We start from the raw sequence: 110,979 nt of genomic DNA on the forward strand, positions 1-110,979 counted from the left end.
CAGGCCGGCGAAACGGTTGGTAAACCCGTCCTCCGCGCCGAAGATCAGGCTGGGGCGCACGATGGCGGCGTTCGGGAAGGCCGCCAGCACCGCTGCCTCGCCGGCCGCCTTGCTGCGGCCATAGGCGGACGCGCTGTTGGCATCGGCGCCGATGGCGCTGACCTGCACGAACTGCGCCACGCCGCCGTCCGCCGCGGCGCGCGCCACCGTCGCGGCACCCCGCGCATGGATGGCATCGAAGCTCGCCCCACCTGCAGGTTTCAGGATGCCGACGAAATTCACCACTGCATCGGCGCCGGCCACCGCGCGCGCCATCGATGCCGCGGAGCGCACATCGCCCGCCACGCTGTCGATCTGCCCCAGTTCGCCCAGCGGTTTCAGCCGAAGCCCGTGCGCGGCATTGCGGCTGACGATGCGAATCCGCCACCCGGCGTGCGCCAGCACCTCGGTCAGCGCCCGCCCGACAAAGCCCGCGCCGCCGATCAACGTCACCAATCTGCTCATGTCGCGCTGATAGGCGGCGGCCTTGCAGTTGACAACCGCGCCGTGCGGCCATAACAGCCGCCGCCTACCCCGTGCCCAGATGGCGGAATTGGTAGACGCACCAGCTTCAGGTGCTGGCGGTCGCAAGGCCGTGGAGGTTCGAGTCCTCTTCTGGGCACCATTTCGGTCCAAAGCTGCGAGTGCCTAGCACCGCCGCCTCTACGCCAGAGGCGGCGGCTAGCACTCGGATCAGTTCGCTGCGGTTGCCGCGAATGCGCACTTCGGTCTTGCTGACGACCTCGACCCGCTGGGCCACGGCCCGGACGTGGTTGCGGGCGTAAGTGCCGTCGTCGTTGCGCAGCCTTTGCCGAGCGGCGGCGGCGAACTCTCTGATCTTCTCGACGGTTATCTCCGGCGCGGTCTGGGTGAAGCGTGCCATCGCACGCTCAGCGTCACCCCGCGCTTGTTCGCGTATCCCATTCAGCTCGGTGATCCTCGCCTTGAGGGACGGATCGCCCATATCGACCACGCCATTCTCGATCGCCTCATACAACCTAGACAGCTTAGCTTCCGCCTCGGTCGCGCGGCGTCCCATCTCGGCAACGTGCTGGCGGCGCTCAGTCATCGATTCCTCGCGCCGGTCGAGCAGCTGTTCCAGCAGGATACGCAGCCGGGCGGGGTCCAGAAGCCGCGATTCGAGATGCGCGATGACGGCGTCGTTCAGCCGGTCCATCGGGATCGAGATGCCAGGACATGCGGTTTCGCCCTTCGTCGCCTTGGTCGCACAGGCATAATATTTGTACATCTGGCCACTCCGGCTGGTGCCGGTCCGCAGCGTCATCGCGCCGCCGCAGCAGGCGCAGAAGCAGATGCCCGTCAGCAGGGTCGAGCCGCCGACCGCGCCCGGCGCCATCATCTTGGGGCTCCGTGCCTTCAATGACCGCTGCACCGCTTCGAACTCGGCCTCGCTGATGATCGGCGGGACGGCCATGATGGCATGCTCTTCGGCGGGCTTTCGGCAACCCTTCTTGACATTGTAGGTGTTGAACCGATGCTGGCCGATATAGGTCGTGCGGGTCAGCACTTCGTGGACCATGCCCTTGCCCCAGCGGCCACCATAGCGCGTGCGGATGTTGTTTTCGTTGAGCCAGCAAGCGATCGCCATGACGCCCATCGGTCCGCTTCCATCAGCGCCTTCGAGCGCCAGACGGAACATCTTGCGGACCGTGTCGGCGTAGAGCGGGTCGATCTCCAGCTTCTTTTTGATTTTCGCGCCGCGCTGTTCGGCTTCGACGGTGCGGTAACCGATCGGAGGACGAGCGCCGTTCCAAAAGCCCTGGCGGGCGTTTTCGTTCATCGCGCGCAGCGTGTGCTTGGCCGTTTCCCTGGACTGGTATTCGTCGAACAGCGTCATGATCTTGCGGACCATCTCGCTGGCGGGATCGTCGCCGAGCACCTGTGTGATCGACACAAGCTGGACACCGTTCTTCGCGAGCTTTCGCAGGTAGAACTCGAACTGGAACTGATCGCGGAAGAAGCGCGAGAAGCTGTGGACAACGATCGTGTCGAACGCCGGTGGCTTTTCGAGGGCAGCGTCGATCATGTCCTGGAACGCCGGTCGGCGGTCATCGGTGCCCGATACGCCCGGCTCGACAAACTCGGCAGCGACGTCCCACGCCCGCGATCGGCAATACTCTTCGAGCTGGCGGCGCTGGTCGGGGATCGACAGATCGTGATCGGCCTGACGCGGCGTCGATACGCGAAGGTAGAGCGCGACATGACCAGTCGCTTCGACCGGAACCTCGGTTTCTTTGACAGCGGCGATGCTCATCAGCGGATACTCCTCAACTCAATCGATCGGGCCGAACAGCGCATCCAGCTCGTCGCGCAGATGCCCTTCCATGACGCGCAGTTCGGTATCGCCGATCGGCACGATCTCCGGCCAGTCGTCGGTAACCCTAATCGGCTCGGTCGGTCGGTGCGCCACACAGCGACGGTCCGGCGCACACAAGGTATAGTCGTGCAGATCGAGTTTCTCGAACACATTGCGCGGAACGCGGTAGCGACGTCGGGGTATTGGCATCTAGCCACGCTGTCGCCTGGTATCGCCACGCGCAAATGGTCATTTCCGGCGTAGTGCAGATACGTGCTCACGGCGTGTCCGGCATGGTTACCGTTAGCCGTTCGCGCGCCTCTGGGGCTTTCGCCGCCGCGATCAGCGCCGTCCAGTCGTCGGGCGGATTGCCGCTGTCCAGCATCTTGCGGAACACCGCATAGGCATCGGACTTGGCACCATAGGTGCGCAGCGTCGTTTCGTCGTTGACCCAGGCAAACACGATCACCTTGGCGCTGCTGCTGTAGCGGAAGAACAGCCGAAACCGCCCGCCGCCGAACTTCGCCCGGAACCAGTGCTTGCGGGCATCGCCCAACGTCCCGCCCTGACGATATTCGGGACGGGTGGGATCCTGCGGGAGGGTCTCGAACACGAGTTGGCGCAGGGCCGCGAGCAGCTTCGCGTTGGCCGACTTACGCCAGCCGCGCGGGTCTTTCGCTCGCGCCTTCTCGACCGCCGCTGCCAACTTCTCGATCTGATCGAGGAACAGCGGATGGGCGAACAACTGCCACCCGTTTACCTCCAGCATTTAGAGAGCGACATCGCCGTCGATCGGCGCATCGAGGTCGACCTTCACGCCGTCGGTCAGCGCCGCAAGACGCTCAGCCAGTGTCGGTGTCAGCGCAGTGACCGCCTCGGGTCGCCGGGCAATGTCGTCGGCAAGGAACGCTAGGAACCGGTCAATGGCGGGGTCTTCGTTATCGACCTCCGCGCGGTGGACAGACACGCCGCGCTCGTCGACCCGGAACGCGATCTTGCCGCCATAATCGACGCCAAGCGCGGTTCGGACCGACTTCGGAACCGTGGTCTGGCCCTTGGCGGTGATAGTGCTGATCTCTTCGAGCATTGCGGACATGACGGTCTCCTATACGCCTACTTCTTGTAAGGAGATCGCATTACAAAGTCAAGGAGAGAGGAAGAGGGCGGCGGCTGTCGCCGTGACGGTTCGAGTGTCGAGAGAGAGGCTCTCGGCTGGGCCGTCGCGGAGACATGTCATGACACAAGTTCAAGTTATCGACGCGAGCCCCGACCGGAGTGGTGGCTACAAGGTCGATGTGGGTCGCGGCCAGCGGATCGGCCGGGTATCGTCGGAATGGTTCAGCCGTCCCGCCGATGAGCGTTATCTGTCGCTAGATGCGCTGATGGTATCAGTGAAGGGCCGAGCCGAGCGCAGCCGCACGCGCACGGTAGAGAGCGCCGCCGTCCGGGTCGAAGCCAGCCGCGACAATGCCGAACGGCTCGACCTGATCTTGCCCGGTGCCGAACAGCCGATTGCGACGACCCATTGGAGCTTCGGCCAGCTGGCGGCCTTGGTCGGCGCGCCAGCGGCGTATCTGCGCCAGCTTCCGGCACCGCTGGCAGGCATCAACCTGCAATATGGCCTCACCAACCACCGCGCCGAGCAGGTCAAGACGCTGGAGACCGACGATGGCCGCATGGAACTGCGCGCCGTCACCGGCCCGGATTACGGACGCATTTACGACCATGAGCTGGTTGCTGCCGTGCAGCGCATTGCGGGTAACGGCACTGGCGATACCCGCTGGAAGGTGCCGGGCGTGCTCGATTGGTCGACGGGCATCTACAATCCAATGGTCGATATCAGCGCCGACACCACCACGCTCTATGCGTCCGACCGTGACGTGTTCCTGTTCCTGGTCGATGACCTCAACCCGATCGAGGCAGGCAAGCTGCCCGACGGATCGCCGGACCTCTACTTCAGGGGCTTCTACTGCTGGAACTCCGAGGTGGGGGCCAAAACGCTCGGCATCGCCAGCTTCTACCTTCGCGCCGTTTGCCAAAACCGCAACCTGTGGGGAGTCGAAGACTTCGAGGAGATCAGCATCCGGCACAGCAAATACGCCGCCAACCGCTTCGCGCATGAAGCTGCACCAGCGCTGACCCGGTTCGCCGATTCCTCGCCGCTGCCGTTCGTCAACGGCATCAGGCAGGCCCGCGAGCGCATCGTTGCGCGCTCCGACGAAGATCGCACCGATTTCCTACGCAAGCGCGGGTTCGGGAAGGCCGAGACCGCCAGGATCATCGACACGGTGCTCGCCGAGGAGGGCCGTCCGCCCGAGTCGGTGTTCGACTTCGTCCAGGGCATCACCGCCTTCGCGCGCGGCAAGGCCCAGCAGGACGCGCGGCTCGAGCTAGAGGGTCGCGCCAAGAAGCTGTTCGATCGGGTCGCGGCATAACTTTCCTCGTCATCATCGTTCCGACATGCGGCGTCGTCCTCTTCGAGTGAGAGGGCGGCGCTGCGCTTCGTGACGGTCTGAGATGTCGGAAGAGAGGCTTCCGGCCGGGCCGTCCGGAGACTTGCCATGACCGACCCCTCTTCCGAACCTGTCGCCACGATCGATGCCCAAGCCATCTGGCAAAGCTATCTCGAACGAGAAACCGCGCGCGAAGCGCTGTTCGAGACACTGCGCCCGGCGAACCAGATCACGATTTTCGATGCGCTCATAACCGCCGGTATCGTCAGCCTGGTCGTCAACTTCGATGGCTATGGCGACAGCGGCCAGATCGAGTCGATCACCGCCATGGGGCCTGACGGCGAAATGGCTCTGCCGGAGATCAGCATCGCTTATGCCTCACCCGCGAGGGCCGACGCTGACGATCCCGTCGATCGCCAGCCGATGCCGCTGGCCAAGGCGGTCGAGACGCTGTGCTACGACCTGCTGCGTCAGACGCATGCAGGTTGGGAGAACAACGACGGTGCGTTTGGCGACTTCACTTTCGACGTCGCCGCACGGACGATCGGCCTCGACCACAACGATCGCTACACCGCGATCGAATCCTACGCGCATCAGTGGTGAGGAGGCGATCATGGGACATTGCTATCACCACGCGCTGTCGTCGGTTCGCAAGTGGGGTGGAACACCCGAAGAATACTTGCCGCTGCACCAGTGGTTCGACGAATCCAAGGCGATCACAGCCGACTTCCGCCACCGGGCGCTGCGCCATCATGCCGAGGGCATCTTCATGCTGGAGCGCTTCTTCGGTCCCACTCTTACCCTTGGCACCGGACGCGTCGTGCCCGTGCGCCTGATCGGCGAACAGCACGTCGTTGAGGATCTGGGGTTCGTGCCGAGCTTCGCGGACTGGGTTCGGGCGATCCGGCCCGAGCCGTGGATGGGGCGTGCTCAACCGATCCACAAGCTGGTTGATCCGTTCGCGGCTGCGGCCTGATCCTTCCCCGCGACATGTCGGTGCGTCGCTCTCTTCAGAGGAAGAGGGCGGCGCTGCGCTTCGTGACGGTTCGAGGTGTCAGGAGAGAGGCTCCCGGCCGGGCCGTCCGGAGAAGTGTCATGGCCAAGTCCAATCCCAAGCTCGCGCTCAGCGTCTCGCGCGACATCCCGTTCGACAAGCTGGTGCTGTCGCAGTCCAACGTCCGCCGGATCAAGGCGGGCGTCGGCATTGAGGAACTCGCCGAGGATATCGCCCGGCGCACGCTGTTGCAGTCACTCACCGTCCGCGCCGTCGTCGATGCCGATGGCAACGAGACCAGCATGTTCGAGGTGCCGTCTGGCGGTCGTCGCTACCGCGCGCTCGAACTGTTGGTAAAGCGCAAACAGCTTCCCCGCAATGCGCCGGTGCCGTGCATCATCCGCACCGAGGGCGATGCCGAGGAAGACAGCCTGGCCGAAAACATTCAGCGGGCACCGCTGCACCCGCTCGACCAGTTCCGTGCCTTCCTGGCGCTCCGCGAGAAGGGCCAGTCCGAGGAGGAGATCGCCGCGCACCAATTCGTGTCGGTGGCAGTGGTCAAGCAGCGCCTGAAGCTCGCCGCTGTCAGCCCGAAGATTCTCGAAGCCTATGCCGAGGACGAGATCACGCTCGACCAGCTGATGGCGTTCACGGTCAACGGCGACCATGAGCGTCAGAAGCAGGTCTTCGAACGGCTCGCTGGCTCCTACGACCGCCAGCCATACGCGATCCGCCGGATGCTGACCGAAGGCGCGGTGCGAGCATGCGACAAGCGCGCCCGGTTCATCGACATCGATGCCTATATCGAGGCCGGTGGCGGCGTCATGCGTGACCTGTTCCAGGGCGACGATGGCGGCTGGCTGCAGGATGTGGGCCTTGTCGATCTGATGGTTTCCGAGCGGCTGCGCGAAGAGGCGATGAAGGTACAGGCCGAAGGCTGGCGATAGACGATGGCGAACGGTCCGTGGCGGATGAAGCGCCGATCGACGACAATGCCGGGGCCGAGGGCGATACCCCCTTCGCCGTCGCCGCCGAGTAGGTCGCGCTCCCCAGACCCACTCGCAACTGAGGGTCCGCCGTGCATCGGGGTCCCCGCGAAGCCTGCTTCGTGGGGATTACTCGGACGCGGCGGACCCTCTTCTTGTCTCAGGAGGATCAGATGCCCGATGCATCCGACCTTGCACGGCAGCTTGCCCGCAATGCCGAGAGTGTCTGCCGTCACTATCTTCCGCAAGGTCGCCGACAGGGCCGTTACTGGCTCGTCGGCGATGTGGAAGGGACGCCGGGGCGGAGTCTGTTCGTGTGGCTCACCGGCTCAACGTCCGGCAAAGGTGCCGCAGGTAAGTGGACCGACGCGGCCACCGGCGAACATGGCGACCTGCTCGACCTCATCGCCGCCAGTCAGAGATTGATATCCCTGGCCGACGCGCTTGAGGAAGCGCGGCGTTTCCTGTCGTTGCCACAACCGGAGCCACGGTCGTTCGAACCATTGCCGCCCGTGCCAACCGGCTCAGCCGAAGCTGGCTGGCGGCTTTGGGCGATATCGCAGCCTGTCCACGGCACGCTGGCCGAGACCTACCTCCGCCAGCGCGGCATCCCCGACCTGCGGGCGATTGGCTGTCTGCGGTTCCATCCGAACTGCTGCTATCGCGCCGATGCAGACGATCCACCCGGCACACCGGCAGCCTTTCCAGCTCTGATCGCAGCGGTTCGCGATAGTGACGGGACACTTTGCGGGCTTCATCGGACCTGGCTCGATCCCAGTGGCATCACCAAAGCTGCGATCACCACGCCGAGGCCGGCCATGGGCGATCTGCTCGGGCATGGCCTGCGATTTGCTCGCGTGGAGGATGTCATGGTTGCCGGTGAGAGCATCGAGACGATGCTGTCACTTCGCCAGATTTTGCCAGACATGCCGATGATCGCTGCGCTTTCAGCTGCCCACCTCGCAGCCTTTAAACTGCCGCCCAATTTGCGCCGACTCTATATCGCTCGTGACACTGATGCCGCCTGGCATCAGGCCGCCACGACCTTGGCAGACCGAGCGCAAGACAGCGGCATTGAGCCGCTGATGCTGGACGCTAGAGCGTGATCGTGTTTGATTGAAGCGACGGGGGATTCCCAGAGTTGTGCTGATCTGATTCAGTCTTTGTGCTGGATTGGAGGTCAGCATGGATGACACGAGCCTATTCGATTGATCTTCGTGAGCGGGTTGTTGCGTCGATGGCGGCTTGTTTCATCGACGAGACTTGGGCCAAGACCAACATGACGCGTACGCACGGCCGCGCTCAGAGGGGCAAGCGGCTGATCGCCAAGGTCCGCTTGACCCCCATAGGGGCTTATCGCAGATCAATGCAGCTAGGCTGGCGACGTCCGTCGATAAGCCGCCAAGGTGTTCGATAAGAGCTGACGGCTAGTTAGGCATATAGTTCCATGACTTGCCCTCAAAGGCGGGCGGTAAAGTGACCCGAAGCCGGCGGATACGCATGTCCAGGGTCGCGACGGTGCGTCCAAAAGGGTAGCAATCCGGGCATCACGAACGCTGTCTCCGTCATGCAAGAGGTCGTCCGGTTGCAGGCCGAACTGGCCAGCGCACGGGCCGAGCTATGCGGTGCACGCGCCGAACTCACCGGTGCCAAGTTGCTGATCGAACAGTTGAAGGGTCAACTCGCGGTGCTGCAGCGGATGGAGTTCGGACGGTCGTCAGAGAAGCTGACCGGCGAAATCCTGCAACTCGAGTTGCTGCTCGAAGACGTGGAAGAGCGAGATGTCGAGCGGACCGCGCCGGCTGCGACCGTGACAGGTAGCGCGAACCACCGCCGGCATCCGTCCCGTCGTCTCCTCCCTAACCATCTGCTGCGCAAGGACGCGGTCCACCGCCCAGGCGACGCCTGCCCCTGCTGTGGTGGCGCCCGGCTGTCAGAGTTCGGCGAAGATGTGACCGAGGTGCTCGAGCACATTCCGGCCAAGCTGAAGGGGATACGTCATATCCGACCGAGGCTGTCGTGCCGGTCGTGCGAGACGGTCATCTAGGAGCCGGCACCCGACTTGCCCATCGAGAGGGGCCGCCCACGTCCCGCGCTGATCCCCGCAGAAGGGTTGGCCGCATCGGTGCACTCCATGACATCGAGCGCGAGATCGGCGGCCTGTCGCCCAGCGCCGCCTGAAGAACCGCCCGGAACGCAGCGTGCCGCTGCTCGCCTATCTGTGCACCTGGATAGAGACCGAGCGCCGACAGATGTCGAGCAAAAGCGACCTCACCAAGGCGCTGCAATATGCACTGGGCCGGTGGAAGGCACTGATCCGGTTCGGCACGGGTGGTCGCCTCGCCATCGACAACAACGCCGCCGAACGGGTACTGCGTGGGATTGCTGTGACGCGGAAGAACTTCCTGTTCATCGGCTGCGATCGCGGTGGCGAACGCGCAGCCATCATCTACACCGCGCTTAAGTCCGCCCATCTGAACGGTATCGATCCTGATATGTGGCTCGCCGATGTCATCGACTGTCTTGCCCGCGGCCATGGACAGCACGACATTGATGCATTGTTGCCATGGAACTGGCGACAAGAGGCTGCCAGAATGGCGGCATGACCGCCGAGACCATCGCCCGCCTGCGCATCAGCCTTGATGACATTCGCCCGAAGATCTGGCGGGTGGTCGAGATCCAAACCTCCGCCAGCCTGAAGGCGGTACGTGACGTCATCCAGGCTGCGATGGGCTGGCAGGATTATCACCTGTGGGACTTTGATGCCGGCGGTCGCCGCTATGGTCTGCCCGACCCCCAATGGGCGATCGATGACCTCGCGGCTGCAAAGAACACCAAGCTTGCCAGTTAGATCGAGCATAGGATCAAAACGATGACATACACCGACGACATGGGCGATGACTGACGCCACAATGTCACCATCCAGGCCGTCGAAACAGGTGATCCCAAGGCCAACTATCCGCGGTTCGTCGCCGGCCAGCGCCGCTGCCCACCCGAAGACGTCGGCGGCTTGCCCGGGTTCGAAAACTTCCTCGACGTCATCGCTAACCCCGTCCGTGCAGAACACAGCGAGGTGATGCGCTGGTATGGCAGATCCTATGACCCCAAAGACATGGCCGAACTCGCCGCAAAGCGCCGCATTGGCGTCATCGCTCGCCGCCGCCTCGCCGCGAAGAACGACTCCGCCAAGCGGAAATCTACCAGCGTTGGAACTGGCTGACGCTTACGGTGCTCAGCATTGAGGAAGAGGCGATCATCGTTGCGTTATGCCTTCGCTCAGCCGACACATGACTCATTCAGCCTGTGCGGTTAGCGCAAGAAATCTGCCAACGACATGTCGCGGAACCGGCCGAATACAGCATAGGAAGCCTCCAGCGCCGATTGGGTTGCTAGCAACTGGGTAGACGCCTTGGCGGCATCGACATCCTCACCGGCTGACACGATACGATCCATCAGCAATGCTCGGCCACGCGATTGCTCAGCCAAGCGGTCGACCTCCGCAAGCCGCCGGCCATTGTCCGCGCGCACGCCGGCAATCGCTTCCAGCGCAACGTCCAGCTCACCGATCGCTGCTTCAATTTCCGGTTTGTCCGCGGGATCGATTATCGTGCCTGAAAGATCGATCCGCGCCAGCCGATGCATCGCATATACCAAGTCGCCACCGACCTCACGAGCGGTGAGCCCGACGGGCATCAGCTGGTCGTCGCCAAGGCGCATGGTCATGCGAACGGCACCCGGCGTAAAAATATCTGGATTGGGCAGCGCTGCGAGCTCGGCTAGACTTCGAGGCGAGAAGGGGAAAGGACTTCCCTCCATGGTCGAGAAGACAGTACCGTTTACGCCCCGCGCGTTAAGCGATGCGCGGGCTTGCGAAAACAACGATTCCAGACCTGCGCGCGCGCCAGCAGAATCGCCCGTACCCAACGCGCTCAGCAGAGCTGTGCGCAGCGAACGGGCACTCTCGTATAAACTGCCAACATGCATATCGTTAATGTCCATTGCTGCGGTGGCGCGATCGGCAGCACGTTGATAGGCAGCTTCCCTCAGGGAAATTGCTCGTGATGTCACGACCGTGGCCGCGTCGAGCTTCAGCCCGGCATAGCTGCGCGATTCCTTTCCCGTCGCCAATTGCTCCTGTATCCGGTTGGCCTCAGCGAGGTTGCGGCTAACGGCTGCGGCCATCGCCTGCTGTGCGGTCATGGAAGATATGCGCATGTCTTTGATCCCTTGATCTAGCCGACCATCCGGAGCAGGTCGTCAAGCATGTCGCGAGACGCACTGACGACCCGGGCAGACGCCGAATAACTGTTTTGCAATAACACCATCGCTGCCATTTCCTCGTCGACGTTGACGGCGGAGAAATTTTCCCGACGAGCGGAAACCTCTGCGGCACGAGCACTGGCATCCGATGCAGTCGTGGCGGCCACCGCTGCCAGCCGCGCGCCCTCGGCGATCATACGTCCGGTAAGCAGGTCCAACGAGCCCCGATCGAACCGATCGCTGGCAAGCACCGTCGTTAGACTGGCGGTATACGCTCCCGTCGCTAGTTGATTTGCCGGCGCCACCGCACGCATGCCGGGCGCCGCTTTATGATCGATGCTGCCGATGGCCAGCCTCGTGGGATCGGCTACGACGGCGGGATCAAGCTTAAGCGCGCCGGCTACGGCACCCGCGCGTCCCGTGCCTATCAGCAGCGCGTCGCTGAGCCCAACGCCCGTTGCTCCCCGCTGTGTCGAGTCGGCTACTAAGTCGATCTGAAGCGCGATGTCCGTGCCAGCCTGCCGAAAACGGATGGCGCCGTCGGCATCAAGTGCGAAGCTACCCAGTCCGGCCAACTCACCGCGATTGAGCGCCGCGATCACATCGCCAATCATTGGCCCATCGGCGGCAGGTTCGGACTGCGCGGTGCCGAGTAGTCGACCAGCCGTGTCGCGGACCGCCAAGAAAAGGGTCTCGCCAGGCCCCGCCCCATGTGCGGCGCCAGCGATAAGCGGGACTGCACTGCCAAATACCGGGCCATCGAGCAGCCGGTTGATACCCATGGCAAGTGCAGCAGTCCTGCCATCGGCGGTAAACCCACCCGCCATGACGATGCCACCATCCGCCAGGCCATTCTCCAGCGTCAACCGACCATTGACGAATTGTACGGTGCCATGGCCGCCAAGACCGTCGTTTAGCGTGGCAACCAGGCTCGCCATGTCGGGTTGGGCCGCGCTGTCAGCCTCAGATCGTGCCACAACGATGCCGTCCGCATCGAACACCGTTATGCTGACCCGACCGGTCAACCCGTGTGGATCGCTTGCCAGCATGCCGGTCTGGGCCCCTTCAAGTCGTCGCATAGGTGGCATTGTGATCGCCTCCGCCGCGGCGGCATTGACCGCCTGTTTCAAACCGTCACCAAGCAGCCCGACCCCGTCTGCCAGTCGCGGCAACTCGATATCACGCAGCCGCAATAGCCCACCGAGCCGCCCGCCGGCTCCAGCCGTGTTGAGGGACTCGCTGGCATTGGTGGCCCGACCGTTAGGACCGACCACCCGCACTACCAGCTCCGGATGAACGGTGCTGCCGGTTCCGAACCGGTCAGAAGCGGGATCGATACGTCTGGCATGCCGATCGATCAGCAACTGACCACCCAAGGTCTCGACTTGGATCCGGCCTTGCGAATCCTCACGCGTCCGGATGCCAACCAACCCGCCGAGTTCCATCAGCGCCTGCTGACGCCGATCTGCGAGCCCCGATACCGACTGCCCGAACGCCAGCGCCTTAGCGACCCCATCGTTCAACTCCCCGACACGGCCGAGCAGATCGTTAATACGCTGGACAGTGCGTCCGGTCTCGTCATCCACCTGCATCCGCAATTGTGCCAGCCCTTGCGCGGTAGAGCGGACGGTTCGCGCGCTCTCTTCGAGCCGCCCGACAAACACCTCCCGCCCCTGCGACAAGGCCGTCCCTGCCAGATCAACCGCCGCCGCCTGCACTGCGCTTATCGCATCCTCTAAGCCGCCACCCTGGCCCGGGCTGCCATAGAAGGCGACGGCGCGACCAAGCCAGTCGTTGAGCGTCGCCGTCCGCGCGGCTTCACCGCGAGCCGTAATATCGGCACCATCGAGGAACCGGTCGGCCACCCGCTGCGCTTCGCTCGCGCGGACGCCAAGGCCGCGTCCGCCAGCCACCAACGCCTCATTGCGTACCTCTGCCCGGGCATAACCGGGCGACTGTGCATTGGCGATGTTGCCCGCGATTCCGCGCAGGCCCGCCTGCGCCGCCGACAGGCCAGACAGCGCCGCGCCAAGAACCTGATTAAGCGGCATGGCTTTACCCCCTTCCCAGCTACCCCGTAGCCGCCGAACATGGCTACCTCTTCAGATTGGCAACCTCGGAAAGCATTTCGTCGGAGGTAGTAACGACCCGGCTGTTCGCAGAATAAGCGCGTTGGGTGCGAATCATGTCGGCCATTTCGCTTGCCAAGTCTACTGTCGACCCTTCCAGCGTGCCGGCGGCGATCCTGCCGGCCCCTCCTTCGCCGGCAGCGTTCAATTGCACCGCGCCGGACTGGTCTGATAGCGCGTAGGCATTCCCTGCCCTCCGCGCGAGTCCATCGGCATTGGCAAAGGTCGCTAGAGCTAGCTGATACACGTCACGGACGGTCCCGTCGTCGAATACAGCAGAGACGCGGCCGTCGGACGACACACTCATCCCCGTAGCGATCCCTAACAACCCGCCGTTGGTGAACGTGCCCACCACAGCGGACGGTCCCCCGAACTGAGTAAGGCCCCCATTGCCGTCGCCGAAAGTCACGGTCAGCGGCGCGCCTCCGGCGCCATTGGTCCAGGATGGGGTAATCGCTGCAAACAGTGATGGCGATGATCCTGCGACATCAAGCGTACCATCCGGCCTGAAAGCAAGCGTGCCAGTCGCCAACAACCCGTCGGGTGAGGCGACATCGGCAGCCGGCACCACGTGGAATTCGGCTGCCCAGCGGTTCGGCGCAAGCTTTACGAACGACATCGCCATCTGGTGCGCGCCACCCTGCTGATCGAAAAGCTCGACCATGCGAGTGAAATGCGGTGTCATCCGCCCAACGGCCATGTCGCCTGCGGTATAGGTGGGAACCGGAGCCTGCGCGGCCCCCAGGTTGGCGCGCAGTGACACCGCCGTCGTTGGCTCAGCCAGGCCGGAGATTGCGCCCAAGCCAACCGATTCAAGAGCCGCCGTGCTCCCGGTATTCTGGTAGGCGCCGTTGGCATCAAGTCGCCAGCCCTGCAGATAGTGACCCGCGACATTGACCAGAAATCCGTTCTGATCGGGCCGGAAAGCGCCGGCACGCGTGAACATCACGCTTTCGGAGGCATCGGCACCACTGCGCACCACGAACAGTCCGCTGCCGTCGACCGCCAAATCGGTGGACGACTGCGTCGCCTGCAGCAGGCCCTGTTCGGAGACGCGCTGTGCGAGGGTCGTCGAGACGCCGCCCGCGGAATAACTGCCGGGCGTGCTGAGGCCCAGCAGCGTGCGGAACTGTACATCAGACCGTTTGTACCCCACAGTTTGTGAATTCGCGATGTTATCGGCAATGGTTGCCATGCGCGTGGATTGCGCACCAAGGCCGGAAACCGCGGCCGAAAGTGACGAACTGAGCGACATCTCTCTCTCCAACAGGCGCCGGAAAGACCGGCCGTTCCCCGTATTAGCGATTTTTGCCCGCCGCCCCCGATTTTCCTGCCTATTACAGGGAGTGAGGGAGCGTATCATGGCATTGCGTATCAGTCTGAAACCCGGAGAGCGGCTGCTTGTGGACGGCACCTGGCTAAGCAATGCCGGCGGACGGGCTGCAACATTGGCATTCGCGTCGGACGCCAAGGTGCTGCACGGGCGGTCCACCCTGCAGGAGGCCGACGCAACGACGCCAGCCAGCCGGCTCGCCTTCGTTGCGCAACTCGCCTATGTCGACCCCGGCAACATCGCTGCATATCGTGACCTGTTCCTCCAACATATCGAAGGACTTGCACAAGCCATTCAGACGTCGGATGGCCGTGATCTGCTGCTGCGCTGTTCCGAAGCAGCTGCTCGCGGCGACTGGTGGGTTGCGTTTGCGCGTGCGCGGGACCTCCGGGCGTATGAGGCACGGGTGCTTCACGAAAATGCGCGGGCCAAATGACGCCGCTCGATATCATTGCCGACGCCTGTCGCCGGTCGCCGAGAAGCGTGCGCGAGGGCCGTCTGGTGGGTGTCACTGCCCAAGGTGCCACGGCGAGTGGACTCGGTCGCCTGCCAATCGGCAGCCGGGTGCGAATTGTGGCGCCTTTGCAAGACGGTCTGCTTGCAGACATCGTCGGCAGTGACTCTGCTGGCACGCGTCTTGCCTGCCTGGGGTCGACCGACGGATTGGCTCCGGGGGGGCGCATAACGGCCGAGCCGGCCGCATCCCTCCACCCGCACCCCAACTGGCGCGGCCGCATTCTCGACGCCTTCGGCCAAGCGCTAGATGGGCTCGGCCCGCTGGCGCACGGATCACGGGCGTGTCCACTGCGGCGGCCGGCACCCGATGCGGCCGTCCGCCGTGGCTTCGGACCGCGTCTGTCAACCGGGATCCACGCGATCGACTTGTTCGCCCCGCTATGCGAAGGGCAGCGCATAGGTATCTTTGCGGGTTCCGGCGTCGGCAAATCGGTACTGATGAACATGATCGCAGATCGCACGCCGGCCGACGCCATTGTTGTTGGCTTGATTGGCGAACGTGGTCGCGAGCTACGCGCCTTCATCGACGCGATGACCCCGCAGACTCGCTCCCGAACGACCATCGTGATCGCAACCTCGGATAGCGCCGCTGCTGTGCGTCGGGAGGCAGCCTATGCCGCAACCGCGGTTGCCGAAGGATTTGCGGCCCAGGGCATGGTGACACTGCTGTTGATGGACAGTATCACGCGCTTCGCCATGGCCGGCCGGGAGATTGGGCTGGCCGCGGGCGAGCCACCCGCGGTCCGCGGCTTCCCACCCAGCGTTTTTGCGGAACTTCCGCGCTTGCTGGAACGCACCGGGCCGGCCACTGAATCTGCCGCCCCGATCACCGCCATCTATACCGTCCTGGTGGATGGTGGCGATCATGATGAGCCGGTAGCCGACGCCGTCCGCGGCATCCTCGATGGGCATCTTGTCTTGTCGCGCGCGATCGCTGAGCGGGGCCGCCTGCCGGCCATTGACGTGCTTCGATCGGTATCGCGAAGCTTGCCCGAAGCGCATGGCGATGACGAACTTACGCTGATGCGGGAGGCGCGGGGTCTGCTGTCCGACATGGCCGACGTCGAGGCAGTCGTCCGCTTGGGCGCCTACGAACGTGGCAGCAACGCCCGCACGGACCGCGCCATAGCGCTTGCACCCCGCATCGAATCCTTTCTCACCCAGTCGCCACGGCAGCCCTTCGAGCGGTTGCCATTTGCGGCACTTACCGACCTGCTGAAGGAGCAACCCAAAGATGATTAGCACCGAACATGGCCGTGATGCACTGCTGCTGATTGCATCACTCCGCGCCGAAAAGGCAGCTGCAGCTGCGGCGTGCGCGGCCACTGCATATCATGCTGCGCGCCGGGCTTCGACCGAGGCCATGAAGACGCGCGCCGAAGGTCTGGCAGAAGACGTTCAAGCCGCCGCTCGAGATAACTGGTTGAGCCGTGCCACCGATACCGTTCGCCATAGCGCGGCAGCAACGGAAGCAGCTTGCACGACCGCCAGCGCTACTGCCGAGGCCCTCTTGCGGGCCGCGGCACAGGAATCGGCTTTCCAGCAAGTTGTTGCCGAGCTGCGCAAACAGGCATCGCAATTGAAAACGCGGCGCCTGCACGCAGAGATGCTTGATTCGTGGCTAGCGTGCTGACTGGCGTCGCGGCGCGCGATGCTGTCCGCGGGACCAACCGACCACCGCCATCGCCAACGGCGCAGGCGATCCATGCCGATGCCACCAGAGGTCTGTTGACGCGTCTGATAGAGGCAACGACAAGATCAACCGAAGGCGATGGCGCAAGGTTGTTGACCGACCTGCAGCCGATCGCAGCAATGATCGAAGATGCGCGGGACGGTGTCGCCACAATAGCGCAAACTATCCGTGCGACAGTATGGCCGGGGCCTGCACGGAGAGATGCCGATAGCCCGGGGGGTGCCGCACCTGTGCACTATCAGCGGAGTGTCGCTGCGGCCGCCAGTCGTACCGGCATCCCCGCCTCAGTCATCTCCGGCATTATAAATGCCGAAGTTGGGCGGCAACGCTGGGATCCCGCCGCAGCCAACCCTCGCTCCAGCGCGCTCGGTCTCGGTCAGTTTCTGGCTAGCACCTGGCTTTCGGAGGCAGCCCGACCCGGCACCGCTGTTCACGAGCGTGCGCGCGCGCTCGGCATGCTGGACGAATTCGGTAAACCGTTGCTCCGGGCTCGCGCGGCGCTACTGGACCTCCGCCGCGACGGTGCGCTCTCCATTGAGGCGGTGGCGGATTTTGCCCGCGCCAATCTACGCTCGCTGGGTGTTGAGACTGGGGCCGCAACCGGTCGGATCGTCTATCTTGCACACCACCTTGGAATTGGCGACACGCGCCGTTTCCTCGCCAGCGCCCTTCCAGAAGGGCAGGCGCTGCGCTTGCTGACGGCGCAAATCGGCGATGCGCAGGCGCAGGCAGCGCTTCGCCGCCATGGCAGTGCCTCGGCCGCCCATCGCACATGGCTCGAAAGTTTCATCAGCCGCAAGTTCGGCTAAGACATTTAGTAACCGCACGTAAATTCAGTGTATCTAATTGCACCCCGTAGCATAAAAGACGCACAGCATTGGCTGCTATCGCCTGCCTAACCACCGAATGAGTTAATAGTCGCGCCGGCCACCCACTAGCTTTTCTGTACTGCGATCAGCAATTACGGTACTGGCTGGCATCTGTATGCTGTCTACCCAGATGCGCCGATGATGCTCAAGTCGTTTCCAACGTCGGGACGGTCGCGGAGCGCGTGTCGTTGCTTGATAGCGGGCCGTTATGCCGACCCATCATCATTCCTTCGTACCACCATGCGCCAAGCGAAGGCTGCAGGATGTAAGTCGCCACGGGCAGCCGCCGCTGATCCGTCTCCGCCTCTGGTTCCAAGCTGGGATGGATAGAATAAGTCGTCAAATTGGCGTGCCGGATGCGGGTCAGGATCGCCAGTGTCGTCACCCACAGGCCCGCCGCCTCCGTGGCGGGTAGCGGTCGTGTGGCGTAAAGCGCAACGATCAGCCGGTTTCGCATCGCATCGTCCATGGGGTTGAACCGTACTCCGACCCTGTGCGACGACGAATAGACAACGCGGCCGGTAATCCCGCCGACCTGATCCAACTGCAAACAAACCAAGGCTCCATTGGAGAGTCCGTGCGGTTCGGCAAACTGCGCGCCCAGTCCAGACAGTGATACATCTGCCTTTGCCGGTAGCGGAAGGGCCACGCTGTCCATGCCTTGCAGCACGAACCCATCGGAGAGTGGCAAGCGCTCTTCCAGTCGGCGCACTGGCACTTGCAGGCACAGCATGCACATAAGCAAAAGGATCGCAATGTTCAGGCTGCACCAGATTGCCACCATGGGAACCAGCGCGGCCTGTTCAACGATGCGATGGTCTGGGCGAGAATTCACCAGCAGGCCGCCGATAGTCAACAGCACCAGTGCCAGGCCGGCAACGCATATCGCCAGATCGGCACCAGAGGTCGCGGCCCGGCCCTTGGGCGTTACCCTGAAGTCGTGGCCGCGCGGTTTTACCAGCGTGAGCAAAGCAACCGGCAGGATGCGGAAGGCCTGGAACAGGTTTAGAACCTGGGACGCCAGCGGAATATATCGGCCGGGTGCCAGACACGCGAGACCGCCAAGTGCCGCGACCACCATTGGGACCAGATAAGCAATGACAGCTTCGACCGTAACCCCTACCAACGGAGCGATACCGGTCCACAGGAAGATAATGGGAGACAACACCGCGAACAGTGCGGCCAGGCTTTGCGTGAGATAGTGCGTCGGCAGAAATGCCAAGCGAGCAATCAGGCTCAAACCGTGTCCAAGTGGCCCTTCACGCAGATGCAGGATTTGAATTCCGCCCTGCGCCCAGCGCTGCCGTTGCACGAAAAATGCACTGACCGATTCCGGCGCAAGTCCGAAGGCCAGCGGTTCGTTCAAATAGCGCGTGACGAAGCCTTTGCGCAAGGCCGCGATCGTTAGCAGCATGTCTTCGGTAATCGATCCTTCGGGCAGTTGCCCTCCGATGGATTCAAACAGACTTCGCCGTGTGATAGAATTTGAACCGCAACAGAATGCCGTATTCCAACCATCCCGACCCGGCATGATCGTTTCGAAGAAAAATCGCTGATCATCCGGTAACGCCGCTCTCAGGCCAAGATTGTGCTGCAGTGGATCGCTATTGTAAAAACTGTGGGGCACCTGCACGATACCGACTGTTGGATCCTCAAAGAATCCGACCGTCCGCCACAGGAAATTGCGTTGCGGGATGAAATCGGCATCCAGCACCATCACCAGATTGGCGTGCGTATGTACAAGCGCATGATTGATGTTTCCGGCCTTGGCGCCGCGATTGTCAGGCCGGGTGATATAGCCGGCCCCATTGTCAGCACATAAATCCCGCAGCCATGCGCGGCGGCCATCGTCCAGCACCCATATTCGCGCATCGGGCCAGTCCATCGCCAGCGCTCCGACAATTGTCTTCTCGATTACCTCTCTCTGCTCATCATAGGTAGTTATGAACACGTCCACGCTTGGTAGGTTGGCCTGCGGCTGCCGCCGCAATTTTTCCTCTTGCGCCGTGGCAGCAACACTATTGCAGCGTGGCCGCGACAGCAGGATGTGGAGAATGATGGCATCGGCGAAGGCCAGCAACTCGATTCCCAGGATCAGCCACACCCAAGCCTGCTGCATGCCGATGCCGTCCGGAAGTGTCGTACCGATGCGCCAATAGAGGTAGATAGCCATGGTCAGCCAAACAGTGCCAATGATCCCTGTACGAGACCGCACGACATGGGTGAAGACAAACAGGCTTGCCACCACCAATGCCAGCGGCGTCCATAACATTAAATCGTCCAGTCCGCCGGCTGCTGACATGGTATACGTCAATCGAAACGGCTTAGGCGAACTTCCGCGAGCCGTCCGATATCACAGCCAGACGATCCATTGCTCGTCTCTGCCGTGGAGGAAATAGCAACCTTGACGATTACTTCGCGATCGCCCGGCTCTGATAGCGGTGCCGCCGCCAGCAGTGTGGTGTCCGTTCGTGCCGCAGCGCCGGACAGTCGGGTGATCCGACCTTCGATCCAATCGCGGGTCCCCACTAATCTGATCAGTGCGCGGCCGCCCGGATCGATTGCTGCGGCACGCCGCTCCGGAAGCGATACGTCTACAAAGCGGCGACGACAGTCGGCGATGTCCAGGACCGGAGCGCCGGCAACCACGGCCGTCCCAGGACGCGCATGGATGGCCCAGGTGACGGTGTTGGCGGGCAGCAGGACGGTCGCTCGATCCTGCGCGATCAAAAGCCGGCGTGTCAGCGCATCGCGCCGAGAGACGGCCTCGACCAATCTCGCCTCTGCCTGCCGCATCTCGGCTCGCAAACGATCACGCTGCTGCGTGGAATAAGGCTGGTCATTAGCGCTTCTGTCGATGAGGACGCGCTCGCGCACGGCTCGCAAGGCGGCCGCCGCCTTGGTGTTGTCACTTGCGGTCATACCGCACTCGGCGCCGGCGCGCGCAACCTCCGCATCTGCGCGTTCCTGCTGTGCATCGGTTGCAAATCCCGCCGTTTGCAATTGCCTTATCCGGGCGGCGAGCGCGAGGGCCTGCCGCAATTGAGTCTGACACGCGGCGGACGCGCTGGCCATCCGTGCGACCTCGGCTTCCGCTGAAACGGCGGCGGCGCGAAAAACAGCTGCCTCGCGCTGAGCCAGCTGCCGATCCTCATGGGCCATCGCCGCAAGTTGACGTCGTAACAATGTTATTGTCGCGCCAGCCTCTTCGATTTGAACTGCTGTAGCGCCCAGCTGCCCGGAATGCGTTGAAAAATTCATCAGTTTCAGGCTGACAGGTTTGGTGTTTACACTTCCGGCTGATGGCAGCAACGCGACGGTTCCATCAAATGGCGCGATATGGCGTGTGAGCGGTGCGTTGACGGCGGCCTTCGTCCCCACATCACTGGTGAGATAAGGATGAAACGCGAAGCCAGCCGTCAATATGATAAAACTGACCGCGACCAGCCGTGCGCCGCGATGGCGGAGGGCATTTTCGATCATCAGGGCGACACTCATCACCCGTTATAGACGGGGATAGCGCCGTGTTTTCTAGTTTCCGTCATTCATGCACTGGGCGACCTGGCAGCCAAGGAAACTGCTAAAGCGAGACATTGTGCAGCCGTTGATCCGTTTGAACCACGCGGAGGAAATGGGTGTGTCGGCTATAGCGCAACAACCGGTTGGGTTTGCAGCCTCCTTCGGCACGGTGGGCCGCAGGTCGCTGGCATTATCAGCCAACGATGACACCGATGGCGAGATGATATTCGACGGAGATCATGATTCCGGCCTTCGCCGCGCCGATGCTGAAGTCATGCGATGGGCGGGACTGTTGCTTATTTGCGGACTGGCGACTGTCCTATTCGGCGTCGTTGAAACGCTAACGCCTGCAAGGGTGAACGGTGGGTCGGTCGCTGCTGCATTCTCCTCGATGACAATAACATTTAGCAGCGCTGCTTTCACAGCTCTCGCCGTGGGTACGATCGTGAGCCTGTGTGCGGGGCTGTCAATTGCACGCGCTATCCGATCGAGCATGCACCAAAATTGCAGCGGTCGAACCCAATTGGTCATCCACCTTATACAGGCTCTTCAGGTTAGCATTCGCCGCATCCGATCCGATAACCAAGTGGAAATTGCGTATCGGGAATCGCACAACTTGATTTTGACTGCGATGTTGTCACTTCGTCCTATGACGTTTTATGGTAGTTTTGGCGCATTCCTTGGCTGGTACAATCTGACTCGCTCCAAACATACAAATCATGAATGGCTTATAGACCTCGATAGACAATTAGAGGAGGTTATATCAAAATTAAACCGCTTGATAAGTGAATACTAAACATCTTATGAGCAAAGTGATAAATTTTATCTACAGTTAGACTCTATTTATGTTTATCCTATTAGAGGCGTTTAGTTCTGTGGTATATGAAATTGTGGATCATATCTCGAAGAAAATACACCCCATCTGGAGGCCACCATCTGATCTTTCGTCTGTCACGATTGTCGGCCCCAATCTGGCCACATATTCCGTCCAAGTTCGCGCCATCAACGAGGCCGCTAGGCTCAGGACCTATTAAATCGCTTGCGCAGGTGGCCTTCGGTTGATTCAATGGCGGCGCTGAGGAGGCGCTGCGATTGTCTGATCTGTGGTTGTTGAGCGAGGCGCAGATGCGTCGGATCGAGCCGTATTTTCCATTGTCGCATGGCATCCCGCGGGTCGATGATCGCCGGATCGTCAGCGGCATCATCTTCGTGATCAGGAACGGGCTGCGCTGGCGAGATGCGCCTGCCGGTTACGGCCCGCACAAGACCATCTACAACCGGTTCATTCGCTGGAGCCGCCTGGGCGTGTTCAACTGCATCTTCGCCGCGCTTGCCGCCAAGGGCGGGAAGCCCGATCGGCTGATGATCGATGCCACACATCTCAAGGCACATCGCACGGCAGCGAGCCTGCTAAAAAAGGGGCTCTACCCCGACGTATCGGACGCACCAAAGGCGGGTTGAACTCCAAGCTCCACGCGGTCTGTGACGGCAATGGCCGCCCGTTGATCATGCTGCTCAGCGAAGGGCAGATGAGCGATTACAAAGGGGCGGCCTTGATGATCGATGCCTTCCCCAGAGCCAAGACGTTGCTGGCCGACCGGGGATACGATGCCGACTGGTTCCCTCACGCTTTGGCTGAGCGTGGCATCGCCGCCTGCATCCCGTCGAAGACCAACCGAAAAGTGCCTATCCCGCATGACACCGCCCTCTACCGCCAGCGTCACAAGGTCGAGAACATGTTCGGAAAACTCAAGGACTGGCGCCGCATCCACACCCGTTACGACCGCTGCGCCCACACCTTCATGTCCGCCATCTGCATCGCCGCAACCGTCATCTTCTGGCTGCCTCAATGAGTCCTGAGCCTAGCCAGCGTAAATGCCCGTGCTCGTCGAAAGGAGGGAGTTCAACTACAGAGCCGATTTATTGGACAGACAACGGCTTGGTCGCAAAGCCTGTCCCGTATCTTAAGTTATTTCCAAATCGATTTGCCCATAACTACCATATTGGAATTGTCGGCTCTATCGCTACCGCGAGCAACCTGCTCATAACCTCTGAAATCCCCAACCCTTTGATTCAGGATGTCACTTTTTTCAACGAACCTTCCAAAATCCTACAAACCACATCCGCCGTCACCTCCGGTTTTACCCGGAACCTATTCCGCACATGCTTCATTGAATGACCCTCTGCGCGTCCAAGCCCCTGCCCAGGTAGCGGGAGAGGCGATCTGCGTCAGCGAGTTGGACAGGCTCTTATCATCTACGCCATGCCCGGACGATCGTACTGCGCGGCGAAGCGGCGCGAACCCGAGCGGCGATGCGCGTTACAAAATGAAAAGAAGAAAAAGAATAAAAAGTGGCAAAGCTAGCTTGTCGGATATGATGATTGGCAAAGCCCCCGCACGCCGGCCAGACACTGCGGCGAATCTGAAAATAGCGCTATGAGCTATTTTCAGCCGCCTTCGGCCAGCAACCATCCCACCAGCGCCCTGACCTTCGGCTGCCGCCACTGCGGCGCCGGCGCGCACAGCCAGAAATCGTCGCTGGTCGGCATCGCCGCACCACGCTCCGCCAGCAGCCCGTCCGCCAGGGCCGAAGCGGCCAGCGTGCGCGGCACCCGCGCCATTCCCAGACCCGCCAGCGCCGCATCCAGCGCGGCGCCCGCATGGTCCACGATCAGCCGCGGCGACCCTTCTTCCTGCGTCCACGCCGCCTCCGGCGAGCCGATCGGCAGCGGCGCCGCCAGCCCCGGCGCCGCCACCGTCACCAGTTCCTCCTCGGCGATCTTGCGCCCATGCACCCCTTCCGCATCGGGCGGCGGGCCATAGATCAGCGCCAGGTCCAGGTTCGCCTGGGTGAAATCCACCATCCCGTCCACTAGGCTCAGCCGCACGCTCAGCCCCTCCTGGCCGTCCAGCCAGCGCGCCAGCCGCGGCAACAGCCAGAAGCGCGCCGAGCGCGTGCACGCCATCGTCAGCACCAGCGAACCCTGCCCCGCCTGCAACGTCCGCACCGTCTCCTCGAACAGGTTGAACCCCTCCCGCAGGCTCGGCAGCGCGCTTTCCGCCTCCGGCGTCAGCTCCAGCCCCCGCGTCGTCCGCCGGAACAGGATCACCCCCAGCAATTCCTCCAGCGCCCGGATCTGCTGCCCCACCGCCGCCGGCGTCACCGCCAGGTCATCCGCCGCCTTGGTGAAAGACAGATGCCGCGCCGCCGCATCGAACACGCGCAGGGCATTCAGCGGGAGCAGGGTTCGCTTCACGGCCGGCTCAGTTCGCCAGCCGCCGCGCCGCCGGAGACACCAGCGCAAACGCCGGGATCACCACCTCGAATGCCCCGCCATCCGCGTCCACCATGCCATAGCTGCCCGCCATGTGCCCCTGCGGCGTCTCCAGCGGGCAGCCGCTGACATAGTCATGCGCTCCGCCCGGCGGAATCACCGGCTGCTCCCCGACCACGCCGTCGCCCCGCACCTCCTGCCGACGACCCCTGCCATCGGTGATCACCCAGTGCCGCGTCAGCAGCTGCACCGGCGCCGCGCCATGATTTTCGATCCGGATATGGTAACTCCAGGCCCAATGCCCCCGCTCGGGCGCCGACTGGTCCGCCAGATAGTGCGGCTTCACCCGCACCGTCACGCCCCGCGTCGTCGCCTCCGCGTCGAAGAAGGCCGCCAGGCTCACAGCCCCACGCTCCGCAGCGCCTGGTCCAGGTCCTCGATCACATCCGCCGGATCCTCCAGCCCCACCGACAGCCGCAACATCCCCTCGGTAATCCCCATCTCCGTCCGCACCTCCTCCGCGACGCTGTAATGCGTCGTGCTCGCCGGGTGCGTCATCAGCGTGCGCGAATCCCCCACATTGTTGCTGATGTCCACCAGCCGCAGCGCATCCAGCACCCCATGCGCCTCGCGGCGGCCTCCCTCCAGGAACAGCGCCAATATGGTTCCGCCACCGCTCATCTGCGCCATCGCCAGCGCATGCTGCGGATGGCTCGCCAGCCCCGGATACAGCGTCCGCACCCGCCCCTCCAGAAAGCGCGCCACCTCAAGCGCATTTTGATCCGCCCGCCGCACCCGCAGCTCCAGCGTCTCCAGCGATTTCAGCACCACCCAGGCATTGAACGGCGACAGGTTCGGCCCGGTGTGGCGCGCAAATGGCAGATACACGTCATCCATCCACTGCTGGCTGCCGACCACCGCACCCGCCAGCACCCGCCCCTGCCCATCAAGCAGCTTGGTCGCCGAGTATGCCACCACGTCGGCGCCATGCTCCATCGGCCGCTGCAACACGGGGGAGGCAAAGGCATTGTCCACGATGCTCAGCAGGCCATGGTCGCGTGCCATCCCGCACACCGCCTTCAGGTCGCAGAGGTCTAGCGTCGGATTGGCCGGCGTCTCCACGAAAAACGCCTTCGTGTTCGGCCTGATCGCCGCCTTGAAGGCGTCCGGGTCGCGCGCATCCACGGTCGTCGTCTCCACGCCGAAGCGCGGCAGGATCGTATCCACCAGCACCCGGCACGATCCGAACAGCGCCCGCCCCGCCACCAGATGGTCGCCGGCGGACAGGCTGCTCATCAGCGCCGCGGTCATCGCCGCCATGCCGGTCGCCGTCGCCCGCGCCGCCTCGCCGCCCTCCAGCAGCGCCAGCCGCTCCTCCAGCATGGCGACCGTCGGGTTCTGCAAGCGGCTGTAGGTCATGCCCGGCCGGTCGCCCCGGAACCGCGCCGCCACCTCCTCGGCATTGTCGTAACTGTACCCGCTGGTCAGGAACAGCGCCTCGCTCGTCTCCCCCACATCGCTGCGCATCGTGCCACCGCGCACCGCCTGCGTCGCGGGGCGCCAGTGGCGGGTGATGCTGCGGTCCTGGCCGGTGCGGTTCTTCATGCCGCCGCTTTGCCGCACCCTGTCAAAGCCATCAAGTGCGCCCCTCTCGACGCGCGCCTCCTGAACCCCTATTTCAGCAGGAGAGCATGTTCCGATCTGGTGGAATCACCAGCATCGGAAAGCCATGCGGCAAAACAAAAAGACAGAGCGGCCGATCTGACGACGTGAGATCGAGACTGTCTCCAGAGGAGATCGACATGCGCAAGACGGCCCTGACCTTCGGAGCAGCCACCGCCATCACCATCGGCGTCGCCACCGCGCTCGGCGCCTTCAGCGGCACGGCAACCGCGCAGGCCACCGCGCCCAGATCCGCCTTCGATTTCACCATGACCCGTATCGACGGCAAACCGCTGCCGCTCGCGCAATATCGCGGCAAGGTCATGCTGGTCGTCAACACCGCCAGCTTCTGCGGCTTCACCCCGCAATATGAAGGCCTGCAAAAAATCCAGACGAAATATGCCGCGAAGGGCTTCACCGTGCTCGGCGTGCCCAGCGGCGATTTCATGGGCCAGGAATATGACGACAACGGCAAGATCAAGGAGTTCTGCGAGACCAAGTTCGGCATCAATTTCCCGATGGCGGAAAAGGCCGTCGTCACCGGCGCGAAGGCCGCACCCTTCTACCAATGGGCCCGGACCCAGATCAGTGAAAACAATGTCCCCAAATGGAACTTCCACAAATTCCTCGTCGGGAAGGACGGCCGGATCATCGCCGGTTTCGGCAGCCGCACCACGCCTGAATCGCCCGAGATGACGAAGGCGATCGAAGCGGCGCTGAAGGCCTGACATGCGCGCGCTGCTCCCCGTCGCCGCGCTGCTCACGCTGGCCGCCTGCGGGGACAAGCCCGCGCCGCCGCCCGAGCCGTTGAAGGGCGGCAAGGCGGCGCCGGGCGAGGGCATCCGCCACATGTTCTACGCCTGCGCCGATGGCACCAAGGCGCAGGCGTCGTACGGCCGCAACGCCGCCGGGCAGGCGAACGTCACCCTCACCTTCCGCGGCAAGACCGGCCAGCTCACCGAATTCCCCGCCGCCTCCGGCGCTAAATATAGCGCCGAGAACCTGCTCGAGCCTGACAAACTGCTGATCTGGTGGGAAAAGAACGGCGAGGCGACGGTCATGGAATCGCTCCTGGACGACAGCGCCAAGCCCGAGGACGCCAGGACCCTCACCACCTGCAAACTCACGGCACCGCCGGCATAACCCTCAATCGCGTCAGCTTTTCAGGATTGCGCAGGCCATAGATGGCGGTGATCCGCCGGCCATCGCTGTCCACCGACCAGAGCGAGTCCAGCACGCCCTCCCGCACGATGGCAATCGCCGGCGCATCGTTCCACAGCATCGGGCGCCACTCGTCCGCGTCCGCGTTCTTCGCCGACAGTCCCAGCAGCAATCGCGTCACCGCGGTCGCGCCATGAATGACATTGCGCGCCGCCAGCGCCTTGCCCCCGCCATCGCTCACCAGCCGCACATCCTCCGCCAGGGTCGCCACCAGCCCGACGGGGTCGGCACGGGTGACCGCTGCGGCGAAGCGCTGCATCAGCGCCACCTCCTCGCCCGGCGCGACCGCGAAACGCGGCCGCTCATCGGCGATCGCGCGGCGCGCCCGTGCCAGATGCTGCCGTGCCGCCGCCGGCGAGCTGCCGAGGATCGCGGCCACCTCATCGTGCGGCAGGTCGAACACGTCATGCAGCAGCAGCGCCACCCGCTGCGCCGGTGTCAGCCGCTCCAGCATCAGCATGAAGGCCAGCCGCAGGCTCGCCGCCAGTTCGGGCGTGTCCCCGCCAGTTTCGCCCGGCGCCGGCTCGGGCAACCAGGGGCCTGGATAGGGCCGGCGCCGCCGGGCGCGCAGCCGGTCGATCGCCGCATTGGTCGCCGTCCGCACCAGCCACGCCTCCGCATTGGCCACCACCGCCGGATCGACCTGAAGCCAGGCCAGCGCCGCATCCTGCACACTGTCCTCGGCATCGGCCACCGATCCGGTGATGCGATAGGCCAGCGCGAACAGCCGCGGATGCAGGCGAAGCAGCGGGTCGGTCAGCACAGGTCGTCGAACCGCGCCAGGCTGCACGGCCCGCCCAGGCCCAGGCCCCGCTTGATCGCCGGATAGACGCGCACCGTCGCCGCCGCCAGCGCAAGCTCCGTGCGGACATCGCGTCCCAACTGTCGCTCGATCCTGTCGCCCAGCATCGCGGCCTCGGGGTCGGACGCCGACACCGCCCGGCCGAACGCATGGACAAGCTCCTCGTCACCCACCAGTTTGCCGTCGAGCGCAGCGCGCAGTCGCTCGGGCGGGACACCCTCTGCCAAGGCCATTTTCAACGCAATCCGCGTGCAGGGGCCGCAATCCTCCACCATCACCGCCCCCAGCCGAACCAGCGCGAACAGCAGCGGCGGCGTGCGGCGGCGATAGCTGGCCAGCGGAAAAAACGCCGCCAGCCGCGCAAAGGCCCCGCGGCCCAGCGCCGCGACCTCGCGCATCCATCGCATGTCCTCGCGCATCCGGCGTTCAGCCGCCGCCACAACCGCATCCCGGATCATGCCGGCCGCCGCAGACTGTGCAGCGTCACCGCCGCGGCCAGCAGCGCCGGCAGCGTCACGCCGGGGAAATCACGCGGGATCGCTTCCACGCCGCAGATGCCCACGGCCACCTCGGCCCCGTGAAACAACGCATGCCCCGCCAGCCAGGCGGTCGCGGTGCCGAAGGCCAGCGGACGCTGCGCCGCGCTGAACAGCCCCACCAGAAACAGCCCGCCGGAAATCACATAGATGATGCCGATGTCGCGGATGAAATGCGCGTTGAAGCCGCCCGTCCCGACAACCCCCGGCGTGTTGAACCAGAAATGCAGCGGCGCCGCCAACTGATAGCCGCCCACCCCCAGGCAGAAAAGCGCCAGCAACGCGGCGACGGTTCGTGCGATCAGCGTCATCACCCCCTCCTTCACCGCCATAGACGCGGCAGGCACCCGGTCTGTGACAGCAGGTCGTGCGCGTCAGCCGCCGGCCCAGGCGGCCACTTTCGCCTTCGCGGCCGCGTCCAGGTGCAGCCCCATCTTGCTGCGCCGCCACAGCATGTCGTCCGCCGTGCGCGCCCATTCGCGCTCCCGCATGTGCGCCAGCTCCGCCTCGAACATGCCCCCCATCGGCTCGCCCAGCCCACCCGCCAGCAGCCCCTCGGTCTCCGTCCCATAGAGCCGCGCCAGCCGGCGGATGATCGCCGGGTCATAGTCCGGATGCGCCGCCACCACATCCGCCAGCCAGCGCGCGAACGCCGCCTGCGCCGTCTCCCCCGACGCCACCGGCACGTCGCCCCCCGGCAGCGGCGCCGTCGCCGTCCAGGGCTTGGTCTTCGGATAGAGCGTCTTCAGAACCGCCTCGGCGAGAAGTCGATAGGTGGTGATCTTCCCCCCCACCACCGTCATCGCCGAACCTTCATGCGGCACCAGATGCCAGTCCCGCGTCGTCTCCCGCGCGCCTTTCCCCGCCTCCAGCACCAGCGGCCGCACGCCGGCGAAGCGGTGCACGATGTCGCCATGCCCCAGCGGTTTCGCCAGCGACCTGTTCACCGCATCCAGCAGATACTGCTCCTCCGCCGGCTGGATCGCCCGCGCCGCCGGGTCGCCGACGGGCGTCTCCGTTGTGCCGATCAGGCTGAAATCCCCCTCATAGGGAATGACGAACACGATCCGCCCATCCGGCTGTTGCAGCATCCAGGCATTGTCGCTGCGGTTCACCCGCCGCGTCACGATGTGCGCGCCCTGCACCAGGCTCAGCGCCGGCGCATCATTCAGCCCCATCACCCGCGCGCCCACCTCATGCGCCCAGGGGCCCGCCGCATTCACCAATGCCCGCGCCGCCAGTTGTCGGCCGCTCGCCAGGGTCAGTTCCCACCGCTCCTCATGCCGCCGCGCGCTCACCACCGCATCGCGCACATGCACCGCGCACCCCCGCGCCGCGGCATCGCGCACATTCGCCACCACCAGCCGGGCATCATCGACCCAACCGTCCCAGTATCGGAATGCGTGGCTCAGCTCGCGCCGGAACGCCGGCCCGGCGGCGTCCTTGCGCAGGTCGAAGGCCTCGCTGCCCGGCACCTGTCGCCGCCGCGCCAGATTGTCGTACAGCAGCAATCCGGCCCGCAGCAGCCAGCGCGGCCGCAGATGCGGTTCATGCGGCAGGATGAAGGCCAGCGGCCAGGACAAATGTGGCGCGATGCTCAGGATCACTTCCCGCTCCGCCAGCGCCTTCGCCACCAGCCGGAAGGCATAGAATTCCAGATAGCGCAGCCCGCCATGGATCAGCTTGGTGCTGGCGCTGCTCGTCGCGACCCCCAGATCGCCCGCCTCCACCAGGGCGCAGCGCAGGCCCCGCCCCGCCGCATCCCGCACGATGCCCGCGCCATTGATGCCGCCGCCGATCACCACCAGATCAAGGATATCGTCTGCCGCCACGGCGATGTCGCTTAGCCGCTCGACGCTGCCTGTCAAACCCGTCCGCTCCCACAAGCGACAGGCGGTCGCAGCGCGGTCGCTCCGCTAAGGCCGAACACAGCAGCCTGGGGAGACGCACCGATGAGCCTGACGCCCGACATGCGGCGCGGTTTCTACCGCACCATGGTGAAAAGCCGGCATTTCGATGATTCGATGATCGCGCTCTACTGGGTCGGCAAAACCCCCATCTTCGCTTTCGGCAAGGGGCCGCTGCCCGGTGAACTCCATTGCTCGAACGGCGCCGAACCCGTCGGCGCCGGCGTCTGCGCCGCGCTGTCGGCGGACGATATGATCACCGCCGACCACCGCCCGCATCATGTCGCCGTCGCCCGCGGCGTCGATTTCCCCCGCATGTGCGCCGAGCTGCTGGGCAAGGAACCCGGCCTCAGCCACGGCAAGGGCGGCCACATGCACATCTACGATCCGAAGGTGAACTTCGCCTCCAGCGGCATCATCGCCGAGGGGATGGCGCCGGCCGCCGGCATGGCGCTCGCCCGCCGCCTGCAGAAAAAGCCCGGCATCGCGGTCGCGTTCATCGGTGAAGGCGCCGCCAACCAGGGCGCCTTCCACGAGACGCTCAACATCGTCGGCGTCATGAAACTGCCCTTCATCGTCGTCGTCCAGGATAACGAGTGGGGCGTCTCCACCAGCAAGGCGGAATCGACCGCGATCGCGCGCAACAGCGACCGCGCTAGCGCCTATGGCATGGCCGGCGAATATGTCGAAAGCAACGACGCCGACGACATCTACCATGCCGCCGCCCGCGCCGTCGCCCGCGCCCGCGCCGGCGAAGGGGGCACCATCCTCGAGCTGAAGACCGCCCGCCTGGTCGGCCACTTCATGGGCGACCAGCAGGGCTATATCCCGCCGGAAAAGGCGCAGGTGGATCCGCTCCCCCTCTACCGGGCCAAGCTGATCGCCGAAGGCGTGCTGACCGAGGACAGCGCCGCCGCCATCGAGGCCGAGGCGAAAGCCGAAGTCGACGCCGCGATGCAGTTTGCGAAAGACGCCCCCTACCCCGCGCCGCAAGACGCCTACAACCATGTGTTCGCGTAAGGAGCCCAGAGCATGAGCAACCGCATCCTTACGATGTCCCGCGCCGGCCGCGAAGCGCTCGACTGGGAGATGGAGCGCCGCGACGAGATCTTCTGCCTGGGCGAGGACGTCTATAATTTCGGCGGCATCTTCGGCACCATGGACGGCTTCGGTGCCAAATATGGCCCCGAACGCGTCATCAACACGCCGATCAGCGAAACCGGCTTCATCGGCATGGCCGCCGGCGCCGCGATGGCCGGCATGCACCCGGTCATCGACCTCGCCTATATCGACTTCATCGGCGTCTGCTACAACGTCCTCCTCAACACCGCGTCGAAAACCCACTATATGTCCGGCGGCAATGTGAAGGTGCCGATGACGCTGCTGATCGGCACCGGCGGCGGCTACAACAACGCCGCGCAGCATTCGCAATGCCTGCACGCCACCGTCGCCCATATCCCCGGCGCCAAAGTGGTCTATCCCTCCAACGCCTATGACGCGAAGGGCATGCTGCACAGCGCGCTGCGCGACGAGAATTTCGTCATCTTCCTCACCCACAAGGGCACCGCCGGCGTCGGCTGGATGGGCACCCCCATCAAGACCACGATGAACGAAGTGCCGGTCGATGATTATACGGTCCCCTTCGGCAAGGTCGCCATCCCCCGCGACGGCAGCGACGTCAGCCTCGTCAGCCTCGGCATGGGCGTCCACGAAAGCCTGAAAGCCGCCGAGGAGCTGGCGAAGGACGGCATCAGCGCCCAGGTGGTGGATCTGCGCAGCCTCGTTCCGCTGGACCGGGAAGGCCTGCTCTCGGCCGTCAGCAAAACCGGCCGGCTGGTCGTCGTGGACGAGGACTATCTCTCCTACGGCGTCAGCGGCGAGGTCATCGCCTCGATCGTCGAAATGGATGCGACCGTGCTCAAGAAATCGCCGCGCCGCGTCTGCATGCCCGACATCCCCATCCCCTATTCGCGCGTCATGGAGGAAGCGATCCTGCCGACCGCCGGCCGCATCGCCGACGCCGCCCGCAGCCTGATGTAAGGAAACCCCGATGACCGACGTGCGTGTCCCGCTCGACCTGTGGGACGAGGATGACAAGACCGGCTCGATCGTGATGTGGCTCTACCCGGACGGTGCCCAGGTCAAGGAAGGCGAACTCATCGCCGAAATCCTCGTCGAAAAAGTCACCCTCGAACTCGAATCCCCGGCGACCGGCACACTCCGCATCCGTGTCGAACCGGAAATCGTCGTGAACAAGGGCGACGTCGTTGCCACCATCGAATAGCCATCTGGGCCAAATGCGCCGCAAGCCCCTCCCCCGCTCGCGGGGGAGGTGTCATCGCAAAGCGATGACGGAGGGGGCCCACCCGCCCCGCGCCAGATGACCCAGCCCCTCAAACTCACCGGCATCCGCGGCATGATCGCCAAAAAGATGCACGAATCGGTGCAATCGACCGCGCAGCTCAGCTTCTTCACCGACGTCGACGCCAGCGCCCTCACCGCGGCCCGCGCCGCCTGGAAGGCCGCGGACATCCGCATCGGCTATGAAGACCTCGTCATCGCCACGCTGGGCCGGATCCTCCCCGCCTTCCCGCTGTTCAACGCGCTCGAGGCCGACGGCGTCATCACCCCGCAGGCCGAGATCAACGTCGGTGTCGCCATCGCGCTCCCCGGCGCGCTCGTCGCCCCCGCCGTCTTCGACTGCGCCAACAAGGACCTGCCCACCATCGCCGCCGAACGCGCCAGCCTGGTGGAACGCGCAGCCATCAACAAGCTGACCGTCCGCGAAATGTCCGGCGGCACCATCAACATCAGCAACCTCGGCCTCACCCGCGTCCGCCATTTCACGCCCATCCTGAACCGCCCGATGACCTGCATCGTCGGCCTCGGCCGGATCGCGCCCGAACCCGCCGTGGTCGATGGCGCGCTCGCCATCCGCCCGGTGATGGGCCTCAGCCTCACCGTCGATCACCGCGCCATCGACGGTGCCCCCGCCGGCGACTTCCTCACCGCGCTGGCCGACGCCCTCGAAGCCTCCCACCCCATCCCTTAACGGAGACGACCCATGGACCTGAAACTCAAAGGCCTGAAAACCCTCGTCATCGGCGGCACGAAGGGCATCGGCCGCGCCACCGTCCGCCGCTTCGCCGCCGAAGGCGCCCATGTCGCCTTCTGCGCCCGCGGGCAGGACGGCGTCGACAAGCTGGCCGGCGAGCTGGCGAACAGCGGTGTCACCGTCCACGGCTTCGTCGCCGACGCCGCCGGCGATGCCGCCAGCTTCAAGGCCGCGGTCGAAGCCGCCGCCGCCGCGCTGGGCGGTCTCGACATTCTCGTCACCTGCGTCAGCGCCAGCGGCATGATGTTCGACGAAGCCGGCTTCCGGAAGAATTTCGAGGTCGACGTCATCGGCACCTACCGCGCGGTGGAGGCCGCCCACCCCTTCCTGAAGGCCAGCGCCCACCCGTCGGTCGTCAACATCGCCAGCATCGCCGCGATCGAGGAATTCGGCGGCCACCAGAGCTTCAACAGCATGAAGGCCGCCACCATCTGCTATTTCAACCAGCTCAGCCATGCCTGGCAGGCCGACAGGATCCGCTTCAACACCGTCTCCCCCGGCCCGATCTATGAAAAGGAAGGCGTCTGGGGCTGGGTCGAGGCCAACATGCCCGAGGTGTTCGCCGCCACGCCCAAGGCGATCCCCGCCGGCCGCTATGGCACGCCCGAAGATGTCGCCGACGCGGTCGCCTACCTCGCCAGCCCCGCCGCCAGCTTCGTCAACGCGACAAATCTGGTCATTGACGGCGGCTATACCAAAGGGGTTCAATACTGATCATCAATCTGCGGAGCCGACATGCGAACCCTCATCCTGGCGACCCTCATCGTCGCCACACCCGCCACCGCGCAAAAGCCGGCAAACTGGTTCGGCACCTGGGCCAACCCGTCGAAATCGGTGCAGATGCAATCGAAGCCCTGCGGCAAGGACATCTGCGGCGTGGTGGTCTATGCCAATGAAAAGGCAAAGGCCGATGCCGCCAAGGGTGGCACCCCGAACCTCATCGGCATGAACCTGCTCTCCGGCTTCCAGCGCACCGGCCCCACCAGCTGGAGCGGCAAGGTCTTCGTTCCCGACATCAACCGCACCGTCAGCGGCACGGTGGAACTCACCAGCCCGCGCACCATCGAAGTCAAGGGCTGCATTCTCGGCAATATCGCCTGCAAGGCACAGATTTGGACTCGCGTGAAATAGGCTTTTGCCCTATGGGCGGCGCGGCATCAGATGGAGGCTTGCGTGATCAAGGCATTGATGGGTTCGGCGTTTCTGCTCATGGCGGCTGCGGTGTCGGCGCAGTCCGCGACAACAGCCACCGCAGCGCAGTCGGCCACCACCACCCAGGCGGCGCCTGCCGCCAAGGACCCGACCATCTGCAAGCGCACCGAAACCACCGGCACCCGCCTGGGCACCAAGCGCATCTGCAAGCTGAAGTCGGAATGGGACGCCGAAGCCCGGCTGGCGCAGCAGCAGTTCGGCCGCGCCGTCGATGCCGGTAACATCGGCCAGCCCCGCGGCAACTGATCGAAACCGTTCCAACGGTCAGGCCGACGGGGTTGCAGCCCCATCGGCCTGATTGTCCCGTCTCCGCTCAGCCGAAGACCTCGTCGGCGAAGAACGCCTTCATCGCCGCCCAGCTGCGCGCATCCGTCGGCGCATGATAGATGATGCCCGGCATCAGGCTGCCGTCCGCTTCCCTGTTGGTGAAGCTGTGCATCGCCCCGGTATAGGCGATGGTCTGGCAATCCGCTTTCGCCTCCCGCATTTCCGCCAGAAAGCCGCTCAGCTCGTCCGCCGGCACCAGCGGATCGTCGGCGCCATGGCATACCAGGATCTTCGCCGTCACACCCCCCGACGTCGACGGCCCCGGTGACCCCAGCGCGCCGTGGAAGCTCACCACACCCAGCACATCCGCGCGGCCCGACCGCGCCAGTTCCAGCACGGTCGATCCGCCAAAGCAGAAACCGATGGCGCCGATCCGCCCATCGCACGCCGGATGCGCTTTCAGCGCGTCCACCGCCGCCCCCGCCCGCGCCCGCAGCCGATCGGGGTTGGCCCGAAAATCCCCGATGATGGCAAAGGCTTCCGGCGGATTGGCGGGGATTTTCCTGTCGCCGAAGATATCCGCCGCCAGCGCGACATAGCCCAGCGCCGCCAGCTTCTCCGCCCGCTCCATCGCATGCGCGCCCAACCCCCAGGCCTCATGCACCACCACCACGCCCGGAAACGGGCCGTCGCCATCGGGCACCGCCAGATGTCCGATGCAGGTCTGGTCGCCATCATGATAGACAAGGTCTTCAATCTTCATCGCCAGTCTCCCGTTTCAACGCGGCGCGCAGCCGCTTTTCCAGTCGCCCACCAAACAGCAGGACGGCAAAGGTCAGAACCACGGCGCTTGCCACCGTCCACCACAGGCCATAGCCCACCGCCATTCCCAACGCCGCCGTCAGCCAGATCGCCGCCGCCGTCGTCAACCCATGAACATGCTGGCCGGCGGGATCGCGCAGGATCACGCCAGCCCCCAGAAAGCCGATGCCGGTGACAACGCCCTGCACCACGCGGCTGATCGCATCATGCCCGCCGCCGGCATCGATCACCATCAGCGTCAGCAGCGCCGACGCCAACCCCACCAGGCCCAGGGTGCGCACCCCGGTCGGCTTGCCGTGCAGGTCCCGGTTCAGCCCGACCGCCGCGCCCACCAGCGTCGCGACCAGCAGCCGCAACGCCGATTCCAGTTCCCACATCATGCCGCGGTCAATTGTCCCAGCAGATGTTCGGCGCTGGACACGCGGAACGCGCCCGGCTCCTCGACATTCACCTCGGCCGCCACGCCATCCTTCACCAGGATGCTGAAGCGCTGTGCGCGCTTGCCCATGCCGAACCGGCTGCCATCCATGGTCAGCCCCAGCGCTTCGGCGAAATCGCCATTGCCGTCGGCCAGCATCGTCACCTTGTCGTCCGTCCCCGCGCTCTTGCCCCAGGCGCCCATCACGAACACGTCGTTCACGCTGATGCAGGCGATCTCGTCGACGCCCTTGGCCCGCAGCTCGTCGGCCTTTTCGATGAACCCCGGCAGATGCTTCGCCGAACAGGTCGGCGTGAAGGCGCCCGGCACCGCGAACAGCGCCACGGTGCGCCTGGCGAACAGTTCTTTGGTGCTCACCGGCGCCGGGCCATCGGCCGTCATCTTCATCAGCACCGCCTCGGGAAGCGTATCACCCACCTTGATCGTCATCGCTCACTCTCCTTTGCGCGCCTGTTACCGCGCGCCTTCCGCAGCGTCTATCCTAACGCTATGACAGGGCGATGGATGCGGCACCCCCCTATCTTTCCGGCCAGTTCCTCCTCGCCATGCCCGGGATGGGCGATCCCCGCTTCGCCGGCAGCGTCATCGCCATGTGCGTGCACGATCCCGCCGGCGCGCTCGGCCTCTGCCTGCACCAGGCAAACCGCGAATTGACCGTGCCCGAACTGATGCGCCAGCTGGAGATCGACCCCGGCGGCACCCCCGAAGTCCGCGTCCTCGTCGGCGGGCCGGTCGAACCCGGCCGCGGCTTCGTGCTCCATTCCACCGACTATGCCGGGCAGGACACCCGCTTCGTCGGCAACCGCTGGGCCCTGACCGGCACGCTCGATGTGCTGAAGGCCATTGCCGGCGGCGAAGGTCCGGCGAAATGGCTGGTCGCCCTCGGCTATGCCGGCTGGGGCCCGGGCCAGCTGGAGGACGAACTCGGCCAGCACGGCTGGCATGTCCACCCGGGAGAGGACACGCTGCTGTGGAACTGCCGCGCCGAACGCCGCTGGACCGAAGCCTGGGGCCTCACCGGCATCGACCTCCGCCACCTCTCCGCCAGCGCCGGGAGAGCCTGATTTCTTGACCGGCTGGCGCCGGAGAAAGGCGGCGCACTCGCGCCGGCGCCCGGTCGGGCTTGCCGCCTGCGGCGGGTCTGATTTCGCTGCTATGGTTGCGCCTAAGCAGCTTTCACCAGCGCCCGCCGCCGCCGGTCGAAACTGGTCGCGATTCCCAGCGCCTCGCGATATTTCGTCACCGTCCGCCGCGCCAGGTCGAACCCCTCGCCGCGCAGCAACTCCACCAGCTTGTCGTCGGACAGCGGCCGCATCGGATCCTCGCCCGCGATGATGTCGCGCACCCGCGCCCGCACCGCTTCCGCGCTCGCCTCGCCGCCCTCGCTCGGCACCGCGTTGGTGAAGAAATATTTCATCTCGAACAGCCCGCGCGCGCAGCTCAGATATTTGTTGCTGGTCACCCGGCTCACCGTCGATTCGTGCATCTCGATCGCATCGGCGATCATCCGCAGCGTCAGCGGCTTCATGTGCGCCACCCCGCGCTCGAAAAACCCCTCCTGCTGCCGCACCAGTTCGGTCGCCACTTTCAGGATGGTCTGCGCCCGCTGGTCCAGCGCCCGCATCAGCCACCCGGCCTGCGCCGAACATTCCTCCACGAACGCCCGCTCCGCCTTCCCCCCCCGGCTCACCAGCTCGGCGGCATAGCTGCGGTTGACGATCAGCCGCGGCAGCGTGCCGTTGTTCAGCTCCACCTGCCAGCCCTTCGCCGTCCGCGCGATGAACACGTCCGGCACCACCGAGGCGATGCGCCCGCCGCCATAGAGCATCCCCGGCCGCGGGTTATAGCCCCGCAGCTCGCGCAGCATGTCCGCCAGATCCTCCGCATCCACCCGGCACAGCCGCCGCAGCGAGGCCAGGTCGCCCCGCGCCACCAGCTCCAGATTGTCGATCAGCGCCGCCATGCACGGGTCATAGCGATCCGCCTCCCGCGCCTGGATCGCCAGGCACTCCGCCAGGTTGCGCGCGCCCACCCCCGTCGGCTCGAACCCCTGGATCACCTTCAGCACCGCTGCCACCTCGGCGACCGCCACCCCCAGCCGCTCGGCAACCTCCTCCAGCGTGCCGGTCAGATAGCCGCTGTCGTCGATCAGGTCGATCAGATGCGTGGCGATCATCAGCGGCGCCCCGCTCAGCACCGCGCCCGCCTGCTGCTGCAACACCTCCGCCAGCGTCGCCGGCTCGGCGGCGAAACTGTCGAAATCCACCTCCTCGCCCGCCTCCCCGCCACCGCTGTCCCCGGCGCAGTCATGGTGGAACCGCTCCTCCACCAGGTCCACGTCCAGGCTGCCCGCCGCCTGCGCCTCGCTCTGCGCCACCAGCTGGTCGGTCAGCTCGATCTCCGACGCATCGGGCGTCACCGACACCTCGACCGGTTCCGACGGCTCCTCCGCCAGCTCCAGCAGCGGATTCTTCTCCAGCTCCTCCTCGATATGCGCCGACAGCTCCATGTTGGACAGCGTCAGCAGGCGGATGGCGGCCTGCAACTGCGGGGTGATGACCAGCTGCTGCGTCTGCCGCAGGTCAAGGCGAGGTCCCAGCGCCATAAGCTACAGCGTGAAGCCTTCGCCCAGATAGACGCGGCGCACCGTCTCGTCCTGCACCAGCGCCTCGGGCGTCCCCTCGAACAGCACCCGCCCGTCATAGATGATGCAGGCGCGATCGACGATCTCCAGCGTCTCGCGCACATTATGGTCGGTGATCAGCACGCCGATGTCGCGGTCGCGCAGCTGCCGCACCAGCGTGCGGATGTCGCTGATGCTGATCGGATCGATGCCCGCGAACGGTTCGTCCAGCAGCATGATCGAGGGGCTGGCCGCCAGCGCCCGCGCGATTTCCACCCGCCGCCGCTCCCCGCCGGACAGCGCCATCGCCGGCGCGTCCCGCAGCCGCGCGATGTTGAACTCGCCCAGCAGCTCCTCCAGCCGCGCGGACCGCGCCGCCGCGTCCGGCTCCGCCACCTCCAGCACCGCGCTGATATTGTCCGCCACGTTCAGCCCGCGGAAAATCGAGGTTTCCTGCGGCAGATAGCCCAGCCCCAGCGCCGCCCGCCGGTACATCGGCAGCGTCGTGATATCCACCCCGTCCAGCAGGATGCGCCCCTGGTCCGGCGCCGCCAGCCCCATGATCGAATAGAAACAGGTGGTCTTCCCCGCCCCGTTCGGCCCCAGCAGCCCCACCACCTCGCCGCGGTTCACCGACAGCGAGACATCGCGCAACACCACCCGGCTGTCATATTTTTTGCCAATCGAAACAACGGCCAAGCCGCGAGTCACCGCCGGCGCTTCGTCCCGCTCCATGATCTCGACCCCGCTCACCGTCCGCCCGCCCTCACTTGGCTTGATTCTTGCTGGCGAACGTAGCCGGGGGGCGCGACGCGAGCAAGGGGCGGATGAAGTTAACAGTGTCGGTTGCGCGCGCACCGCCACGCGCCTGCCCCAGAATAAAGGGGTGGGCACGAGACCCAGCCAGATATGCGCGGTGGGCAGGAGCCTCCGGCGAGCAACAATGCCCGCGCCAACACCCCATCGTCCCACACACTCGCCGTCATGCTGAACTTGGTTCAGCATCCATCGTCCCGCCACCACCCCACGTGGCGCAAAAACCAGCCATTTCCGCCAACCCCTTGATTCAGAATGTCACTTTTTTCGACGAACCTTCCATAATCCTACAGACCCTGCGCGGCCAAGCCGCGCGAAACGGGCAGCGGCGCGGGCGGGGAGAAAGCGAAAAGAAGGAAAGGAAAAAAGAAAAAGCGCGGCAAAGCCGCGCTGTCGGACGAGTCGATTTTCAGGGGCCAACCCTGAAAATCGCTCGCCGGCCAAGTGCTTCGCGAGTCTGCGCCCTTCAGAAAATCGCTTCGCAATTTTCTTCCAGGCCACAGCCGCTACGCACTGTAATACATATCAAACTCCACCGGGCTCGGCGTCATCTCCCACCGCGCCACCTCTTCCATCTTCAGTTCGATATAGCTGTCGATCTGGTCATCGGTGAACACACCGCCCTTGGTGAACACGGCACGTCCCTTGTCCAGCGCCGCCAGCGCCTCGCGCAGCGATCCGCACACCGTCGGCACCTTCTTCAGCTCCCGCGGCGGCAGGTCGTACAGGTTCTTGTCCATCGCCGCGCCCGGATGGATCTTGTTCTCGATCCCGTCCAGCCCCGCCATCAGCAATGCGCTGTACGCCAGATAGGGGTTCGCCGTCGCATCCGGGAAGCGTACCTCCACCCGCCGGCTCTTCGAACCCGTGCCATAGGGGATGCGGCAGCTCGCCGAGCGGTTGCGGCTGGAATAGGCCAGCAACACCGGCGCCTCATAGCCGGGCACCAGCCGCTTGTAGCTGTTGGTGCTCGGGTTGGTGAAGGCGTTCAGCGCCTTGGCATGCTTGATGATGCCGCCGATGAAGAACAGCGCCATCTCCGAAAGCCCGGCATAGCCCTCGCCGGCGAACAGCGGCTTCTTCCCGTCCCAGATGGACAGGTGCGTGTGCATGCCGCTGCCATTGTCCTCCTTGATCGGCTTCGGCATGAAGGTCGCGGTCTTGCCATAGGCCTGCGCCACCATGTGCACGACATATTTGTAGATCTGCATGCGGTCGGCGGTCTGCACCAGCGTGCCGAACTCCAGCCCCAGCTCATGCTGCGCCGCCGCCACCTCATGGTGATGCTTGTCGCACGGCAGGCCCATCTCCAGCATGGTCGAAACCATCTCCGCCCGCAGGTCCTGCGCGCTGTCCACCGGCGCCACCGGGAAATAGCCGCCCTTGGCGCGCGGCCGGTGCCCCAGATTGCCTTCCTCATATTTGGTGCCGGTATTGGTCGGCAGCTCGATGTCGTCCAGGCTGTAATGGCCGCCGGCATAGCTCTGGCCGAACCGCACATCGTCGAACACGAAGAACTCCGCCTCCGGCCCCACATAGGCGGTGTCGCCGATCCCGCTCGCCTTCAGATAGGCCTCCGCCCGCTTCGCCGTGGAACGCGGATCGCGCGAATAAAGCTCCCCGGTCGATGGTTCGACGATGTCGCAGAACAGGATCAGCATCGGCGTCGCGCTGAACGGGTCAACATAATGCGCATTGAGGTCGGGCTTCAGGATCATGTCGCTCTCGTTGATCGCCTTCCAGCCGGCGATCGAGGAGCCGTCGAACATGAAACCCTCGGTCAGATTGTCCTCGTCGACAACCCGCGTCGCCATGGTCAGATGCTGCCACTTGCCGCGCGGATCGGTGAAGCGAAGGTCAACCCATTCGATCTCCTTCTCTTTCATCAGCTTCAGCACGTCGCTCGGTTTCGTTGCCATGGGTCTCGGTTCCTCTCGTTGTTTTATGAATGAAATCAGATTGCGTCCGCGTCGCGCTCCCCGGTGCGGATGCGCATCGCCGTCTCCACCGGGATCACGAAAATCTTGCCGTCGCCGATGCGGCCCGTCCGCGCCGCCGTGGCGATCGCCTCCAGCACCCGCTCCACCTGGCCGTCATCCACCACCACCTCCAGCCGCACCTTCGGCAGGAAATCGACGATATATTCGGCGCCGCGATACAGTTCGGTATGCCCCTTCTGCCGGCCGAAGCCCTTCGCCTCGGTCACGGTGATGCCGGACACGCCGACATCGTGCAGCGCTTCCTTCACCTCGTCCAGCTTGAACGGCTTGATGATCGCTTCGATTTTTTTCACGGCCAATCCCTCTCTCGCCGCCAAGGCGGCGCTACCCTGCCCCCAACCGCAGCAAATGCCGTGCCAACCCCGGCGTCAAGGCAAATCACCGCGGATCGCCCCGTCACCTGCCTGTTTCACAAGCAAATGCCCAAATATCGCTCATTCGCGCGCACCAGAGGAACCGCAAGGCCCCCCGCGCCTTCCATAGGCTCCAGCAACGGAGCAACCCCATGTCCAGCATTCCCCAGCCGAAACCCCTTCGCGATCAGGCGATCGTCATCACCGGCGCCTCCAGCGGCATCGGCATGGCCACTGCACTGGCCGCCGCCCAACAGGGGGCCAGGGTTGCCCTGTTCGCCCGCACCACCACCGCGCTCGATGAAGTCGCCCAACAGATCCGCGCCGCCGGCGGCATTGTCCTTGTCCGCAGCGGCGACGTCGCCGACCGCGCCGCCCTCGAAGCGCTTGCCGAAGACACTTTTGCCGCCTTCGGTCGCATCGACACCTGGGTGAACAATGCCGGCGTTTCGATCTATGGCGCGATGGACCGGATCAGCGAAGCCGACCTGCGCCGCCTGTTCGACACCAACCTGTTCGGCGTCATCAACGGCAGCCTCGCCGCCCTGCCCCACCTCAAGGCCTCGGGCGGCACCCTCATCAACCTCGGCTCGCAACTCGCCGACATGGCCGTGCCCGTGCAGGGCTATTATGTCGCCTCGAAATTCGCGGTGAAGGGCTTCACCGACGCGCTGCGCCAGGAGCTGGAGCATGACCAGGCGCCGGTCGGCGTCACCCTCATCAAGCCCGCAGCCATCGGCACGCCCTTCCCCGACCACGCCAAAAACATCACCGGCCGCCGCGCCACCCTGCCCGCGCCCATCTATTCCCCGCACGATGTCGCCCGCACCATCCTCCACGCCGCGCAGACCCGCGTGCGCGACGCCTATGTCGGCGGTGCCGCCCCGGCATCGGTCGCCATGGGCCGGCTGTCGCCGAGGCTTGCCGACCTGTTCAGCGCGAAGGTCATGGCCGACACGATGACCGGCGAAGCGGCCCCGCCGCCGCCGGACAACCTCCACCACGGCCAGTCCGACGCGCGCCTCTTTGGCAAGCACGAGGAAAAGCGCATCCGCCGCAGCAGCTATACGGCGATGCGCACCCGCCCGATGACCACCTTCGCCGTCGGCGCCATGGCGCTCGGCGCGCTGCTCATCGGTCTGCGCAAGCGTCAGACCGTGGTGGCATAACCCCCGTCGACGGTGATGACACTGCCGCACAGATAGGCGCTCGCCCGGCTGCCCAGGAACAGCGCCACGCCAGCCATATCATCGGCATTGCCCCACCGCGCCATCGGCGTCACACCCAGCATGTCGCGGTCGATCGCGTCGGCGATCCCCGCGGTCATCTTCGACGGGAAATAACCCGGCGCGATCGCGTTCACCGCGACATGCCGCTTCGCCAGGTTCTTCGCCATCATCCGCGTCATGTGCAGCACGCCCGCCTTGGACGCGGCATAGCTGTAGGTCTCGATCGGGCTGACATGCTGGCCGTCGATGCTGCCGATGTTGATCACCCGCGCATGATCCTCAGGCGTTGCCCCGGCCTCCAGCAACGGCATCAGCCGCTGCGTCAGGAAGAAGACGGACTTCACGTTGATGTCCATCACCTTGTCCCAGCCGACCTCCGGGAAATCGTCGAACGGCGCGCCCCAGCTGGCGCCGGCATTGTTGAACAGCACATGCACCCGGTCGGTGTGCCTCGCCACTTCCGCCGCGAACCGGTCGATCTCCGCCATTTGGCTCAGGTCCGCCGGGATCGCCACCGCGGCCTCCCCCAGCGCCGCCGCCAGCCCCTCCACGTCGCTCGCCTTTCGGCTGGTCAGGATCACCCGCGCGCCATTCTCGACATAGGCCCGCGCGATCATCTCCCCGATCCCCCGGCTGCCCCCGGTGATCACCACCATCTTCCCCGCGACCGAAAAAAGCTGCTCGACCTTCACATCACCTCTCCCGCTGCCTGCGCCCGTGCCACCCGGCTCGCCTCCGCCGCCGGCAGCCGCCGCCACAATTGCCAGATGCAGAACAGGCTCAGCGGCGCCACCAGGAACAGCGCCATCACGCCCGTTGCCAGGCTGCCCGTCACCGCGCTCACCTTGCCGGTGAAATAGGGCCCCAGCCCCAGCCCGATCAGCGTCGTGCCGATGAAATAGGTCGCCGTCGCCGCGCCCCGCATCCGCGGCAGCACCAGGTCCTGGCTGGTCGCCGCGGCGATCCCCACATACATGCTGCCCACCACCGCCGGCACGATGTTGTACAGGTAAAACATCGTTGCACTGTCGGTGGTGAACATCAGCAGCACGAACGGCGCCGGCACCACGATCGCCAGGCTCGCCACCGCGATCCGCCCCGCCGGATGCCGGCCCTTCGCCCAGTCGGACAATCGCCCGCCCATCACCACGCCCAGGAACCCGCCGGCGGCGCCGCTGCCGCCCAGGATCAACCCCGCCACCGCCGGCGTCGCCCCCAGCTCGCGGATGGCATAGGGCGCCGCCCAGAAGCCCAGCGAGTAACCGACGAACGCCGTCGTGCCGAATCCCACCACCAGAAACAGGAAACTCGGCGTCCCCCAGATCAGCGCGAAGGTGGCGGGGTCACGCTCCCGCAACCCCTGCGCCCAGGTCGTCACGGCATAGGCACCCGTGCACAGCGCGCCCCATTGCAGCTTGTCGCCGAAGGTATTGCCGGAAACCCGCGCCATCAGCACCGCGAACAAGGTCCAGCCCAGCAGCGCCGCCACATTCACCATCAGCGCCCGCCGGCCATATTTCGCCGCATGCAGCAGCGTCAGCGGCGGCAGCACGCTGGTCAGATCCTCCCAGAACTTGCCCCACACATTCGTCGCAGGCGGCGTCACCATCCCGTCCGCCAGCCCGCGCACCGGCTCGCGCAGGGTGGAGACCCACAGCGCCAGCAGCAACCCCGGAATGCCCACCGCCAGGAACGCCGCCTGCCACCCCACCAGCCCCATCGGGCCGCCGCCGGGAAACGCCTCGTTCCACTGCTGCTTCACCACCGCGCCGATGAACAGGCTCACCCCGCCACCGATGTAAAGGCCCGACGAATAGATGGCGAGCGCGGTTGCCCGTTTCTCCTTCGGGAACCAGTCGCTCAGCATGCTGAATGCCGCCGGGCTGGCCGACGCCTCGCCGATCCCCACCCCCACCCGCGCCGCCGCGAGGCCCGTGAAACTGGTGGCAAATCCGCTCAGCGCCGTCATCCCGCTCCACAGCGTCAGGCCCAGCGCCAGCAGCCGCGTGCGCACCCAATTGTCCGCCAGCCGGCCCAGCGGAATGCCGAACAGGGCGTAAAAGACCGCGAACGCCGTGCCATAGAGGAACCCCATCTCGACATCGCTGACCCCCAGGTCGCGCTTGATGTCCTCCGCCAGGATCGAGATGATCTGCCGGTCGATGAAGTTGAACATGTAAACGAGCACGAGCACCGACAGCACATACCAGGCATAGCGCCCGCCCACCTGCTCGCGCGCCGCCGCCTGGTCGGCTTCGCTCATCTCCCCCTGCCCGGCCATGTCTCTCTCCCCCGTCGGGCTTCGCCCCTGTTCGCGTTACCGGCAGCGCCGGATCGGTCGTCCACGTTCGTCGATGCACGGATCGCCGATCTGCGGCACCGTCACCCAGTTGCGGTCCACCGCGAACCCGCGCTCGTTGCCGCTGAAATCCGCCAGGCTCTTGCGGATGTCCGGCACCGCCGCCAGCGCCGCCGCCCCCAGCCGGCCCTTGCGCACCCGCAGTGCCTCCCGCCCCACCAGCGCCGCCGTCTCGCAGAACGCCCGTTGCGCATCGAAACTGGCATAGCTCTGATAGGTGCGCGTGGTATAGCTGTCGAACTCGCGCTGCGCCGTCTTCGCGCCTTTCACCCGGCGGTAATATCCCTGCATGCCGCGCATCGCGCCCACCAGTTCATCCGAATGATGGCGCAGGAAATCATTGTAGTTGCGCACCGTCGCCAGGAACGGCGACTTCTGGCACTGCAACGCCGCAACGTTCAGCGCGGCGCGCATCGACCATACCGCATTGGCCTGCGATTCCGCGGAGGTCGGGTTCACCAGCTTCACCTCCGTCGGGATCATCGTCGCCCACAGCGGTGCACCCGCGGCGAGGAACACCCCCACCGGCATGCATCGGAACAGATATTTCAAGGACAAAGCACGCGTCCTGCCACGGAGAAGGCGGGCCGGTTCGCTGACCCGGCCCGCATCCACCTCAACCCAGAATCTTGCCCAGCTGCAGCGCGATCCCCATGTCGCCTTCCACCTTCAGCTTGCCCATCATGAACGCCATCTGCGCATTCTGCTTGCCAGAGGCGATGTCGACGAAATCCGCCATGCTCACCTTCACGCGGCAATCGGTGTCGCCATTGTCGTTGCTCACCGTCGCCGGGCTGGCCTTGCCGTCGATCCGCACCGCGCCATCGTCACCGAAATCGAACGTCACAACCTTGCCGGCGATGCCGCCGTTCGCTGCGACCTTCTCGGCCATTCCCGCGGTGATGTCTGCCAGGCTCATGCTTCACTCCCTCATTCTTCTGGTCAATGATGGCGCTGACAAACCCGCTTTGCGCGCATTTTGCAAGCCGCTTCATCGCCCGTGGCCAACGGACCGCCCATCAAGGCAAGCACCATACCATGCAGCCACAAAAAAGAAGGGCCGCCGAACGGCGACCCTTCCCAATCCAGCGGTAAAGCCGAATTACTTGGCGGCAGGCGCTTCGGCCGGCGCGGCCGGAGCAGCAGCGGCATCAGCGGCCGGAGCGGCAGCGGCGTCAGCAGCCGGAGCGGCCATGGCGTCCGTCGCCGGAGCGGCAGCGGCATCAGCAGCCGGAGCAGCGGCCATGTCGGTCGCCGGAGCGGCTTCGGTGGCGGCCGGCGCTTCCGCAGCGGCTTCCTTCTTTTCGCCGCAGGCGACGACGAGCAGCGCAACGCCGGCAACGATCGAAGCGGCCTTCACCTTTTGAAGCAGTTCACCCATTCTCTGACTCCTGTTTATTTCTTATCCACGTGGAAGGTTCTCGGAAAGGATCTGGCTCAGCCCTGACCCCGAACCGTCGCCCCCTTTAGCGACAAAGTTTCATCGCCTCAAGCATCTTGATACATCATTTCTCCAGCGTCGGAAATCGAGTGCAGAAACGCCTCCCTCCCCGCCGCCAGCGCCGCATCCAGCGCCGCCATGTCCGCCGCCACCCCCAGCGCCGCCAGGCTGGTCACCCCCCGGTCGGCGATGCCGCACGGCACGATGCCCGAATAAGCCGCCAGATCGGGCGAGACATTCAACGCCATGCCGTGGAACGCCACCCAGCGCCGGATGCGCACCCCGATCGCGCCGATCTTCGCCACCGTGCCCCCCTCCCGCACCCAGATGCCGGTGTCGCCAGCGATGGTGAAGGCCGCCACCCCCAGCCGCGCCAGCGCGCCCACCGCCCACCCTTCCAACGCCGCGACATAGCCGCGCACATCCCGCCGCCGCGCGCCCAGGTTCAGCACCGGATACACCACCCGCTGCCCCGGCCCGTGCCAGGTATGGCGCCCGCCCCGCCCGGTCCGCACCAAGGGAATGTCCGGCCGCCCGACATGCTCCGCCGGGTCCGCGCTGGTGCCCGCGGTATAGACGCTGGCATGCTCCACCAGCCAGATCAGCTCGCGCGCCTCCCCGCGCGCTACCGCCTCGGCCCGCGCCTCCATCGCAGCCACGCCGGCGGCATAGTCCAGCAACCCCGGTTCCACCCGCCACGCCGGCGTCGGATGTTCGGTCACTGCGGCGGCTCGGGTTCGGACAGGTCCGGCACCACCGGCGCCTCCGGCACCGCCATGTCCTCCATTGCCTGCAACGCCGCGTCGCCCGCGGCGTCCAGCGCCGCCTCGTCCGCGATCGGCGGCGCCTCCACCCGCACGCCCTGCGCCATCGCCCCGGTCTTCACCAGCGCCGCCCGCATGAAATCGCGCCAGATCAGCGCCGGCAGGCCGCGGCCGCTGACCCCCTTCATCGGCTGGTTGTCGTCATTCCCCACCCACACGCCCACCACCAGGTCGCCGGCGAACCCCACGAACAGCGCGTCGCGGTGGTTCTGCGTCGTGCCGGTCTTGCCGTAGGCGCGGATCGGCAGCTTCGCGGTCGAGCCGGTGCCGTTGCGGATCACCGTCTCCAGCAGTTGCAGCATCGATTCCCGCGCCGGCCACGCCGGCAACGGCCGGTTGTCCACCGCCCGCTGCCCCGCCAGCCCCGTCGCCACCACCGGGTAGCGGCCCGACGCCACGGCGGCATAGGCGCTCGTCAGCTCCATCAGCGTCATCGGGCTGGTCCCCAGGGCCAGGCTGGGCCAGGGGTTCAAATAGCTTTTCACCCCCAGCTTGCGCGCCTCGGCGATCACCGCCTCACTCCCCACCGCCTGCTGCAACCGGATCGCCGCGATGTTGCTGCTCGCCGCGAACGCCGTGCGCAGGTTGATGAGGCCGCGATATTTCTCCTCGTCATTCTTCGGCGCCCAGTCGCCGATCATGATCGTCGGGCTGTCATCCACCTGGCTGTCCAGCGTGAAGCCCCGCTCCAGCGCCGCCAGATAGACGAACAGCTTGAAGCTGCTCCCCGGCTGCCGCTTCGCCTGCGTCGCCCGGTTATACTGGTTGCGCGCATAGTCGCGCCCCCCCACCAGCGCCACCACCTCCCCGTTCATCCGCATCGCCACCAGCGCCGCCTCGCTCGCCCCCTGCCAGCTGCCGTCACCCTTCAGGATGCGCTCCACCGCATCCTCGGCATATTTCTGCAACACGCTGTCCAGCGTGGAGGTCACCTTAACCTCGCCGAACTGCTCCTCGTTCGCCGCCCGCGCCTGCGGCAGCACCCAGTCCGCGAAGTAACTGCCCCCCGGCAGCTCCTCCCGCCCCGGCGTATAGCGCGGATAGCGCACCGTCGCCGCCTGGGCCGGCGTCAGGAAGCCCGCGTCCACCATCGCCGCCACCACCACCCGGGCGCGCGCCGTCGCGCCCTCGATGTTGCGGCTCGGGTCCAGCCGGCTCGGCGCCTTCACCAGCCCCGCCAGCATCGCCGCCTGCCCCACCGTCAGCCGTTCCGGCGTGGTGTCGAAAAAGGTCCGCGCCGCCGCCGCCAGCCCATAGGCGCCATCACCGAAATAGACGCTCGACAGGTAGCGGCTGAAAATCTCGTCCTTGCTCAGCCAGCTCTCCAGCCAGAAGGCGATCAGCACCTCCTGCACCTTGCGCTTGTAGCTCCGGTCCATGGTCAGGAAGCTGTTCTTCGCCAGCTGCTGCGTGATCGTGCTGCCGCCCTGGCGCACGTCGCCCGCCTTCACATTGGTGAACAGCGCCCGCGCCAGCCCCAGCGGATCGACCCCCAGATGGTCATAAAATCGCCGGTCCTCGATCGCCATGAACGCCTGGCGCACATGCGCCGGCAGCTTCGAGGCGACCACCGGCGCCTCCTGGTAGCTCCCCTGCCGCGCGATCGGCCGGCCTTCCGCCGTCAGGATCACCAGCGCATTGTCCTTGCGCGGCTCCAGCGCGGCGCTCAGTGGCGCGGTAAAGAACAGCCAGGCGAAGGCCGCCAGAAAGACCAGCACGCCGGCCGCCAGCCCGATCCGCACCCAGAACCAGGCACTCCGCCGGCGCGGCGCGTCGTCCTCAGCCTCCGCCTCCTGCAACCACGGCTCGCTCAACGGAGGAAAGTTCCTGTCACAACCCCCCTATTAACCACCCTCGCGGCGATACGCCAGAGAGCGCATCGCGCACACCCCGCGGCAGCCGACCCCGGTTCCGGTCCGATGCCGTCGGCCCGCGACGCGTTCCGGCGTCATCGGCGCGTCACAAGACCTTCGCTGCACTGCAACACAGCCCGGGCAAGGGCGTGCAACCTCATGAAAGTTGCTGCCATGAAATATCTGCTTCTCGCCGCGACTTTGCTCGCCACGCCCACGTTCAGCCAGACACCCGCCGCCACGACAGCGGCGGAGGAGGAGGTGGGCGAAATCATCGTCACCGCGCAGAAAAGCGCCCAGAAGCTGATCGACGTGCCCGTCACCATCACCGCCTACAGCGGCGAAACCCTGCAACGCCTCGGCATCGGCCAGTTCGACCAGCTTTCCGCCTTCGTCCCCGGCCTGAACATCCAGGAACAGTCGCCCAACAACCCCGGCTTTGTCATCCGTGGCATCACGTCCGACAGCGGCAGCGCGCAGGAGGCCGCCCGCGTCACCGTCTATTACAACGGTGTCGATGTCAGCCGCTCGCGCGGCAGCTATTTCGACCTGTTCGACCTCGAACGCGTCGAGGTCGTGAAAGGCCCGCAGGCGACGCTGTTCGGCACCGCGTCGGCCATCGGCGCGGTCAGCGTGATCAGCGCCCGCCCAAGCCCGGGGACCAGCGGCAACCTGTCCGCCGCCTATGGCAATTTCGAACAGTTCCGCCTGTCCGGCATGCTCAACAGCGCCGGCGAGCAATGGGGCGCGCGCCTCGCCTTCGCCGTGAAGAAACGCGACGGCGTCGTGCCCAACCTCTCCGGTCTGCCGGGCAGCAACCGCCCCGCCGGCCCCAAGAGCGAGGATCTGAACGGCCAGGACCAGATCGGCGTCCGCGGTTCGCTGTTTGCGCAGTTCAGCGACAGCCTGCGCGCCGACCTGATCGTCACCTATGATGGCCAAAAAGCCCCCGGCACCGCCTTCAAATCGGGCAACCTGCCCCCCACCGGCGGCAACACCAGCCCCTATGCCCCGGCGGAGCTCGGCGGCTCGCCCTTCAGCGCGCAGGTCCTCGGCGCCCCGGCGCTCGGCCTCAACCGCAACGTCTGGGACGTGAACCTGACGCTGCGCTGGAAACCCGACGCCTCGCCCTTCAGCGTCACCAGCATCACCGGCTGGCGCCGCTTCGACAGCCTCGAAGTGTTCGATGCCGACGGCTCCCCCGCCTGGTTCCTGGAATTCGCCGAGGACGCGCGCGGCCGCCAGCTCAGCCACGAAACCCGCGTCAACTATGACGGCGACCGCATCCGCGGCTTCGTCGGCGCCAACATCTTCCACGAAACCGGCAGCCAGCGCGTGCCCTTCAGCACCGAGGAAGGCACCTACCTCCAGTGCGCCGCCCGCCTCATCCCCGGACTGCCCTGCGTCGACGCCGGCGGCACCGTGCGCGCCAACGCCGCCACCGCCCTCCTCACGCGCGGTGCCGCCACCGTCCTCCCCTATTCATCCGAATTCAGGAATGAGGGCGACATCACGACAGGCGGGATCTTCGCCGACATCACCGTCCTCCCCACCCCGCGGCTCGAACTCACCGCCGGCGCCCGCCTGCTGTGGGAACGTCGCACCAGCGGCTATTTCGCCCGCCAGCCGAACAGTGTCATCACCCGCGCGCCGCTGCTCCCCATCGTCGATACCGGCGGCGCCACCTTCACCGCGCGCGACACCAGCGACGCCTTCCTGCCGCGCTTCAACGCGCTGTTCCGCGCCACCGACCGCATCAACTTCTACGCCACCATCAGCAAGGGCCGCCGCAGCCCCATCGTGCAGCTCGCCAGCGCCCCCGGTCCCGTGCCCGCCCGCACCAACATCCCGGCGGAAACCGTCTGGAACTATGAAGGCGGGGTGAAGGCCGGCTTCGGCGCGATCAGCGGCTCGCTCGGCATCTTCCACCAGACCTACGACAATTTCCAGGTGCAGATTTCCGAGGGCGGCCGCGTCGTCACCCGCAACGCCGGCAGCGCGAAAAACACCGGCGTGGAGGCGGAGCTGAACGCCCGCCCCATCCCGCAGCTGCTGCTGTTCGGCAATGTCGGCTATATCGATGCCAAGATCGACAATATCCCGCAGAACGGCATTTTCGCCGGCCAGCGCTTCCGCCTGCAACCCAAATGGCAGGCCGCCGCCGGCGCCACGCTCACGCTGGGCCTGACCGAGACGATCGACTTTGTCGCCACCCCCACCGTCACCCACCGCAGCAGCCTGTTCTTCGAACTGCCCAACCGCCCCAATATCGCCCAGGGGCCCGTCACCCTCGTCAACCTGCGCGCCGGCGTGCAGGCCAGCGACGGCCGCTGGCAGCTGACCGCCTTCGCCAACAACCTGACGGACAAGGAATATCTGCTCGACGCCGGCAACACCGGCGGCGCCTTCGGCACCCCCACCTTCATCCGCGGCCTCCCCCGCCTCTACGGGCTGGAGGCCACCGTCCGTTTCTGACCAGCCCGTCGCCCGCTCCCGCATCGCGCCTCAGGCGCGCTACCGCGTCGCGCCTCAGGCGCGCTCCCGAGTCGCGCTGAACCGCAGCCCCGGGTTGCGGTCGGCGGTGTACTTCAGCTCCCAGCCGTCGCGCGCCAGATACACCGGCGCGCCGTCGCGATCCTCGGCGCAGGCGCTGCGGTTCGCCTCCACGAACGCCTTCAACACCGCCGGATCATCCGCCGAAATCCAGCGCGCCGTCTCGAACGGGCTCGGCTCGAACTCGGCCGCCACATTATACTCGGCCTCCAGCCGCGCGATCAGCACGTCCAGCTGCAAGGCCCCCACCACGCCGACGATCCAGGCGCTGCCGATCATCGGCCGGAACAGCTGCGTCACCCCCTCCTCCGCCATGTCGGTCAGGGCACCCCGCAGCTGCTTCGACCGCGTCGGGTCCAACAACCGCACCCGCCGCAGGATTTCCGGCGCGAAATTGGGGATGCCCGTGAAGTTCAGCATCCGCCCCTCGGTCAGCGTATCCCCCACCCGCAGCACGCCATGGTTCGGGATGCCGATGATGTCGCCCGGAAACGCCTCCTCCGCCAGGTTGCGGTCGCGCGCCATGAACAGGATCGGGCTGTGCACCGCGATCATCTTGCCGGTGGACACCTGCTTCAGCTTCATGCCCCGCCGGAACCGTCCCGAACACAGCCGCATGAAGGCGATCCGGTCGCGATGCTGCGGGTTCATGTTCGCCTGCACCTTGAACACGAACCCCGCCACTTCCGGCTCGTCCGGCATCACCGCCGCCGGCAGCGCCGGCTGCGCCCGCGGCCCCGGCGCCAGCAACGCCAGCGCCGCCAGCAGCTGCTCCACCGTCAGGTCGCGCAACGCCGAGCCGAACAGCACCGGCGTCTGGTTCCCCGCGCGGTAACTCTCCGCGTCCAGCGCGCCATAGCCCCCCAGCGCCAGCGCCGCCTCCTCCCGGAACGCCGCCGCCTCGTCCGCCCCGATCGCCGCATCCAGCGCCGGATCCGCCAGCCCCGCGAACCGCCGCACCCCGCCGCCGGGCAGCAGCAGGCTGTGGCTCGCGAAATCCCACACCCCTTTCAGCGTGCCCCCCATCCCCACCGGCCAGGTCAGCGGCGTCACGTCCAGCGCCAGCGTGTCCGCCACCTCGTCCATCAGGGCAAAGGCGTCGCGCCCCTCCCGGTCCACCTTGTTCACGAAGGTGATGATCGGCACGTCGCGCAGCCGGCACACCTCGAACAGCTTCCTCGTCTGCGCCTCGATGCCCTTCGCCGCGTCGATCACCATCACCGCCGAATCCACCGCGGTCAGCGTGCGATAGGTGTCCTCGCTGAAATCCTCGTGCCCCGGCGTGTCCAGCAGGTTGAAGGTGATGTCGTCGCGCTCGAAGGTCATCACGCTCGACGTCACGCTGATGCCGCGCTGCTGCTCGATCTTCATCCAGTCGCTCGCCGCCCGCCGCCGGTCGCCGCGCGCCCGCACCTCGCCGGCGATGTGGATCGCCCCGCCGGCCAGCAGCAGCTTCTCGGTCAGCGTCGTCTTGCCCGCGTCGGGGTGCGAAATGATGGCAAAGGTGCGCCGTTCGTTGGTCGCAGCCATGGGTCGTCCTGTCGTGTCTGGAAAGCGCGCGCCCTTCGCATGCCCATCGCCACGCTGCAAGCACCGCAAAATATTGCACACGGACTCTTGCCACACGACTCGACCACGGGTTAAAAGGCCGCGTGTGTCGTGATCGGGGGATTCAATGCCGATTCAAGACTCTAGGGTAAGGCGTTCACTTCTGAGTCTAGCCGCGCTGGCCGCCGCATCCCTCGCCGCGCCCGCCGCCGCCGCCAGCCTGGTCGGCCAGCCCAAATATGCCGCCGCCCTCATCGACGCGAAATCCGGCGAACTCCTCTACTCCCGCATGGCGGACGAACCCCGCTATCCCGCCTCCATCACCAAGGTGATGACCCTCTACCTCGCCTTCGAACAGCTCGCCGCCGGCCGCCTCCGCCTCGATGACCGCCTCACCGTCAGCCGCTTCGCCGCCAACCAGCGCCCCTCCCGCCTCGGCCTCCGCCCTGGCACCACCATCAGCGTGGACGAGGCGATCCGCGCCATCGCCTGCAAAAGCGCCAACGACATGGCGGTCGCGCTTGCCGAACGCCTCGCCGGCTCCGAATCCGCCTTTGCCGAGCTGATGACGCTGCGCGCCCGCCAGCTCGGCATGGCCAACACCAGCTTCTACAACGCCTCCGGCCTGCCCGATGCCCGCCAGCTCACCACCGCGCGCGACATCGCCACCCTCAGCCGCGCCATGATCCGCAGCTTCCCGCAATATTATGGCTATTTCCAGCAGCCGTCCTTCACCTACGGCCCCACCATCATGCAGAACCACAACCATCTTCTGCGCACCATGCCCGGCGTCGATGGCATCAAGACCGGCTTCACCAACGCCGCCGGCTTCACGCTCGCCGCGTCGGCCGTCCGCGATGGCCGGCGCCTGGTCGCCGTCGTCCTCGGCGCCCCCGCCCGCCGCGCGCGGGACAGCAATGTCGAATCGCTCCTCAACGCCGGTTTCGACGTGCTCTCCGCCCGCACCCGCGGCGCCCGCGTCGCCGTCGCCGACCTGCTCGCCGAACCCGGCGACCTCAACGATGAACTGCTGACCGGCCTCGTCGAACAGGGCAGCGCCGACCCGCAACCCCGGGCGCTCAGCCGCGTTACCTACCGTCCCCGCTGATCAAGGCATCGCCCATGCGCCCGCTTCTGCTCGCCGCCCTCCTCACCACGGCCGCCACGGCGGTCGCCGCCCAAACCGTCATCCAGGCCCCCTTCGATCCCGCGCCCCCGCCGGTCAGCCTCCCCAACCTCAGCCTTGCGCAATCCCCCGCCGCCCCCCCTGGCGGAGACGAGCAATACCAGCCCTCGGTCGGCCAGCCCGGCAAAGACGTCATCTGGGTCCCCACGCCCGACGGCCTCGTCACCGCCATGCTCACCGTCGCCGCCGTCACCAAGGATGACTATGTCGTCGATCTCGGCAGCGGCGACGGCAAGATCGCCATCGCCGCCGGCAAGCAGTTCGGCGCCCGCGCCCACGGCATCGAATACAACCCGGACCTCGTCGCGCTCGCCCGCCGCGCCGCCGCCCGCGCCGGCGTCGCCAACCGCGTCACCTTCGCCCAAGGCGACATCTTCAAGAGCGACTTCACCCGCGCCACCGTCGTCACGCTCTACCTGCTCCCCAACCTCAACCTGAAACTCAAACCCATCCTGCTGGCCATGAAGCCCGGCACCCGCATCGTCAGCCACGCCTTCAACATGGGCGAATGGCAGCCGGACCGCACCATCCGCACCGATGACGCCACCGGCTATTACTGGGTCGTCCCCGCGAAAGCTGAAGGTCGCTGGGCGTTCGAGATCGGCGGTGACCGCTTCACCGCCCGCCTGTCGCAACAATATCAGATGCTCACCAGCGACGGCGCCTTCCGCGACGGCAAGATGACCGGCACCGCCATCACCCTCACCCGCACCGACGGCCGCATCCTCGAAGGCCAGCTCACCGGCGACACGATCACCGGCGGCGGCTGGCAGGCGAAACGGGTGAATTGACCCGCCACACCCCTCCTGCCCGGCGAAGCGGAGAGCGGGAGTCGAAGACGACGCACAGCGTCAGCGGCGGCTCGCGCGACAGCGCGGCGGGGGTGGGTGTGCACAACGCGCGTTTTACCCCCCCACGCAATCGCAGCAAACCCAACCTGGCGGACTCAAAGACGACGCGAAGCATCAGCGATGGAGTGGGGTGCTGCCGCACCGCACGAAAATCCCCTCCCCCCACGCGAAGCGTAGAGTGGGGGAGTCGAAGACGACGCGCAGCGTCAGCGTCAGGGTGGGGGGGTGCCGCAAAGCACGCAAATCGCGTTGACCTTCTGTTGCCTTCCGCTCACGAGAGGGCCGGGGGCGGGGCGTGCCAGGGGCGAGCGGCACGCTCCCCGTGGCAACACCCGACGCCCCCTTCCCCACGCGGGAGTCTGTCAATATTTCCGATGGCAGAGCTAGCAGTGCAAACCTGCAGGCTGGAACGCCTGATATTGCCATCACTTTCGCAGTCTCGGCCTCTTCCCTTTCCACCCGATTCCGCGTTACGTTCAGAACAGTGGCAGCAAGACTCTATCACAGGATGGGAAACCCGCTTGATGGAGATTGATTAATGGTTAAATTATCAGATGGCATTGAAGCCAAAAGCCTCATAGGCATCATTATCGCGCCGGCGATGATTTTTTTCATCATAGCCGTTGAGTACATCAATAATATTTGGATTGTCATATTCATCTCGATTATTATTTTAATTGTTACAGCAAATTTAGCCCTTAGAATTGAAAGAAAATATAGATCTATAAACAGTGGTAAAAAAATGGAGAAATAACTTTGACCATGAATTTATCATTGCAATGGAACTACCGTGAAAATTCGAGCAAAGTCCATTAGATCAACAGGCCTGCGACAAGGCCCGCTTCTAATCCCGCATGTTCGGAAGGTTCATGCAGACCAATCCCATCGGCTACGACGATGGCATGAATATGTATGCCTATGTGGGGGATGATCCGGTGAATGGTCGGGATCCGAGTGGGATGAGCAGGCGTCATCACCGTAACCGCCCAATGCTTATCCGTAAGACCCCAACAAAACATCGCCCATCTCCAAAAAAAGCAGCCTTGAATAACATATCAGTCTGATTAATAATCGTTTGCCAATAATTCTTAGTCACGCAGTATTGCATACGTATAAAGCGCTAGGCAGCTCACAATTATAAGCGCGTAGGGGAGCATAACGAAACCTTGCATGGCGGCACCGATCAGTTGTCTCGTGCCATTGATGCGAGCGTACCGCTCAAACCATTTGGCGTATATCTGCAAAGGATGGACGACGATGATCTCCCCGCGGAAATGCCTCTCCAGCTCTTGGATGCGAAGGCGGAGCGCATACTGAAAAATCTTCCAACTGGCCTCGAGATACCAAAAGCAAAGTGCAAACCCGGCCACGACGAGCAGGATCACCGGCGATTCTCCCTTCTGAAATCCTAGCGCGATGGCTCCCGCCGCGCCCGCCGAAATCCATCCCTTGATCGTCAGAGAACGGCGATCGTAATCCTCGTATTGGTCCTGTAGCTTCATGTACTCATCCTTGAGGAACTTGTCGCGCTCGACATCGTCCATAATAGCCTCCCTGATCGCGCCGGCTAGCGAAATACATCGGGGACGATAATAACATCGGAGCGGTGAACTGTCCTAGGTTTTCCAGAGGCTGAAATTACGGTGGGAATTACGGTGATGTTGTGGACGGTGTTCTGTTAAGGGTTTGATTCGGCTATTACGTTTTAACTCACGAGCGACCGGCGACGGCTGGCGATCCAGAGCTGCAGCGATTTGCCGAATCGATTGCCCGGCTTCGCAAAGCCGGGCAATCGAACAGCGCTACTCAAGCGAAAGCTGAATGTATCTCGACATGACACCATCTGTCTGAGGTGTTGCACTTCCTTCGGGAACTCAGAGAAGCCCATTCGACACTCACCGCGAAGCACCCCCCTGCCGCCTCCGCAAATTCCCCCGCGACAGCTCGCTCACCCGCGCCTTCCCCAGCAACCGCATCCCGCGCTCGATCTCGTCGCGTAGCGTCCCCAGCGCCCGCTCCACCCCCGCCTGCCCGCCGGCCGCCAGCGCGTAGAGGTAGAGCCGCCCGCCCGACACCGCCCGCGCCCCCACGCTCAGCGCCTTCAGCACATGCGTGCCCCGCGTCACTCCGCCGTCGCAGATAACCTCCACCCGGTCACCCACGGCATCGACGATCTCGGCCAACTGGTCGAACGGCGCCCGCGCGCCGTCGAGCTGTCGGCCGCCATGGTTGCTCACCATGATCGCCGACGCCCCGATCTCCACCGCCCGTCGCGCGTCCGCCACGCTCATCACGCCCTTCAAACAGAAAGGCCCGCCCCAAGCCGCGCGGATCGCCTCGGCATCCGCCCAGGACATCGTGGGGTCGAGCATGGTGTTGAAATAATCCTGCACCGACACCGAGGTTTTCGACCCTTCCACCAAATGGCTTTCCAGGTTGGGCAGCGCGAACCGCTCGCGGAACAGGTAGTTCAGCGTCCAGCGCGGGTGCAGCGCGAAACTCACCGCGCTGGCGGGCGTCAGCTTCGGCGGGCTGGTGAACCCCGTCCGCTTGCACCGCTCCCGATTGCCACTGACGATCGTATCCACCGTCAGCGCCAGCGCATCGAAGCGTGCCGCCTTCGCCCGTTCGATCAGCGCCGCGTTCAACCCCTTGTCGCGGTGATAATAGAATTGGAACAGCTTCGGACCGTCGCTCGCCGCACCGATCTCTTCCAGCCCCACCGTCGCCAGGCTGGAAATGCCAAAGAACGTCCCATATCTCGCCGCCGCGGCCGCCACCGCGCGCTCGCCCCGCCAGTGGAACAGCCGCTGCAATGCCGTCGGGCTGGCGAACAGCGGCATCGCGATCCGCCGCCCCAGCACCTCCACCGACAGGTCGACCTCGGTGGTCCCCGCCAGCACATCGGGCACCAGATCGACGTCGTCATAGGCTTGCGTATTCCGCCGCCGCGTCACCTCATCGTCCGCCGCGCCATCGATGTAATGGAACACCGGAAACGGCAGCCGCCGCCGCGCCAGCTCCCGAAAATCCCCGACATTGTGACAATCCGCCAGGCTCATCACCAACGGATAGGACGGCCCCGGACGTTTCATCATCAACCCATAGCGTCGCGCACTGCCCGGCGCGACTCCCCGTTCGCACGGGCGCGACGACGCATGGATATTTATGGGTCGATTTGCGGCTATGGTTTCACTCATGGATATTTACGGGTATAGATATGGATATGCCCATCAATACGGCCTCACTGGTCATCACCCCGCAAATGCTCTCGCTCATCGCCGAGATCGACGAGTTCAAAGGCGCGTGGCGCGCACTGGGGACTCTTGCACCTGATCGTCTTTCGGCGTTGCGGCGCGTGGCGACGATTGAAAGCATCGGCTCTTCGACGCGGATCGAGGGAAGCAGGCTGTCTGACGGCGATGTCGAGCGGCTGCTGTCCAACATCGAAGTCCGCCACTTCGCCACCCGCGACGAGCAAGAGGTGGCGGGCTACGCCGAAGTCATGGAAACCATCTTCGCCTCGTTCGACGCGATGGCGCCGACCGAGAACCACATCAGGCAACTGCACCGCGACCTGCTGGTTCACAGCAGCAAGGATGCGCGCCATCGCGGCAGCTACAAGACCAGCACCAACCATGTCAGCGCCTTCAATGCCGACGGCAAGGAAATCGGCATCGTGTTCCAGACGGCGACGCCGTTCGACACGCCGCGCTTGATGGCGGAGCTGGTCGAATGGCTGAACGAGACGCTCGATCAGAAGCAGCTTCACCCGCTTCTTGTGACGGCCATCTTCATCGTCGTCTTTCTCGAAATCCATCCGTTTCAGGACGGCAATGGCCGCCTGTCGCGGGTGCTCACCACCTTGCTGTTGCTGCGCAGCGGCTATGCCTATGTGCCCTATTCCTCGCTCGAAAGCGTGATTGAGGCCAGCAAGGAAGGCTATTATCTCGGGCTTCGCCGGACGCAGGGGACAATCCGCAGCGACGCGCCCGCATGGGAGCCATGGATCGTCTATTTCCTCCAGTCGCTACGCCAGCAAAAAACAAGGCTAGAGGCGAAACTGGCCCGCGAACGGTTGATGGTAGAGCGATTGCCGGAACTTGCACTTCAGATTCTCGATCTGGCGAAAGCACATGGGCGCATCACCAACAGCCAGGTCGTCGCCCTGACGGGCGCAAACCGCAACACGGTGAAGAAGCATTTGCAGCTGCTGGTATCGGCCCGCCACCTTGTCCAGCACGGCAGCGGCAAGGCGACATGGTACAGCCGCGCCTGACAGCTTTGGCTCAGAGGGGCGCATGGCCAACGCGCCCGCCAGAAACGTCCGAAGCGCCCGCGAAACTCGCGCGAGGTACGCCAAACCGCTCAAAGCTGAAAGTACCAGAGACCCCTCAGCCGCTGTTCCTGAGCGCCGTCGCAATCGCATTGATCGACAGCAGGATGCCCTCCTTCACCCGCTCGTCCGCCTCGCCGCAGCGGAACCGCCGCAGTAGCTCGATCTGCAACAGGTTCAGCGGCTCGATATAGGGCAGCCGCAACCTTATGCTGGCATCCAGCGCCGGATTGTCCGCCAGCAACCGCGCCTGGCCGCTGATCGCCAGCAGCCCGTCATGCGCCCGCTGCCAGCTCTCCCGGATGCGCGGAAAGATGGCGTCGGCCAGCGCCCGGTCGTCCACCAGCCCGGCATAGCGCGCCGCGATCCCCATGTCCGATTTCGCCAGCACCATTTCCATGTTGGCGAGCGTGGTGCGAAAGAAGGGCCAGGCCGCATGCATCTCCCGCAGCAGGCCATGGTCCGGAAAGGCCGCAAACGCCGCCCCCGTGCCGAACCAGCCGGGCAGCATCACCCGCGCCTGCGCCCAGCTGAACACCCAGGGGATCGCGCGCAAATCCTCGATCGCGTCGCTCTTGGTGCGGCTCGCCGGTCGGCTGCCGATGCGCAGCTCGGCGATCTCGCGGATCGGCGTCATCCCGCGGAAAAACACCCGGAACCCCCCGGTCCCATACACCAGGGCGCGATAGGCCGCGAAGGCATCGGCGGACAGCCGCTCCATCGCCGCCGTGAACCGCGCGCGATCCGCCGCCGACAGCGGATCGCCCTCCACGCTCGCCAGCAGCGTCGCCGCCGCCATCGCCTCCAGGTTCGCCGCAGCGCTCTCCCGCGTGCCATATTTGGCGGCGATCACCTCCCCCTGCTCGGTGATGCGGATGCGCCCCTGCACCGTCCCCGGCGGCTGGGCGCGGATGGCGGCAAAGCTGCTGCCCCCGCCCCGCCCCACCGCGCCGCCGCGGCCATGGAACAGCTGCATCGTCACGCCAGCGTCGGCAAACACCGGCGCCAGCGCCAGCCCCGCCTGGTGCAGGCTCCATACCGAGGTCAGGTAGCCGCCATCCTTGTTGCTGTCGCTATAGCCGACCATCACCTCCTGATAGCCGCGCGCCCGCGCACAGGCCGCCATCTCGGGCAGCGCGAAAAAGGCCCGCATCACCCCCGGCGCCGCCTGCAAATCCTCGATGGTCTCGAACAGCGGCACCGGCATGATCGCGCACTCGGGCGCCGCGCCACCCCGCCACAGCCCGGCCTCCTTCAACAGGATCAGCACCTCCAGCAGGTCGCTGACGCTCGCCGCCTTGCTGACGATCCACGCCCGGATCGTCTCCGCCCCGAACGCCGCCCGCGCCGCCGCGGCCCCGCCCGCGATCGCCAGCTCGCTCGCCGTCTCCGCCGAATAGTCCCAATGCGGGTTCGCCAGCGGCCGCATCGAGGCCAGCTCGCCCCGCAGCAGCGCCACCCGCGCATCTTCGCCCAGCGCGCGGTAATCCGCCATCACGCCCGCCACCGCCAGCAGTTCCGCCACCACCCGCTCATGCACGTCGGCATTCTGCCGCAGGTCCAGCGTCGCCAGATGGAAACCGAACAGCTCCACCGCCCGCACCAGCCCGTCGACCGCGGCGTTTGGCACCGCCAGCGACGCCGCGATCACCGCCAGATCCGCCGCCAGCTCCCCCGGCGTTGCATATATGGTCGCCCCATGCGTCGCCGCCCGCGGCGGCATCACCCCTGTCCGTGCCGCCAGCGTCGCGGCCAGCCGTGCATATATATGCGTCAGCGCCCGCCGCCACGGCTCGTCCGCCCGCGCCGCGCTCGTGTCACCGCTCGCGTCGGCCAGCGCCGCCAGCCCCGGCGATACCGCCGCCAGCTCCGACGACAGCGTCAGCTCCGCCCCCAGCGCATGCACCCGCTCCAGATAGTGGGTCAGGATTGCTGCCCCGTTGCGCCGGGTCGCCAGCGCCAGCTCGGCCGCGGTCACAAAGGGGTTGCCATCGCGGTCGCCCCCGATCCAGCTCCCCGGCGCCACGAACCCCGCCGGACGCGCCCCCAGCGCCCGTTCCCAGCGGGCATAGAGCGCCGGCAGCACCGGCACGAACACATCGCGCAGCCAGGCGAGCGCGGTGTCGATCTCGTCCGCCACCACCAGCCGCTCGCGCCGCAGCGCCCGCGTCCGCCACAGCAGCGCCACTTGGCCGTGAATCGCCGCCTCCAGCGGTTCGCCCTCGCGCGTCTCCGCCTCGCCCCGGTCGCGCGCCCTCATCAGCGCGGCGATGCCGTTGCGATGGTCGATCATCGACTTGCGCCGAACCTCGGTCGGATGCGCGGTCAGCACCGGCGCCACCAGCGCCCGCGCCAGCAATGCCCGCGCCGCCTCCCGCTGCCCCGGCCCCAGCGTCGCCAGCGCCTCCGCCAGCGTCGCGCCCGCTTCCGCCGCCACCCCCTGCCGGTCCTCCGCCAGGTTCGCCAGCATGGAGAACAGCATGAAGCTGCGCACGAAGGTCAGCGTGTCGTCCAGGCTCAGCGCATCCAGCCCGCTGTCGATCTCCGCCGCGCCGCGCGCCCGGTCCACCGAGGCGGCACGGATATATTCGATCCGCCGGAACAGCGCCTCGCCCTCCGCCTCGCGGATGACATCGCCCAGGATGCGGCCCAGGAAGCGGACGTCGGGGTTCTGCGGAAGATTTTGCGGAATCGGGGCCATGGCCGCAGCTTATCGCGCCGGCGTGAATATGCCAGCCGCTTTGCTGCGCCGCAGCACGACGCCCGCGATGCCCGCTGCATAACATGCAGCATAATATGCAGTGGCGTGGGCAACGAATAATGGCGGCCGGTGTCGCCACCGGCCGCCACTGTGTCGCGCCTTCGGGCCTCGATGCAACCGGCACTTGCCTTCCGGCCAGCCTTGTCGCCTGACGCTCGCGCTACGGCACGTTTCGCGTTTCCCATCAATGCTGTTTCCAGCCCATCCGGTTCCCGCCGGAGCCGATCCAGACCTCCCGTTGCCGCGTCCCTCAGCCGGCGTTTCCACCTGCCCTGGTCCGCTTCGCAACCGGCGCCATTCCGGCCCCCGCCTCCTGCCCTTCCAGCGCCGGGCTTGCGCCCTTTGCCGGTCCTTCATTCGGCCATAACCGCCTGTTTTCCTTCGCCGTTTCCGGCTCCGTTCCACTCTTGGCTACAACCGGATGCTCTCACCTTAGCCCGAGTCGTCCAAGCGGAATATGACGCTTTCACCCTGTGGATAACGGGGATATCGGGGATATCTTCGCCGGCACGCGCGGCAAAGTCGCGATCAACGCCGCCGCCAGCAGCAGCAACCCGCCAGTCAGCGTGAAGGCGCCGGCGAAATGCCCCGTCACCTCCGCCCAGCGCGTCGCCACCACCGGCCCCGCCGCGCCCGCCAGCGTCTCCAGCACCAGCAGCGCCATCAGGATGCACGCCACCGCCGGCCCGGCGAAGGTGGAGGAGCTGAGCAGCTGCAAGGAGGCATAGTTCGCCCCCCACCCCACGCCGGCCAGCAGCAGCGCCGGCATCACCCATGCCGCATCCCCCCGCCCCAGCCACAGCAACCCCGCCGCGAACAGCAGGATCGCCACCACCTGCACCCGCTGCGCCCCCACCCGGTCGGCGATCGCGCCGCCCAGCAGTTGCGCCACCATCGCCGCGGTGAAGAACAGCCCCAGCCCGCCGGCCGCCTGCGCCACGCTCTGCCCCAGCTCCCGCGTGCCGAACAGCACCAGGTTGCTCGTCACCGCGGTCAGCGCGAACAGCGTCAGCCCCGCCGCCACCCCCAGCTGCCAGAAGCGCCGCGTCCTCAGCGCCGCGGACAGCGCCGCCGTCGCCCCATCGGCCACCGGCGCCGCCGCGCGCGGCGCCGGCGCATGACCGCCCACCACGAACCACATCAATGGGATCACCGCCGCCACCATCAGCGCCAGCCAGGGAAAGCTCGCCCGCCACCCGAGGCTCTCCAGCATCGCCGCGGTCAGCGGCGGCAGCAGCGCATTGCCCAGGCTGGACGCCGCCAGCACCACCCCCAGCGCCAGCCCCCGGTGGCGGTCGGTCAGCGTCGACACCAGCACCACCACCGCGATCAACCCGGACAGGATCAGCCCCACCCCGAACAGCGCATGAATGGCATAGAGCTGCCACAGCGCCTGCGCCTGCCCATAGACCGCCAGCCCGCCGGCGATCAGAACCAGCCCTGCCACGATCGGCGCACGCACGCCCCATCGATCGATGATCGCGCCGCCGAACGGCGCCAGCGCCGCCACCGCCAGATACATCACCGTCTCGCGGAACTTCAGCGCGGTGGGCGTCACCCCAAGGTCGGCCAGCAACACCGGATCGAACACGAACAGCCCGCCATAGGTCAACGCATTGTTCAGCAACAGCATCAGCGCCGCCGACAGCACGATCGCCCGCACGCGGCGATCAGTGGTCACCGAGCAGCCTGCCCTTGCCCACGATGCGGTCGTCCACGCCATGCTCGCGCAGCGCCTGCCACCAGGTCGCGGCATTGATCGCGATCACCGGCTTGCCCAGCACCGCCTCAGCCGAGGCGGCAAAGTCCAGCATCGACAGGTTCGTCCCCACCTGCACGATGGCATCGGGCGCATGTCCGTCCAGCCGCAGCACCACCTCCCGGCAGCGTGCCACCGGCACATGGGCGATGGCGACCGGGCTTTCGCAGCGCAGGCATTCGTCCGCCACCACCTCGAAGCCGCACTCCGCATAAAATCGCCGCACCTCGGCATTGGCGTTCGGGAAATAGGGGCTGAAGAAGGCCACCCGCCGCACCCCGAACCGCCGCAGCGCCGCCGCCGTCGCCAGCGCGCCCGTGTTCACCGGCAGGCGCGCCAGCGCCCCGATGCGCGCCGCGAACGCCTCCGCGCCGGCGACCCCGCCATAAAAGCTGATCGCCGACATCCCCATGACGATCCGGTCGGGTTCTGAGGTCAGCACGCTGTCCAGCGCCGCATCGACACTGGCGCTGATGGCATCGGTCAGCGCCGCGAACCCCTCGTTGCTGCCCACCGCCATGTTCCGCACCAGGATGCGGCTGTAATGCGCCGTCACGCCCGGCACCCGCAGGTCGTCATAATCCGGCTGCACGATCGTGTTGGTGCTCGGCGCCAGGCAGCCGAACTTCCCCCGCCAGCCGCGCGCGTCGCTCAAGCCACCGCCTCCGCCTCGGCCAGCGAGGTGAACATGCTCTGCTTCATCAGATAGGCGCGCCGCTTGTCCGGGTCATAGCAATGGCCGCGCATCTCCTCATAATAGTCGTTCTGCGTTTCCTTCGATTCCATCATCGCCTTGTTGCGGATGGTCTGCGCCTGCACAAAGCCGTGCATCACGCTGCGCCGCTGCCGGTCGAAGCGTGCCAGCAGCGGCGCCGCCTCGGCCCCCTCCAGCAGGATCGGCTTCAGCTTCTCCACCAGGTTGATGGCGTCATGGATGCCGCTGTTCATCCCCAGCCCGCCCAGCGGATTGTTCAGGTGCGCGGCATCGCCGATCAGCAGCACGCGCCCATGGTCGTACCGGGTCGCCACCCGCTGGTGCACGCGATAGATGGTGCGGTGGCAGGTCTCCACGGCATCACCCTCGCCGATCAGCCGCTCGAACACCTCGCGCTTCTTGGCATCACCGCGCAGCTCGGCATCGGTCGCCGCCTCATGCGCCGGCACCAGCACCCGCCACATCGTCGGCACCCGCAGCAGCACGCGCCACTCGTCGGGATCGGCGACATAGTTCACCGGCGCCAGATCCTCGAAATGATCCTGCAACGGCCAGGTGGTGGACAGGCAGAGGAATTTCTCCGGATAGGTAAAGCCCTCGAACCCCACGCCCAGCCATTTGCGGATGATGCTGTTGGCGCCATCGCAGGCGATCAGATAGCGGGTGCGGTAATGCTCGATGGCGGTCGGCGTCTCCACCGCCACGCTCACGCCGGCATCATCCTGCATGAAATGCACCACCCGGCTGTTGAACCGCATGGCGCCCTGCGGGTGCGCCGCCAGCTTCCCTGCCAGCAGCCGCGCCAGCTTGAACTGCTCGGCCTGCAGGCGAAACGGATAGGGCGTCACATCGGACAGCTCGGTCAGGTCGAACCCCAGCACCTCGTTGGTCTGGCGGATGCGATATTGATAGACCGGCGCCTTCAGCCCCTGCGGCAGCAGCTCGTCCAGCACACCCAGCTCCGCCAGCATCTCCAGGCTGCTGGGGTGGAAGGTAGAGGCGCGCAGGTCCTCGGCGCAATCGGCGCCGGCCTCCAGCACCGCCACCCGGATGCCCGCCTGCGCCAGGGCATAGGCCGCAACCGTGCCCACCGGGCCGGCCCCCGCGACAATGACATCATAATCGAACATCTGGACTCGCCTTGCTTTGCCCGCCCTATCGGGCACGGCAGGCGACCGCGGCACGCAGGCGGGGTTTTTGACCGCCGGGCGGTCAAGTCTCTCGCCTTCCCGCCCATTTTATCCGACTGACGAATGTTCGCAGCCGCAGCACCCCCACCCTCCCGCCCCCTCATGCACAATTTGTCGCAGCTCAGCCCCCGGGGAGACTCAACCATGCGCCGCCTGCTCCTTGCCACCGTCGCCTTCACCGCCACCGCCGCCACGGCCGTCACGGCCCAAACCGCCGCCCAAACCGTTGCCCCGGTGGCCGACGGCCTCGAAGACATCGTCGTCACCGCGCAGCGCCGCGAAAGCAACCTCCAGACCACGCCCATCGCCGTCACCGCGCTCACCGCCACCGACCTCGCCTCGGCGCAGGTCAACCGCACGCAGGACCTCGCCAAGTCCGTCCCCAACCTGCAGATGCTGCCCTTGACCGCCAGCCCCTCCAGCTTCCAGGTGGGCCTGCGCGGCGGCACCGAACAGGCCGGCGCCATCGTCACCTCCGAACCCGCGGTCGCCATCTATGTCGACGATGTCTATCGCGGCCGCATCTCCGGCTCCAACATCGAGCTGTCGGACATCGAGCGTGTCGAGGTGCTGCGCGGTCCGCAAGGCACGCTCTACGGCCGCAACGCCTTCTCGGGCGCGATCAAGGTGATCAGCCGCAAGCCCCGCAACGACCTGTGGGTCAACGCCAGCCTCGGCTATGGCGCCTATAACGAGTTCAAGGGCAGTGTCAGCGTCGGCGGGCCCGTGGCGGACGGCGTCGGCCTTTCCTTCGCGGCGCTCTACCGCGACCGCGCCGATGGCTACATCAGCAACATCGCGCTTGGCCGCAAGGTCGGTGCCGAGGAAACGCTGGCGCTCAAGGGCACGCTCAACCTGTTCGGCAACGAGCGGCTGAACGCCTTTGTCACCGTCGGCTACAGCCGCGACCGCAACGACGGCTACAGCGCCATCCCCGTCACCTACCCCGCCGGCCGCGTCGCCCCCTTCAACAGCGAGGAGGCGATCCCCAGCGCCGGCTGCGTGCTGTGCAACCAGTCCCCCACCGTGCCGCTCGGCCGCAACGACCAATGGTATGCCACGCTCAACCTGTCCGCCGACCTGGGCGAGGTCACGCTGCGTTCGATCACCGGCTATGTGAAGGTCGACGACTTCTTCCAGTGGGACCTGTCCGGCGGCACCCGCACGCCCACGGGCTTCGCCGCCGGCTTCGAACGCGCGGCCGACGCCCGCAGCAAACAGTTCAGCCAGGAATTGCAGGCGCTGGGCAGCAGCGGCGGCCTCAAATGGATCGTCGGCGCCTATTATTTCTGGGAAAACAGCACCCAGGTCTTCAACGACAAGTTCGGCTTCCCGCTGCTCCCGACCTCGCTCGACACCACCGCCAAAAGCTACGCCGCCTTCGCGGAAGCGACCTACGCCTTTACCGACGCGCTCAGCGCCACCGCCGGGCTTCGCTACACCCGCGACGACAAAAGGCTGGCGGGCAGCATCCAGTCCGGCTTCGCGCCGCCGGCCCGCCTGGTCAATGTCGCGCGCACGGATGATTTCGACGCCTGGACACCGAAATTCGGCCTCGATTTCAAGGCCAGCGAAGACCTCTTCCTCTACGCCAGCGTCAGCCGCGGCTTCAAGGCCGGCGGCTACAATGGCCTCGCCGTCGCCAACCCCGCCGTGCTCAACGCCGCCTACCAGCCGCAGACCATCTGGGCCTATGAGGTTGGCGCCAAGCTGACCGGATGGGACAATCGCCTGCGCGCCAACCTGGCGCTGTTCCGCAACGAACTGCGCGACCTGCAACAGACCGCCAACATCGCCCCGTTCAGCTTCGCCGTGCAGAATGTCGGCGACGCGCGCGTGCAAGGCGCCGAACTGGAACTGACCGCGCTCCCCACCGACGGCCTGCGGCTGTTCGCCAACATCGGCTACATGGACGACAAATACCGCCGCCTGTCGCCCACCAGCGAAGCCGCGCTGAACAACGCAAAACGCCTGCCGCTCATCAGCGAATGGTCGACGCAACTGGGCTTCGCCTATGACAGCGAAGCGCAACTGGGCAGCGTGCGCCTGAAACTGGGCGGCGACTGGAAATGGTTCGACGACTATTTCGGCAACGTCAACAACACGGTGAAGCTGAAAGGCTATCACCGCATCGACGCCTATGCCGGCCTCGCCACGCCCGACGACCGGTGGGAATTGTCCGTTTCCGCGAAGAACCTCGCCAACGCCAAGGATTTCGGCAGCGCCGCCCAGTCCATCGCCCTCACCCCCAACATGCCGCGCACCTGGATGGTAAATCTGCGTTACCGGATGTAGCCGTTTTCTGACCGCACGCCGGACAGTCTCCGGCGGCCCCGCGCCCTTGCCGCGACACTGCGGCAAGGGCCGCGCAGGAGACCCCTGATGCCCGATTCCCTCGGCTGGCGGCGCAAGTTCGCGGTCGTCGCGCCCAGCACCAACACCAGCGTGCAGCCGGAATATGATTCGATGCGCCCGCGCGGCGTCACCAACCATTTCAGCCGCATCAGCATCCCCGACACGCGCGTCACCGACGACGCCAGCTTCATGGTCATGCTGAACAACATCCGCAACGCCACCGCCTCTGCAGTCGATGTCGCGATGTCGATGCAGCCCGATTATCTCATCATGGGCATGTCCGCCGAAACCTTCTGGGACGGGGCGGACGGCGCCGAAAAGATGCACGCCAGCCTGACGCAGCGCACCGGCGTCGGCGTCGCCATGGGCAGCCATGCCTGCGACGCCGCCTTTCGCTGTTTCGGTGACGTCAAACGCATATCGGTGATTACCCCCTACATGCCGGTGGGCGACGCCCAGGTGCGCAAATTCTTCGAGGACAGCGGCTATGAGGTCATGGCACTGAAAGGCCTGAAAAGCCCGTCACCCATGATGATCGCCCACGAAAGCGAGACCACCCTGAAACGCGCCATCCAGGAGGTGGACGACCCCCAGGTCGAGGCCATCGTGCAATGCGGCACCAACCTCGCCTTCGCCCGCGTCGCCGGCATCGCCGAATTCTGGCTGGAAAAACCCGTCATCGCCATCAACACCGCAACCTACTGGTATGCCCTGCGCCAGAACGGCATCATGGACAAGGTGGACGGCTATGGCAGCCTCCTTCTGGACTACTGACCCATGGACTACGCTTACATCCCGCTCCCCGAACGCCAGCCGCTCCGCTGGCCGAACGGCGCCCGCGTCGCGCTCATCCTCACCTTCAACCTGGAAACCTGGGACCTCACCAAGGACACCGACCGCGCCTACTACGCCGGCGGCCCGCCGATCCTGCCCGATGTGCTCCCCGGCCACACCCCCGATTTCCCCAACTACAGCTGGCGCGAATATGGCCAGCGCGTCGGCATCTGGCGGCTCTATGACCTCTTCGACCAGTTGGGGGTGAAGGCCAGCTGCACCACCAACGCCGTCACCTTCGACCGGCGGCGCGCCATGGTGCAGGCCTGCCTCGACCGCGGCTGGGAATTGCTCGCCCATAATTGGGAACAGGGCGAGCTGCTGACCGACTATGCCAAGGACCCGGCCAAGGAGCGCGAGATCGTCCTGCGCACGCTGCATAAATATGCAGAGGAGGTCGGCCGCCCCGCCCAGGGCTGGCTCTCCTCCTCGCTCCGCTCCACGCTGCAGACCGCCGACATCCTCGCCGAACAGGGCTGCACCTTCTACTGTGACATCATGAACGACGACCAGCCCTACCTGATCCGCACCCCCTCCGGCCCGATCGTCAGCATCCCCTACTCCAACGAGATCAACGACTTCACCTTCATCACCCGGAAGAATTACACCACCGACCAGTTCCGCGACGCCCTCATCGAGGAACTGGACGTGCTGTACGAGGAAGGCGCCACTACCGGCCGCCTCATGAACGTCGGCCTGCACCCCCATGTCTCCGGCCGCGCCCACCGCATCCGCGCCCTGCGCGAATTCATCCAGCACGCGCAATCGCTGCCCGGCGTCTGGTGGCCCACCCGCTCAGAAATCGCAGCCTGGTATCTTGCCAACCATGACTCCCATATTCCCGGTCAGCTGAGCCGCTAAGGAGACCCGCGATGGCCATGTCGATGCTCAACACCTTCCAGCAGGCGCCGCACGCCGTGCTGCCGATCGGCACGCATGACGAGCGCGCCCGGCAGGAATTCGCCAAAGCCATGAAGGGCTTCATCCAACAGGGGCTGCTCCCCGGCCTGGGACCGGTATTCGAAAAGCGCGTCGCGCCGCGCTTCGCCAAAGCCGAGGGCCGCGCCCCCGCCGACCGCCACGACATCCGCAAGGGGATGGTCGCCGATGCCTATTTCCAGCATTATGCCGCCGCCAACCGCATCGCGCAGGAACTGCTGTGGGACACGGTGCTCGACACGCTCGACCGCGACCTCCCCGCGCTGGAGGCCGCCGCCGCCCGCCTCTCCGCCGCCTCCACCGCGCCGCTGGAAACCCGCGATGATTTCGCCGTGCCGCGCTATGTCTCCGCGCTGGACATCCACTGCATGCCCGGCGGCTACGCCGGCGGAAGCAGCAGTGCCGGCGGGGGCATCGCCGCCGGCGCGCTCTACGACCGCGGCGTCTATCTCTACGCCATGGGCTTCATGGGGCCGAACAACGACGACATGGGCCGCAGCGTCGCCAATTACATCAAGCGCCGCCTGAACGGCTTCACGCCCACCCGCATCCTCGACATGGGCTGCACCTGCGGCCACTCGACCGTCCCCTACAAGGAGATGTTTCCGGACGCCGAGGTGATCGGCATCGACGTCGCCGCGCCGCAACTGCGCTATGCCCATGCCCGGGCGAAGGCGCTGGGCCACGACGTCGGCTTCCTGCAACGCGACGCCGCGAACACCGGCTTTCCGGACGGCCATTTCGACCTGATCGTCAGCCACATCCTGCTGCACGAGACCAGCGGCAAGGCAATGCCGGCGATCATCCGCGAATGCCACCGGCTGCTTAGCCCCGGCGGCTACATGATCCACGCCGACCTGCCGCCCTTCAACCTGATGGACCCCTTCACCCAGTTCATCCTCGACAACGAGACCTACTACAACAACGAGCCCTTCTGGGGCGCCATGCGCGAACTCGACCAGGTCGGCCTCGCCACCGCCGCCGGCTTCCCCGCCGACGGCGTGCGCTTCGACACCGCGCCGATGGCGGTGATGGAGTTCGCCGCCGCGGCCGAGGGTTACAGCGCCGAAGCCTCCGAAGCCGTCGCCGACCGGGAGTTCACCGCCGGCGAATATGCGCCGGGTGGCGGCTGGGAAGTGCTGATCGCGCAAAAGAGCGCCGTGGAACTGAGGGCCGCCGCATGAGCCTTGACCGTTTCGCCAAGGGCAAGCGCCCGGCCTTCTACCCGACCGAGGGCATGGATACGATGATGAGCATGATCCTCGTGCTCGCCACCGAGCTGAGCGCGATGCGCGACCGGCTGGACACCGTCGAACGGGTCGCCCGCGACGGCGGACTGGCGGAAGCCATCGAAGCCTTCGTCCCCGACCAGGCGACGCTGGAAGCCCGCGAAAAGCGTCGGCAGGAGCTGCTCGCCCGCCTCTATTACCTCCCCCGCAAGGAAGCCGCCGAACTCGCCGCCCAGGACGACGATGCCCGCTATGGCGCCGTCCTCACCGACATCGCCGCCGGGCGCATGGATTAAGGAACCGACCATGGCCACCGCCTTCGCCGACACCGCTGCCGACACACCGATCGACATCGTCACCACACTGACCGCCCTGCTCGGCGCCGATGCTGTGCTCACCGCCGAGGACGACCGCCGCTTCTATGGCACCGACGTCTATCGCGCCGGCAAAATCCCCTCCGCCGTGGTGCTGCCCGGCAACGTCGAACAGCTCCAGGCCATCGTCCGCGCCTGCGCCGAAACCCGCACGCCGCTGACGGTGCGCGGCGGCGGCGCCAGCTATACCGATGGCTACACCCATGCCGCGCCGCGCGGCATCACGCTGAGCACCGAACGGCTGAACAACATCGTCGAGATCGACGAGACCGATGCGACCGTGACCGTCGAGGCCGGCTGCACCTGGAAGGACCTGCACGAGGCGCTGGCCGCCAAGGGCTGGCGCACGCCCTTCTGGGGGCCGTTCAGCGGCATGGCGGCGACCGTCGGCGGCAGCATCAGCCAGAACGCCATCAGCCACGGCACCGGGGCCTATGGCGTCAGCGCGGAATCGCTGCTCTGTGTCGAGATCGTCACCGGTACCGGCGAGCTTCTGGCCACCGGCAGCGCCGGCAACGCCGTCGCCGATCCCTTCTTCCGCCATTTCGGCCCCGACCTGGCCGGCCTGTTCACCGGCGACTGCGGCGCGCTGGGCGTGAAGGCCCGCATCACGCTGAAGATGATCCGCGCCCGCACCGCCTTCGAAACCGCCAGCTTCAGCTTCGACAGCTTCGAGGCGCTGCACGCCGCCATGCGCGCGATCGCCATCGAAAATCTCGACGACGAGAATTTCGGCCTCGACGCCGCCCTGCAACAGGGCCAGATCGGCCGGCAGGAGGGTGTCGACGCCAAGGTCGAGATCGCCAAATCGGTGATGAAATCCTCGGGCGGCGTTGTCGCCGGCATGAAGAATCTGGCGAAAATGGCGATCGCCGGCGACCGCGAGCTGAAGGCCGCCAATTACGTCGCGCACTACATTGCCGAAGGCGTCGACAGCGCCGAGGCAAAGGCCCGCATCGCCCGCCTGAAGGCGCTCGCCGGCGCGCATGGGGACGAAATCGCCAACACCGTCCCCACCGTCGTCCGTGGCATGCCGTTCGCGCCGCTCACCAACACGCTGGGGCCGAAGGGCGAGCGCTGGGTGCCGATGCACGGCCTGTTCAGCCACAGCGCCGTCACTGGCTTCCATCACGCGCTGATGGCCTATTGGCAGGCCAACCGCGCCGTGATGGATGCGCACGGCATCTTCACCGGCGCCATGTTCATGGCCGTCGGCAGCAGCGGTTTCGTCTATGAACCGACATTTTACTGGCCGGACGCGCAGCACGCCTATCACGCGCGCGTTGTCCCCGCGGACCATCTCGCCGCCCTGCCCCGCTACGCCGCCGCGCCCGATGCTGCGGCGGAAGTGAAGCGCATGAAAACCGACGTCGCCGAGCTGATGCACGCGCATGGCGCCGCACACCTTCAGGTCGGCAAATTCTACCCCTATCTGAAAGGCCGCAACCCCGCCTCGGTGGCGCTGCTGCGCGCCGTCAAGGCCGCGCTCGATCCGCACAACATCCTGAACCCCGGCGCCCTGGGTCTTTGACGCGGCCCGTAATAAGCCTTCCCCAATCGCCCCCGCTCGCTATATTGGTCGGCCAACAGGGTATCAGGGATAAGGGACGCTGAATGAAGGTTGTCGTCGAACGCGCCACCTTGCTCAAGGGGCTGGGCCATGTGCAGTCGGTGGTCGAGCGGCGCAATACTATCCCGATCCTGTCCAACGTGCTGCTGAACGCCGGCGAGGGCGGGTTGCGCCTGATGGCGACCGACCTCGACCTTCAGGTGGTGGAGGTCGTCGAGGCGCAGGTGGAAACCCCCGGCGCCACCACCGTCAGCGCGCACACGCTGTTCGACATCGTGCGAAAGCTGCCCGATGGCGCGCAGGTGGAACTGACCGTCGCCAACAACCGCATGACGGTGGTGGCCGGCCGCGCCCGTTTCAGCCTGGCGACCCTGCCGCGCGAGGATTTCCCGGTGATCGGCGAGACCGACCTGCCGGTTGCCTTCACCCTGCCCGCCGAAACGCTGCGCAACCTGATCGACCGCACCCGCTTCGCCATCAGCACCGAGGAAACGCGCTATTACCTGAACGGCATCTACATGCATGTCACCGAAGCCGGCCGGATGCGCGCCGTTGCCACCGACGGCCACCGCCTCGCGCGGGTGGAACTGGCGCTGCCCGATGGGGCCGCCGACATGCCCGGCGTGATCGTGCCGCGCAAATGCGTCAGCGAGATCAGGAAGCTGCTGGACGAGGCCGACGGCCCGGTCGAAATCAGCCTGTCGCCCTCCAAAATCCGTTTCCAGATCGGCAACGCGCTGCTCACCAGCAAGCTGATCGACGGCACCTTCCCGGATTACAGCCGCGTCATCCCCACCAACAACGACCGACTGCTGAAGATCGATCCGGCGACACTGGCCGAAGGCGTCGACCGCGTCACCGCCATCGCCAGCGAGAAGACGCGCGCCGTGAAGATCAGCCTCGATCGGGACAAGGTGACGCTGTCCGTCACCAGCCCGGAAAACGGCACCGCCGCCGAGGACCTGGCCGCGGACTATGCCGCGCAGCCGTTCGATGTCGGCTTCAACAGCCGCTACCTGCTCGACATCCTGACCCAGGTGGAGGGCGACAGCATCGAGGTGCACCTGGCCGATGCCGCCGCCCCCACGCTGATCCGCGAACGCACCGACAGCGAGGCGCTGTACGTGCTGATGCCGATGCGGGTGTGAGCATGATGCGCGCGGCGTATCGCGCGCCCGCAGGACCTTAGCCATGTTCAAGACGCCGAAGCCCGAGGTGCTGCCCAAGCCGTTCAAGAACCGGCGGGAGGCGCTGAAAAAGGAGGAGGAGGAGCGCAACGCCTTCTTCATCGCCCGCGCGCTCGATTCCGCGCAGGGGTTCAGCTGGTCACGGAACAATGCGCCGAAACCCGGCCTCATCGCCCGCTGGCGCGCCGTGCCGCTGTCCAGCAAGCTGTTCGCGGTGCTGGCCCTGGGCGTCGCGGTCACGCTGATCAGCAGCTTCGTCAACATCGGCAGCCGCGGGCTGGGGGAGCAGCGCCCCACCATCTTCTTCGAAAGCTGGAGCGCCGACCGCACCGCCGAGGATGCGGTGCGGGAGCGCGAGGCGATGGTGGCGAAACTGCGCGCGGAGATCGCCGCGGCCGAGGCCGCGCGGAAAGCCGCCGCCGAACAGGCGGCCGCGGACGCCGCGAAGGCCCCGGCCGCGGCAGGCAAATGACCGACGCGCGCTGGATGGCGGCCGCGCTCGCGCTCGCCACCCGCGGTCGCGGCAGCAGCGCCCCCAACCCGAACGTCGGCTGCATCGTCACCGCCGGCGGCCATGTCATCGGTCGCGGCTGGACGCAGCCCGGCGGCCGGCCGCATGCCGAGGCGATGGCCCTGGCGCAGGCCGGTGCCGCCGCGCGCGGGGCAACGGCCCATGTCACGCTCGAACCCTGCGCCCACGCCTCGCCGCGCGGGCCGGCCTGCGCCGACGGCCTGATCGCCGCGGGCCTCGCCCGCGTGGTGGTGGCGATGACCGACCCCGACCCGCGCACCGCCGGGCAGGGCATCGCCCGGTTGCGGGCGGCGGGCATCGACGTGGCGGAGGGGGTGGGCGAACAAGCGGCGCGCACCGAACTGGCCGGCTTCATCCGCCGGATGGCCGGCCAGGGCCCGGAGGTCACGCTGAAACTGGCGCTGTCGCTCGACGGCCGGCTGGCGCTCCCCGATGGCCGCAGCCGCTGGATCACCGGCGAGGTCGCCCGCGCCCACAGCCATCTGGAACGCGCCGCCGCCGATGCCATCATCGTCGGGCACGGCACCTGGGCCACCGACGCGCCCGCGCTCGATGTCCGCCTGCCGGGCTGGAGCGGCCGCCAACCCGCCCGCGCCGTGCTCGGCTCGACCGCCATCGATGGCATCCTCACCCTCTCCTCGCTCGCCGAGCTCGACGACCATGGCTGGCAACGGGTGCTGGTGGAGGGCGGCGGGGCGACCGCGGGCGCGCTGCTCGCCGCCGATCGCGTCGACCGGCTGCTGCTCTATTGCGCCCCGATCCTGATCGGCGACGGGCGCAGCCTCGCCGGCCTGGCGCTGCCCGACCTCGCCGCCGCGCATGGTCGCTGGCGCCTCACCGACCGACGCCCGCTGGGAAGTGACAGCCTTGAGGAATATCGCCGCAACCGATAGGTCTGCGGCCATGTTCACCGGAATCATCACCGACGTCGGCCGGATCGCTTCCGCCAGCCGCGCCGCCGATGCCGACCTGCGGCTGTGGGTGCAGACCGCCTTCGACCTCGACACCGTCGATCTCGGCGCCTCCATCGCCTGTTCGGGCGTCTGTCTGACCGTCGTTGCGAAACAGGGCCAGCGCTTCGCCGTCGATGTCTCGGGGGAAAGCGTGCGCCGCACCGCGCCGGGCATGTGGGAGGAAGGCCGCGCATTGAACCTGGAACGGGCGCTGCGGCTGGGGGACGAGCTGGGCGGCCACATCGTCACCGGCCATGTCGATGGCGTCGGCCAGGTCAGCCGGGTCTGGCACGAAGGCGGCTCGATGGGGCTGGAGGTCGCGGTGCCCGCCGATCTCGCGCCCTTCATCGCGGCGAAGGGCTCGATCACGCTCGACGGCATTTCGCTGACGGTCAACAGCGTGGCGGACGATGCCAATGGCACGCGCTTCACGCTGAACATCATTCCCCATACCGCGCAATGGACGACGCTGCGGCAGACGCCCGCCATCGGCCAGCCGGTCAACCTCGAAATCGACCTGATGGCGCGCTATCTGAAACGCATGCGCGACATTGCCAGCTGAGGAAACCGCCATGCCGCTCGATCCGATGGTCGCCCAGTTGCTGGAAATGGGGAAGGGCCTGCCCCCGGTCACCGCCGGCACGCCGCAGGACGCGCGCGGCCGCATGACCGCGCGCGTCGCCATCCTCCGGGATCTGGCGCCCAAGGATGTGACCGCGACCGATCTCACCATCGACGGCCCCGGCGGCGCCCTGCCGCTGCGCCTCTATCGAGACGAGGCGGTGCTCGGCGACCTGCCGGTGCTGGTCTTCCTGCACGGCGGCGGCTGGGTGGTGGGAAATCTGGAAAGCCATGACAATCTGTGTCGCGCGCTCGCCAAGGCCGGCCTGCTGGTGGTGGCGGTGGATTACCGGCTGGCGCCGGAGGCGCGCGCCCCGGCGCAACAGGAGGATGCCATGGCGGCGCTGCACTGGACGGCCGCCACCATCGCCGAACATGGCGGTGACCCGGCGCGCATCAGCGTGGGCGGCGACAGCGCGGGCGGCAACCTGGCGGCGCTGGCGGCGATTCGCGCCCGCCACGAAGGGCCGAAACTCGCGTCGCAATTGCTGATCTATCCGGTGTGCGACACCGTCGGCGACCTTCCCAGCTATGCCGAAAACGCCGACTATGGCCTTTCCGCCGCCGACATGCAGTGGTTCTGGGACCATTGGCTGGGGGACAGCGCCGCATGCCCGCTGACGGCGCCGCTGCGCGAGCCCGACCTGCGCGGCCTGCCGCCGGCCTATGTGGTCACGGCGGAATATGATGTGCTGCGGGACGAAGGCGATGCCTATGCCCATCGGCTGGAAGGCGCCGGCGTGGCGGTGGAGCACCGCGCCGCGGCGGGCATGGTGCACGGCTTCTTCTCGATGACCGGCCTGGTGCCGGCGGCGACCGAGGCGGTGGCGGCAGCCGGGCGATGGGTGGCGGCGCAGCGCGGGGTGGCCACGCAGCAGGCTTGACGGCAGCGAGGCTTTTGCCTATGCGCCGCGCTCTTCAAACCGCGTCCGCGCGGGCGATTCAGATTCCGAGGACAAGATGGCCAAGCCGACCACCGTGAAAATCCGGCTCGTGAGCAGCGAGGGCAGCGGATATTTCTATGTCACCAAGAAAAACCCGCGCACGCAGACCGACAAGCTGACGTTCCGCAAATATGATCCGGTGCTGCGCAAGCATGTGGATTTCAAGGAAGCGAAGATTAAGTAGCCGAAGGCGGCTGCACACTGGAGGAGGATTGCGCAGCAATCGTCCGAAGGGTGCAGACTCGCCGCAGGCTTGGCCGGCGAGCGATTTTTTGCGACACCGTTGCAAAAATCGACTCGTCCGACAGCGCGGCTTTGACGCGCTTTTTTTCTGCCTTTTCCTGTCCCTCAACGGAGTCGCGGGCTTTGCCCGCGCCCGTCCCGTCGAGCTCTTTAACGGCGCATCGCTTTTTACCAAAAACCGGTTCCCACTTTTTGGCGCGATGCACTACACACCCCGCCATGGACCCCATCCTCGCGCTTCGCGCCCTCACCGAAATCCTCAGCGACGAGACGATGCGCGGCCGTTTCCTCGACCTCACCGGCTATGATCCCGCCACGCTGCGCGCCCGCGCCGGTGAACCCGATGTCGCCAACGCCGTCGCCAGCTTCCTCAACGGCCATGAACCCGACCTGCTGGCCATCGCCAGGGCCCTCGACGTCAAACCCGAAGCCCTCGCCCGATGAAGCCGCTGCTGATCCTCGACTGCGACGGCGTGCTGATGCACTTCATCGCCCCCTTCCAGGCGTGGCTCGATGGCCGCCACGGGCTCGAACTGCGCATGGACAGCTTCGCCCTGCTCGGCAATTTGCGCCGCAACGGCGTGCCGCTGGAGGCGAGCGAGTTCGCGCCGTTGCTCGACGGTTTTTTCGATGAGGCGCAGCCGACCCAGACGCTGCTGCCCGGGGTGGCCGAGGCGGTGAACGGACTGGCGGCGCGCGCGGACATCGTCATCCTGACCAACATCGAACCGCGGCATCGCGAGACGCGGCTGGCGGTGCTCGCCCGCGAGGGGCTGAACTTTCCCGTGCATCCCAATGGCGAGGGCGTGCCGAAGGGCCGCGCCGTGGCGGCGCTGGCGGAAGGGCGGCCGGCGGTGTTCGTCGATGACCTGCCGCCGCACCATGGCAGCGTGGCAAGGCATGCGCCGCATGTCGGCCGCCTGCATCTGGTCGGCGAGCCGGTGGTGCAGGCGATCATCCCGGCGGCGCCGGACGCGCATGCCCGGATCGATGACTGGGGCGCGGCGCGCGGCTGGATCGAGGACTGGTTTCACAAGGGAGTGGTGGCATGAGTGTGGATGCGAAACTGGCCGAACTCGGCCTGACCCTGCCGGCAGCGAGCGCGCCGGCGGCGAACTATGTCTCGACGGTGCTGCAGGACGGGCTGCTGCACGTCTCCGGGCAGATCCCGTTCGACGCCGGCGGCGCGCTGATCAAAGGCCGGCTGGGGGAGGACACCAGCATCGAGCAGGGCCAGGAAGCGGCGCGGCGCTGCGCGCTGGGCGTGGTCGCGCAGGTGCAGGCGGCGCTGGGCGGCTTCGGCCGGGTGGAACGCATCATCAAGCTCGGCGTGTTCGTCTCCAGCACCCCGGACTTCACCGACCAGCCGAAGGTGGCGAACGGCGCGTCCGACCTGATGGTGGCGCTGTTCGGCGATGCCGGCAAACATGCCCGCAGCGCCGTCGGCGTGGCGGTGCTGCCGCTGGGGGTGCCGGTGGAGGTCGACGCCATCATCGCGGTGCGGTGAGCGAAGGGGAAATCATCGCCCGCATCCTGCACCGCGCCGGCGACATCGCCGCGGCGGACTGGGATGCCTGCGCCGGCAGGGCCAACCCGTTCGCCGCCCACGCCTTCGTCACCGCGCTGGAGGATTCGGGCAGCGTCTCGGCGCGCGCCGGCTGGCAGCCCGTGCATCTGGTGGTGGACGGCGCCGCCGGCCGGCCGGCGGCGATCCTGCCCGGCTACCTGAAATCGCACAGCCAGGGCGAATATGTGTTCGATCACAGCTGGGCGGACGCCTGGGCGCGGGCCGGGCAGAGCTATTACCCCAAATTGCAGCACAGTTCGCCCTTCACACCGGCCACCGGCCCGCGCCTGCTGGGCGATCCCGCGCTGGCGCCGGTGCTGATCGCGGCGAGCGAAGCCCTGGTGCGGCAGAACGGCTTTTCCGGCGCCCATGCCACCTTCCTGACGCCCGACGACCGGGCGCGGTTCGAGGCGGCGGGGTGGATGCCGCGGCATGACGTGCAATATCACTGGTTCAACGAGGGTTTCGCCGGCTTCGATGATTTCCTGGCGGCGCTCGCATCGCGCAAGCGCAAGGTGCTGAAGCGCGAGCGCGCCGAGGCGCTGGCGGCGGTGGACGGGATCGACTGGCTGACCGGCGCCGACCTGACCGAGGCGGCCTGGGACGCCTTCTGGGCCTTCTACCAGGACACCGGCAGCCGCAAATGGGGGCGGCCCTATCTGACCCGCAACTTCTTTTCGCTGCTGAGCGAGCGGATGGCCGACCGGGTGCTGCTGGTGATGGCACGCAAGGCCGGGCGCTGGGTCGCCGGCGCGCTCAATTTCATTGGTGAAGACGCGCTTTACGGGCGAAACTGGGGCTGCAGCGAGGACATCCCCTTCCTGCATTTCGAGGTCTGCTATCACCAGGCCATCGATTTCGCCGCCCAGAGGGGCCTGGCGCGGGTGGAAGCCGGCGCCCAGGGGCAGCACAAACTGGCGCGCGGCTACCGCCCGGTGGCGACCACGTCCGCGCATTTCATCAGTGATCTGCGGTTTCGCGCCGCGGTCGCGGATTTCCTGACCCGCGAACGCCCCGCGGTGCTCGGCGAAGCGGAAGCGCTGGAAGCCTATCTGCCATTCCGGGCCATGTGATTCTGATCCTCGGCTGCCCGTTCACAGCGCCCGCAGGAACGCCAGCAGGTCCGCCCGTTCGCCCGGGTGCAGTGGCGTGGCCGCCGGCACGCCCCGACGCCGCGCCGGGTGATCGGCATAGTGCGCGATCGCGGCTGCCAGGGTCGGCAGCGAGCCGTCGTGCATGTAGGGCGCGCGACCGGCGATGCCGCGCAGAGTCGGCGTCTTGAAGCGAAGCCCCTGGCCCGTGTCAGGCAGGCCGATGTCGTGAAGGCGCCCGTCGGTCAGCAGCGGCCCGGAATGGCAGCGCACGCAACCCGCCTTGCCGGTGAACAGCGCGAAGCCTCGCTGCTCGGCGCCTGACAAGGCCGAACCCTTGCCGGCGACGAAACTGTCGAACCGCGTGGGCCGGGGCGCGATGGTGCGCTGGTAGGCCGCGAGCGCCAGCGCGATCGACCGCCTGCTGACCTTGGGTTGCGCCGGGAAGGCACTGGCAAAAGCGCCCCGCATGCCGGGATCGGCTGCAAGTTCCGTCAACAGCGCCTCCAGGTCCTGATCCATCTCGAGCGGATTGGCGATGGGCATCAACGCCTGCGCTTCCAGCGACGCCACCCGTCCATCCCACATCAGGCGAGGCGAGGCACCGATACCAAGGAGGGTCGGCGTCGCCCGCTTGCCCGCGCGTCCGCCGCTGCCCACAGCGACCGGCCGGCCATCCTCGAACCCCCGATCCGGCTGGTGGCACGAGGCGCAGGACATCGTGTTCGCGCCCGAAAGCCGGACATCGAAAAACAGCTTCCGGCCAAGGGCCACCCGCGCATCGTCCACCACGTCAGCCGGTGCCGGAAGGGCAAAGGATGAGAGCGCAACCGGCCCGCCGTCATAGCGGACGCAGGCCGCCACCAGCGTCGGCAACAGGATGGCCGCGATGCCGCGGGCGAAACGCCGCCCCGTTGATTCCATCTTGCGCATGCAAATTCCCCTTGCTTTGTCACTCATCGGTGACATATAAGTCACTTGTCGGTGACAAGCAAGCGGCTTGTGCCGGCAAGGCAAAGGAGAACCCCGATGACCGCCCACCCTCCCCACCGCCGCGCGCTGCCCGGCCAGCGCACGCCGCCCCGCGAAACCCTGATCAACCCCGTCACCGGCGACCGCCTGACGCTGGTGCAATCCGTCTGGCGGGACGGCCGCCCGCTCCTCTTCCAGACCGATTTGCCGCCCGGCGCCGTCGGCAGCCCGCTGCACGCCCATCCCACCATGGAAGAGACATTCGAGGTGCGGGCGGGCACGCTGGTGATGGAAATCGGCGGCAAGGGCCGCTTCCGCACCCTGAACGCCGGTGACCGTGTCACCGTGCCGGCGGGGACATGGCACGCCTTCCGCAATGACAGCGACGAATGGACCAGCTTCCTCTCGACGACGACCCGGGGGGTCGAGTTCGAGCGCTTTCTGCTGTCGATGTTCGCGCTGGCGGGCGAAGGCCGCTGCAATGCCGGCGGCATGCCGCGCAACCCGCTGCACCTGGCGCTGCTGCTCGGCTATGCCGATCTGGTGGTGCCGGGCGTTCCCGTCGGGCTGCAGCGCGCCATCGTCGGCGGCCTGTCGGCGCTGGCACGGGGGCTGGGCGTGGAACGGCAGCTGTCACGCCACTGGCACAATGAACGCATCGGGAGGCTGGCATGAGCGCGCGCGCCGCCACGGGGGGCGCGATGCTGGCGCTGGGGCTGCTGTTCAACATCCCCTACTCGGTCCTCGCCGTGTCGTTCGATTATCCTGGCGTGCTGCGCCTGCCCGCGGCCGACATCCTTGGCCGGGTGGCGGCGGGCGGGCCGGCGCTGGTGCTGACCTGGTATGGCTTCATGCTGTCGGCGCTGCTGTTGTGCGCGGTGGCGGGGCTCCAGGCCGTGTCGCAGCGCCAGCGGCCCGCCGCGATGATGGTGGGAACGCTGGGCCTGCTGGCCGGACTGCTGCAGGCCATCGGCCTGTCCCGCTGGGTGTTCGTGGTGCCCGCCATGGCGGCCGCCCATGCGGACCCGATGACGACATCGGCCGGCAGGGCGGCGATCGAGGCAGCCTTCCTCAGCCTCAACGCCCTGTCCGGGGTCGCGGTCGGCGAGCATCTCGGCCAGCTCTTCACCGCCGCCTGGGTGATCGGTGTCGCGGTGGGCCAGAACGGCCGGCTTCGGGCGACCGGCCTCGGTTCGGCCATCCTGATCATCCTGGGTACCGGCGAAGGGCTGGCGATCGCGCTTGGCGGCGATGGCGCCCTGTTCAGCCTTGCCACGGTCGGTGGCTTCCTGCTGCTGACAGCCTGGCTGCTCGGCTCGGGCTGGGCCGTGCTTCGGCGTTCCGGCCGGCGGTCCGGCCGCGACGGCGGCTTTGCGCCGCCGGCGACCGCAGGCGCGACGATGACCCCGGCGGGTCCGCCATGCTGATCCGCACCGGCAGGCGGGCGCCACGCAAGCGCCCTCCGGCAAACCAGCCCTTTGGTGCGAGCGCCCGCGCGCGGGGGCTGATCGGGGCGGCCATGCTGTCGCTGGTCATCGCCGCCAGCGCGGCATTCCCGGCGCCTGGACTGGCGGCAAGCCCGGCACCGGCCCACCAAGAGGCGGCCTCCCGCGACGACAGCGGCCAGGCCTGGTTGCATTCGTCCGGCGCAGCTGTCACTGATGGGTGACACGATGACCGGAACAGCGCCGACGATGACCGACACGCCCATCGCGCCCACGCCCCGCACCCGCGATCGGGACGGTACGGAGGCGCGCATCCTTGCGGGCGCCATGGCCATCGTCGCCCGCGACGGCTTCGGTGCGCTGGGCGTCAATACCGTCGCGCGGGAGGCGGGCGTCGACAAACAGTTGATCTACCGCTATTTCGGCGGTCTCGACGGGCTGCTGGAACGGCTGGGGCAGGACCTACGCCTCTGGCTGGGTGATCCAGCGACCGCCGCGATCGGTGGATCAGGCTATGGTGAGGTGATCGGCGCGCAAATCGTGCAGCACCTCGCCGCACTCAGGGCCAGCGAGATGGTCCAGGCCGCGCTGTCGTGGGAACTGGTCGAGCGCGGCGACGCGGTCGCGCGGCTGGGCGAAGCCAAGAACCAGGCCATCAGGGAGTGGTTCGGGAATGTCAGGGCGGCGGCGGGCGAGCCGCCGCCCGGCATCGACGCGCCCGCGGTCAATGCCATCCTCATCGCCGCCGTCCACCACCTCGTGCTTCGCGCCCGGACCGCCGGCGAATTCGCCGGCCTCGACCTGAAGGCCCCTGAGACCTGGGCGCGCATCGAGCAGGCCATCGGGTTCATCAGCGGCACGATCTACGCACAGGATGCCGGCCCCGGCGCCCGGCCGGCGGCGGCGGGCGATGCCCGCATTGCCCGGTGACATCGGCCACGACACGCTGACAGGAGACGGTGATGGATGATCTCAACCTGCGCTGCGTTGCCCCGGTCGGCAATCTGTGCGGCGAGGGCGCGACCTGGTGCGCGGCGGAACAGGCGCTTTACTGGACCGATGTCAACCGCTTCCTCGTGCACCGCCTGACCGTCGCGACCGGCGCGGTCGAAAGCTGGTTCTTCGATGAACCCTGCGTCGCGCTCTCCCTCACCGACCGCCCCGGCACGCTGCTGCTCGGCATCGGCTCCAGGCTGCTGCTGTGGCAGCCGTGGGGCGATGTCCGCACGCCCCACGGCTTCGCGCTCGAGCGCTGGCCGGCGGCGCGGCTGAACGAGGGGCGCGCCGGTCCGGGCGGCGAGTTCTGGATCGGCTCGATGAGCAACAATGTCGGCCCCGACGGCGGGCATGTCGAGCTGGAGGGCGCGCGCGGGCAGCTGTTCCGCCTCATCGACGGCCAAGCGCCGCGGATGTTCAAGGACGGCATCGTCATTTCCAACACCATGTGTTTCTCGCCCGACCGGCGGCACCTCTATTTCGGCGACACGGTGCCGAACGTCATCTGGCGCCATGACTATGACGCCGCGACGCGGTCGATCTCCAACGAAACGCCGTTTTTCGCCGGCTTCGACCGCGGCCGGCCCGATGGCTCGGCCATCGATGCCGAGGGCTGTCTGTGGAACACCCGCTTCGGCGGCAAGTGCCTGGTGCGCGTCGCGCCCGACGGTTCGATCGACCGCATCGTCGAACTGCCGGTCAGCAACCCCACCACCTGCGCCTTCGGCGGCCCCGACCTGCGGACGCTCTACATCACCAGCGCGTCCGTCTATCTCGACGGGCATGAGCGGCTGGCGGGATCGCTGTTCGCCTTGGACGCGCCGGCGCCGGGGCTGCCCGAAAACCGCTACCGGCTGGCGGGATAGCGCCCTGGCGGGCGGCAGGCCCCCGGCCATACCGTTGCCCCTGCGCGGCAAAGCCGCGCGAGCGCGGGCCGTGAGCGGAGTGGAAAGAAGGAAGAAGGAAGAACAAAAAAGCGCGGCAAAGCCGCGCTGTCGGACACGACGATTGTGCGGGGATCTCCCCCGCACAATCGCGTGCCGGCCAAGCTTGTGCGAGTCTGCAAATAGCTCCGCTATTTGCAGCCGCACTGCGCTAGGGCATTAACACCGTGTCAACCACGTGAATCACGCCGTTGGACTGGTTCACATTGGCGATCGTCACCATCGAGGTGCCGCCCTTCGCGTCGGTCAGCATCACCTTGTTGCCGGCCATCGTCGCGGTCAGCTTGCCACCATTGACCGTGGTCAGCTCGGCCTTGCCGCCGCCCGCTTTGATCGCCTTCATCACGTCGGCCGCGCTCATCTTGCCGGCCACCACATGATAGGTCAGGATGCCGGTCAGCGTGCCCTTGTTCTCGGGCTTCACCAGCGTTTCCACCGTGCCGGCGGGCAGCTTGGCGAACGCCGCGTTGGTCGGCGCGAACACCGTGAACGGACCGGGGCCGGACAGCGTGTCCACCAGCCCGGCGGCCTTCACCGCCGCCACCAGCGTCGTGTGATCCTTCGAATTGACGGCATTCTCGACGATGTTCTTCGTCGGATACATGGCGGCCCCACCCACCATCACCGTCTTCGCGTCCACCGCGCTCATACCAACCGTGCTGACACCCGCCAGCATCAGCGCAGCCACGGCACCGCGCAGCATTTTCGCATTCATACGCATGGGAACTCCTTTGATTGTCTCATGGAAAGCCACTGCCTTCCACATCCCGTCTTACGCGCCACACCCTGTCACAGTTTCATCGGCGCCAGTGTCGCAGGTCAGACGGCGACCAGCTTGCCCGTCGCCACCACCGGCCCGGTCGGCAGCCCGGTCGGCGATCCGCCCCTGGGCTCCAGGCTCACCGCCAGCACCGCGCCCGCCGCCACCAGCTTCAGCACGGTCGCCGGCACCTTCACCTGCTGCTGCCCGCCCAGGCTGATCAGCCCCAGCGACCGCGGGCGCCCGTCGGCCGGGATGAGCCACAACTCCGGCTGCCGGCCATCGAGCTTCTCCGTCCCCACCGGCGCCAGCACCAGCGCCGACCGCGCGGTATCCACCGCCGCCGTCACCAGCGGCGCCTTGCCCTCGCCCGCCAGCGTCGCCGCCATCACCACGCCATCGCGCGTCACCAGACGCTCCACCACCTGCGGCGGCCGCGGCACCAGCAGCAGCGCCACCGCCACCGCCGCCACGGCGCTGCTGGCAAAGCTGAGGCCACGCCAGAGGCCCAGGCTCTGCCACCACCCGGCCCGCGCCGGCACCACCACGGCCGGGGCCTCCAGCGCCGCCTCGATCCGATCCCACAGCACCGCCGGCGGCGCCACCGGTGCGATGCCGTCGCCCAGCGGCGCCAGCCGCTCGGCCCAGTCCTCGCACAACGCCCGGAACGCCGGGTCGGACAGCATCCGCGCCTCGACCGAACGCATGGCGTCCCGCTCCAGCGCGCCCAGCGCCCAGTCCATCGCCAGCGCCTCGTCGGTCGAGATGGGCTGGTCGCTCACGCCACCATCTCCCCGCGCAGCCTGATGAGCGCCCGCCGCACCCAGGTCTTCAGCGTGCCCACGGGGATGCCCTCCCGCTCCGCCAGCGCCTCATAGGTCAGGCCTCCGACATAGGCCGCGCGGATCACCGCCTGGTGCCGCGGGTCCAGCCCCGCCAGCGCCGCGTGCAGGCGGGTCGCCGCCTCGCTCGCCATCGCGCTGGCCTCGGGCGTGGGCCGCTCGTCGGCCAGCTCATGTGCCTCCTCCACCGGCACCGCCGCCCGCGTCCCCCGGGCGCGCACCCGGTCGATCGCGCGGTTGCGCGTGATGGTGGTCATCCAGGTCATCGGGCTTGCCCGGCCCGCGTCATATTCCGCGGCCTTGCGCCAGATGGTAAGAAACACGTCCTGCAACACATCTTCCGCTTCCTGTCGGTCGGACAGGATACGCATCGCGACCGCGAACAGCTTCATCGACGAACTGTCATAAACCATGCGCAGCGCCGCGCGGTCTCCCGCGCCGACCCGCTGCAACAGGCTTGCCAGGTCCACGCCGCTCACCCGCCGCCTGCTCCCGCCATCCGGATCGGCCCGTCCGCCCGCCCCTTCACGAACTGGTCTACAAACTCGTTGCCGCTGTTGTCGAGGGCCTCGACCGGCCCTTCCCAGATGATCCGCCCCTGATGCAGCATCGCCACCCGGTCGGCGATCTTGCGCACGCTCGCCATGTCATGCGTGATGGTCAGCGCGGTGACCCCCAGCGCCTTCACCTGGTCGCGGATCAGCGCGTTGATCACATCCGCCATGATCGGGTCCAGCCCCGTCGTCGGCTCGTCGAAGAAGATGATGTCCGGCCGCGCCGCGATCGCCCGCGCCAGCGCCACCCGTTTCTGCATGCCGCCCGACAGCGCCGCCGGCTTCAGCTCGGCCACCTCCGGCCCCAGCCCCACCCGCGCCAGATTGTCGATGGCAATCGCACGCAGCTCCTCCGCCCGCACATTCCGCCCGGCCGTCAGCGCGAAGGTGACGTTGCGCCAGACGGCCAGGCTGTCGAACAGCGCGCCGCCCTGGAACAGCATGCCGAACCGGGCGCGGGCCGCCGCCAGCGCGCTGCCCTTCAGCCCCACCAGCTCCTGACCATCGAGCATGATCGAGCCGGCATCCGGCCACAGCAGCCCCAGGATGCACTTCAGCATCACCGACTTCCCCGTGCCCGAGCCGCCGATCACCACCAGCGATTCGCCCTTGCCGACGCTCAGCGTCACCCCGTCGAGGACGCGCTTCGGCCCGAACGCCTTTGCCACATCGCGCAAGCTCAGCGTCATGTGCCGAACACCAGGATGGTGATCACCAGGTTGGACAGCAGGATCAGGATGAACGCCGTCACCACCGCATTCGTCACCGCCCGCCCCACGCCCGCCGCGCCGCCGCTGGAAACGAACCCATTGTAGCAGCCGGCCAAGGCGATGATGAAGCCGAACACCGCCGCCTTGATCATCGAGGAGACGACATCCTCCGTCTCCAGAAACCGCGACGTGGTGATCAGATAGGTGGCGCTGTTGAACCCCAGCCGCGTCGTCGCCAGCAGCCAGCCGCCCAGCACGCCGATGATGTTGGCGACCAGCACCAGGAACGGCAGCATCAGCGTCGCCGCCACCAGCCGCGGCGCGATCAGGTAACGGAACGGATCAGTGCGCAGGGTATAGAGCGCGTCGATCTGCTCGGTCACCCGCATCGTGCCCAGTTCGGCCGCCATCGCGCTCGACACCCGCCCGGCCACCATCAACCCCGCCAGCACCGGGCCGAGCTCGCGCACGATGGCGATCACCGTCACCGCCGGCACGGTGGAGGAGGCGTTGAAGCGGCTGCCGCCGACGAGAATCTGCTGCGCCAGCGCGGCGCCGGTGAACAGCGCCGTCAACCCGACCACCGGCAGGCTGAACCAGCCGATCAGGCCCATCTGCTCAACGAGGCGCGCCGGATAGAAGGGCGGCTGCACCGCCCGCGCCAGCGCCAGGCCGGCAAAGCGCGCCAGCCGGCCGATCAACGCGAACGCCCCGATGACGAAGCCACCCAGCGAAATCAGGAACGACGCAACAAACTTCATGTCCAGCGCCGCTCATAGCGATGGCCCAACCCCGTCAGCAACTCATATTGCGATACCGGCCCGTCCGCAGCCAGCGTCGCCAGGTCGAAATCGGCGGTCAGCCAGTCCCCCTCCGCCACCCCGGCGCCGGTCACGTCCACCGCCGTCATGTCCATGGAAATGCGCCCCACCGTCGGGCACCAGCGGTCGCCCGCGCGCCAGCGCAACCGCGCCGCCACCCCACGCGGCAGGCCATCGGCATAGCCCACGTTCAAAGTCGCCACCTGGCGGCTGCCCACCGCCACCCAGGTCGCGCCATAGCCGACCGTGTCGCCATCGCGCACCGCCGACAGCTGGATCACCCGCGCCGACAGTGCCACCACCGGCGCTATACCGCCCACCGCCTCGGCGCGCGGAATGCCGCCATAAAGCCCCAGTCCCGGCCGCACGCCGTCGAAGGCATAGTCGCGCCCGATGCACACGCCGGCGCTGTTGGCCAGCATGTGCCGCGCGTCCGGCGTCGCCGTCGCCAGCGCGCGGAATGCCTGCAGCTGCCGCGCCGTCAGCGGGTGCCCCGGCTCGTCGGCGCAGGCAAGGTGGCTGTGCACCGTGTCCACCGCCAGGCCTTCCATGGCCGCCAGGTCGCCCAGCCCCAGCCGGTTCATGCCGGTCTCCACCATGACATCACACGCCCGCGCCGGAAACGCCGCCCGCCACGCCGCGCACTGCGCGGGCGTGTTCAGCACCGGCCGCGCCCAGGGCATCGCCGCGGCGTCGGCCGCGTCACACCGCGAAAACCCGTGCAGCACCAGCAGCGTGCAGCCTTCCGGCAGCACCCCCAGCGCTGCCGCCTCCGCCCAGCTGCTCACCGCGAACGCCCGGGCTCCCGCCGCCGCCAGCCGCGCCACCACGTCGCGCGCGCCCAACCCATAGCCATCGGCCTTCACCGCCGCCGTCACCGGCACGCCCGCGGCTTCTGCAAACCATCGGTAATTCGCCACCAGCGCATCGGTTGACAGCGTCAGGCGGAGCGCGGCGGGCATGCCACGACCGATAGCGGCCCACCCGGGCAGCTGTCGAGGCGCAACCGGCCTTGACGACATACCAACCGGTCGGTATGCTTTACTCATGTCGAGTCGCACTGCCCTCACCCCCTGTCGCGCCCGCCCCGCTCGCCGCACCCGTGCAGGCGGTGTTGCAAGGACGGCCTCACCCTGTCGAAGGCCGCCAACGATCCGTCGCCCGCGCACGGCGGCATCGGGCACCTGAAACGCATTCTCCCGTTGTTGCCCACACGAAAGGACCGAATGATGGACACCCCCTTCCGCCTGCCCCCCATCGTCCCCCACCTTGTCGTCAACCGTGGCGGCGACGCCATCGATTTCTACGCCCGCGCGCTCGGCGCCGAGCTCATGTCGCGCCTGGACAATGGGGAAGGGCTGGTGATGAACGCCGGGCTGACGATCAACGGCGCCGCCGTCATGCTCAACGACCATTTCCCCGGCATGTCCCCACCGCCGCCGCAACCGGGGCACTCGGCCGTCACCATCCATCTTACCGTCGACAACGCCGACCGCTGGTTCGACCGTGCCGTCGCCGCGGGCGCCACCCCGGCCATGCCGCCCGCCGACATGTTCTGGGGCGACCGCTATGCCGTGGTGCACGACCCCTTCGGCCACAGCTGGGCCTTCGCGCACAATTTGCACGGCCACCAGCTCGGCCATGACGAGATCAACAGCAATTTCGCCGCATTCAAGGAAGGAGCAATGCAATGAGCTACATCGACGGTTTCGTGATCCCCGTCCCCGCCGCGCAGGAGGATGCCTACCGCCGGCTCGCCGCCATGATGGCCTCCATCCTGGTCGAACATGGCGCGCTGCACGTCGTCGAAACCTGGGAAGACGACATCAAGGACGGCACCCACACCGACTTCCGCACCGCGGTCAAGGCGGAGGCGGGCGAAAAGATCGTCTTTTCCTGGATCGTCTGGCCCTCCCGCGAGGTCCGCGATGCCGGCAACGCCAAGTTCATGGCCGACCCGCGCATCACCGGCGACGAAAACCCCATGCCGTTCGATGGCAAACGCCTGATCATGGGTGGCTTTCGCACCATCGTCGAGGAACGGGCATGACCGCACTCACCCGCATCGCCCCCTGCCTCTGGTATGACGGCGCCGCGCGCGAAGCCGCCGACTTCTACGTCTCGCTGTTTCCGGAGTCATCGGTGGACGCCGTGCTGCCGGGGCAGGACGGCAAGCCACTGTTCGTCAGCTTCACCCTCGCCGGGCAGCGCATGCAGGCGCTGAACGGCGGTCCCGGCTTCCCGCACAGCAACGCCATGTCGCTCTCGGTCGCCTGCGACACCCAGGCCGAGATCGACCGGCTCTGGACGGCGCTCGGCGCCGACGGCGGCAAGGAGCTGGAGTGCGGCTGGGTCACCGACCGCTGGGGGGTCCCCTGGCAGATCGTGCCGAGCTTCCTCGAAGCGCGCATCTCCACCGGCACGCCCGAACAGGTCGGCCGCATGATGGTGGCGGTCTGGAGCATGAAGAAACTCGACCTCGCCGCCATGCAGGCGGCATTCGATGGCGAAGGTTCCTAATCCCTCAGGATCTGGTTGATCTCGATCGCCGTGCCGTCCGGATCGAAGATGTTGCAGCCCATCACCCGGATCGGCGGCGCGCCGTTGCGCCCCTCATAGACCTGCAACCGCGCCTCCCCGGTGAAGCTCACGCCCGGCACCGTGGCGGCCATGGCGCAGCGCTTCTTCGCGTCGTCCACATTCAGGATCAGCACATGCCCGCCCGGTCCCAGCCGGCGGGGATAGGGCTGGTCGCTGCCCGGCAACGGCGGATCGGTATATTGCATCAGCCCGATCCAGCCGATGAAGGGATCATTGCCATTCAACAGCACCAGCCGCGTCTTGTTGCCCGGCACGCCGGCCGGCAGCGCCACGCCGCTGACGCTGATCTTCGCGTCATAATTCACCTGCAGGCCGAACACGTCGCGGTACAGCTTCAGGCTGTTGTCGATATCGCGCACCAGGATGGTCAGCCGGCGGACGTCGGTCGGAATGCGTTCCTTCGGCGCTTCCACCCCCGCTGCCTTCACGCCGGTCGCCGTCTTCGCCGGCTCCGCCGCCTGCGCGCCGCCGGCCAGCAGCGCGGCCATCAACAATGCCCTCATGCCACCCTCCCCAGAAATTGTTCGATAAATCGCCCATGCCGACGGCGAAAACGTTGATTTTCGAGCACCGGAGCGCAGCGTGCTTATCGCACGTGAGCACCGGAGCGCAAAAAATCGGCGTTTGCAGCCCGGCATGGGCGATTTATCAAACAATTTCTCAATCGTCCGGTCCCAGCGACGGGTCCAGATCGCGCGGCCGCACGAACCGCGTCAACCGCCCCTTGCCCTCGGCCGCCTCTGCCCAGCGCGCGCCCTCAAAGACAATCTCCGCCAGCGTCGCGGTCGGATATTTCTTGTAGGCCTCCGCCCGCAATGGCGCATCATCCTCCGGTGTCGCGATCAGCGCCAGATCCTCCAGCCCGGGGTTGTGCCCCACCAGCAGCAGGCGCCCGGTGGCATCGCTTTCCGCCTGCACCAGGTCGAACAGCGTCACCGCGCTGGCCATGTAGATGCGCCGGTCGAACGTCACCTGAAGCCTGCCGCCCAGGCCCTCCTCCAACCCCTCGATGGTCTGCCGGATGCGCAGCGCCGGCGAGGCGATGATGCGGTCGAACGCCAGGCCCTCGTCACGCAGATAGCGCCCCATGCGCACCGCCGCGCGCCGCCCCCGGCCGTTCAGCGGCCGGTCGAAATCGGTCTCCACCGGATCGTCCCAGCTGGATTTCGCGTGCCGCAACAAGCTCAGCGTGCGCATCATGCCTCCCTGCTCCCCCCGATCATGCTTACGGGTGCGCCATCGCCGGCGCAACCGGCGCCGATGAACCCGCTCACACTTTCCACAGCCTCCCCCAGGGTCACCCGCTCGATTCCCACCTCGGGTGGAAAGGCGTTCAGCAGCCGGCTCGGCACCGCCGGCCCCAGCAGCACGAACACCCCCCGGTCATCCGCCCGCCGGATGAGGCGCCCGAACGCCTGCGCCAGCCGCCGCCGCACCAGCGCGTCCTCGTACGCGGCACCGCCATTCGCCGCCCGCCGCGCCGCATGCAGCACCGTCGGCCGGCTCCACGGCAGTCCTTCCAGCACCACCTGCCGCAGGCTCTCGCCCGGCACGTCCACGCCGTCGCGCAGCGCATCCGTCCCGAACAGGCTGGCGCGCGGGTCGGCGCGGAACAGGTCCACCAGCGTGCCTGCGTCCACCGGATCGACATGCTGCGCGAACAGCGGCAGGCCCTGCCGCGCCAGCGTGTCCGCCAGCCGCGCATGGACGCTGCGCAGCCGCGAAATCGCCGTGAACAGCCCCAGCGTGCCGCCACCGCTCGCCGCGATCAGCCTGGCATAGGCATTGGCCAGCGCCGCCACATCGCCACGCTTCACGTCGGTCACGATCAGCACCCTGGCCTGGCGTGCATAGTCGAACGGGCTCGCCACCTGGAAATGCCGCGGCACCACCGCCAGATGCGCCTCCCCCACCCCCTGCTCGCCCAGCGTCGCGCTGGTTACCACCACGCCATGCGCCGGCGCCAGCACCGCGTCGGCCAGCGGCTTGGTCGGGTCCAGCCAGTGCCGCCGCACGCCGGTGTCCAGTTCCCGCCCCTCGTGCCGCACCAGCTCGAACCAGTCGACGAACGCCGGATTGCCCGCCCCGCCGATCCGCGCCAGCAGCGCCCCCCACGCCGCGAGCAACTGCTGCCGCAGCAACAGCCCGTCGCTCGCCGACGTCACCCGCGCGAACGCCGCCGCATCCAGCCAGTCCGGCGGCTCGTCCAGCACGCTGAGCAACCGCGCCCGCAGCCGCGCGCACGCCTGCCCCAACCGCTCCAGCGCCCCCGCCGCGGCCTGCGCCGCCTCCACCAGCGCGCCGGGCGGATCGGCGATCTCCGTCTCCAGGGTGAAGCCGCTCTCCACCCCCTCGGCCCGCGTCAGCACGACATCCCGCACCGCCGCCAGCAGCGCCTCCACCGGGCCGTCGGGAACCCCCTCCCCCAGCCGCCCCAGCCAGCCATCGCCGGGCAGGGCCCGCGCCGCGCCCGCCACCGCCTCCAGCGCCGCCGCCCCCGCCTCGTCATAGCTGCTCACGTCCAGCAGCCGCGCCGCCAACCCCCGCCGCCGGCCGCGGGCATTGCGTTCCGGCCCCAGCAGCCAGCGCCGCAGCTCGATCGCCTCCGCCCCCGTCAGCGCCAGCGCGAACGCCCCGTCCGCCGCATCCGCCAGATGATGCCCCTCGTCGAACACCAGCCGCTCCAGCCCCTGCCCCTCGGCCCGCCCGCGCACGGCGTTCGCCATCACCAGCGCATGGTTGGCGATCACCAGGTCGGCGCCGGCGCTCGCCCGCACCGCCCGCTCGATGAAACAGGATCGGTAGTGCGGGCAGGCGGCATAGACGCACTCCCCCCGCCGGTCGGTCAGCGCCGGCCCCGCCCCCCGGCTGAACAGGCCCGGCAGCCACCCCGGCAGGTCGCCGCCCACCATGTCGCCATCGCGGGAGTATCGCGCGAACCGCGCCACCAGATGCGCGAACACCCCCGCGCGCCCGGTGAAGGCGCCCTGCATCGCATCCTCCAGGTTCAGCAGGCAGAGGTAATTCTCGCGGCCTTTTCTCACCACCACCCGCTGTGCCCGTTCGCCGGCGTCCGGAAACAGCGCCACCGTCTCGGCATCCAGCTGCCGCTGCAACGCCCGCGTGAAGGTCGAAAGCCACACCGCGCCGCCGCTCTTCGCCGCATAGTCCGCCGCCGGCGCCAGATAGCCCAGCGTCTTGCCGATGCCCGTCCCCGCTTCCGCCACCACCATGTTCGGGCCGTCGGCGGACAGCCGCGGCGCGAACGCATGCGCCACCGCCCGCGCATAGCCCCGCTGGCCTTCGCGCACCTCCCGCCGCTCCCCCCGCAGCGCGTCGAGCGCCGCATCCACGTCGCCCACGCCCTGCACCACCGGGCGGGGTTTCGGCCTGGGCGCCGTCTCCTCCCACTTGCGAAGGCTCTCGAACAGCCCCGGCTCCCGCGCCTCCGGCCTTGCGATCCGCTCCAGCAGCAGCGGTGCCCAGCCCCAGCCCAGCCGCGCCAGCGACTGCGCGCTGTTCCACGCTCCCGCGCGCGCCGCCCAATCCGGCGGCGCCACCCGCGCCAGCAGCGCGCCGGCCGCCTGCCGCAGGAACAGCGCCTCTGCCGCGCCATCCGCCGGCATCGCCAGCCCCAGCCACCCCGCCAGCCCCGCTGCGGAGGGCACCACGAACCGCGCCGGTGCCACGAAAGCGAACAGCTCCAGCACATCCAGCCCGGACAGCGCCGGATAGCCCAACCGCGCCGCCGTCACCGGCGCGTTCAGCAACAGGTGCGGGGTATCGGCGGCCCGCGCCATCGCCTCCCGCCGGTCGGCCTGGCCCACCCGGCCGTCCGGCCCTGCCAGCCAGATGCCGGCATGGCTTGCCACCAGCGCGGGGTATGGCAAAGGGGCGCTCATGCAGACCGGTTACAGCAGCTTCTCCGCCGATGAAATGGCCGCGCTTCGCACCGAGGCCGGCATCAGCAAGGCCTGGCCGTTCGAGGAAGCGCGCAAGCTGATCGCCCGCTACCCGCAGGGCTTCCCCGCCGCCGGCGTGGTCTTCGAAACTGGCTATGGCCCCAGCGGCCTGCCGCACATCGGCACCTTCGGAGAGGTCGTCCGCACCACCATGGTGCGCAACGCCTTCACCCTGCTCTGCCCCGGCATCCCCACCCGGCTGATCGCCTTTTCGGACGACATGGACGGCATGCGCAAGGTGCCGCCGCATCTCCCCAATCAGGACATGCTGACCGCCGCGCTCGGCCAGCCGCTGACCTCGGTGCCCGACCCCTTCGGCACCCACGCCAGCTTCGGCGCGCACAACAATGCCCGGCTGATGGCCTTCCTTGACGGCTTCGGCTTCGATTACGAGTTCCTCAGCTCGACCGACTGCTACCGCTCCGGCCGCTTCGACGCGACACTCCTGCGCATCCTCGAACACTATCAGGCCGTCACCGACGTCATCCTCCCCACCCTCGGCCCCGACCGCCGCGCCACCTACTCCCCCTTCCTGCCGCTCTGCCCGCGCACCGGCCGCGTTCTCCAGGTGCCGATCACCGCGCACGATGCCACGGCGGGCACCGTCAGCTATACCGACCCGGAAACCGGTGAAAGCGTCACCGTCCCCGTCACCGGCGGCGCCTGCAAGCTGCAATGGAAGCCCGATTGGGCGATGCGCTGGGTGGCGCTCGGCATCGATTACGAGATGTCCGGCAAGGACCTGATCGACAGCGTCACGCTCGCCAGCCGCATCGTCCGTGTCCTGGGGGAGCGCCCGCCCGAGGGCTTCAACTACGAGCTGTTCCTGGATGAAGGCGGCCAGAAGATCAGCAAGACCAAGGGCAACGGCCTCACCATCGAGGATTGGCTGCGCTACGCCGAACCCGAAAGCCTGGCGCTCTACATGTATCAGCAGCCGCGCCAGGCGAAGAAGCTGCACCTGGGCGTCATCCCGCGCGCGGTCGAGGATTATGAGAAGTTCGCCGCCGCCTTCCCCGCGCAGCCCGCCAAGGAACGCCTCGGCAACCCTGCCTTCCACATCCACGGCGGCGCGCCGCCCTCGAACGACCGCCCCGTCAGCTTCGGGCTGCTGCTGCACCTCGTCGCCGTTGTGGGCAGCAGCGATCCGGCCATGCTGCGCGCCTATCTGAAACGCTACGCGCCCGATTGCGACCCCGTCGCCGACCCGAAACTGTCGGCCATGGTCGATCATGCCATCGCCTTCCACCACGACCATATCGCCCCCACCCTGCACCGCCGCGCGCCCACCGGGATCGAACGGCAGGCGCTCGCCGCGCTCGACCAGTGGCTGGCCGCCAACCCCACGGCCGATGCCGAGGCGATCCAGTTCGAAATCTACGAGACCGGCAAGCGCTTCGGCTTCGATCCGCTGCGCGCCTGGTTCGCCGCGCTCTATGAAACCCTGCTCGGCAGCCCGCAGGGCCCGCGCATGGGCACCTTCATCGCGCTCTACGGCATCGGCGAAACCCGCGCGCTCATCGCCTCCGCCCTCGAAAAGGTCCCCGCATGAAAGCCTTGGCTGTCGCCGCCGCCCTGCTGCTCGCCACGCCCGCGCTCGCCGGCCCGGCCGCGGACGCCTTCCGCGCCGGCAACTGGCCAGCGGTCATCACCGCCGGCCGCGCCGAAGCCACGCCCGACGCTCTCGTTCTCGCCGGCCGGGCGCAGACCGTCGTCGCCGTCTATCAGACGGCCGACAAGGCCCGCGTCCGCACCCTGCTCGCCGCCGCCGAAGCCGATTTCGCCGCCGCCGAAAAGCGCGACCCCGCCAATCTGGACGCCATCCTGCAACGCGGGATCGCCGTCGGCTACGCCGCCAAGCTCGACCGTTCGCCGGGCGGTGCCAAGACCGCGCGCCGGGCCTTCGAACATGTGCTCTCCAAACGCCCGAACGACGCTGTCGCGCTCGCCGCCATGGGCGGCTGGCACGGCGAATCGGTGGCCACGCTCGGCAGCTTCATCGCCGGCACCGTGCTCGGCGCCAAACGCGCCGACAGTGTCCGCTTCTTCGACCGCGCCATCGCCGCCGACCCCACGTCGCCCGTCCATCCCACCTTCTACGCCAGCACGCTGCTCGCGCTGGACGCCGACAATGCCGCGAAGGCCCGCACGCTGCTGGAGCGCGCCGACAAGGCGACTGCGAAAGACGGCTTCGAAGCCCTCCTGCAACGCCAGGCCCGCGAAATCCTCGCGCCGCTCGCCAAGGGCGACATCAAAACCGCCCGCGCCACCGCCCAACGCATCGGCCCGCTGGGCACCGTCCGCTGACCACACCCCTCCCGTTCACGGGAGGGGCGACTCGGCAAAGCCGAGCGGGGGTGGGCCTCTTCCCCCAAACGCTCGCGGATGGGACAGGCTGTCGAGCCCCTCCCCCGCATGCGGGGGAGGTGTCGGCGCAGCCGACGGAGGGGGCCAGCACCGCCGGCACCGTTCAGCCTACCGCACGACCACCCCACCCTTCATCACGAACGCCACCGTCTTCAACGCCGTCACATCGCTCAGCGGATCCCCCGCCACGGCAATGATGTCCGCCGCCATCCCCGGCTTCAGCGCCCCCACCTGGTCCTTCAGACCGAGCAGGTCGGCCGCATTCACCGTCGCCGCGGCAATCGCGCTCGCCGGCGTCATCCCGAACTGCACCATCAGCTCGAACTCATCGGCGTTGCGGCCATGCTTGCTCACCCCCGCGTCGGTGCCGAACGCGATCTTCACGCCGGCCGGCACCGCCTTCGCCAGGCTTTTCCCCGTCACCGAAAGCCGCCATTTCACCTTCTCCAGCACGGCGGGCGGATAGGCGTTCGGATCCTTCGCCAGCCGCTCCTTATACCCGTTGATGGTCGACAGCGTCGGCACATAATAGGCCCCCGTCTGCAGGAACAGCTTGACCGAGGCATCGTCCAGCATCGTCCCATGCTCGATCGAATCGGCGCCCGCCGCCAGCGCCAGATTCATGCCGTCGGCGCCATGCGCGTGCACAGCCACCTTCTTCCCCGCCAGATGCGCGGCTTCCACGATCGCCTTCGCCTCGTCCGGAAACATCTGCTGGCCGATGCCGGCACCGATCCGGCTGTTCACCCCGCCGGTGGTCGCGATCTTGATCACATCCACGCCGCGCCGCACCTGCAATCGCACGGCATGGCGGCAGGCATCGGCGCCGTCGCACAGGTTCGACTGGTCGATCGCCGGATGCAGCTCGTCCGCCAGGCTCAGCGTCGCATCCATATGCCCCGCCGTGACCGAGATGGAGCGCCCGGCGTCGATGATGCGCGGCCCCATCACCCAGCCGCGCGCCACCGCGTCGCGCAGCGCCAGCGTCGCGCCGCTGCCGTCGCCCAGGTTGCGCACCGTCGTGAACCCGGCGCGCAGCGTCTTCATGCCGTTCCACTGCGCCCGCAGCGCCGCCATGCCCGGCCCTTCCGTCACCCCCTCGATCAGCGCCGCCTCGCCGCCGGCGTCGCTGTCCAGATGCACATGGCAGTCGATCAGGCCGGGCAGCACGAAGCGATCCTTCAGGTCGATCAGCGTCGCCCCCGCCGGCACCGGCGCATGGCCCGCCACCACCGACACGATCCTGCCGTCCTCGACGGTGATGGTCGAAGGCCCCTTCGCCGCCGTCCCCGGCACATCCAGCAGCCGCCCGGCATGAATGACCGTCAGCGGCCCGGCGGCCAGCGGAACCGACAGCGCCAGGGCAACCAATGCAAGGGTGAAACGCATGCTCAATCTCCCATCGCCGATACCCGCATCGACAGCGTCGTCACCGCCTCGCCTCCCGGCGGCAGCGCGATGATGCCGGGCATGCCGGGCTGGTTCAAGGCCGTCGCCGGATGGCTGACCGGCTCGACGCAGAGGAAGGATTCGTCAACCGGTGCATAGATCACCAGCCAACCATGCGCCGCATGCATGGCAACCCGCAACCCGCCGCCGCTCAGCACCGCGCGCCCGTCATGCCCGGCAAAGACATGATCCAGCAGCGCGCCATCGTTCAGCCGGGTTGACAGGTCAAACCCCGGTTCACCCATGAAACGGGTCGGCAGAATCTCGCCGTCCGATTCCCACCAGCCGCTGTGAGCGGCCTGCAACCGCGTGTCCGGATGCCGCACGAACCAGGGATGCAGCCCGAACCCCAGCGGCATCACCCGCGCATCGCGGTTCCGCACCGACAGGCTGATGTCCAACCTGTCCTCGCCCAGCACAAGGCGTTGCTCCGCCGCATAAATCCACGGCCATTCATCGCCGCCGGCCGCCAGCGTCAGCGTCGCATGATCCTCGCCGCTGTCCGCCACCGCCCAGGCCCGCTGCCACCCCTGGCCATGGATGGCATGGGGGCTGCCACTCAGGTTCGGCGGCAACGCCACGTCGATGCCGTCCCATCGGAACCGCCCGTCGCGGATGCGCCCGGTGAAAGGCAGCATCGGAAAACAACCCATCTGCAAGGCATCATCCGCCCCCGCCGGCGCCGGCCGCAGGATGTCCCGCCCGCGCCAGCGCCACGCTGCGATGCTGCCGCCGACCGCCGGTGCCACGATCAGCTCCTGCTCGCCGTGCACCAACCTCACGCGAAATAGCGCCGCAAAATCAGATCATAAGTCGCTGCCAGAGCAGAAAGGTCAGCGATACTGACGCTCTCGTCCACCTTGTGCATCGTGGCGCCCGGCAGGCCGAACTCCACCACCGGGCACAGCCGCCGGATGAAGCGCGCGTCCGATGTCCCCCCCGTCGTGCTCAGCACCGGTGTTTCGCCCGTCACCGCGGCCACCGCGTCCGCCACCAGCGCGGTGAAGCCGCACGGCTCTGTGATGAACGCCTCCCCGCTGATCCGCGTCACCACCTCGGCCAACGGCGCCTCCTCGGCGACCACGCCCTCGATCCAGCGTTGCAGGTCGGAACCCCGGTGTTCACTGTTGAAACGGATGTTCAACCGTAAAGCGGCCTGTGCCGGGATCAAGTTGGTGGTCGGGTTGCCCACGGAAAGGTCGGTCACCTCCAGGTTGCTGGCATCGAACCAGTCGTTGCCGTCATCCAGCACCCGCGCCTTCAGCCGGTCGGCGATCCGCACCAGCCGCGTCACCGGATTGTCCGCCCGCGCCGGATAGGCGACATGCCCCTGCGCGCCATTCACCGTCACCCAGCAGTTCAAGGACCCCCGCCGGCCGATCTTCACCATGTCCCCCAGCACCCGCGCGCTGGTCGGCTCGCCCACCAGGCAGTGATCGGGCCGGTGGCCGTTCGCCACCATCCAGTCGAGCAGCGGATCGGTGCCGAACGTCGCCGGCCCCTCCTCGTCCCCGGTGATGATGAACGACAGGCTCCCCGGCGCGCCCCGCGCCACATGGGCGCCCGCCGCCGCCACCATCGCCGCCAGCGCCCCCTTCATGTCGTTGGCGCCGCGCCCGATCAGCACTCCCTGGTCGACAATCGCGGCGAACGGATCGACGCTCCACCCTGCGCCTGCCGGCACCACGTCGCTGTGCCCGGCAAAGGCGAAATGCGGCGCGCCCGTGCCTGCCCTTGCAAACAGATTGTCGACCGGCCCGTCGGGTGGCCCGCCGAACCGCAGCCGCTGCGTCGTGAACCCCAGTCCGCGCAGCGCCGCTTCCAGCACGTCCAGCGCCCCCGCGTCCGCCGGCGTCACGCTGGCGCAGCGGATCAGGGCCTGGGCGAGCGGAAGCGGATCGAGCATCCGGCATCTCTTGCGCAACCCGGCGCGCGGGCGCAACCTCCAGCGATGCCGAAAGTCGATCTCGCCAGCCTGCCGCACCTCACCACCACCGGTTACCCGCCGCCGTTCGACCGCGCCGTCGCCGGGCGCAGCCGGCAGCAGGTGGCGCTCGCGCTCAGCGATTTCGCCGCCAACCTGATCACGCTCGCACCCGGTGCCTGGGCCAGCCAGCGCCACTGGCACAGCGCGGAGGACGAGCTGGTGATGATCGTCTCCGGCGAGGCGGTGCTGGTCGAGGATGGTGGCGAGACCCTGCTGCGCGCCGGCGACATCGCCACCTGGGCAAAGGGCGTTCCCAACGCCCACCACCTGCAGAACCGCAGCGACGCGCCCGTGGTTTTCCTCGCCGTCGGCCCCGACCGGCCGGGAGAGGACGTCTGCCTCTACCCCGACATCGGCATGCGCTGGAGCGCCGCCGACGGCTATGTCGTCGGCCCGCCCCGGACGCCGCCGATGAACCCTGAATGAAAATGACGATTCCGACTCGCCCGTGACGGTAAAATGGGCTATGCGCTCAAATCAGGCGTAGTGTCGGTTCGACATTGCCCGGCCACAGGCGTGTGCCGGCCAATGTGATTCACCTGCCCTCGTCACCGGACAACTCCGGCGGCGTCTGACCAGTGGATCATGCGGCGCGCAGGCGGGGCAAGGTCGTGTAGAATGAATGAGACGGACAGCGAATGAGTTACGATGACAAGCGCCGCGGACACCGCGGCCGTGGGAACGACCGGAAGCGTGGCGGCGACGATTTCGAGGGCGGCGATTTTGGCGGGGGCGGCTTCGGCGGCGGCTTTGGGGGTGATCGCGGCGGCTTCGGCGGCGGCGGGCGCAGCTTCGGCGGCGGCGGCTTCGGCGGTGGCGGCAGCAGCTTCGGCGGTGGCGGCGGCAGCCGCTTCGGCGGCGGTGCTGCTGGCGGCGGCGGCGGTTTCGGTGGCGGCGGGGGTGGCTTCGGCGGCCCGCGGCGGGACATGAACCCCGGCATCGTCGTCGGCCAGGGCAAGGGCCAGGTCAAATTCTTCAACGCGCAAAAGGGCTTCGGCTTCGTCGTCCGTGAAGACGGTGGCGAGGATGTGTTCCTGCACATCAGCGCCGTGGAGCGCGCCGGCCTCAGCGCCATCGCCGATGGCCAGCCGATCGAGTTCACGCTCACCGAACGCAACGGCCGGGTGTCGGCAACCGACATCTCGCTGATCGGGGAGCCGCTGCCGGTCGCCGAGCGCGCCCCGCGCCCGCCCCGCGAAGGCGGCTTCGGCGGTGACCGCGGTGGCTTCGGCGACCGTCCGCCCCGGCCGGCCGGGGGTGGCTTCGGCAACCGCCCGCCGCCGCAGACGGACGGCACGCGCTATGAAGGCACGGTCAAATTCTTCAACGCGCAAAAGGGCTTCGGCTTCGTCTCGCGCGATGATGGCGGCGCCGACGCCTTCGTCCACATCAGCGCGGTCGAACGCGCCGGCCTGTCGGACCTGGCGCCCAACCAGAAGCTCAGCTTCGAACTGGAAACCGACCGCCGCGGCAAGCAGGCGGCCGTCAACATCGAAGTCATCTAACGCCGGCCTCAATCCGGACCAAGGCCGCTCTCCCCCCGGAGAGCGGCCCTTTTCATGCCCTCAGCAGGGCAGATGCTCGCACTCGTGCAGATGGCTGGTCTCCAGCTGCAACGTCGCATGGCCGATGCCGAAGCGCGCCCGCAGCCCGTGTTGCAGCGCATGCAGCACGGCGTCGTCGCTTCCCGCCGGCCGGACCAGATGCGCGGTCAGCGCCGGCTCGGTCGCGCTGATCGGCCAGATGTGCAGGTCATGCACCGCCGCCACCCCCGGCTGCTGCATCAGCCAGGCCCGCACCTCGCCGACATCGATGTGCGCCGGCGCGCTGTCCATCGCCAGGTCGAGCGACTCGCGCAGCAGCCGCCAGCTGCCCGCCACGATCACGCCCACGATCAGCACGCTCGCCAGCGGGTCGATCCACGCCGCCCCCGTCCACAGCATCAGCGCGCCCGCCACCACCACGCCGGCCGAGACCGCCGCGTCCGCCAGCAGGTGCAGCACCGCCGCCCGCCGGTTCACGTCGCCGGCCTGACCGCCGCTCAGCAACCAGGCCGAGCCGCCATTGACCAGGATGCCCAGCGCCGCCACCGCCATCACCACGCCCCCCGGCGGCGTCGCCGCATGTCCCCCCAACAGGCGCGACGCGGCCTCCGCCAGGATCGCGCCGCTCGCCAGCAGCAGCAGCAGGCAGTTCACCAGCGCCGCCAGCACGCCGGCCTTGCCGAAGCCATAGGTGCGCTTTTCCGCGCCCGGCCGCGTCGCCAGCCACGCCGCCCCGCCCGCCAGCAGCAGCCCCACCACATCCGACGCATTGTGCCCCGCGTCCGCCAGCAGCGCCGTCGAGCCGACCGCGAACCCCGCCCCCAGCTGTACCGCCACGATCAGCAGGTTTAGCGCGATCCCCACGCCATAACGCCACCCCGCCACCGGATGACCGTGCCCGCCATGCCCATGATCGTGATGATGGCCCATGCGCGTTTCATAGGTCACCCGGCCCCGAACCGCAAAGCCGCCCCTTCCCAGCCGCCACCATTGGGATATGAAGGCGCCATCATGAAGGGACCCCCGATGTTTCGCATCCTGCTGCTCACCACCGCGCTCCTTGCTGCCCCCGCCATCGCGCAAGCCGCCGCCACCCCCGCCACCGCGCCACAACCCGCCAGCCAGGACCAGGCGCTCGCCGCCTTCTTCGACAGCTTCGACCAGGCGCAACTGGCCCTCAACCCGCAGGCGAAGACCCAGCGCGGCATCCGCGACGCCGACTATGGCAAATGGACCGACGGCAGCGACGCCGCGGAGACCGCCCGCTACGCCCTGGGTCAGGACAGGCTCGCCGCGATGAAGCGCCAGTTCGACCCGGCGCGATTGTCGCCGCAATCACGCCTCAGCTATCGCCTGTTCGAATACCGCATGACCCGCGCCGCACGCGCCTGGCCGTTCCGCCATTATGATTTCGAGTTCGACCAGATGAACGGCGTGCAGAGCGGCGCCCCCGCCTTCCTCATCAACCTGCACCGCGTCGCCAACCGGGCCGAGGCCGACGCCTACCTCAGCCGCCTGAACGGCATGGGCGCCGTGATGGACCGGGCGATCGCCAACGCGCTCGCCGCCGAGAAGAAGGGCGTCGTCCCGCCGCGCTGGACCTTCCCCTATGTCATCGCCGACGCCCGCAACGTCATCACCGGCGCGCCGTTCGATGGGGGTGCCGATTCAGCGCTCTTCGCCGATTTCAAGGGCAAGGTGGCGAAGCTCGACCTGCCACAGGCCGACAAGGACGCGCTGGTCGCCGCCGCCGCGCGGGCGCTCACCACCATCGTCAAACCCGCCTACACCCGCGTCATCGCCTTCGCCGAGGCGCAAGCCAAGCGCGCCCCCGCCGGCGACGGCGCCTGGCGCTTCCCCGAAGGACGCGCTTATTATGCCGAACGCCTCGCCAACTACACCACCACCACCATGACCGCGGCGCAGATCCATGCGCTCGGCCTGGCCCAGGTGGCGCGCATCCATGGCGAGATGACCGCGATCAAGGACCGCGTGGGTTTCAAGGGCGACCTGAAGGCCTTCTTCAAATATATGCGCGAACGGCCGGAGAATTTTTACCCCAACACCGCCGAAGGCCGGCAGATGTATCTCGACGAGACCGGCAAGGTCATGGCCGCGATGACCGCGAAGCTGCCCGATTATTTCAGCCCCGCTGCCACCCCGCGCGATCCGCTCACCATAAAGGCTGTCGAGCCCTTCCGCGAAAAATCCGCCGGCAAGGCCTTCTACCAGCGCCCCGCGCCCGACGGCTCCCGCCCCGGCGTCTATTATGTCAACCTCTACGACATGCGCGACATGCCCAACATCGAGCTGGAGGCGCTCGCCTTCCACGAGGGCGTGCCCGGCCACCATCTCGATGGCTCGGTCACCTCGAAGCTCACCGGCCTCCCGCCCTTCCGCCGCTTCGGCGGCTTCACCGCCTGGAGCGAGGGTTGGGGCCTCTATGCCGAAAAGCTCGGCAAGGACATGGGCTTCTACACCGACCCCTACCGCGATTTCGGCCGGCTCCAGCTGGAACTGCACCGCGCCATCCGCCTGGTGGTGGACACCGGCCTGCACGACAAGCGCTGGAGCCGCGAAAAGGCGATCCGCTATGTGGAGGACAACAGCGCCGACGCGCCCGGCGGCATCGTGAAGGCCATCGAACGCTACGCCGTTTTCCCCGGCCAGGCCACCGCCTACATGGTCGGCCGCCTGAAGATCAGCGAGCTGCGCGACCGGGCGCAGCGCGAACTCGGCCCGAAATTCACCATGGCCGGTTTCCACGACGCGGTGCTGTTGAACGGCGCGGTGCCGATGGACGTGCTGGAGGAAAATGTGAACGCGTGGATCAAGGCGACGAGGGCCGGCCGACCTTGATTTCCCGGGCGCGCCACGCTAATTCGGAACAAATCGCTCCGAATTGAGGACCGCCCGTGATTCGCCTCTCCAATCTTGCCGATTATGCCGTCGTGGTGATGACCGTCGCCGCGCGGGAGCGGGGAATGGTGTCGGCCGCGCAGATCGCGGACAAGGCCGGCATCCCCGCGCCGACGGTCGCCAAGCTGATGAGCGCGCTCAGCCGTGCCGGCCTGCTCATTTCCAGCCGGGGCGCTGCCGGGGGCGCCACGCTCGCCCGCTGCACCGCCGGCATCACGCTCGCCGAGATCATCGAGGCGATCGAAGGCCCCATCGCGCTTACTGCCTGCGTCCACGATGCCGGCGATTGCGCGCTGACCGGCAGCTGCGCCGTCCGCCCGCACTGGGCGCCCGTCAACCGTGCCGTGCGCCAGGCGCTCACCCGCGTGACGCTCGCCGAGCTTGCCGGCGCGCCCGCCGCGGCCCGCACCCTGGAAATGGCATGATGGACGAGATTCTGACACCTGTGCGCAACGCCGAGGCCGCCGCCGCGGTCGAGGACACCTCCACCTACAAATGGGGTTTCTCCAGCGACATCGAACAGGATTTTGCGCCCAAGGGCCTCACCGAAGACACCGTCCGCTTCATCAGCGCCAAGAAGAACGAACCCGCCTGGATGCTGGACTGGCGGTTGAAGGCGTTCCGCCACTGGCTCACCATGACGCCCCCCGATTGGGCGAAGCTCGACATCGCGCCCATCGACTATCAGGACGCCTATTATTATGCCGCGCCCAAGGCGAAGCCGAAACTCGGCAGCCTGGACGAGGTCGATCCCGAAATCCTGCGCGTCTATGAAAAACTCGGCATCCCTATCGAGGAGCAGAAGGTGCTCGCCGGCGTCGAAGGCGCGCGCAAGGTTGCGGTGGACGCCGTGTTCGATTCGGTCAGCGTCGCCACCACCTTCCGCGAGGAGCTGAAGCGCGCCGGCGTCATCTTCCTGTCGATCAGCGAGGCGATCCGCGAATATCCGGAGATGATCCGCAAGCATCTGGGCAGCGTGGTGCCGATGCGGGACAATTATTTCGCATGCCTGAACTGCGCGGTCTTCTCGGACGGCACCTTCGTCTATGTGCCCAAGGGCGTGCGCTGCCCGATGGAGCTGTCCACCTACTTCCGCATCAACGCCGAAAACACCGGCCAGTTCGAACGCACGCTGATCATTGCCGATGAAGGCAGCTATGTCAGCTATCTCGAAGGCTGCACCGCGCCGATGCGGGACGAAAACCAGCTGCACGCCGCGGTCGTCGAGCTGGTCGCCGAAACCGACGCCGAGATCAAATATTCGACCGTGCAGAACTGGTATCCCGGCGACAAGGACGGCAAGGGCGGCATCTATAATTTCGTCACCAAACGCGCGCTGTGCCACGGCGCGCGGTCAAAAGTCAGCTGGACGCAGGTCGAAACCGGCAGCGCCATCACCTGGAAATACCCCAGCTGCGTGCTCTCCGGCGAAAACAGTGTCGGCGAATTCTATTCCGTCGCCGTCACCAACAACCGCCAGCAGGCCGACACCGGCACCAAGATGATCCACCTGGGCGCCGGCACGCGCAGCACGATCATCAGCAAGGGCATCAGCGCCGGCCGCAGCAGCAACGCCTACCGCGGCCTTGTCCGCGTGGGGCCGGGCGCGGAGGGCGCGCGCAACTTCACCCAGTGCGATTCGCTGCTGCTGGGCGATCAATGCGCCGCGCACACCGTGCCTTACATCGAAGTGAAGAATCCCTCTGCACAGATCGAGCACGAAGCCACCACCAGCAAGATCAGCGACGACCAGCTCTTCTACACCCTGCAACGCGGCCTGAACGCGGAAGAAGCCGTCAGCCTGATCGTCAACGGCTTCTGCAAGGAAGTGCTGCAACAACTCCCGATGGAATTCGCGGTCGAAGCGCAGAAACTGCTGGGCGTGAGTCTTGAAGGGAGCGTGGGGTGATCGCCGGTGGTGATGCCCCTAGCATCTCCCCTCCCCTTCAGGGGAGGGGCCGGGGGTGGGGTCTCTCCGCCGAGCGCCGTGCCGAAATCCAGAAATACGCCCGCGACAACCGCAACAACGCCACCGCCGCCGAACGCCGGCTGTGGAAATATCTCTCCCGCGCCCAACTCGGCGGCTACAAGTTCCGCCGCCAGGCCGCGATCGGGACGGCGATTGCCGATTTCCTCTGTCCGCAGAAAGCGCTGATCCTCGAAGTGGACGGCGCAACCCACGTCGATCCCGATGCAGACGCGCGCCGTGACCAACGACTGGCGACACTCGGTTTCGTGGTGCACCGCGTCACCAACGAAGATGTGCTGACCCGTCTCGACGATGTGCTGCGCGGCCTCTGGTTGTTGCTGGAGTCGCTCCCGGATCGATGGCCGTCCCGTGCGACACCGCCCCACCCCTACCCCTCCCCTGAAGGGGAGGGGAAACGCGTTGCTACGACACACCTCCCCTTCCATTCAAGGGAGGGGCCGGGGGTGGGGACGTCACAAATAATCGCTGGAACATCAGGTTAAAAGCATGCTCACCATCCACAACCTCCACACCACGGTCGCCGACAAGCCGATCCTCACCGGCCTGTCGCTCACCGTCAACGCCGGCGAGGTCCATGCCATCATGGGCCCCAACGGCGCCGGCAAGTCGACGCTCGCCTACACGCTGGCCGGCCGCCCCGGCTATGAGGTCACCGAAGGCAGCGTCAGCTTCGAAGGCGAGGACCTGCTCGCCCTCGACCCGCACGAACGCGCCGCGCGCGGCCTGTTCCTCGGCTTCCAATATCCCGTCGAAATCCCCGGCGTCTCCAACCTGCTCTTCCTGCGCACCGCCCTCAACGCCCAGCGCAAGCTTCGCGGCGAAGCCGAAGCCTCTGGCGCCGAGTTCATGAAGCTCATCAAGACCGAAGCCGAGGCGCTCGGCCTCTCCATGGACATGCTGAAACGCCCCGTGAACGTCGGTTTCTCCGGCGGCGAGAAGAAGCGCAACGAGGCCGTCCAGCTCGCCATGCTCGGCACCAAACTCGCCGTGCTCGATGAAACCGACAGCGGCCTCGACATCGACGCGCTGCGCGTCGTCGCCGACGGCATCAACCGCTTCCGCTCGCCCGCGCGCGCCGTGCTCCTCATCACCCACTACCAGCGCCTGCTCGATTATGTCCGGCCCGATTTCGTCCATGTCCTGATGGGCGGCCGCATCGTCGAATCCGGCGGCCCCGACCTCGCGCTCCGCCTCGAAGCGCAGGGCTATGAACGGCACGCCGCATGATCGCGCTCCCCTCCCGCAAGACCGAAGGCTGGCGCTGGGCCGACCTGCGGCTGGCGGGAACGCTGGGTGGCGAAGCGCCGCCCGCGAACGACGATCTGCCGGCGCTCAACTGGCTCGCCGGCGACACGCCGCAGCTGCTCATCGTCGGCGGCCGGCTGCACCATGCGGACAATGCCCGTTTCGGCCGCGATCCCGACCGCGCGCTGCCCGCCCACCCGCTCGCCGACATCGCCGCCGCCGAAGCCCAGGGCGGCCTCATCTGGGACGCCCAGGGTGACGCCGGCATCGTGCAGGTCACCCACCTCGCCACCGGCGGCGCCGCGCATGTCGCCCACCGCATCCGCGTCGCCGCCGGCGCCCGCGCCACGCTGGTCGAACAGGTGATCGATCAGGACCATGACGCCTGGTCCAACCTCCGCCTCGATGCCGAGGTTGCCGAGGGCGGCAGTCTGGAACGCATCCTCCTCATCTCCGGCACCTCTGCACTCAACAGCGAGCGCGTCGCTGTCACGCTCGCCGCCCATGCCCGCTTCCGCCAGACCGTCCTCGTCGCCGGCGGCTCCTCCGCCCGCATCGAGGCGCATGTCATGCTGGCCGGCGAAGGCGCGCACGCCGATATCGATGGCGTCATGCTCGGCACCCGCGCGCAGGCGTTCGACGCGCTTACCCGGCTCACCCACGCCGTCCCCGGCACCTCCTCGGCGCAGAAATGGCGCCTGGTCGCCGGCGGCCAGGCGCAGGTGTCGGTCAGCGGCGGCGTCACCGTCGCGCCCCAGGCGCAGAAAACCGATGCCGAACAGTCGTTGCGCGGGCTGGTGCTGGCGCGCACCGCCGCCGTCAACGTCAAGCCGGAACTGGAAATCTTCGCGGATGACGTGAAATGCGCCCACGGCTGCGCCATCGGCGAGCTCGACCGCGCTGCCCTCTTCTACCTGCAATCGCGCGGCCTCCCCCGCATGCAGGCGCAGGCGCTCCTCACCAGCGCCTTCATCGCCGACGGCCTCGCCGGCATCGGGCCAGAGGGCGTCCGCACCGCGCTCCAGGCCCTCGCCGAAGGCTGGGCGCCATGAACCTGTCCTTCCCCCTCGCCGCACGCATCCCCGCCGCCCTGGACGTGCGAGACCAGTTCCCCGGCATCGGTGACTGGGCCTATCTCGACACCGCCGCCACCGCGCAGAAACCGCAGGCCGTGATCGACGCCATCGCCCGCGCCTATGGCCCCGATTACGCCACCGTCCACCGCGGCGTCTATGCCCGCAGCGCCAACATGACCGAGCGCTACGAGGCCGCGCGCGAGACCGTCGGCCGCTTCATCGGCGCCCGCGCGGACGAGATCATCTTCACCCGCGGCGCCACCGAGGGCATCAACCTCATCGCGCAAAGCTGGGGCAACGCCAACATCGCCGCCGGCGACCGCATCCTGCTGACCCAGCTCGAACACCACAGCAACATCGTCCCCTGGCGCCTCCTCGCCGACCGCACCGGCGCGCACATCGATGTCGCCCCGCTCACCCCCGATGGCGCGATCGACACCCCCGCCCTCATCGCCCTCCTCACCCCGCGCACCAAAATCGTCGCCATCGCCCATGTCTCGAACGTGCTCGGCGGCATCGCCGACGTACCCACCATCGCCGCCGCCGCCCACGCCGCCGGCGCGAAACTCCTCGTCGATGGCTGCCAGGCCGC

Annotated in this window: 114 protein-coding genes, 1 tRNA gene and 6 pseudogenes (2 of these 121 running past the window's edge); 68 read left to right on the plus strand and 53 right to left on the minus strand. The window is 67.0% G+C overall.

Translation table 11 applies throughout. The features are described from left to right. Positions 1-504, minus strand: partial view of a complex I NDUFA9 subunit family protein gene (locus tag H3309_RS12890; RefSeq protein ID WP_182295094.1) — the 5' portion only. It extends 423 nt beyond the left edge of the window; the window shows 504 of its 927 coding nt (coding positions 1-504); it begins with the start codon at positions 502-504; its stop codon lies off the left edge, out of view. 73 nt (positions 505-577) lie between these two features. Between H3309_RS12890 and H3309_RS12895 the strand changes: the two genes are divergently transcribed. Further along, a tRNA-Leu gene (locus H3309_RS12895) sits at positions 578-664 on the plus strand. 576 nt (positions 665-1,240) lie between these two features. Here H3309_RS12895 and H3309_RS17380 read toward each other — a convergent pair. From H3309_RS17380 to H3309_RS12910, 3 genes and pseudogenes are all read right to left on the minus strand, one after another. Next, positions 1,241-2,314 (minus strand): annotated as a pseudogene (locus tag H3309_RS17380) (recombinase family protein); the annotation flags it as partial. A 319-nt stretch (positions 2,315-2,633) separates the two neighbouring features. Next, positions 2,634-3,125, minus strand: coding sequence for a type II toxin-antitoxin system YhaV family toxin (locus H3309_RS12905; protein WP_182295095.1), 492 nt, complete (start codon positions 3,123-3,125; stop codon positions 2,634-2,636). After that, complete coding sequence (locus H3309_RS12910) at positions 3,126-3,452, minus strand: type II toxin-antitoxin system PrlF family antitoxin (RefSeq protein ID WP_182295096.1); 327 nt, start codon at positions 3,450-3,452, stop codon at positions 3,126-3,128. Positions 3,453-3,591: 139 nt separating this feature from the next. On the opposite strand from H3309_RS12910, the gene H3309_RS12915 reads away from it, so the two are divergent. The 9 genes and pseudogenes from H3309_RS12915 (at position 3,592) to H3309_RS17385 (ending at position 10,009) form a co-directional block, all read left to right on the plus strand. Further along, positions 3,592-4,791: a DUF932 domain-containing protein gene (locus tag H3309_RS12915; protein WP_182295097.1), complete on the plus strand. Its 1,200-nt coding sequence runs from the start codon at positions 3,592-3,594 to the stop codon at positions 4,789-4,791. A 126-nt stretch (positions 4,792-4,917) separates the two neighbouring features. Beyond that, complete coding sequence (locus H3309_RS12920; RefSeq protein WP_207791506.1) at positions 4,918-5,412, plus strand: DUF6878 family protein; 495 nt, start codon at positions 4,918-4,920, stop codon at positions 5,410-5,412. Positions 5,413-5,422: 10 nt separating this feature from the next. Continuing rightward, positions 5,423-5,785, plus strand: a complete 363-nt coding sequence (locus H3309_RS12925) for a DUF6915 family protein (protein ID WP_182295098.1) — start codon at positions 5,423-5,425, stop codon at positions 5,783-5,785. A 119-nt stretch (positions 5,786-5,904) separates the two neighbouring features. Then, a pseudogene (locus H3309_RS12930) lies at positions 5,905-6,747 on the plus strand (ParB/RepB/Spo0J family partition protein); the annotation flags it as partial. Positions 6,748-6,962: 215 nt separating this feature from the next. After that, positions 6,963-7,895, plus strand: coding sequence for a DUF7146 domain-containing protein (locus H3309_RS12935; RefSeq protein WP_182295100.1), 933 nt, complete (start codon positions 6,963-6,965; stop codon positions 7,893-7,895). 143 nt (positions 7,896-8,038) lie between these two features. After that, a pseudogene (locus H3309_RS17810) lies at positions 8,039-8,149 on the plus strand (IS630 family transposase); the annotation flags it as partial. A gap of 207 nt (positions 8,150-8,356) precedes the next feature. Continuing rightward, the gene (locus tag H3309_RS17815; RefSeq protein ID WP_398398464.1) at positions 8,357-8,836 is read left to right on the plus strand and encodes an IS66 family transposase zinc-finger binding domain-containing protein; all 480 of its coding nucleotides are present in this window, start codon (positions 8,357-8,359) and stop codon (positions 8,834-8,836) included. A 154-nt stretch (positions 8,837-8,990) separates the two neighbouring features. Further along, positions 8,991-9,395 (plus strand): IS66 family transposase, encoded by a 405-nt coding sequence (locus tag H3309_RS17820; protein WP_398398467.1) that lies wholly within the window; start codon positions 8,991-8,993, stop codon positions 9,393-9,395. Next, positions 9,392-10,009, plus strand: a pseudogene (locus tag H3309_RS17385) (plasmid pRiA4b ORF-3 family protein). Before H3309_RS17820 ends, H3309_RS17385 begins: the two are co-directional and overlap by 4 nt. 89 nt (positions 10,010-10,098) lie before the next feature. Here H3309_RS17385 and H3309_RS12950 read toward each other — a convergent pair. Genes H3309_RS12950 through H3309_RS12960 form a run of 3 tightly spaced genes read right to left on the minus strand, consistent with a single transcriptional unit; the run spans position 10,099 to position 14,433 of the window. After that, positions 10,099-11,004, minus strand: a complete 906-nt coding sequence (locus H3309_RS12950) for a hypothetical protein (RefSeq protein WP_182295101.1) — start codon at positions 11,002-11,004, stop codon at positions 10,099-10,101. 17 nt (positions 11,005-11,021) lie between these two features. Then, on the minus strand, positions 11,022-13,100 hold the full coding sequence (locus tag H3309_RS12955) for a FlgK family flagellar hook-associated protein (protein ID WP_182295102.1): 2,079 nt from the start codon (positions 13,098-13,100) through the stop codon (positions 11,022-11,024). Between the two features lie 43 nt (positions 13,101-13,143). Further along, positions 13,144-14,433, minus strand: a complete 1,290-nt coding sequence (locus H3309_RS12960; RefSeq protein ID WP_182295103.1) for a flagellar hook protein FlgE — start codon at positions 14,431-14,433, stop codon at positions 13,144-13,146. A gap of 106 nt (positions 14,434-14,539) precedes the next feature. Here H3309_RS12960 and H3309_RS12965 point away from each other — a divergent pair, with 106 nt between their 5' ends. The 4 genes from H3309_RS12965 (at position 14,540) to H3309_RS12980 (ending at position 17,529) form a co-directional block, all read left to right on the plus strand. Further along, the gene (locus tag H3309_RS12965) at positions 14,540-14,947 is read left to right on the plus strand and encodes a flagellar biosynthesis repressor FlbT (RefSeq protein WP_182295104.1); all 408 of its coding nucleotides are present in this window, start codon (positions 14,540-14,542) and stop codon (positions 14,945-14,947) included. After that, the gene (locus H3309_RS12970) at positions 14,944-16,269 is read left to right on the plus strand and encodes a FliI/YscN family ATPase (RefSeq protein ID WP_182295105.1); all 1,326 of its coding nucleotides are present in this window, start codon (positions 14,944-14,946) and stop codon (positions 16,267-16,269) included. The genes H3309_RS12965 and H3309_RS12970 overlap by 4 nt, the downstream gene beginning before the upstream one ends. Then, complete coding sequence (locus tag H3309_RS12975) at positions 16,262-16,660, plus strand: hypothetical protein (RefSeq protein ID WP_182295106.1); 399 nt, start codon at positions 16,262-16,264, stop codon at positions 16,658-16,660. The genes H3309_RS12970 and H3309_RS12975 overlap by 8 nt, the downstream gene beginning before the upstream one ends. A 152-nt stretch (positions 16,661-16,812) precedes the next feature. Beyond that, the gene (locus tag H3309_RS12980; RefSeq protein ID WP_182295107.1) at positions 16,813-17,529 is read left to right on the plus strand and encodes a hypothetical protein; all 717 of its coding nucleotides are present in this window, start codon (positions 16,813-16,815) and stop codon (positions 17,527-17,529) included. A 205-nt stretch (positions 17,530-17,734) separates the two neighbouring features. On the opposite strand, the gene H3309_RS12985 is transcribed toward H3309_RS12980, so the two are convergent. After that, positions 17,735-19,903, minus strand: coding sequence for a glycosyltransferase (locus H3309_RS12985; RefSeq protein WP_182295108.1), 2,169 nt, complete (start codon positions 19,901-19,903; stop codon positions 17,735-17,737). Beyond that, the gene (locus tag H3309_RS12990; protein ID WP_182295109.1) at positions 19,900-21,087 is read right to left on the minus strand and encodes an HlyD family efflux transporter periplasmic adaptor subunit; all 1,188 of its coding nucleotides are present in this window, start codon (positions 21,085-21,087) and stop codon (positions 19,900-19,902) included. Before H3309_RS12990 ends, H3309_RS12985 begins: the two co-directional genes overlap by 4 nt. Before the next feature lie 106 nt (positions 21,088-21,193). On the opposite strand from H3309_RS12990, the gene H3309_RS12995 reads away from it, so the two are divergent. The 3 genes and pseudogenes from H3309_RS12995 (at position 21,194) to H3309_RS13000 (ending at position 22,961) form a co-directional block, all read left to right on the plus strand. Beyond that, complete coding sequence (locus H3309_RS12995; RefSeq protein ID WP_182295110.1) at positions 21,194-21,904, plus strand: hypothetical protein; 711 nt, start codon at positions 21,194-21,196, stop codon at positions 21,902-21,904. 329 nt (positions 21,905-22,233) lie between these two features. Next, a pseudogene (locus tag H3309_RS17825) lies at positions 22,234-22,368 on the plus strand (transposase); the annotation flags it as partial. A 53-nt stretch (positions 22,369-22,421) separates the two neighbouring features. Then, a complete protein-coding gene (locus H3309_RS13000; protein WP_398400313.1) occupies positions 22,422-22,961 on the plus strand; it encodes an IS5 family transposase in 540 nt (179 codons plus the stop codon). 595 nt (positions 22,962-23,556) lie between these two features. Here H3309_RS13000 and H3309_RS13005 read toward each other — a convergent pair. Genes H3309_RS13005 through H3309_RS13015 form a run of 3 tightly spaced genes read right to left on the minus strand, consistent with a single transcriptional unit; the run spans position 23,557 to position 25,989 of the window. After that, on the minus strand, positions 23,557-24,366 hold the full coding sequence (locus H3309_RS13005) for a LysR family transcriptional regulator (RefSeq protein ID WP_182295112.1): 810 nt from the start codon (positions 24,364-24,366) through the stop codon (positions 23,557-23,559). A 7-nt stretch (positions 24,367-24,373) separates the two neighbouring features. Continuing rightward, on the minus strand, positions 24,374-24,781 hold the full coding sequence (gene apaG / locus H3309_RS13010) for a Co2+/Mg2+ efflux protein ApaG (protein WP_182298748.1): 408 nt from the start codon (positions 24,779-24,781) through the stop codon (positions 24,374-24,376). Positions 24,782-24,783: 2 nt separating this feature from the next. Continuing rightward, positions 24,784-25,989, minus strand: coding sequence for a trans-sulfuration enzyme family protein (locus H3309_RS13015; RefSeq protein ID WP_182295113.1), 1,206 nt, complete (start codon positions 25,987-25,989; stop codon positions 24,784-24,786). Between the two features lie 197 nt (positions 25,990-26,186). Between H3309_RS13015 and H3309_RS13020 the strand changes: the two genes are divergently transcribed. Both H3309_RS13020 and H3309_RS13025 read left to right on the plus strand, forming a co-directional pair. Continuing rightward, positions 26,187-26,774, plus strand: coding sequence for a glutathione peroxidase (locus H3309_RS13020; RefSeq protein ID WP_182295114.1), 588 nt, complete (start codon positions 26,187-26,189; stop codon positions 26,772-26,774). A 1-nt stretch (position 26,775) separates the two neighbouring features. Beyond that, positions 26,776-27,189 carry an MliC family protein gene (locus H3309_RS13025; RefSeq protein WP_182295115.1) on the plus strand — a complete coding sequence of 138 codons (414 nt, stop codon included), beginning with the start codon at positions 26,776-26,778 and terminating at the stop codon, positions 27,187-27,189. On the opposite strand, the gene H3309_RS13030 is transcribed toward H3309_RS13025, so the two are convergent. From H3309_RS13030 to glpD, 4 genes are all read right to left on the minus strand, one after another. Then, positions 27,170-28,030 (minus strand): sigma-70 family RNA polymerase sigma factor, encoded by an 861-nt coding sequence (locus H3309_RS13030; protein WP_182295116.1) that lies wholly within the window; start codon positions 28,028-28,030, stop codon positions 27,170-27,172. The genes H3309_RS13025 and H3309_RS13030 overlap by 20 nt on opposite strands. After that, complete coding sequence (locus H3309_RS13035; RefSeq protein ID WP_182295117.1) at positions 28,024-28,527, minus strand: hypothetical protein; 504 nt, start codon at positions 28,525-28,527, stop codon at positions 28,024-28,026. Before H3309_RS13035 ends, H3309_RS13030 begins: the two co-directional genes overlap by 7 nt. Next, positions 28,524-28,916, minus strand: a complete 393-nt coding sequence (locus tag H3309_RS13040) for a hypothetical protein (protein WP_182295118.1) — start codon at positions 28,914-28,916, stop codon at positions 28,524-28,526. Before H3309_RS13040 ends, H3309_RS13035 begins: the two co-directional genes overlap by 4 nt. A 63-nt stretch (positions 28,917-28,979) precedes the next feature. Then, positions 28,980-30,437, minus strand: coding sequence for a glycerol-3-phosphate dehydrogenase (gene glpD, locus H3309_RS13045; RefSeq protein WP_182295119.1), 1,458 nt, complete (start codon positions 30,435-30,437; stop codon positions 28,980-28,982). 120 nt (positions 30,438-30,557) lie between these two features. On the opposite strand from glpD, the gene H3309_RS13050 reads away from it, so the two are divergent. The 7 genes from H3309_RS13050 to H3309_RS13080 all read left to right on the plus strand — a co-directional run bounded on the left by H3309_RS13050 (position 30,558) and on the right by H3309_RS13080 (position 35,085). Beyond that, entirely contained in the window at positions 30,558-31,532 is a 975-nt protein-coding gene (locus tag H3309_RS13050) for a thiamine pyrophosphate-dependent dehydrogenase E1 component subunit alpha (RefSeq protein ID WP_182295120.1), read from the plus strand. Positions 31,533-31,544: 12 nt separating this feature from the next. Continuing rightward, the gene (locus H3309_RS13055; protein ID WP_182295121.1) at positions 31,545-32,552 is read left to right on the plus strand and encodes an alpha-ketoacid dehydrogenase subunit beta; all 1,008 of its coding nucleotides are present in this window, start codon (positions 31,545-31,547) and stop codon (positions 32,550-32,552) included. A gap of 10 nt (positions 32,553-32,562) precedes the next feature. Next, entirely contained in the window at positions 32,563-32,796 is a 234-nt protein-coding gene (locus H3309_RS13060) for a lipoyl domain-containing protein (protein ID WP_182295122.1), read from the plus strand. Between the two features lie 96 nt (positions 32,797-32,892). Further along, entirely contained in the window at positions 32,893-33,564 is a 672-nt protein-coding gene (locus H3309_RS13065; protein WP_182295123.1) for a 2-oxo acid dehydrogenase subunit E2, read from the plus strand. A gap of 12 nt (positions 33,565-33,576) precedes the next feature. Continuing rightward, a complete protein-coding gene (locus tag H3309_RS13070; protein WP_182295124.1) occupies positions 33,577-34,341 on the plus strand; it encodes an SDR family NAD(P)-dependent oxidoreductase in 765 nt (254 codons plus the stop codon). A gap of 21 nt (positions 34,342-34,362) precedes the next feature. After that, entirely contained in the window at positions 34,363-34,758 is a 396-nt protein-coding gene (locus tag H3309_RS13075; RefSeq protein ID WP_182295125.1) for a DUF2147 domain-containing protein, read from the plus strand. 42 nt (positions 34,759-34,800) lie between these two features. Then, a complete protein-coding gene (locus tag H3309_RS13080; RefSeq protein ID WP_182295126.1) occupies positions 34,801-35,085 on the plus strand; it encodes a hypothetical protein in 285 nt (94 codons plus the stop codon). Positions 35,086-35,152: 67 nt separating this feature from the next. Here the strand turns inward: H3309_RS13080 and H3309_RS13085 are convergent, their stop codons facing one another. From H3309_RS13085 to H3309_RS13095, 3 genes are read right to left on the minus strand one after another with little or no spacing between them, the layout of a single operon-like run. Further along, a complete protein-coding gene (locus H3309_RS13085; protein ID WP_182295127.1) occupies positions 35,153-35,869 on the minus strand; it encodes a dienelactone hydrolase family protein in 717 nt (238 codons plus the stop codon). Beyond that, positions 35,859-36,308: an MgtC/SapB family protein gene (locus H3309_RS13090; RefSeq protein ID WP_182295128.1), complete on the minus strand. Its 450-nt coding sequence runs from the start codon at positions 36,306-36,308 to the stop codon at positions 35,859-35,861. Before H3309_RS13090 ends, H3309_RS13085 begins: the two co-directional genes overlap by 11 nt. Further along, positions 36,305-36,796 carry a peroxiredoxin gene (locus H3309_RS13095; RefSeq protein ID WP_182295129.1) on the minus strand — a complete coding sequence of 164 codons (492 nt, stop codon included), beginning with the start codon at positions 36,794-36,796 and terminating at the stop codon, positions 36,305-36,307. Before H3309_RS13095 ends, H3309_RS13090 begins: the two co-directional genes overlap by 4 nt. A 71-nt stretch (positions 36,797-36,867) precedes the next feature. Here H3309_RS13095 and H3309_RS13100 point away from each other — a divergent pair, with 71 nt between their 5' ends. Then, positions 36,868-37,431 (plus strand): YqgE/AlgH family protein, encoded by a 564-nt coding sequence (locus tag H3309_RS13100; RefSeq protein ID WP_182295130.1) that lies wholly within the window; start codon positions 36,868-36,870, stop codon positions 37,429-37,431. A 101-nt stretch (positions 37,432-37,532) separates the two neighbouring features. On the opposite strand, the gene rpoN is transcribed toward H3309_RS13100, so the two are convergent. The 4 genes from rpoN to H3309_RS13120 all read right to left on the minus strand — a co-directional run bounded on the left by rpoN (position 37,533) and on the right by H3309_RS13120 (position 42,099). Beyond that, a complete protein-coding gene (gene rpoN / locus H3309_RS13105; RefSeq protein ID WP_182295131.1) occupies positions 37,533-38,972 on the minus strand; it encodes an RNA polymerase factor sigma-54 in 1,440 nt (479 codons plus the stop codon). 3 nt (positions 38,973-38,975) lie between these two features. Then, complete coding sequence (lptB, locus tag H3309_RS13110; protein WP_182298750.1) at positions 38,976-39,725, minus strand: LPS export ABC transporter ATP-binding protein; 750 nt, start codon at positions 39,723-39,725, stop codon at positions 38,976-38,978. Positions 39,726-40,312: 587 nt separating this feature from the next. Then, a complete protein-coding gene (gene glnA / locus H3309_RS13115) occupies positions 40,313-41,725 on the minus strand; it encodes a type I glutamate--ammonia ligase (RefSeq protein WP_182295132.1) in 1,413 nt (470 codons plus the stop codon). A gap of 35 nt (positions 41,726-41,760) precedes the next feature. Next, complete coding sequence (locus H3309_RS13120; RefSeq protein ID WP_182295133.1) at positions 41,761-42,099, minus strand: P-II family nitrogen regulator; 339 nt, start codon at positions 42,097-42,099, stop codon at positions 41,761-41,763. A 212-nt stretch (positions 42,100-42,311) separates the two neighbouring features. On the opposite strand from H3309_RS13120, the gene H3309_RS13125 reads away from it, so the two are divergent. Continuing rightward, complete coding sequence (locus H3309_RS13125) at positions 42,312-43,328, plus strand: SDR family oxidoreductase (RefSeq protein WP_182295134.1); 1,017 nt, start codon at positions 42,312-42,314, stop codon at positions 43,326-43,328. Here the strand turns inward: H3309_RS13125 and H3309_RS13130 are convergent. From H3309_RS13130 to H3309_RS13160, 7 genes are all read right to left on the minus strand, one after another. Further along, a complete protein-coding gene (locus H3309_RS13130) occupies positions 43,310-44,080 on the minus strand; it encodes an SDR family oxidoreductase (protein ID WP_182295135.1) in 771 nt (256 codons plus the stop codon). The two genes, H3309_RS13125 and H3309_RS13130, sit on opposite strands and share 19 nt — an antisense overlap. Further along, positions 44,077-45,669, minus strand: a complete 1,593-nt coding sequence (locus tag H3309_RS13135) for a spinster family MFS transporter (protein WP_243453724.1) — start codon at positions 45,667-45,669, stop codon at positions 44,077-44,079. Before H3309_RS13135 ends, H3309_RS13130 begins: the two co-directional genes overlap by 4 nt. A 36-nt stretch (positions 45,670-45,705) precedes the next feature. Then, positions 45,706-46,278 (minus strand): hypothetical protein, encoded by a 573-nt coding sequence (locus H3309_RS13140; RefSeq protein WP_182295136.1) that lies wholly within the window; start codon positions 46,276-46,278, stop codon positions 45,706-45,708. Between the two features lie 85 nt (positions 46,279-46,363). Beyond that, positions 46,364-46,666: an SCP2 sterol-binding domain-containing protein gene (locus tag H3309_RS13145; RefSeq protein WP_182295137.1), complete on the minus strand. Its 303-nt coding sequence runs from the start codon at positions 46,664-46,666 to the stop codon at positions 46,364-46,366. A 183-nt stretch (positions 46,667-46,849) separates the two neighbouring features. After that, entirely contained in the window at positions 46,850-47,128 is a 279-nt protein-coding gene (locus H3309_RS13150) for a hypothetical protein (RefSeq protein ID WP_182295138.1), read from the minus strand. Between the two features lie 107 nt (positions 47,129-47,235). Then, positions 47,236-47,910, minus strand: coding sequence for a lipoyl(octanoyl) transferase LipB (lipB, locus tag H3309_RS13155; RefSeq protein ID WP_182295139.1), 675 nt, complete (start codon positions 47,908-47,910; stop codon positions 47,236-47,238). Continuing rightward, positions 47,907-49,826: a transglycosylase domain-containing protein gene (locus H3309_RS13160; RefSeq protein ID WP_182295140.1), complete on the minus strand. Its 1,920-nt coding sequence runs from the start codon at positions 49,824-49,826 to the stop codon at positions 47,907-47,909. The genes lipB and H3309_RS13160 overlap by 4 nt, the downstream gene beginning before the upstream one ends. A gap of 213 nt (positions 49,827-50,039) precedes the next feature. Between H3309_RS13160 and H3309_RS13165 the strand changes: the two genes are divergently transcribed. Further along, a complete protein-coding gene (locus tag H3309_RS13165) occupies positions 50,040-52,340 on the plus strand; it encodes a TonB-dependent receptor (RefSeq protein WP_182295141.1) in 2,301 nt (766 codons plus the stop codon). Between the two features lie 54 nt (positions 52,341-52,394). Here the strand turns inward: H3309_RS13165 and H3309_RS13170 are convergent, their stop codons facing one another. Further along, the gene (locus H3309_RS13170; RefSeq protein WP_182295142.1) at positions 52,395-53,948 is read right to left on the minus strand and encodes a peptide chain release factor 3; all 1,554 of its coding nucleotides are present in this window, start codon (positions 53,946-53,948) and stop codon (positions 52,395-52,397) included. Between the two features lie 145 nt (positions 53,949-54,093). On the opposite strand from H3309_RS13170, the gene H3309_RS13175 reads away from it, so the two are divergent. From H3309_RS13175 to H3309_RS13185, 3 genes are all read left to right on the plus strand, one after another. Then, positions 54,094-55,074, plus strand: coding sequence for a D-alanyl-D-alanine carboxypeptidase family protein (locus tag H3309_RS13175; RefSeq protein ID WP_182295143.1), 981 nt, complete (start codon positions 54,094-54,096; stop codon positions 55,072-55,074). A gap of 14 nt (positions 55,075-55,088) precedes the next feature. Beyond that, on the plus strand, positions 55,089-55,943 hold the full coding sequence (locus H3309_RS13180) for a methyltransferase domain-containing protein (RefSeq protein ID WP_182295144.1): 855 nt from the start codon (positions 55,089-55,091) through the stop codon (positions 55,941-55,943). Positions 55,944-56,872: 929 nt separating this feature from the next. Continuing rightward, entirely contained in the window at positions 56,873-57,067 is a 195-nt protein-coding gene (locus H3309_RS13185) for an RHS repeat-associated core domain-containing protein (RefSeq protein ID WP_207791508.1), read from the plus strand. A gap of 24 nt (positions 57,068-57,091) precedes the next feature. Here H3309_RS13185 and H3309_RS13190 read toward each other — a convergent pair whose 3' ends face one another. From H3309_RS13190 to H3309_RS13200, 3 genes and pseudogenes are all read right to left on the minus strand, one after another. Next, positions 57,092-57,547: a hypothetical protein gene (locus tag H3309_RS13190; protein WP_182295146.1), complete on the minus strand. Its 456-nt coding sequence runs from the start codon at positions 57,545-57,547 to the stop codon at positions 57,092-57,094. 141 nt (positions 57,548-57,688) lie between these two features. Further along, positions 57,689-57,796, minus strand: a pseudogene (locus tag H3309_RS17885) (helix-turn-helix domain-containing protein); the annotation flags it as partial. 102 nt (positions 57,797-57,898) lie between these two features. Next, positions 57,899-59,065, minus strand: coding sequence for an alpha-hydroxy acid oxidase (locus H3309_RS13200; RefSeq protein WP_182298756.1), 1,167 nt, complete (start codon positions 59,063-59,065; stop codon positions 57,899-57,901). Between the two features lie 164 nt (positions 59,066-59,229). Here H3309_RS13200 and H3309_RS13205 point away from each other — a divergent pair, with 164 nt between their 5' ends. Further along, positions 59,230-60,282 carry a Fic family protein gene (locus tag H3309_RS13205; RefSeq protein ID WP_182295147.1) on the plus strand — a complete coding sequence of 351 codons (1,053 nt, stop codon included), beginning with the start codon at positions 59,230-59,232 and terminating at the stop codon, positions 60,280-60,282. 115 nt (positions 60,283-60,397) lie between these two features. Here H3309_RS13205 and ppc read toward each other — a convergent pair whose 3' ends face one another. The 4 genes from ppc to H3309_RS13225 all read right to left on the minus strand — a co-directional run bounded on the left by ppc (position 60,398) and on the right by H3309_RS13225 (position 66,704). Further along, a complete protein-coding gene (gene ppc / locus H3309_RS13210; protein WP_182295148.1) occupies positions 60,398-63,040 on the minus strand; it encodes a phosphoenolpyruvate carboxylase in 2,643 nt (880 codons plus the stop codon). A 526-nt stretch (positions 63,041-63,566) separates the two neighbouring features. Then, the gene (locus H3309_RS13215) at positions 63,567-64,781 is read right to left on the minus strand and encodes an MFS transporter (protein WP_182295149.1); all 1,215 of its coding nucleotides are present in this window, start codon (positions 64,779-64,781) and stop codon (positions 63,567-63,569) included. Continuing rightward, positions 64,771-65,514 carry a maleate cis-trans isomerase family protein gene (locus H3309_RS13220; RefSeq protein ID WP_182295150.1) on the minus strand — a complete coding sequence of 248 codons (744 nt, stop codon included), beginning with the start codon at positions 65,512-65,514 and terminating at the stop codon, positions 64,771-64,773. Before H3309_RS13220 ends, H3309_RS13215 begins: the two co-directional genes overlap by 11 nt. Next, the gene (locus H3309_RS13225) at positions 65,511-66,704 is read right to left on the minus strand and encodes an FAD-dependent oxidoreductase (protein WP_182295151.1); all 1,194 of its coding nucleotides are present in this window, start codon (positions 66,702-66,704) and stop codon (positions 65,511-65,513) included. The genes H3309_RS13220 and H3309_RS13225 overlap by 4 nt, the downstream gene beginning before the upstream one ends. Before the next feature lie 204 nt (positions 66,705-66,908). Here H3309_RS13225 and H3309_RS13230 point away from each other — a divergent pair, with 204 nt between their 5' ends. The 12 genes from H3309_RS13230 to rpmG all read left to right on the plus strand — a co-directional run bounded on the left by H3309_RS13230 (position 66,909) and on the right by rpmG (position 78,486). Then, positions 66,909-69,059 (plus strand): TonB-dependent receptor, encoded by a 2,151-nt coding sequence (locus tag H3309_RS13230; RefSeq protein ID WP_182295152.1) that lies wholly within the window; start codon positions 66,909-66,911, stop codon positions 69,057-69,059. Positions 69,060-69,146: 87 nt separating this feature from the next. Beyond that, a complete protein-coding gene (locus tag H3309_RS13235) occupies positions 69,147-69,893 on the plus strand; it encodes a maleate cis-trans isomerase family protein (protein WP_182295153.1) in 747 nt (248 codons plus the stop codon). Between the two features lie 3 nt (positions 69,894-69,896). Then, a complete protein-coding gene (locus tag H3309_RS13240; protein WP_182295154.1) occupies positions 69,897-70,814 on the plus strand; it encodes a polysaccharide deacetylase family protein in 918 nt (305 codons plus the stop codon). 11 nt (positions 70,815-70,825) lie between these two features. Next, positions 70,826-72,076, plus strand: coding sequence for a class I SAM-dependent methyltransferase (locus tag H3309_RS13245; RefSeq protein WP_243453725.1), 1,251 nt, complete (start codon positions 70,826-70,828; stop codon positions 72,074-72,076). Continuing rightward, positions 72,073-72,417 carry a hypothetical protein gene (locus H3309_RS13250; RefSeq protein WP_182295155.1) on the plus strand — a complete coding sequence of 115 codons (345 nt, stop codon included), beginning with the start codon at positions 72,073-72,075 and terminating at the stop codon, positions 72,415-72,417. Before H3309_RS13245 ends, H3309_RS13250 begins: the two co-directional genes overlap by 4 nt. Before the next feature lie 10 nt (positions 72,418-72,427). After that, positions 72,428-74,026, plus strand: coding sequence for an FAD-binding oxidoreductase (locus tag H3309_RS13255; protein WP_182295156.1), 1,599 nt, complete (start codon positions 72,428-72,430; stop codon positions 74,024-74,026). 83 nt (positions 74,027-74,109) lie between these two features. Next, positions 74,110-75,213 (plus strand): DNA polymerase III subunit beta, encoded by a 1,104-nt coding sequence (dnaN, locus tag H3309_RS13260; protein ID WP_182295157.1) that lies wholly within the window; start codon positions 74,110-74,112, stop codon positions 75,211-75,213. Positions 75,214-75,256: 43 nt separating this feature from the next. Next, positions 75,257-75,724, plus strand: a complete 468-nt coding sequence (locus tag H3309_RS13265; RefSeq protein ID WP_182295158.1) for a hypothetical protein — start codon at positions 75,257-75,259, stop codon at positions 75,722-75,724. Beyond that, positions 75,721-76,677, plus strand: a complete 957-nt coding sequence (gene ribD, locus H3309_RS13270) for a bifunctional diaminohydroxyphosphoribosylaminopyrimidine deaminase/5-amino-6-(5-phosphoribosylamino)uracil reductase RibD (RefSeq protein ID WP_182295159.1) — start codon at positions 75,721-75,723, stop codon at positions 76,675-76,677. The genes H3309_RS13265 and ribD overlap by 4 nt, the downstream gene beginning before the upstream one ends. A gap of 10 nt (positions 76,678-76,687) precedes the next feature. After that, on the plus strand, positions 76,688-77,299 hold the full coding sequence (locus H3309_RS13275) for a riboflavin synthase (protein WP_182295160.1): 612 nt from the start codon (positions 76,688-76,690) through the stop codon (positions 77,297-77,299). A gap of 10 nt (positions 77,300-77,309) precedes the next feature. Continuing rightward, positions 77,310-78,242: an alpha/beta hydrolase gene (locus tag H3309_RS13280; protein ID WP_182295161.1), complete on the plus strand. Its 933-nt coding sequence runs from the start codon at positions 77,310-77,312 to the stop codon at positions 78,240-78,242. Positions 78,243-78,318: 76 nt separating this feature from the next. Next, positions 78,319-78,486: a 50S ribosomal protein L33 gene (gene rpmG / locus H3309_RS13285; RefSeq protein WP_182295162.1), complete on the plus strand. Its 168-nt coding sequence runs from the start codon at positions 78,319-78,321 to the stop codon at positions 78,484-78,486. Here rpmG and H3309_RS13290 read toward each other — a convergent pair. Beyond that, positions 78,479-78,766 (minus strand): hypothetical protein, encoded by a 288-nt coding sequence (locus H3309_RS13290; protein ID WP_182295163.1) that lies wholly within the window; start codon positions 78,764-78,766, stop codon positions 78,479-78,481. The two genes, rpmG and H3309_RS13290, sit on opposite strands and share 8 nt — an antisense overlap. Here H3309_RS13290 and H3309_RS13295 point away from each other — a divergent pair. Genes H3309_RS13295 through H3309_RS13310 form a run of 4 tightly spaced genes read left to right on the plus strand, consistent with a single transcriptional unit; the run spans position 78,765 to position 81,185 of the window. Then, on the plus strand, positions 78,765-78,989 hold the full coding sequence (locus H3309_RS13295) for a DUF3572 family protein (protein WP_182295164.1): 225 nt from the start codon (positions 78,765-78,767) through the stop codon (positions 78,987-78,989). The genes H3309_RS13290 and H3309_RS13295 overlap by 2 nt on opposite strands. Then, positions 78,986-79,597 carry an HAD family hydrolase gene (locus H3309_RS13300; protein WP_182295165.1) on the plus strand — a complete coding sequence of 204 codons (612 nt, stop codon included), beginning with the start codon at positions 78,986-78,988 and terminating at the stop codon, positions 79,595-79,597. The genes H3309_RS13295 and H3309_RS13300 overlap by 4 nt, the downstream gene beginning before the upstream one ends. Further along, on the plus strand, positions 79,594-80,052 hold the full coding sequence (locus tag H3309_RS13305) for a RidA family protein (protein WP_182295166.1): 459 nt from the start codon (positions 79,594-79,596) through the stop codon (positions 80,050-80,052). Before H3309_RS13300 ends, H3309_RS13305 begins: the two co-directional genes overlap by 4 nt. Continuing rightward, on the plus strand, positions 80,049-81,185 hold the full coding sequence (locus H3309_RS13310) for a GNAT family N-acetyltransferase (RefSeq protein WP_182295167.1): 1,137 nt from the start codon (positions 80,049-80,051) through the stop codon (positions 81,183-81,185). Before H3309_RS13305 ends, H3309_RS13310 begins: the two co-directional genes overlap by 4 nt. A 21-nt stretch (positions 81,186-81,206) precedes the next feature. Here the strand turns inward: H3309_RS13310 and H3309_RS13315 are convergent, their stop codons facing one another. Then, complete coding sequence (locus H3309_RS13315) at positions 81,207-82,136, minus strand: cytochrome-c peroxidase (protein ID WP_182295168.1); 930 nt, start codon at positions 82,134-82,136, stop codon at positions 81,207-81,209. Between the two features lie 96 nt (positions 82,137-82,232). Between H3309_RS13315 and H3309_RS13320 the strand changes: the two genes are divergently transcribed. From H3309_RS13320 to H3309_RS13340, 5 genes are read left to right on the plus strand one after another with little or no spacing between them, the layout of a single operon-like run. Then, positions 82,233-82,850 carry a cupin domain-containing protein gene (locus H3309_RS13320; RefSeq protein ID WP_182295169.1) on the plus strand — a complete coding sequence of 206 codons (618 nt, stop codon included), beginning with the start codon at positions 82,233-82,235 and terminating at the stop codon, positions 82,848-82,850. Beyond that, complete coding sequence (locus H3309_RS13325; protein ID WP_182295170.1) at positions 82,847-83,602, plus strand: DUF4386 family protein; 756 nt, start codon at positions 82,847-82,849, stop codon at positions 83,600-83,602. The genes H3309_RS13320 and H3309_RS13325 overlap by 4 nt, the downstream gene beginning before the upstream one ends. Beyond that, on the plus strand, positions 83,596-83,844 hold the full coding sequence (locus tag H3309_RS13330; protein ID WP_182295171.1) for a hypothetical protein: 249 nt from the start codon (positions 83,596-83,598) through the stop codon (positions 83,842-83,844). Before H3309_RS13325 ends, H3309_RS13330 begins: the two co-directional genes overlap by 7 nt. A 4-nt stretch (positions 83,845-83,848) precedes the next feature. Continuing rightward, complete coding sequence (locus tag H3309_RS13335) at positions 83,849-84,550, plus strand: TetR/AcrR family transcriptional regulator (RefSeq protein ID WP_182295172.1); 702 nt, start codon at positions 83,849-83,851, stop codon at positions 84,548-84,550. A gap of 32 nt (positions 84,551-84,582) precedes the next feature. After that, on the plus strand, positions 84,583-85,482 hold the full coding sequence (locus H3309_RS13340) for an SMP-30/gluconolactonase/LRE family protein (protein WP_182295173.1): 900 nt from the start codon (positions 84,583-84,585) through the stop codon (positions 85,480-85,482). 229 nt (positions 85,483-85,711) lie between these two features. Here the strand turns inward: H3309_RS13340 and H3309_RS13345 are convergent, their stop codons facing one another. From H3309_RS13345 to alr, 6 genes are all read right to left on the minus strand, one after another. Then, a complete protein-coding gene (locus H3309_RS13345) occupies positions 85,712-86,275 on the minus strand; it encodes a fasciclin domain-containing protein (protein WP_182298758.1) in 564 nt (187 codons plus the stop codon). A 104-nt stretch (positions 86,276-86,379) separates the two neighbouring features. Then, positions 86,380-87,102 carry an anti-sigma factor gene (locus H3309_RS13350; protein WP_182295174.1) on the minus strand — a complete coding sequence of 241 codons (723 nt, stop codon included), beginning with the start codon at positions 87,100-87,102 and terminating at the stop codon, positions 86,380-86,382. Beyond that, entirely contained in the window at positions 87,099-87,641 is a 543-nt protein-coding gene (locus H3309_RS13355; protein WP_243453726.1) for a sigma-70 family RNA polymerase sigma factor, read from the minus strand. The genes H3309_RS13350 and H3309_RS13355 overlap by 4 nt, the downstream gene beginning before the upstream one ends. Next, positions 87,638-88,405, minus strand: coding sequence for an ABC transporter ATP-binding protein (locus H3309_RS13360; RefSeq protein WP_182295175.1), 768 nt, complete (start codon positions 88,403-88,405; stop codon positions 87,638-87,640). Before H3309_RS13360 ends, H3309_RS13355 begins: the two co-directional genes overlap by 4 nt. Next, a complete protein-coding gene (locus H3309_RS13365; RefSeq protein ID WP_182295176.1) occupies positions 88,402-89,187 on the minus strand; it encodes an MlaE family ABC transporter permease in 786 nt (261 codons plus the stop codon). Before H3309_RS13365 ends, H3309_RS13360 begins: the two co-directional genes overlap by 4 nt. Further along, the gene (gene alr / locus H3309_RS13370; RefSeq protein ID WP_182295177.1) at positions 89,184-90,209 is read right to left on the minus strand and encodes an alanine racemase; all 1,026 of its coding nucleotides are present in this window, start codon (positions 90,207-90,209) and stop codon (positions 89,184-89,186) included. Before alr ends, H3309_RS13365 begins: the two co-directional genes overlap by 4 nt. Before the next feature lie 264 nt (positions 90,210-90,473). Between alr and H3309_RS13375 the strand changes: the two genes are divergently transcribed. The 3 genes from H3309_RS13375 to H3309_RS13385 are packed head-to-tail and all read left to right on the plus strand — an operon-like array spanning position 90,474 to position 91,767. Further along, positions 90,474-90,941 carry a VOC family protein gene (locus H3309_RS13375; protein WP_182295178.1) on the plus strand — a complete coding sequence of 156 codons (468 nt, stop codon included), beginning with the start codon at positions 90,474-90,476 and terminating at the stop codon, positions 90,939-90,941. After that, the gene (locus H3309_RS13380) at positions 90,938-91,297 is read left to right on the plus strand and encodes a DUF1428 domain-containing protein (protein ID WP_182295179.1); all 360 of its coding nucleotides are present in this window, start codon (positions 90,938-90,940) and stop codon (positions 91,295-91,297) included. The genes H3309_RS13375 and H3309_RS13380 overlap by 4 nt, the downstream gene beginning before the upstream one ends. Then, a complete protein-coding gene (locus tag H3309_RS13385; protein WP_182295180.1) occupies positions 91,294-91,767 on the plus strand; it encodes a VOC family protein in 474 nt (157 codons plus the stop codon). Before H3309_RS13380 ends, H3309_RS13385 begins: the two co-directional genes overlap by 4 nt. On the opposite strand, the gene H3309_RS13390 is transcribed toward H3309_RS13385, so the two are convergent. The 3 genes from H3309_RS13390 to H3309_RS13400 all read right to left on the minus strand — a co-directional run bounded on the left by H3309_RS13390 (position 91,764) and on the right by H3309_RS13400 (position 95,750). Further along, on the minus strand, positions 91,764-92,351 hold the full coding sequence (locus tag H3309_RS13390; protein WP_182295181.1) for a VOC family protein: 588 nt from the start codon (positions 92,349-92,351) through the stop codon (positions 91,764-91,766). The two genes, H3309_RS13385 and H3309_RS13390, sit on opposite strands and share 4 nt — an antisense overlap. Positions 92,352-92,508: 157 nt before the next feature. After that, complete coding sequence (locus tag H3309_RS13395; RefSeq protein WP_182298760.1) at positions 92,509-93,045, minus strand: SixA phosphatase family protein; 537 nt, start codon at positions 93,043-93,045, stop codon at positions 92,509-92,511. Next, positions 93,045-95,750, minus strand: coding sequence for an ATP-dependent DNA helicase (locus H3309_RS13400; RefSeq protein ID WP_182295182.1), 2,706 nt, complete (start codon positions 95,748-95,750; stop codon positions 93,045-93,047). Before H3309_RS13400 ends, H3309_RS13395 begins: the two co-directional genes overlap by 1 nt. Here H3309_RS13400 and H3309_RS13405 point away from each other — a divergent pair. Further along, positions 95,749-97,362: a lysine--tRNA ligase gene (locus H3309_RS13405; protein ID WP_243453727.1), complete on the plus strand. Its 1,614-nt coding sequence runs from the start codon at positions 95,749-95,751 to the stop codon at positions 97,360-97,362. The two genes, H3309_RS13400 and H3309_RS13405, sit on opposite strands and share 2 nt — an antisense overlap. Next, positions 97,359-98,117 (plus strand): hypothetical protein, encoded by a 759-nt coding sequence (locus H3309_RS13410; protein ID WP_182295183.1) that lies wholly within the window; start codon positions 97,359-97,361, stop codon positions 98,115-98,117. The genes H3309_RS13405 and H3309_RS13410 overlap by 4 nt, the downstream gene beginning before the upstream one ends. A gap of 168 nt (positions 98,118-98,285) precedes the next feature. On the opposite strand, the gene H3309_RS13415 is transcribed toward H3309_RS13410, so the two are convergent. Genes H3309_RS13415 through dapE form a run of 3 tightly spaced genes read right to left on the minus strand, consistent with a single transcriptional unit; the run spans position 98,286 to position 101,532 of the window. Further along, positions 98,286-99,566: a metal-dependent hydrolase family protein gene (locus H3309_RS13415; protein ID WP_182295184.1), complete on the minus strand. Its 1,281-nt coding sequence runs from the start codon at positions 99,564-99,566 to the stop codon at positions 98,286-98,288. Positions 99,567-99,568: 2 nt separating this feature from the next. Then, entirely contained in the window at positions 99,569-100,408 is an 840-nt protein-coding gene (locus H3309_RS13420; protein WP_182295185.1) for an aldose 1-epimerase, read from the minus strand. Continuing rightward, entirely contained in the window at positions 100,405-101,532 is a 1,128-nt protein-coding gene (gene dapE, locus H3309_RS13425) for a succinyl-diaminopimelate desuccinylase (protein ID WP_182295186.1), read from the minus strand. Before dapE ends, H3309_RS13420 begins: the two co-directional genes overlap by 4 nt. A 45-nt stretch (positions 101,533-101,577) precedes the next feature. On the opposite strand from dapE, the gene H3309_RS13430 reads away from it, so the two are divergent. Both H3309_RS13430 and H3309_RS13435 read left to right on the plus strand, forming a co-directional pair. Further along, positions 101,578-102,039, plus strand: coding sequence for a cupin domain-containing protein (locus H3309_RS13430; protein ID WP_182295187.1), 462 nt, complete (start codon positions 101,578-101,580; stop codon positions 102,037-102,039). Between the two features lie 212 nt (positions 102,040-102,251). Then, positions 102,252-103,118: a cold-shock protein gene (locus H3309_RS13435; RefSeq protein WP_182295188.1), complete on the plus strand. Its 867-nt coding sequence runs from the start codon at positions 102,252-102,254 to the stop codon at positions 103,116-103,118. A 60-nt stretch (positions 103,119-103,178) separates the two neighbouring features. Here H3309_RS13435 and H3309_RS13440 read toward each other — a convergent pair whose 3' ends face one another. Continuing rightward, on the minus strand, positions 103,179-104,087 hold the full coding sequence (locus tag H3309_RS13440; protein WP_207791509.1) for a cation diffusion facilitator family transporter: 909 nt from the start codon (positions 104,085-104,087) through the stop codon (positions 103,179-103,181). Between the two features lie 81 nt (positions 104,088-104,168). Between H3309_RS13440 and H3309_RS16995 the strand changes: the two genes are divergently transcribed. The 7 genes in view from H3309_RS16995 to H3309_RS13470 are tightly spaced (at most 59 nt apart) and all read left to right on the plus strand, a layout consistent with a single transcriptional unit that may run on beyond the window. Further along, positions 104,169-106,016 carry a DUF885 domain-containing protein gene (locus H3309_RS16995; protein WP_243453728.1) on the plus strand — a complete coding sequence of 616 codons (1,848 nt, stop codon included), beginning with the start codon at positions 104,169-104,171 and terminating at the stop codon, positions 106,014-106,016. A 59-nt stretch (positions 106,017-106,075) separates the two neighbouring features. Next, a complete protein-coding gene (locus tag H3309_RS13445) occupies positions 106,076-106,501 on the plus strand; it encodes an SUF system Fe-S cluster assembly regulator (RefSeq protein ID WP_182298762.1) in 426 nt (141 codons plus the stop codon). Further along, positions 106,498-107,985, plus strand: a complete 1,488-nt coding sequence (sufB, locus tag H3309_RS13450; protein ID WP_398398539.1) for a Fe-S cluster assembly protein SufB — start codon at positions 106,498-106,500, stop codon at positions 107,983-107,985. The genes H3309_RS13445 and sufB overlap by 4 nt, the downstream gene beginning before the upstream one ends. Continuing rightward, positions 107,982-108,548, plus strand: a complete 567-nt coding sequence (locus tag H3309_RS13455; RefSeq protein ID WP_243453729.1) for an endonuclease domain-containing protein — start codon at positions 107,982-107,984, stop codon at positions 108,546-108,548. Before sufB ends, H3309_RS13455 begins: the two co-directional genes overlap by 4 nt. Before the next feature lie 4 nt (positions 108,549-108,552). Further along, positions 108,553-109,293, plus strand: a complete 741-nt coding sequence (gene sufC / locus H3309_RS13460; RefSeq protein ID WP_182295190.1) for a Fe-S cluster assembly ATPase SufC — start codon at positions 108,553-108,555, stop codon at positions 109,291-109,293. Continuing rightward, complete coding sequence (locus H3309_RS13465) at positions 109,290-110,363, plus strand: SufD family Fe-S cluster assembly protein (RefSeq protein ID WP_182295191.1); 1,074 nt, start codon at positions 109,290-109,292, stop codon at positions 110,361-110,363. The genes sufC and H3309_RS13465 overlap by 4 nt, the downstream gene beginning before the upstream one ends. Then, positions 110,360-110,979: the 5' portion of a SufS family cysteine desulfurase gene (locus tag H3309_RS13470; RefSeq protein WP_182295192.1), read on the plus strand. The gene runs 604 nt beyond the window's last position; 620 of the gene's 1,224 nt are visible here — the first part of the coding sequence; it begins with the start codon at positions 110,360-110,362; its stop codon lies off the right edge, out of view. Before H3309_RS13465 ends, H3309_RS13470 begins: the two co-directional genes overlap by 4 nt.

The sequence above is a fragment of the Sandaracinobacteroides saxicola genome, assembly GCF_014117445.1.
GTDB classification, from domain to species: domain Bacteria; phylum Pseudomonadota; class Alphaproteobacteria; order Sphingomonadales; family Sphingomonadaceae; genus Sandaracinobacteroides_A; species Sandaracinobacteroides_A saxicola.

Bases quoted from the DNA above. Each gene is read 5' to 3' on its own strand.
- H3309_RS13365 (WP_182295176.1), bottom strand. From the start codon at position 89,187: ATGAAGTTTGTTGCGTCGTTCCTGATTTCGCTGGGTGGCTTCGTCATC.
- H3309_RS17815 (WP_398398464.1), top strand. From the start codon at position 8,357: ATGCAAGAGGTCGTCCGGTTGCAGGCCGAACTGGCCAGCGCACGGGCC.
- glnA (WP_182295132.1), bottom strand. From the start codon at position 41,725: ATGGCAACGAAACCGAGCGACGTGCTGAAGCTGATGAAAGAGAAGGAG.
- H3309_RS13415 (WP_182295184.1), bottom strand. From the start codon at position 99,566: ATGCGTTTCACCCTTGCATTGGTTGCCCTGGCGCTGTCGGTTCCGCTG.
- H3309_RS13020 (WP_182295114.1), top strand. From the start codon at position 26,187: ATGCGCAAGACGGCCCTGACCTTCGGAGCAGCCACCGCCATCACCATC.
- H3309_RS12950 (WP_182295101.1), bottom strand. From the start codon at position 11,004: ATGCGCATATCTTCCATGACCGCACAGCAGGCGATGGCCGCAGCCGTT.
- H3309_RS13075 (WP_182295125.1), top strand. From the start codon at position 34,363: ATGCGAACCCTCATCCTGGCGACCCTCATCGTCGCCACACCCGCCACC.
- alr (WP_182295177.1), bottom strand. From the start codon at position 90,209: ATGCCCGCCGCGCTCCGCCTGACGCTGTCAACCGATGCGCTGGTGGCG.
- rpmG (WP_182295162.1), top strand. From the start codon at position 78,319: ATGGCCAAGCCGACCACCGTGAAAATCCGGCTCGTGAGCAGCGAGGGC.
- H3309_RS13315 (WP_182295168.1), bottom strand. From the start codon at position 82,136: ATGCGCAAGATGGAATCAACGGGGCGGCGTTTCGCCCGCGGCATCGCG.
- H3309_RS13190 (WP_182295146.1), bottom strand. From the start codon at position 57,547: ATGGACGATGTCGAGCGCGACAAGTTCCTCAAGGATGAGTACATGAAG.
- H3309_RS13055 (WP_182295121.1), top strand. From the start codon at position 31,545: ATGAGCAACCGCATCCTTACGATGTCCCGCGCCGGCCGCGAAGCGCTC.
- H3309_RS12905 (WP_182295095.1), bottom strand. From the start codon at position 3,125: ATGCTGGAGGTAAACGGGTGGCAGTTGTTCGCCCATCCGCTGTTCCTC.
- H3309_RS13305 (WP_182295166.1), top strand. From the start codon at position 79,594: ATGAGTGTGGATGCGAAACTGGCCGAACTCGGCCTGACCCTGCCGGCA.
- H3309_RS13300 (WP_182295165.1), top strand. From the start codon at position 78,986: ATGAAGCCGCTGCTGATCCTCGACTGCGACGGCGTGCTGATGCACTTC.
- H3309_RS12955 (WP_182295102.1), bottom strand. From the start codon at position 13,100: ATGCCGCTTAATCAGGTTCTTGGCGCGGCGCTGTCTGGCCTGTCGGCG.
- H3309_RS13145 (WP_182295137.1), bottom strand. From the start codon at position 46,666: ATGAGCCTGGCAGACATCACCGCGGGAATGGCCGAGAAGGTCGCAGCG.
- H3309_RS12965 (WP_182295104.1), top strand. From the start codon at position 14,540: ATGGCATTGCGTATCAGTCTGAAACCCGGAGAGCGGCTGCTTGTGGAC.
- H3309_RS13280 (WP_182295161.1), top strand. From the start codon at position 77,310: ATGCCGCTCGATCCGATGGTCGCCCAGTTGCTGGAAATGGGGAAGGGC.
- H3309_RS13235 (WP_182295153.1), top strand. From the start codon at position 69,147: ATGCCCGATTCCCTCGGCTGGCGGCGCAAGTTCGCGGTCGTCGCGCCC.
- H3309_RS13400 (WP_182295182.1), bottom strand. From the start codon at position 95,750: ATGAGCGCCCCTTTGCCATACCCCGCGCTGGTGGCAAGCCATGCCGGC.
- ribD (WP_182295159.1), top strand. From the start codon at position 75,721: ATGACCGACGCGCGCTGGATGGCGGCCGCGCTCGCGCTCGCCACCCGC.
- H3309_RS13395 (WP_182298760.1), bottom strand. From the start codon at position 93,045: ATGCGCACGCTGAGCTTGTTGCGGCACGCGAAATCCAGCTGGGACGAT.
- H3309_RS13180 (WP_182295144.1), top strand. From the start codon at position 55,089: ATGCGCCCGCTTCTGCTCGCCGCCCTCCTCACCACGGCCGCCACGGCG.
- H3309_RS13430 (WP_182295187.1), top strand. From the start codon at position 101,578: ATGCCGAAAGTCGATCTCGCCAGCCTGCCGCACCTCACCACCACCGGT.
- H3309_RS13325 (WP_182295170.1), top strand. From the start codon at position 82,847: ATGAGCGCGCGCGCCGCCACGGGGGGCGCGATGCTGGCGCTGGGGCTG.
- H3309_RS13295 (WP_182295164.1), top strand. From the start codon at position 78,765: ATGGACCCCATCCTCGCGCTTCGCGCCCTCACCGAAATCCTCAGCGAC.
- H3309_RS13065 (WP_182295123.1), top strand. From the start codon at position 32,893: ATGACCCAGCCCCTCAAACTCACCGGCATCCGCGGCATGATCGCCAAA.
- ppc (WP_182295148.1), bottom strand. From the start codon at position 63,040: ATGGCCCCGATTCCGCAAAATCTTCCGCAGAACCCCGACGTCCGCTTC.
- H3309_RS13465 (WP_182295191.1), top strand. From the start codon at position 109,290: ATGATCGCGCTCCCCTCCCGCAAGACCGAAGGCTGGCGCTGGGCCGAC.
- H3309_RS12910 (WP_182295096.1), bottom strand. From the start codon at position 3,452: ATGTCCGCAATGCTCGAAGAGATCAGCACTATCACCGCCAAGGGCCAG.
- H3309_RS13275 (WP_182295160.1), top strand. From the start codon at position 76,688: ATGTTCACCGGAATCATCACCGACGTCGGCCGGATCGCTTCCGCCAGC.
- H3309_RS12935 (WP_182295100.1), top strand. From the start codon at position 6,963: ATGCCCGATGCATCCGACCTTGCACGGCAGCTTGCCCGCAATGCCGAG.
- H3309_RS13140 (WP_182295136.1), bottom strand. From the start codon at position 46,278: ATGCCGGTGGGGGTGTTCCTCGCCGCGGGTGCACCGCTGTGGGCGACG.
- H3309_RS13240 (WP_182295154.1), top strand. From the start codon at position 69,897: ATGGACTACGCTTACATCCCGCTCCCCGAACGCCAGCCGCTCCGCTGG.
- H3309_RS13290 (WP_182295163.1), bottom strand. From the start codon at position 78,766: ATGGCGGGGTGTGTAGTGCATCGCGCCAAAAAGTGGGAACCGGTTTTT.
- H3309_RS13200 (WP_182298756.1), bottom strand. From the start codon at position 59,065: ATGAGCCTGGCGGATTGTCACAATGTCGGGGATTTTCGGGAGCTGGCG.
- H3309_RS13380 (WP_182295179.1), top strand. From the start codon at position 90,938: ATGAGCTACATCGACGGTTTCGTGATCCCCGTCCCCGCCGCGCAGGAG.
- H3309_RS12990 (WP_182295109.1), bottom strand. From the start codon at position 21,087: ATGAGTGTCGCCCTGATGATCGAAAATGCCCTCCGCCATCGCGGCGCA.
- H3309_RS12925 (WP_182295098.1), top strand. From the start codon at position 5,423: ATGGGACATTGCTATCACCACGCGCTGTCGTCGGTTCGCAAGTGGGGT.
- H3309_RS13205 (WP_182295147.1), top strand. From the start codon at position 59,230: ATGCCCATCAATACGGCCTCACTGGTCATCACCCCGCAAATGCTCTCG.
- H3309_RS13150 (WP_182295138.1), bottom strand. From the start codon at position 47,128: ATGGGTGAACTGCTTCAAAAGGTGAAGGCCGCTTCGATCGTTGCCGGC.
- H3309_RS13095 (WP_182295129.1), bottom strand. From the start codon at position 36,796: ATGACGATCAAGGTGGGTGATACGCTTCCCGAGGCGGTGCTGATGAAG.
- sufC (WP_182295190.1), top strand. From the start codon at position 108,553: ATGCTCACCATCCACAACCTCCACACCACGGTCGCCGACAAGCCGATC.
- H3309_RS13085 (WP_182295127.1), bottom strand. From the start codon at position 35,869: ATGAAGATTGAAGACCTTGTCTATCATGATGGCGACCAGACCTGCATC.
- H3309_RS13340 (WP_182295173.1), top strand. From the start codon at position 84,583: ATGGATGATCTCAACCTGCGCTGCGTTGCCCCGGTCGGCAATCTGTGC.
- H3309_RS13025 (WP_182295115.1), top strand. From the start codon at position 26,776: ATGCGCGCGCTGCTCCCCGTCGCCGCGCTGCTCACGCTGGCCGCCTGC.
- H3309_RS13250 (WP_182295155.1), top strand. From the start codon at position 72,073: ATGAGCCTTGACCGTTTCGCCAAGGGCAAGCGCCCGGCCTTCTACCCG.
- dnaN (WP_182295157.1), top strand. From the start codon at position 74,110: ATGAAGGTTGTCGTCGAACGCGCCACCTTGCTCAAGGGGCTGGGCCAT.
- H3309_RS13330 (WP_182295171.1), top strand. From the start codon at position 83,596: ATGCTGATCCGCACCGGCAGGCGGGCGCCACGCAAGCGCCCTCCGGCA.
- H3309_RS13255 (WP_182295156.1), top strand. From the start codon at position 72,428: ATGGCCACCGCCTTCGCCGACACCGCTGCCGACACACCGATCGACATC.
- H3309_RS13265 (WP_182295158.1), top strand. From the start codon at position 75,257: ATGTTCAAGACGCCGAAGCCCGAGGTGCTGCCCAAGCCGTTCAAGAAC.
- H3309_RS12915 (WP_182295097.1), top strand. From the start codon at position 3,592: ATGACACAAGTTCAAGTTATCGACGCGAGCCCCGACCGGAGTGGTGGC.
- H3309_RS13345 (WP_182298758.1), bottom strand. From the start codon at position 86,275: ATGAATGCGAAAATGCTGCGCGGTGCCGTGGCTGCGCTGATGCTGGCG.
- sufB (WP_398398539.1), top strand. From the start codon at position 106,498: ATGATGGACGAGATTCTGACACCTGTGCGCAACGCCGAGGCCGCCGCC.
- H3309_RS13070 (WP_182295124.1), top strand. From the start codon at position 33,577: ATGGACCTGAAACTCAAAGGCCTGAAAACCCTCGTCATCGGCGGCACG.
- H3309_RS13440 (WP_207791509.1), bottom strand. From the start codon at position 104,087: ATGGGCCATCATCACGATCATGGGCATGGCGGGCACGGTCATCCGGTG.
- H3309_RS12970 (WP_182295105.1), top strand. From the start codon at position 14,944: ATGACGCCGCTCGATATCATTGCCGACGCCTGTCGCCGGTCGCCGAGA.
- H3309_RS13360 (WP_182295175.1), bottom strand. From the start codon at position 88,405: ATGACGCTGAGCTTGCGCGATGTGGCAAAGGCGTTCGGGCCGAAGCGC.
- H3309_RS13435 (WP_182295188.1), top strand. From the start codon at position 102,252: ATGAGTTACGATGACAAGCGCCGCGGACACCGCGGCCGTGGGAACGAC.
- H3309_RS13125 (WP_182295134.1), top strand. From the start codon at position 42,312: ATGTCCAGCATTCCCCAGCCGAAACCCCTTCGCGATCAGGCGATCGTC.
- H3309_RS13060 (WP_182295122.1), top strand. From the start codon at position 32,563: ATGACCGACGTGCGTGTCCCGCTCGACCTGTGGGACGAGGATGACAAG.
- H3309_RS13040 (WP_182295118.1), bottom strand. From the start codon at position 28,916: ATGACGCTGATCGCACGAACCGTCGCCGCGTTGCTGGCGCTTTTCTGC.
- H3309_RS13410 (WP_182295183.1), top strand. From the start codon at position 97,359: ATGAAAGCCTTGGCTGTCGCCGCCGCCCTGCTGCTCGCCACGCCCGCG.
- H3309_RS13175 (WP_182295143.1), top strand. From the start codon at position 54,094: ATGCCGATTCAAGACTCTAGGGTAAGGCGTTCACTTCTGAGTCTAGCC.
- H3309_RS12920 (WP_207791506.1), top strand. From the start codon at position 4,918: ATGACCGACCCCTCTTCCGAACCTGTCGCCACGATCGATGCCCAAGCC.
- dapE (WP_182295186.1), bottom strand. From the start codon at position 101,532: ATGCTCGATCCGCTTCCGCTCGCCCAGGCCCTGATCCGCTGCGCCAGC.
- H3309_RS12975 (WP_182295106.1), top strand. From the start codon at position 16,262: ATGATTAGCACCGAACATGGCCGTGATGCACTGCTGCTGATTGCATCA.
- H3309_RS13245 (WP_243453725.1), top strand. From the start codon at position 70,826: ATGGCCATGTCGATGCTCAACACCTTCCAGCAGGCGCCGCACGCCGTG.
- H3309_RS13135 (WP_243453724.1), bottom strand. From the start codon at position 45,669: ATGGCCGGGCAGGGGGAGATGAGCGAAGCCGACCAGGCGGCGGCGCGC.
- H3309_RS13320 (WP_182295169.1), top strand. From the start codon at position 82,233: ATGACCGCCCACCCTCCCCACCGCCGCGCGCTGCCCGGCCAGCGCACG.
- H3309_RS13100 (WP_182295130.1), top strand. From the start codon at position 36,868: ATGGATGCGGCACCCCCCTATCTTTCCGGCCAGTTCCTCCTCGCCATG.
- H3309_RS13165 (WP_182295141.1), top strand. From the start codon at position 50,040: ATGAAATATCTGCTTCTCGCCGCGACTTTGCTCGCCACGCCCACGTTC.
- H3309_RS12960 (WP_182295103.1), bottom strand. From the start codon at position 14,433: ATGTCGCTCAGTTCGTCACTTTCGGCCGCGGTTTCCGGCCTTGGTGCG.
- H3309_RS13230 (WP_182295152.1), top strand. From the start codon at position 66,909: ATGCGCCGCCTGCTCCTTGCCACCGTCGCCTTCACCGCCACCGCCGCC.
- lptB (WP_182298750.1), bottom strand. From the start codon at position 39,725: ATGGAGCGGGACGAAGCGCCGGCGGTGACTCGCGGCTTGGCCGTTGTT.
- H3309_RS13015 (WP_182295113.1), bottom strand. From the start codon at position 25,989: ATGAAGAACCGCACCGGCCAGGACCGCAGCATCACCCGCCACTGGCGC.
- H3309_RS13385 (WP_182295180.1), top strand. From the start codon at position 91,294: ATGACCGCACTCACCCGCATCGCCCCCTGCCTCTGGTATGACGGCGCC.
- H3309_RS13225 (WP_182295151.1), bottom strand. From the start codon at position 66,704: ATGTTCGATTATGATGTCATTGTCGCGGGGGCCGGCCCGGTGGGCACG.
- H3309_RS13375 (WP_182295178.1), top strand. From the start codon at position 90,474: ATGATGGACACCCCCTTCCGCCTGCCCCCCATCGTCCCCCACCTTGTC.
- H3309_RS13170 (WP_182295142.1), bottom strand. From the start codon at position 53,948: ATGGCTGCGACCAACGAACGGCGCACCTTTGCCATCATTTCGCACCCC.
- H3309_RS13035 (WP_182295117.1), bottom strand. From the start codon at position 28,527: ATGATCCGGGATGCGGTTGTGGCGGCGGCTGAACGCCGGATGCGCGAG.
- H3309_RS13090 (WP_182295128.1), bottom strand. From the start codon at position 36,308: ATGATGTGGGAACTGGAATCGGCGTTGCGGCTGCTGGTCGCGACGCTG.
- rpoN (WP_182295131.1), bottom strand. From the start codon at position 38,972: ATGGCGCTGGGACCTCGCCTTGACCTGCGGCAGACGCAGCAGCTGGTC.
- H3309_RS13405 (WP_243453727.1), top strand. From the start codon at position 95,749: ATGCAGACCGGTTACAGCAGCTTCTCCGCCGATGAAATGGCCGCGCTT.
- H3309_RS13335 (WP_182295172.1), top strand. From the start codon at position 83,849: ATGACCGGAACAGCGCCGACGATGACCGACACGCCCATCGCGCCCACG.
- H3309_RS13185 (WP_207791508.1), top strand. From the start codon at position 56,873: ATGCAGACCAATCCCATCGGCTACGACGATGGCATGAATATGTATGCC.
- H3309_RS13050 (WP_182295120.1), top strand. From the start codon at position 30,558: ATGAGCCTGACGCCCGACATGCGGCGCGGTTTCTACCGCACCATGGTG.
- H3309_RS16995 (WP_243453728.1), top strand. From the start codon at position 104,169: ATGAAGGGACCCCCGATGTTTCGCATCCTGCTGCTCACCACCGCGCTC.
- H3309_RS13390 (WP_182295181.1), bottom strand. From the start codon at position 92,351: ATGAGGGCATTGTTGATGGCCGCGCTGCTGGCCGGCGGCGCGCAGGCG.